Source organism: Streptomyces sp. NPDC048734 (assembly GCF_043198675.1).
Taxonomy (GTDB): Bacteria; Actinomycetota; Actinomycetes; order Streptomycetales; family Streptomycetaceae; genus Streptomyces.
In genome coordinates, this window is record NZ_JBICUZ010000005.1 from 225,859 (window position 1) to 339,657 (window position 113,799).

At 72.8% G+C, this 113,799-nt stretch carries 94 protein-coding genes and 5 pseudogenes (2 of these 99 cut by a window edge); 35 read left to right on the plus strand and 64 right to left on the minus strand.

Annotated features, from left to right (window positions below; genetic code table 11):
- Positions 1-756, plus strand: partial view of a cellulose binding domain-containing protein gene (locus ACGFQC_RS15935; protein WP_363088751.1) — the 3' end only. It extends 1,905 nt beyond the left edge of the window; the window shows 756 of its 2,661 coding nt (coding positions 1,906-2,661); its start codon lies off the left edge, out of view; its stop codon occupies positions 754-756.
- 81 nt (positions 757-837) lie between these two features.
- Here ACGFQC_RS15935 and ACGFQC_RS15940 read toward each other — a convergent pair whose 3' ends face one another.
- The 3 genes from ACGFQC_RS15940 to ACGFQC_RS15950 all read right to left on the minus strand — a co-directional run bounded on the left by ACGFQC_RS15940 (position 838) and on the right by ACGFQC_RS15950 (position 4,255).
- The gene (locus tag ACGFQC_RS15940) at positions 838-2,754 is read right to left on the minus strand and encodes a rhamnogalacturonan lyase (RefSeq protein ID WP_393288266.1); all 1,917 of its coding nucleotides are present in this window, start codon (positions 2,752-2,754) and stop codon (positions 838-840) included.
- 411 nt (positions 2,755-3,165) lie between these two features.
- Positions 3,166-3,921: a class I SAM-dependent methyltransferase gene (locus ACGFQC_RS15945; RefSeq protein ID WP_363088750.1), complete on the minus strand. Its 756-nt coding sequence runs from the start codon at positions 3,919-3,921 to the stop codon at positions 3,166-3,168.
- A 28-nt stretch (positions 3,922-3,949) separates the two neighbouring features.
- Positions 3,950-4,255 (minus strand): 4a-hydroxytetrahydrobiopterin dehydratase, encoded by a 306-nt coding sequence (locus ACGFQC_RS15950; RefSeq protein ID WP_363088749.1) that lies wholly within the window; start codon positions 4,253-4,255, stop codon positions 3,950-3,952.
- 207 nt (positions 4,256-4,462) lie between these two features.
- Between ACGFQC_RS15950 and ACGFQC_RS15955 the strand changes: the two genes are divergently transcribed.
- The 4 genes from ACGFQC_RS15955 to ACGFQC_RS15970 all read left to right on the plus strand — a co-directional run bounded on the left by ACGFQC_RS15955 (position 4,463) and on the right by ACGFQC_RS15970 (position 7,973).
- Positions 4,463-5,302 carry a helix-turn-helix transcriptional regulator gene (locus tag ACGFQC_RS15955; protein ID WP_363088748.1) on the plus strand — a complete coding sequence of 280 codons (840 nt, stop codon included), beginning with the start codon at positions 4,463-4,465 and terminating at the stop codon, positions 5,300-5,302.
- Between the two features lie 99 nt (positions 5,303-5,401).
- A complete protein-coding gene (locus ACGFQC_RS15960) occupies positions 5,402-6,265 on the plus strand; it encodes a helix-turn-helix transcriptional regulator (protein ID WP_363088747.1) in 864 nt (287 codons plus the stop codon).
- 148 nt (positions 6,266-6,413) lie between these two features.
- Positions 6,414-7,232, plus strand: a complete 819-nt coding sequence (locus ACGFQC_RS15965) for an SAM-dependent methyltransferase (protein ID WP_363088746.1) — start codon at positions 6,414-6,416, stop codon at positions 7,230-7,232.
- A 252-nt stretch (positions 7,233-7,484) separates the two neighbouring features.
- Entirely contained in the window at positions 7,485-7,973 is a 489-nt protein-coding gene (locus tag ACGFQC_RS15970; protein WP_363088745.1) for a molecular chaperone TorD family protein, read from the plus strand.
- Between the two features lie 81 nt (positions 7,974-8,054).
- Here the strand turns inward: ACGFQC_RS15970 and ACGFQC_RS15975 are convergent, their stop codons facing one another.
- The 4 genes from ACGFQC_RS15975 to ACGFQC_RS15990 all read right to left on the minus strand — a co-directional run bounded on the left by ACGFQC_RS15975 (position 8,055) and on the right by ACGFQC_RS15990 (position 12,215).
- Positions 8,055-8,810 (minus strand): glycerophosphodiester phosphodiesterase family protein, encoded by a 756-nt coding sequence (locus tag ACGFQC_RS15975; RefSeq protein ID WP_363088744.1) that lies wholly within the window; start codon positions 8,808-8,810, stop codon positions 8,055-8,057.
- Positions 8,811-8,942: 132 nt separating this feature from the next.
- A complete protein-coding gene (locus ACGFQC_RS15980; RefSeq protein ID WP_363088743.1) occupies positions 8,943-9,371 on the minus strand; it encodes an OsmC family protein in 429 nt (142 codons plus the stop codon).
- Positions 9,372-9,542: 171 nt separating this feature from the next.
- Positions 9,543-11,621 carry a phage holin family protein gene (locus ACGFQC_RS15985; RefSeq protein WP_363088742.1) on the minus strand — a complete coding sequence of 693 codons (2,079 nt, stop codon included), beginning with the start codon at positions 11,619-11,621 and terminating at the stop codon, positions 9,543-9,545.
- Positions 11,622-11,813: 192 nt separating this feature from the next.
- Positions 11,814-12,215 carry a hypothetical protein gene (locus tag ACGFQC_RS15990; protein WP_363088741.1) on the minus strand — a complete coding sequence of 134 codons (402 nt, stop codon included), beginning with the start codon at positions 12,213-12,215 and terminating at the stop codon, positions 11,814-11,816.
- 84 nt (positions 12,216-12,299) lie between these two features.
- On the opposite strand from ACGFQC_RS15990, the gene ACGFQC_RS15995 reads away from it, so the two are divergent.
- Both ACGFQC_RS15995 and ACGFQC_RS16000 read left to right on the plus strand, forming a co-directional pair.
- On the plus strand, positions 12,300-13,073 hold the full coding sequence (locus ACGFQC_RS15995) for an MBL fold metallo-hydrolase (protein ID WP_363088740.1): 774 nt from the start codon (positions 12,300-12,302) through the stop codon (positions 13,071-13,073).
- Positions 13,070-13,696: a VTT domain-containing protein gene (locus ACGFQC_RS16000; RefSeq protein ID WP_363088739.1), complete on the plus strand. Its 627-nt coding sequence runs from the start codon at positions 13,070-13,072 to the stop codon at positions 13,694-13,696. Before ACGFQC_RS15995 ends, ACGFQC_RS16000 begins: the two co-directional genes overlap by 4 nt.
- A gap of 245 nt (positions 13,697-13,941) precedes the next feature.
- Here the strand turns inward: ACGFQC_RS16000 and ACGFQC_RS16005 are convergent, their stop codons facing one another.
- The 3 genes from ACGFQC_RS16005 to ACGFQC_RS16015 form a co-directional block, all read right to left on the minus strand.
- Positions 13,942-14,994 carry an MBL fold metallo-hydrolase gene (locus tag ACGFQC_RS16005; protein ID WP_363088738.1) on the minus strand — a complete coding sequence of 351 codons (1,053 nt, stop codon included), beginning with the start codon at positions 14,992-14,994 and terminating at the stop codon, positions 13,942-13,944.
- Entirely contained in the window at positions 14,991-16,238 is a 1,248-nt protein-coding gene (locus tag ACGFQC_RS16010; RefSeq protein WP_363088737.1) for an aminotransferase class I/II-fold pyridoxal phosphate-dependent enzyme, read from the minus strand. The genes ACGFQC_RS16005 and ACGFQC_RS16010 overlap by 4 nt, the downstream gene beginning before the upstream one ends.
- Before the next feature lie 216 nt (positions 16,239-16,454).
- Positions 16,455-17,345 (minus strand): hypothetical protein, encoded by an 891-nt coding sequence (locus tag ACGFQC_RS16015; protein ID WP_363088736.1) that lies wholly within the window; start codon positions 17,343-17,345, stop codon positions 16,455-16,457.
- Positions 17,346-17,682: 337 nt separating this feature from the next.
- Between ACGFQC_RS16015 and ACGFQC_RS16020 the strand changes: the two genes are divergently transcribed.
- On the plus strand, positions 17,683-18,057 hold the full coding sequence (locus ACGFQC_RS16020; protein ID WP_363088735.1) for a DUF2795 domain-containing protein: 375 nt from the start codon (positions 17,683-17,685) through the stop codon (positions 18,055-18,057).
- 92 nt (positions 18,058-18,149) lie between these two features.
- Positions 18,150-18,692 (plus strand): type 1 glutamine amidotransferase domain-containing protein, encoded by a 543-nt coding sequence (locus tag ACGFQC_RS16025; protein ID WP_363088734.1) that lies wholly within the window; start codon positions 18,150-18,152, stop codon positions 18,690-18,692.
- Positions 18,693-18,741: 49 nt separating this feature from the next.
- Here ACGFQC_RS16025 and ACGFQC_RS16030 read toward each other — a convergent pair whose 3' ends face one another.
- From ACGFQC_RS16030 to ACGFQC_RS16040, 3 genes are all read right to left on the minus strand, one after another.
- Positions 18,742-19,074 carry a DUF6158 family protein gene (locus tag ACGFQC_RS16030; protein WP_363088733.1) on the minus strand — a complete coding sequence of 111 codons (333 nt, stop codon included), beginning with the start codon at positions 19,072-19,074 and terminating at the stop codon, positions 18,742-18,744.
- 235 nt (positions 19,075-19,309) lie between these two features.
- On the minus strand, positions 19,310-20,929 hold the full coding sequence (locus ACGFQC_RS16035) for an ATP-binding cassette domain-containing protein (protein ID WP_363088732.1): 1,620 nt from the start codon (positions 20,927-20,929) through the stop codon (positions 19,310-19,312).
- An 83-nt stretch (positions 20,930-21,012) separates the two neighbouring features.
- Positions 21,013-21,669, minus strand: coding sequence for a histidine phosphatase family protein (locus tag ACGFQC_RS16040; RefSeq protein WP_363088731.1), 657 nt, complete (start codon positions 21,667-21,669; stop codon positions 21,013-21,015).
- A 245-nt stretch (positions 21,670-21,914) separates the two neighbouring features.
- On the opposite strand from ACGFQC_RS16040, the gene ACGFQC_RS16045 reads away from it, so the two are divergent.
- Together ACGFQC_RS16045 and ACGFQC_RS16050 are read left to right on the plus strand one after the other, a co-directional pair.
- Positions 21,915-22,736 (plus strand): methyltransferase domain-containing protein, encoded by an 822-nt coding sequence (locus ACGFQC_RS16045; protein ID WP_363088730.1) that lies wholly within the window; start codon positions 21,915-21,917, stop codon positions 22,734-22,736.
- A 42-nt stretch (positions 22,737-22,778) separates the two neighbouring features.
- The gene (locus ACGFQC_RS16050; protein WP_363088729.1) at positions 22,779-22,949 is read left to right on the plus strand and encodes a hydrophobic protein; all 171 of its coding nucleotides are present in this window, start codon (positions 22,779-22,781) and stop codon (positions 22,947-22,949) included.
- A gap of 89 nt (positions 22,950-23,038) precedes the next feature.
- Here ACGFQC_RS16050 and ACGFQC_RS16055 read toward each other — a convergent pair whose 3' ends face one another.
- The 14 genes from ACGFQC_RS16055 to ACGFQC_RS16120 all read right to left on the minus strand — a co-directional run bounded on the left by ACGFQC_RS16055 (position 23,039) and on the right by ACGFQC_RS16120 (position 34,116).
- Positions 23,039-23,326 carry a gas vesicle protein K gene (locus ACGFQC_RS16055; RefSeq protein WP_363088728.1) on the minus strand — a complete coding sequence of 96 codons (288 nt, stop codon included), beginning with the start codon at positions 23,324-23,326 and terminating at the stop codon, positions 23,039-23,041.
- Positions 23,323-23,511, minus strand: a complete 189-nt coding sequence (locus tag ACGFQC_RS16060) for a gas vesicle protein (RefSeq protein ID WP_363088727.1) — start codon at positions 23,509-23,511, stop codon at positions 23,323-23,325. The genes ACGFQC_RS16055 and ACGFQC_RS16060 overlap by 4 nt, the downstream gene beginning before the upstream one ends.
- Complete coding sequence (locus ACGFQC_RS16065) at positions 23,508-24,344, minus strand: GvpL/GvpF family gas vesicle protein (protein WP_363088726.1); 837 nt, start codon at positions 24,342-24,344, stop codon at positions 23,508-23,510. The genes ACGFQC_RS16060 and ACGFQC_RS16065 overlap by 4 nt, the downstream gene beginning before the upstream one ends.
- Positions 24,341-24,682 carry a gas vesicle protein gene (locus ACGFQC_RS16070; protein ID WP_363088725.1) on the minus strand — a complete coding sequence of 114 codons (342 nt, stop codon included), beginning with the start codon at positions 24,680-24,682 and terminating at the stop codon, positions 24,341-24,343. The genes ACGFQC_RS16065 and ACGFQC_RS16070 overlap by 4 nt, the downstream gene beginning before the upstream one ends.
- On the minus strand, positions 24,679-25,887 hold the full coding sequence (locus tag ACGFQC_RS16075) for an SRPBCC family protein (RefSeq protein WP_363088724.1): 1,209 nt from the start codon (positions 25,885-25,887) through the stop codon (positions 24,679-24,681). Before ACGFQC_RS16075 ends, ACGFQC_RS16070 begins: the two co-directional genes overlap by 4 nt.
- The gene (locus tag ACGFQC_RS16080) at positions 25,887-26,684 is read right to left on the minus strand and encodes a DNA primase (protein ID WP_363088723.1); all 798 of its coding nucleotides are present in this window, start codon (positions 26,682-26,684) and stop codon (positions 25,887-25,889) included. The genes ACGFQC_RS16075 and ACGFQC_RS16080 overlap by 1 nt, the downstream gene beginning before the upstream one ends.
- A complete protein-coding gene (locus ACGFQC_RS16085; protein ID WP_363088722.1) occupies positions 26,681-26,944 on the minus strand; it encodes a gas vesicle protein GvpG in 264 nt (87 codons plus the stop codon). Before ACGFQC_RS16085 ends, ACGFQC_RS16080 begins: the two co-directional genes overlap by 4 nt.
- Positions 26,945-26,973: 29 nt before the next feature.
- Positions 26,974-27,726, minus strand: a complete 753-nt coding sequence (locus tag ACGFQC_RS16090) for a GvpL/GvpF family gas vesicle protein (protein WP_363088721.1) — start codon at positions 27,724-27,726, stop codon at positions 26,974-26,976.
- Entirely contained in the window at positions 27,723-28,148 is a 426-nt protein-coding gene (locus ACGFQC_RS16095) for a gas vesicle structural protein GvpA (RefSeq protein ID WP_363088720.1), read from the minus strand. Before ACGFQC_RS16095 ends, ACGFQC_RS16090 begins: the two co-directional genes overlap by 4 nt.
- A gap of 65 nt (positions 28,149-28,213) precedes the next feature.
- Positions 28,214-28,612, minus strand: coding sequence for a gas vesicle protein (locus tag ACGFQC_RS16100; protein WP_363088719.1), 399 nt, complete (start codon positions 28,610-28,612; stop codon positions 28,214-28,216).
- A gap of 105 nt (positions 28,613-28,717) precedes the next feature.
- A complete protein-coding gene (gene ligD, locus ACGFQC_RS16105) occupies positions 28,718-29,620 on the minus strand; it encodes a non-homologous end-joining DNA ligase (protein ID WP_363088865.1) in 903 nt (300 codons plus the stop codon).
- Between the two features lie 185 nt (positions 29,621-29,805).
- Positions 29,806-31,662: a transketolase gene (locus ACGFQC_RS16110; RefSeq protein ID WP_363088864.1), complete on the minus strand. Its 1,857-nt coding sequence runs from the start codon at positions 31,660-31,662 to the stop codon at positions 29,806-29,808.
- 4 nt (positions 31,663-31,666) lie between these two features.
- Positions 31,667-33,277: an NAD(P)/FAD-dependent oxidoreductase gene (locus tag ACGFQC_RS16115; protein ID WP_363088718.1), complete on the minus strand. Its 1,611-nt coding sequence runs from the start codon at positions 33,275-33,277 to the stop codon at positions 31,667-31,669.
- A gap of 359 nt (positions 33,278-33,636) precedes the next feature.
- Entirely contained in the window at positions 33,637-34,116 is a 480-nt protein-coding gene (locus ACGFQC_RS16120; RefSeq protein WP_363088717.1) for a phage holin family protein, read from the minus strand.
- Positions 34,117-34,248: 132 nt separating this feature from the next.
- Here ACGFQC_RS16120 and ACGFQC_RS16125 point away from each other — a divergent pair, with 132 nt between their 5' ends.
- Entirely contained in the window at positions 34,249-34,599 is a 351-nt protein-coding gene (locus ACGFQC_RS16125; RefSeq protein WP_363088716.1) for a VOC family protein, read from the plus strand.
- Between the two features lie 114 nt (positions 34,600-34,713).
- Here the strand turns inward: ACGFQC_RS16125 and ACGFQC_RS16130 are convergent.
- Positions 34,714-34,838: pseudogene (locus ACGFQC_RS16130) on the minus strand (arginase family protein); the annotation flags it as partial.
- A gap of 80 nt (positions 34,839-34,918) precedes the next feature.
- On the opposite strand from ACGFQC_RS16130, the pseudogene ACGFQC_RS16135 reads away from it, so the two are divergent.
- Positions 34,919-35,275 (plus strand): annotated as a pseudogene (locus ACGFQC_RS16135) (DUF6204 family protein); the annotation flags it as partial.
- Here ACGFQC_RS16135 and ACGFQC_RS16140 read toward each other — a convergent pair.
- The 9 genes and pseudogenes from ACGFQC_RS16140 to ACGFQC_RS16180 all read right to left on the minus strand — a co-directional run bounded on the left by ACGFQC_RS16140 (position 35,250) and on the right by ACGFQC_RS16180 (position 45,723).
- Positions 35,250-35,864 carry a GNAT family protein gene (locus ACGFQC_RS16140; protein WP_363088715.1) on the minus strand — a complete coding sequence of 205 codons (615 nt, stop codon included), beginning with the start codon at positions 35,862-35,864 and terminating at the stop codon, positions 35,250-35,252. The pseudogene ACGFQC_RS16135 and the gene ACGFQC_RS16140 sit on opposite strands and share 26 nt — an antisense overlap.
- A gap of 54 nt (positions 35,865-35,918) precedes the next feature.
- Positions 35,919-36,179: a DUF1049 domain-containing protein gene (locus ACGFQC_RS16145; RefSeq protein WP_363088714.1), complete on the minus strand. Its 261-nt coding sequence runs from the start codon at positions 36,177-36,179 to the stop codon at positions 35,919-35,921.
- A 175-nt stretch (positions 36,180-36,354) separates the two neighbouring features.
- Positions 36,355-37,278, minus strand: a complete 924-nt coding sequence (locus ACGFQC_RS16150; RefSeq protein ID WP_363088713.1) for an LD-carboxypeptidase — start codon at positions 37,276-37,278, stop codon at positions 36,355-36,357.
- Positions 37,279-37,421: 143 nt separating this feature from the next.
- Positions 37,422-37,676, minus strand: a pseudogene (locus tag ACGFQC_RS16155) (S9 family peptidase); the annotation flags it as partial.
- Positions 37,677-37,687: 11 nt separating this feature from the next.
- Positions 37,688-38,992, minus strand: a complete 1,305-nt coding sequence (locus ACGFQC_RS16160; protein WP_363088712.1) for a M20/M25/M40 family metallo-hydrolase — start codon at positions 38,990-38,992, stop codon at positions 37,688-37,690.
- Positions 38,985-39,818 carry a M55 family metallopeptidase gene (locus ACGFQC_RS16165; RefSeq protein ID WP_363088711.1) on the minus strand — a complete coding sequence of 278 codons (834 nt, stop codon included), beginning with the start codon at positions 39,816-39,818 and terminating at the stop codon, positions 38,985-38,987. Before ACGFQC_RS16165 ends, ACGFQC_RS16160 begins: the two co-directional genes overlap by 8 nt.
- A 206-nt stretch (positions 39,819-40,024) precedes the next feature.
- Positions 40,025-42,559, minus strand: coding sequence for a SpoIIE family protein phosphatase (locus ACGFQC_RS16170; protein ID WP_363088710.1), 2,535 nt, complete (start codon positions 42,557-42,559; stop codon positions 40,025-40,027).
- Positions 42,560-42,701: 142 nt separating this feature from the next.
- Positions 42,702-45,116: an MFS transporter gene (locus ACGFQC_RS16175; protein ID WP_363088709.1), complete on the minus strand. Its 2,415-nt coding sequence runs from the start codon at positions 45,114-45,116 to the stop codon at positions 42,702-42,704.
- 163 nt (positions 45,117-45,279) lie between these two features.
- Positions 45,280-45,723 (minus strand): SRPBCC family protein, encoded by a 444-nt coding sequence (locus ACGFQC_RS16180; RefSeq protein ID WP_363088708.1) that lies wholly within the window; start codon positions 45,721-45,723, stop codon positions 45,280-45,282.
- A 433-nt stretch (positions 45,724-46,156) separates the two neighbouring features.
- Between ACGFQC_RS16180 and ACGFQC_RS16185 the strand changes: the two genes are divergently transcribed.
- The 3 genes from ACGFQC_RS16185 to ACGFQC_RS16195 are packed head-to-tail and all read left to right on the plus strand — an operon-like array spanning position 46,157 to position 48,714.
- Positions 46,157-47,734, plus strand: coding sequence for an alpha/beta hydrolase (locus ACGFQC_RS16185; protein WP_363088707.1), 1,578 nt, complete (start codon positions 46,157-46,159; stop codon positions 47,732-47,734).
- 60 nt (positions 47,735-47,794) lie between these two features.
- Positions 47,795-48,193 carry a RidA family protein gene (locus ACGFQC_RS16190; RefSeq protein ID WP_363088706.1) on the plus strand — a complete coding sequence of 133 codons (399 nt, stop codon included), beginning with the start codon at positions 47,795-47,797 and terminating at the stop codon, positions 48,191-48,193.
- Positions 48,190-48,714: a GNAT family N-acetyltransferase gene (locus ACGFQC_RS16195; RefSeq protein ID WP_363088705.1), complete on the plus strand. Its 525-nt coding sequence runs from the start codon at positions 48,190-48,192 to the stop codon at positions 48,712-48,714. Before ACGFQC_RS16190 ends, ACGFQC_RS16195 begins: the two co-directional genes overlap by 4 nt.
- 285 nt (positions 48,715-48,999) lie before the next feature.
- On the opposite strand, the gene ACGFQC_RS16200 is transcribed toward ACGFQC_RS16195, so the two are convergent.
- Positions 49,000-49,575: an adenylosuccinate lyase gene (locus tag ACGFQC_RS16200; RefSeq protein WP_363088704.1), complete on the minus strand. Its 576-nt coding sequence runs from the start codon at positions 49,573-49,575 to the stop codon at positions 49,000-49,002.
- A gap of 402 nt (positions 49,576-49,977) precedes the next feature.
- On the opposite strand from ACGFQC_RS16200, the gene ACGFQC_RS16205 reads away from it, so the two are divergent.
- The 9 genes from ACGFQC_RS16205 (at position 49,978) to pssA (ending at position 60,918) form a co-directional block, all read left to right on the plus strand.
- Positions 49,978-51,783, plus strand: coding sequence for a 3-hydroxybutyryl-CoA dehydrogenase (locus ACGFQC_RS16205; RefSeq protein ID WP_363088703.1), 1,806 nt, complete (start codon positions 49,978-49,980; stop codon positions 51,781-51,783).
- Between the two features lie 136 nt (positions 51,784-51,919).
- Positions 51,920-52,732, plus strand: coding sequence for a TetR family transcriptional regulator (locus ACGFQC_RS16210; RefSeq protein ID WP_363088702.1), 813 nt, complete (start codon positions 51,920-51,922; stop codon positions 52,730-52,732).
- A 455-nt stretch (positions 52,733-53,187) separates the two neighbouring features.
- A complete protein-coding gene (gene ccrA, locus ACGFQC_RS16215) occupies positions 53,188-54,531 on the plus strand; it encodes a crotonyl-CoA carboxylase/reductase (protein WP_363088701.1) in 1,344 nt (447 codons plus the stop codon).
- Positions 54,532-54,539: 8 nt separating this feature from the next.
- Positions 54,540-56,567, plus strand: coding sequence for a protein meaA (locus ACGFQC_RS16220; RefSeq protein ID WP_363088700.1), 2,028 nt, complete (start codon positions 54,540-54,542; stop codon positions 56,565-56,567).
- The gene (locus ACGFQC_RS16225) at positions 56,564-57,523 is read left to right on the plus strand and encodes a CoA ester lyase (protein WP_363088699.1); all 960 of its coding nucleotides are present in this window, start codon (positions 56,564-56,566) and stop codon (positions 57,521-57,523) included. The genes ACGFQC_RS16220 and ACGFQC_RS16225 overlap by 4 nt, the downstream gene beginning before the upstream one ends.
- Before the next feature lie 5 nt (positions 57,524-57,528).
- On the plus strand, positions 57,529-58,041 hold the full coding sequence (locus ACGFQC_RS16230) for a MaoC family dehydratase (RefSeq protein ID WP_363088698.1): 513 nt from the start codon (positions 57,529-57,531) through the stop codon (positions 58,039-58,041).
- Positions 58,042-58,044: 3 nt separating this feature from the next.
- Positions 58,045-59,250 (plus strand): acyl-CoA dehydrogenase family protein, encoded by a 1,206-nt coding sequence (locus tag ACGFQC_RS16235; RefSeq protein WP_363088697.1) that lies wholly within the window; start codon positions 58,045-58,047, stop codon positions 59,248-59,250.
- A gap of 170 nt (positions 59,251-59,420) precedes the next feature.
- Positions 59,421-60,077, plus strand: a complete 657-nt coding sequence (locus tag ACGFQC_RS16240; RefSeq protein WP_073496205.1) for a phosphatidylserine decarboxylase — start codon at positions 59,421-59,423, stop codon at positions 60,075-60,077.
- A gap of 22 nt (positions 60,078-60,099) precedes the next feature.
- Positions 60,100-60,918, plus strand: coding sequence for a CDP-diacylglycerol--serine O-phosphatidyltransferase (gene pssA / locus ACGFQC_RS16245; protein ID WP_363088863.1), 819 nt, complete (start codon positions 60,100-60,102; stop codon positions 60,916-60,918).
- Between the two features lie 630 nt (positions 60,919-61,548).
- On the opposite strand, the gene ACGFQC_RS16250 is transcribed toward pssA, so the two are convergent.
- Positions 61,549-62,667 (minus strand): glycerate kinase, encoded by a 1,119-nt coding sequence (locus ACGFQC_RS16250; RefSeq protein ID WP_363088862.1) that lies wholly within the window; start codon positions 62,665-62,667, stop codon positions 61,549-61,551.
- 242 nt (positions 62,668-62,909) lie between these two features.
- On the opposite strand from ACGFQC_RS16250, the gene ACGFQC_RS16255 reads away from it, so the two are divergent.
- Entirely contained in the window at positions 62,910-63,986 is a 1,077-nt protein-coding gene (locus ACGFQC_RS16255; RefSeq protein ID WP_363088696.1) for an ADP-ribosylglycohydrolase family protein, read from the plus strand.
- Positions 63,987-64,050: 64 nt separating this feature from the next.
- Positions 64,051-64,542: an NUDIX hydrolase gene (locus tag ACGFQC_RS16260; RefSeq protein ID WP_363088695.1), complete on the plus strand. Its 492-nt coding sequence runs from the start codon at positions 64,051-64,053 to the stop codon at positions 64,540-64,542.
- A 71-nt stretch (positions 64,543-64,613) separates the two neighbouring features.
- On the opposite strand, the gene ACGFQC_RS16265 is transcribed toward ACGFQC_RS16260, so the two are convergent.
- The 5 genes from ACGFQC_RS16265 to ACGFQC_RS16285 form a co-directional block, all read right to left on the minus strand.
- A complete protein-coding gene (locus ACGFQC_RS16265; protein WP_363088694.1) occupies positions 64,614-64,814 on the minus strand; it encodes a DUF2191 domain-containing protein in 201 nt (66 codons plus the stop codon).
- A 222-nt stretch (positions 64,815-65,036) separates the two neighbouring features.
- Positions 65,037-66,602, minus strand: coding sequence for a right-handed parallel beta-helix repeat-containing protein (locus ACGFQC_RS16270; RefSeq protein WP_363088693.1), 1,566 nt, complete (start codon positions 66,600-66,602; stop codon positions 65,037-65,039).
- A gap of 289 nt (positions 66,603-66,891) precedes the next feature.
- Complete coding sequence (locus ACGFQC_RS16275) at positions 66,892-67,383, minus strand: methylated-DNA--[protein]-cysteine S-methyltransferase (RefSeq protein WP_363088692.1); 492 nt, start codon at positions 67,381-67,383, stop codon at positions 66,892-66,894.
- 23 nt (positions 67,384-67,406) lie between these two features.
- Entirely contained in the window at positions 67,407-68,921 is a 1,515-nt protein-coding gene (locus tag ACGFQC_RS16280; RefSeq protein WP_363088861.1) for an AlkA N-terminal domain-containing protein, read from the minus strand.
- 91 nt (positions 68,922-69,012) lie between these two features.
- A complete protein-coding gene (locus ACGFQC_RS16285) occupies positions 69,013-71,070 on the minus strand; it encodes a heavy metal translocating P-type ATPase (protein ID WP_363088860.1) in 2,058 nt (685 codons plus the stop codon).
- A gap of 56 nt (positions 71,071-71,126) precedes the next feature.
- On the opposite strand from ACGFQC_RS16285, the gene ACGFQC_RS16290 reads away from it, so the two are divergent.
- Positions 71,127-71,483, plus strand: a complete 357-nt coding sequence (locus ACGFQC_RS16290; RefSeq protein WP_363088691.1) for a metalloregulator ArsR/SmtB family transcription factor — start codon at positions 71,127-71,129, stop codon at positions 71,481-71,483.
- A 284-nt stretch (positions 71,484-71,767) separates the two neighbouring features.
- Here the strand turns inward: ACGFQC_RS16290 and lpdA are convergent, their stop codons facing one another.
- The 3 genes from lpdA to ACGFQC_RS16305 all read right to left on the minus strand — a co-directional run bounded on the left by lpdA (position 71,768) and on the right by ACGFQC_RS16305 (position 81,741).
- The gene (gene lpdA, locus ACGFQC_RS16295; protein ID WP_363088690.1) at positions 71,768-73,180 is read right to left on the minus strand and encodes a dihydrolipoyl dehydrogenase; all 1,413 of its coding nucleotides are present in this window, start codon (positions 73,178-73,180) and stop codon (positions 71,768-71,770) included.
- Between the two features lie 167 nt (positions 73,181-73,347).
- Positions 73,348-77,250 carry a glycoside hydrolase family 2 TIM barrel-domain containing protein gene (locus ACGFQC_RS16300; protein ID WP_393288277.1) on the minus strand — a complete coding sequence of 1,301 codons (3,903 nt, stop codon included), beginning with the start codon at positions 77,248-77,250 and terminating at the stop codon, positions 73,348-73,350.
- A gap of 162 nt (positions 77,251-77,412) precedes the next feature.
- Positions 77,413-81,741: a molybdopterin-dependent oxidoreductase gene (locus ACGFQC_RS16305; protein WP_363088688.1), complete on the minus strand. Its 4,329-nt coding sequence runs from the start codon at positions 81,739-81,741 to the stop codon at positions 77,413-77,415.
- A gap of 486 nt (positions 81,742-82,227) precedes the next feature.
- Between ACGFQC_RS16305 and ACGFQC_RS16310 the strand changes: the two genes are divergently transcribed.
- The 3 genes from ACGFQC_RS16310 (at position 82,228) to ACGFQC_RS16320 (ending at position 87,660) form a co-directional block, all read left to right on the plus strand.
- On the plus strand, positions 82,228-82,932 hold the full coding sequence (locus ACGFQC_RS16310; protein WP_363088687.1) for a hypothetical protein: 705 nt from the start codon (positions 82,228-82,230) through the stop codon (positions 82,930-82,932).
- 98 nt (positions 82,933-83,030) lie between these two features.
- Entirely contained in the window at positions 83,031-83,903 is an 873-nt protein-coding gene (locus tag ACGFQC_RS16315; protein WP_363088686.1) for an effector-associated domain EAD1-containing protein, read from the plus strand.
- 73 nt (positions 83,904-83,976) lie between these two features.
- Positions 83,977-87,660, plus strand: a complete 3,684-nt coding sequence (locus tag ACGFQC_RS16320) for a DEAD/DEAH box helicase (protein ID WP_363088685.1) — start codon at positions 83,977-83,979, stop codon at positions 87,658-87,660.
- Between the two features lie 97 nt (positions 87,661-87,757).
- Here ACGFQC_RS16320 and ACGFQC_RS16325 read toward each other — a convergent pair whose 3' ends face one another.
- The 4 genes from ACGFQC_RS16325 to ACGFQC_RS16340 form a co-directional block, all read right to left on the minus strand.
- On the minus strand, positions 87,758-88,267 hold the full coding sequence (locus ACGFQC_RS16325; protein WP_363088684.1) for an O-acetyl-ADP-ribose deacetylase: 510 nt from the start codon (positions 88,265-88,267) through the stop codon (positions 87,758-87,760).
- Positions 88,268-88,350: 83 nt separating this feature from the next.
- Positions 88,351-89,763, minus strand: coding sequence for an NAD(P)/FAD-dependent oxidoreductase (locus tag ACGFQC_RS16330; protein WP_363088859.1), 1,413 nt, complete (start codon positions 89,761-89,763; stop codon positions 88,351-88,353).
- A gap of 175 nt (positions 89,764-89,938) precedes the next feature.
- The gene (locus tag ACGFQC_RS16335; RefSeq protein ID WP_363088683.1) at positions 89,939-90,787 is read right to left on the minus strand and encodes an inositol monophosphatase family protein; all 849 of its coding nucleotides are present in this window, start codon (positions 90,785-90,787) and stop codon (positions 89,939-89,941) included.
- A 203-nt stretch (positions 90,788-90,990) separates the two neighbouring features.
- Positions 90,991-92,778: a gamma-glutamyltransferase gene (locus ACGFQC_RS16340; RefSeq protein ID WP_363088858.1), complete on the minus strand. Its 1,788-nt coding sequence runs from the start codon at positions 92,776-92,778 to the stop codon at positions 90,991-90,993.
- Between the two features lie 459 nt (positions 92,779-93,237).
- On the opposite strand from ACGFQC_RS16340, the gene ACGFQC_RS16345 reads away from it, so the two are divergent.
- Positions 93,238-93,921 (plus strand): hypothetical protein, encoded by a 684-nt coding sequence (locus ACGFQC_RS16345; RefSeq protein ID WP_363088682.1) that lies wholly within the window; start codon positions 93,238-93,240, stop codon positions 93,919-93,921.
- Between the two features lie 124 nt (positions 93,922-94,045).
- On the opposite strand, the gene ACGFQC_RS16350 is transcribed toward ACGFQC_RS16345, so the two are convergent.
- From ACGFQC_RS16350 to ACGFQC_RS16390, 9 genes and pseudogenes are all read right to left on the minus strand, one after another.
- Positions 94,046-95,572: an NCS1 family nucleobase:cation symporter-1 gene (locus tag ACGFQC_RS16350; protein ID WP_363088681.1), complete on the minus strand. Its 1,527-nt coding sequence runs from the start codon at positions 95,570-95,572 to the stop codon at positions 94,046-94,048.
- A 188-nt stretch (positions 95,573-95,760) separates the two neighbouring features.
- Positions 95,761-96,780 carry a TIGR03842 family LLM class F420-dependent oxidoreductase gene (locus ACGFQC_RS16355; protein ID WP_363088680.1) on the minus strand — a complete coding sequence of 340 codons (1,020 nt, stop codon included), beginning with the start codon at positions 96,778-96,780 and terminating at the stop codon, positions 95,761-95,763.
- A 10-nt stretch (positions 96,781-96,790) separates the two neighbouring features.
- A complete protein-coding gene (gene hydA / locus ACGFQC_RS16360; protein ID WP_363088679.1) occupies positions 96,791-98,233 on the minus strand; it encodes a dihydropyrimidinase in 1,443 nt (480 codons plus the stop codon).
- A 140-nt stretch (positions 98,234-98,373) separates the two neighbouring features.
- A complete protein-coding gene (locus tag ACGFQC_RS16365) occupies positions 98,374-99,216 on the minus strand; it encodes a nitrilase-related carbon-nitrogen hydrolase (protein WP_363088678.1) in 843 nt (280 codons plus the stop codon).
- Between the two features lie 259 nt (positions 99,217-99,475).
- Positions 99,476-101,062 carry a PucR family transcriptional regulator gene (locus ACGFQC_RS16370; protein WP_363088677.1) on the minus strand — a complete coding sequence of 529 codons (1,587 nt, stop codon included), beginning with the start codon at positions 101,060-101,062 and terminating at the stop codon, positions 99,476-99,478.
- A 148-nt stretch (positions 101,063-101,210) separates the two neighbouring features.
- Positions 101,211-102,497, minus strand: a complete 1,287-nt coding sequence (locus ACGFQC_RS16375) for an aspartate aminotransferase family protein (RefSeq protein ID WP_363088676.1) — start codon at positions 102,495-102,497, stop codon at positions 101,211-101,213.
- Positions 102,494-103,336 carry a nitrilase-related carbon-nitrogen hydrolase gene (locus ACGFQC_RS16380; RefSeq protein WP_363088675.1) on the minus strand — a complete coding sequence of 281 codons (843 nt, stop codon included), beginning with the start codon at positions 103,334-103,336 and terminating at the stop codon, positions 102,494-102,496. The genes ACGFQC_RS16375 and ACGFQC_RS16380 overlap by 4 nt, the downstream gene beginning before the upstream one ends.
- Positions 103,337-103,520: 184 nt before the next feature.
- A pseudogene (locus ACGFQC_RS16385) lies at positions 103,521-105,010 on the minus strand (hypothetical protein).
- Between the two features lie 205 nt (positions 105,011-105,215).
- Positions 105,216-105,533: a helix-turn-helix transcriptional regulator gene (locus tag ACGFQC_RS16390; RefSeq protein ID WP_363088674.1), complete on the minus strand. Its 318-nt coding sequence runs from the start codon at positions 105,531-105,533 to the stop codon at positions 105,216-105,218.
- Positions 105,534-105,937: 404 nt separating this feature from the next.
- Between ACGFQC_RS16390 and ACGFQC_RS16395 the strand changes: the two genes are divergently transcribed.
- On the plus strand, positions 105,938-108,484 hold the full coding sequence (locus ACGFQC_RS16395; protein ID WP_363088673.1) for an ATP-dependent Clp protease ATP-binding subunit: 2,547 nt from the start codon (positions 105,938-105,940) through the stop codon (positions 108,482-108,484).
- Between the two features lie 49 nt (positions 108,485-108,533).
- On the opposite strand, the gene ggt is transcribed toward ACGFQC_RS16395, so the two are convergent.
- A complete protein-coding gene (ggt, locus tag ACGFQC_RS16400; RefSeq protein ID WP_363088672.1) occupies positions 108,534-110,381 on the minus strand; it encodes a gamma-glutamyltransferase in 1,848 nt (615 codons plus the stop codon).
- A gap of 143 nt (positions 110,382-110,524) precedes the next feature.
- On the opposite strand from ggt, the gene ACGFQC_RS16405 reads away from it, so the two are divergent.
- Both ACGFQC_RS16405 and ACGFQC_RS16410 read left to right on the plus strand, forming a co-directional pair.
- Entirely contained in the window at positions 110,525-111,286 is a 762-nt protein-coding gene (locus tag ACGFQC_RS16405; protein WP_363088671.1) for a hypothetical protein, read from the plus strand.
- 11 nt (positions 111,287-111,297) lie between these two features.
- A pseudogene (locus tag ACGFQC_RS16410) lies at positions 111,298-111,489 on the plus strand (acyl esterase); the annotation flags it as partial.
- Positions 111,490-111,763: 274 nt separating this feature from the next.
- Here the strand turns inward: ACGFQC_RS16410 and ACGFQC_RS16415 are convergent.
- From ACGFQC_RS16415 to ACGFQC_RS16425, 3 genes are all read right to left on the minus strand, one after another.
- Positions 111,764-112,507, minus strand: coding sequence for an amino acid ABC transporter ATP-binding protein (locus ACGFQC_RS16415; RefSeq protein ID WP_363088670.1), 744 nt, complete (start codon positions 112,505-112,507; stop codon positions 111,764-111,766).
- A 156-nt stretch (positions 112,508-112,663) separates the two neighbouring features.
- Positions 112,664-113,086, minus strand: a complete 423-nt coding sequence (locus ACGFQC_RS16420) for a DUF6278 family protein (RefSeq protein ID WP_363088669.1) — start codon at positions 113,084-113,086, stop codon at positions 112,664-112,666.
- Between the two features lie 315 nt (positions 113,087-113,401).
- Positions 113,402-113,799, minus strand: partial view of an exodeoxyribonuclease III gene (locus ACGFQC_RS16425; protein ID WP_363088668.1) — the 3' portion only. 382 nt of this gene lie beyond the right edge of the window; 398 of the gene's 780 nt are visible here — the last part of the coding sequence; its start codon lies off the right edge, out of view; its stop codon occupies positions 113,402-113,404.

Genomic DNA, 113,799 nt, shown 5'->3' on the forward strand with positions numbered 1-113,799 from the left:
GACAGCGTACGGTTCCAGGCGGTTCCCGGCATCAAGGGCGACATCTGGCTGGCCGGCGGGGCGAGCGACGGGGCGTACGGGCTGTGGCACTCGACGGACGGCGGTGCGAGCTTCACCAAGCTGCCCGGCGTCGAGCAGGCCGACACGATCGGCTTCGGCAAGGCCGCCGCGGGCGCCTCGTACCAGACGTTGTACACCAGCGCGAAGATCGCCGGGGTACGCGGCATCTTCCGCTCCACGGACCAGGGCGCGAGCTGGACGCGGATCAACGACGACGCCCACCAGTGGGGTTGGACGGGCGCCGCGATCACGGGTGACCCGCGGGTCTACGGCCGCGTCTACGTCGCGACGAACGGCCGGGGCGTGATCTACGGCGACACCTCGGACCCTGCGGGCGGGGGCGACGGGGGCGGCGGCACGGACCCGACGCCGACGGGCGCCTGCGCGGTGACGTACACCGTCACCAACCAGTGGTCCGGGGGCTTCCAGGCGGACGTGAAGCTCACCAACACGGGGCCGAGCGTCTGGTCGGGGTGGTCCCTGAACTGGGCCTTCACCGGCGGTCAGACGGTCTCCCAGCTGTGGAACGCCGAGTACACCCAGTCGGGTGCGTCGGTGACCGCGAAGAACGTCGGCTGGAACGGCACCGTGGCGGCGGGCTCCTCGGTGGGCTTCGGCTTCACGGGCAGCTGGTCGGGCACGAACGCGAAACCGGCCGCCTTCAAGCTGGGCGAGCAGACCTGCGCGGTGAACTGAGCCGCGCCGAGGTGGACCGAGCGGTCACCGGACCGGTGGGGCGCGTGCCGCGAGCGGCACGCGCCCTTCGCGCCGGACCGGTCAGGGCGTGTAGACCGTGGGCCGCAGTGCCGTCGCCATCCCGTTGCCGATGAAGAAGCTCGGGTGCGGCGGCTGGTTGTACGCAGTATTTTGCCAGGCCAGGGCCGTGCGGTACTGGGTGTCGTGCAGCAGGGTGGTGATCTTGGTGCTGGTCTCGACCGGCGTCGAGTAGATCCGCAGGGCCTTGTTGTCCGTCGTCGGCCAGACCACCTCCTCGCGCCAGTCGCCGAGGATGTCCCCGGACAGGGACGGGGTGGACTTGGTGCCGTTGTTGGAGTGGACGCCGGAGGCGGTCAGCAGGCGGGTGTCGCCGGAGGTGCCGTACTTGTCGATGCGGGTGCCGTCGAGGAGTTCACGGACGGGGTCGCCGTCCCACCAGGTGACGAAGTTGACGCTGGACGGCTCGCGGCCGAGGGAGGCACCGGTCGCCGAGCGCAGGGTGGTGTCGGAGGCGGACCAGGCCTCGGCACCCGCACTGCCGGCGTAGACGTCGGCGGCGACTCCGCGGCCGTTGTCCGCGCCGGAGGCCGTCTGCCAGAGGATCTGGCCGGTGCGGGCGTCCGCCATCCAGGAGCCCGGCTTGCTGCTGTCCTCGGAGACCTTGAAGTACTCCAGTCCGGGCCTGGACGGCACGAGGTCGCCGAGGTGGGCCGCGTCGCCGTGGCCGAGCTTGGTCGTCCACAGGCCGCTTCCGTTGTCGTCGACGGTCATCGCGCCGTAGACGATCTCGTCCTTGCCGTCGGCGTCGACGTCGGCGACCGACAGGGCGTGGTTGCCCTGACCGTCGTAGCCCTTGCCGGAGTTGGTGGAGGAGTTGGTGTCGAAGGTCCAGCGGCGGGTGAAGGCGCCGCCCCGCCAGTCCCAGGCCGCGATCACGGTACGGGTGTAGTAGCCGCGGGCCATGACGAGCGAGGGGCGGGTGCCGTCCAGGTAGGCCGTGCCGGCGAGGAAGCGGTCGACGCGGTTGCCGTAGGAGTCGCCCCAGGAGGAGACGGTGCCGCGGGCGGGCACGTAGTCGACCGTGCCCATGGCCTTGCCGGTCTGCCCGTTGAACATGGTGAGGAACTCGGGGCCGGACAGCACGTAGCCGCTGGAGTTGCGGTGGTCGGCGCCGGCGTTGCCGATGACCGCGCCGGTACCGTCCTTGGTGCCGTCGGCGGTCTTCATGGCGACCTCGGCCTTGCCGTCGCCGTCGTAGTCGTACACCTGGAACTGCGTGTAGTGGGCGCCGGAGCGGATGTTGCGGCCCAGGTCGACGCGCCACAGGCGGGTGCCGTCGAGCTTGACGGCGTCGATGACCGTGTTGCCGGTGTAGCCGGACTGCGAGTTGTCCTTGGCGTTGGTCGGGGACCACTTGAGGACGAACTCCAGGGCGCCGTCACCGTCGAGGTCGCCGACGGAGGCGTCGTTGGCCTCGTAGGTGTAGGCCACCCCGTCGGGGGTGGTGCCGCCGGCGGGCGGGGTGAGCGGAACGTCCTTGTAGCCGGTGCGCAGTTGGACGGCGTGGACGGAGTCGGCCTGTTCGACGCCGCCGACGACCGCGCGGACCGTGTAGTCGGCCTGGGCCGGGGCGCCGGAGTGGAAGAAGTTCGTGGAGCCGGTGACCGGGGTCGTGTTGACCTTCGTGCCGGCCCGGTAGACGTTGAAGGAGACGTCACCCGGGTCGGTGCCGAGCCAGCGCCAGCTGACCAGGTTGCCGCTGCCGGTGTGCACGCTGACGACTCCCCGGTCGAGCTTCTCGACCTGGCGGGCGGTGGCCGCTTCGGCGCTGCCATGGGTGAGCGTGGTGAGTCCGGCGCCGACGAGTGCGGCCACGGCGATCGCCGCGGCGAGGACGGCGCTCCTGCGCCGCCTGCGGTGGGTGGGGGGACGCAGCGGTGGCTGCGGCTCGGGCGTGTGCGGGTGGGGGTGCTGCACGAGAGGTACCTCCGGGAGGACGGACGGGTTCCGTCTCCCAGTCGCCGCCGACGGGCCGGGGGTTGCCGGGATCGTCGGGCGGCTCGTCGGAAAGTCGCCGCAGCGCCCGGCCGGCGCGGTCACGGCCCGGACGGGGCACGCCCCGCGGGCCGGCTCGGCCCGAGCACCTCCGGGTCCGCTCCGGGCCGGACGGACTCGTCGTGGGCGCGCGCCGCGGACCCGACGGGAACGGTGGCTCCGGTCAAGCCGTCGGTGCCGGGGGCCCGCGGGAGCGGGCGTTCCCGACCGACGGCGGAGGACACCCGGCCAACGGCGGGGAACACACGGCTGGCGGCGCAGGACACCCGGCCGACGGCGGGGAACACACGGCTGGCGGCGCAGGACGCCCGGCCGACCGGCTGGAGCACGGCTTCACGCGTCGGCCGGCGTCCCCGGCTTCCGGTACGCCTTCAGCGTGAACCAGGGGTCGGGGCGGGGCCGGTCCTGGTCGGGCAGCGCGGCCAGGCGTGCGGCGAACGTCTCCGTGACCGGCTCGCCCGGCGGCAGGGTGACGAACCAGCCGCGTCGCAGGTCGGCGACGGTGCGGCGCGGGCTGCGGCCCTGGCCCCGGCCGGGGAAGCGGCCCCGGCCCGCGGGGACGAGGCCGCGGTCGGCGGCGTACGAGTCGACGAGCGACGCCCCGTCGCGGGCCGCGCGGGGCGGGCGGGAGGCGAGGACGGCGTCGATGTCGCTGCCCACGTTGTGCGAGGCGGCCTTGTCGACGGTGGTGACGTACACGCCGCCGGGCCGCAGCACCCGCGCGCACTCGGCGACGATCGCCCGCGCGTCCGCTTCGGTCGGCGCGAGGTGCAGCAGCCACACACTGCTGACGGCGTCGAACTCCCCGCTACGGAAGGGCAGTCGGCGGCTGTCGGCGCGCACGACGGCACCCGGCAGACGTACGGCGGCCTGGCGGACCATCCCCGCGGCGAGGTCGACGCCGGTCACCCGCAGGCCGTCGCGTCCGGCGAGCCTGCGCGTGACGATGCCGGTGCCGCAGGCGACGTCGAGCAGGCCGCGCGTCCCCTCCGGCAGCAGGGCCAGGACGGCTTCCGCGGCGGCCGCCGCCCGGGGCTCGCCGCCGCGTGCGGCGTCGTAGCGTGCGGCTTCCTCGTCGTAGTCCAGCACGTGGGCCCCGTCCCGTCCGCCGCGCGTCTCAGTGCGCGCCGTGCGCCGGGGCCAGGTCCCGCACCCGGCGGGCCAGCTCGAAGTCGAGGTCGGTGACGGCGCCGCCCGCGCTGTGGGTGTTCACCGCGAGGGACACCGTGCGGTAGCCGAGGGTCAGCTCGGAGTGGTGGTTCAGCTCCTCCTGGACCTGGGCCACGTGGACGACCAGCGCGGTCGCCGCGAAATGGGAGGCCAGCTCGTAGGAGCGGGTGAGCCGGCCCTTGTCGTGGGACCAGCCGGGCAGCTCCGTGAGCCGGTCGTCGATCTCCTTCTGCGACAGCGGTGCGACGGCCATGGCTGGCTCCCTTCCCCGGGGTGGGCGTCGGACACCCGTCCAGCCTGGCACAGGACGGCCGTGCCGGCCCTGGCCGGAAGGGTTCCCACCGGTTCGGGCCGGCAATCCCCGGGCCCGGCGCGCGCGGGATTCGCGAGGTCCTGTTCTCCGGCCGCCGCGGTCCGCGCGGCGCTGTCGACCGGTCGGCTCTCCGCTACGGTCGTCCGTATGACTCTTCTCGCGACCGGCGCCACGGGCCCCGCCGCCTCCGCCGACCGAGGTGTCGGCCCCCTGCTGCGGGCCTGGCGGGAGCGACGCAAGGTCAGCCAGCTGGAACTGGCGCTGCGCGCGGACTCCTCGGCCCGGCACATCAGCTTCGTGGAGACGGGCCGTTCCCGGCCGAGCGAGGAGATGGTGCTGCGGCTGGCCGAGCACCTGGACGTGCCCGTGCGCGAGCGCAACGCCCTTCTCGTGTCCGCCGGTTACGCTCCCCGCTACCGCGAGACCCCGCTGGACGATCCGGCGCTGGACGCGCTGCGGGCCGGCGTGGAGCGCCTGATCCAGGGCTACGAGCCGTATCCGGCGCTGGTGGTGGACGCGACGTACAACGTGCTGGCCGCCAACCGCGGCATCACCATGCTGCTGGCGGATCTTCCGGAGTCGCTGCTCGCGCCGCCGCTCAACGCCATGCGACTGACGCTGCACCCGGAGGGCCTCGCGCCACGCATCCGCAACCTGCCCCAGTGGCGCGGGCATCTGCTGGCCCAGATGGAGCGGCAGATCGCCCTGCACCGCTCCACACCGTTGCGGACGCTGTACGAGGAGGTCGCCGCCTACCCGGTCCCGGAACCCTCCTCGGAAACCTCCCCGGAGGCCGAACCCGTCGATGCCGTACCGTACTTCGCGCTGCCGATGCTGATCGAGCACGAGGGCCGGACGCTGTCGTTCATCTCGTCGATCTCCACGTTCAATACCCCGATGGACGTGACGGTCGCCGAGCTGGCCATCGAGACACTGCTGCCGGCCGACCCGGCGACCGTCAAGTACCTGCATTCGCTGGTTGCCTGAGTGGACGTCGGATGTGAGGTGATCTCGTCGTCCCTGTCGGAGCGCAGCCGGAACATGACACACTGACCGGCGTGCTTCGACACGTAGGGGAGACGTGGCGTGAGTGAAAGGCGGCCGGCACCCACCGTGGGCCAGGTGGTGCTCGGCAGACGGCTGCAGGAGCTGCGCGAGGCGGCGGGCCTCAGCCGTGAGGAGGCGGCCCGCGCACTGCGGGTGGCACCCGCGACCGTGCGGCGCATGGAGACGGCCGAAGTCTCCCTGAAGATCCCTTACGTACAGGTGCTGTTGGAGACCTACGGGGTGGACGAGGCGGAGACCGGCACCTTCGTCACGCTCGCCGAGGAGGCGAACCGGCCCGGCTGGTGGCAGCGGTTCCACGACGTCCTGCCGGAATGGTTCAGCCTGTACGTGAGCCTGGAGGGCGCGGCCCGCCTCATCCGGTCCTACGAACCCCACTTCGTGCCCGGCCTGTTGCAGACGGAGCGGTACGCGCGAGCCGTGCTGGAGGCCGGGACCGTCGGCCGGACCAGCCCGGAGGCCATCGAGCGGCACGTGTCGCTGCGCCTGGCCCGGCAGCGGCTGCTCGAGGGAACCAATCCGCCCCACCTGTGGGTCGTGATGGACGAAACGGTACTGCGCCGGCCGGTCAGCGTCGACGCCGACGTCATGTACGAGCAGGTCGACAAGCTGCTGGAGCTGGTGGAGCGCGACCGGATCACCCTGCAGGTCGCGGAGTTCGCGAGCGGTCCGCACTCGGGGACGTCCGCGCCGTTCTCACTGTTCCGGTTCGCCGAACCCGAACTGCCCGACATGGTCGTCACCGAGTACCTGTCCGGCGCTCTGTACCTGGACTCGCGCAGGGAGGTCTCCGCGCACCTGGAGGTCCTCGACCACATGACGACGCACGCCGCATCGGCGGAGCACACGAGGAAGCTGCTGCGTGACGTCCGCGGCGAGTTCTGACCCCGGCCCGCCGAGCCCGGCACCACCGCTGACGCCGGCCTTCCGACCGTTCCCGCTCGTTCCCCTCACCAGGCGCCACTCGTCACTCATCACTAACCAGTCACCAGTCACCAGTCACCAGTCACCAGTCACCAGGAGAAGACCGCGCATGACCGGATCCGAGCCCGAGGCCACCGTCCACGTCGACACCAGCAGGCCGCATCCGGCACGGGTGTACGACTGGTGGCTGGGCGGCAAGGACAACTACCCCGTGGACGAGGAACTGGCCCGCAGGATCCTCGCCGTGGACGGCACGGTGTTACGCGGGGCGCGCGCCAACCGCCGGTTCATGCAGCGGGCCGTGCGCACGGTCGCCGAGGCCGGCGTCCGCCAGTTCCTGGACATCGGCACGGGCATCCCCACCGAGCCCAACCTGCACCAGGTGGCACAGAGTGTCGCCCCCGAGTCGCGGGTCGTCTACGCGGACAACGACCCGATCGTGCTGCGGCACGCCCAGGCGCTGCTGCACGGCTCGGCCGAGGGCGCCACCGAGTACGTGCACGCCGACGTCCGTGACGTCGACACCCTGCTGCACCGGGCGGCCGCCTTCCTGGACCTCGACCGGCCGGTGTCGCTGTCCCTGGTCGCGCTGACCCACTACCTGGGCGAGGACCCGGCGGGCGACGACGTGTACGGGCTGCTGAAGCGGTACGTCGACGCGCTCGCACCCGGCAGCCACCTGATCCTCTCCCAGGTCACCCCCGACCTGAACCCGGAGGCGATCGAGAACGCCGCGAACCATTTCCGGCGCAGCGGCACCCCCTTCCACCCCCGCTCGCTGACGGAGTTCTCCCGCTTCTTCGAGGGCCTGGAGCTGCTGGGTCCGGGCGTGATCCCGGTGTCCGGCTGGCGGCCCGACCCGGAGGACGTCGCCCTGCAGGCGGACGGCATCGTGCCGGTGTACGCGGGGGTGGCCCGCAAGCCCTGAGGCCACCGGGCGCCGCCGTCGGGCGCCGGGGTGCGCGGTCCCGGACGCCACGCGGGTGACCCGTACGGGCGCCGTGAACGGGTCCGCTCCCCCGCCCGCCCCTAGGTTCGGGACAGGGGTGAACAAGAGGGAGCGCCCTGTGACCACCGACACGCGGAGACCGCCCGCCGGCCCACGGCACCTCGAACCGCCGGGCGCGGCAGCGGCACCGGCCTCGGCCGTGCCGCGCGTGCGCCCCGTGAAGGAGGCGTGATGCCCTCGGACGCCGTGCTCTACCAGGCGGCCGCGCTCTGCCTGACGTACCCCGACCACGATCTGTACGCGAGGCTGCCCCTGCTGCGCGAAGCGGCCCCGCCCCTGCGGGAGTTCACCGACCACGCGGCCGTCACGCCACGGGCCGAGCTGGCGGAGCACTACGTGCGGGTCTTCGACTCCGAGGACCGGCACAGTCTGCGCCTGAGCCGGTGGTACGACGAGAGCGACCCGTGCGGCGGTGTCTCCCCGGCCCGCTTCGAGGACTCCTACCGGCGGCACGGGCTGGAGTTCACCGGTGAGGAACCGTCCGACTTCCTGCCGGCGGTCCTGGAGTTCGCCGCCCGCACCGGCGACACCGGCCTGCTCACCGGGCACCGCGCCGGTCTGGAACGGCTGCGCTCCCGGCTCACCGGCTTCGGCACACCGTACGCGTCGGTCCTGAACGCCGTGTGCGCCACACTGCCGACTGTGTACGGCAGACCGTAGGCGGTAGACGGATGACTGCATCCGGACAACCGACGACAGGCGACGGGCGACGCCCGGTGGGCACGGGCGGCTGTCGCGGGTTCACCGGGGCGGGCCGGCCGCCGGAAGGTCACGGCGTGGTTCGCCGCGCAGCCGGACCGCGTGCCACGGCCGGTCGGTGACCAGCACGTCCACCCGGGGGTCGGCGAGGAAGGTCCGCAGTCCGGCGTCGTCGTTGACCGTCCACACCAGGGTGAACAGGCCCCCTCGGGCCGCCCCGCGCAGTACGGTGGCGCGGGCCAGCCGCTGGTGGACGGCGACGCCGTGGGCTCCACAGGCCCGCAGCCGCCGGGTGGGGAACAGTTCGCTCGCTCGGGTCCCGGCCAGCCGGACCGCCGCGACCTCCCGGCGGTCCCGTCCCAGTGACAGGGCGGTGCGCACGCCGGGAAAGCCGCGGGTGATCGCGGCGACGGAACGGTCCTCCAGCGTGGTGGCGACGAACCCGTCCCGGCCGAGCAGTGTCACGGCGAGGTCGATCAACTCCCGCTCGTGGCCCGTCTCCTTCAGGTCCAGATGTCCGATCAGCCTGCCCGCGACCAGCGTCATGACCTCCTCGGCGAGGGGGACGGCGTGTCCGGTGCGCGCGCACAGCTCGGCATAGGTGAGGCGGGACAGCGGGGGCCCGGTGCCCGCGGCGCGCGGGTCGTGGTGGACGACGAACACGCCGTCGGCGGTGCGCCGGACGTCGAACTCGGCGTACTCGGCGCCCGAGGAGAGCGCGTCCTCGTAGGCCTCGATGGTGGCGGCCGTACGGTGCTCGCTGCCGCCGCGGTGGGCGGAGACGGCGGGTCGTGTCATGCCTCCTCCTCACGGACGGGCGAACGCGGCGGGCGCGGCAGGCGCGGCGGATGCGGCGGACACGGTCGATACGCCGGCCCCCGGGACCCGGCCGGTCGTGCGGTCGGCGCGACCGGCCGGGTGTCCGGCGGCTCAGGCGAGCTTCGCGGACAGGGTGATCGGTACGGCCTTCAGGGCCTGCGAGACCGGGCAGTTGACCTTGGCCTGCTCGGCGGCGGCGACGAACGCGTCGCTGTCGAGACCCGGCACGGTGCCCTCCACGGTGAGGTGGATGCCCGTGATGCCCTCGCCCGGCTGGAAGGTGACGTCGGCGGAGGTGACCAGCTTGGTGGGCGGGGTGCCGGCACCGGCCAGGGCGTGCGAGAAGGCCATGGAGAAGCAGCTGGAGTGGGCGGCGGCGATCAACTCCTCGGGGCTGGTCTTTCCGTTCGCCTCCTGGGTGCGGGCGGCCCACGTCACGGGCTGCTCGTCGATGGCACCGGAGGAGTCGAAGGTGACGACCCCGTTCCCCTCGATCAGGCTGCCTTCCCAGACGGTGTGTGCGGAGCGCGTGGTGGCCACGGTTCTTCCTTTCGCATGGTTTTCCCGTACGACGGGTTTCCGTGCCCATCCGATCACACTCCCGTTCACCGCACCCGGAAGACCGGCCCCGGGGAACGGCGGCCGGCGCCCCCGCCGCGCGGTGGGTGGGCGGCGCAGCCCGCCGTCCCGCGGCGCGCACAGGCCGGTTTTTCAGGCGGCCCGCTCCTCCCGGGCGGTCTGCAGCGGCACCTGGGGCCCGTCCGATTCGCGCAGCCAGCGGCGCAGGACGCGGTGGACCTGCTCGGCGCCGGTCAGGTCGGCGCCGTCCTCGACCGGCGCGGACAGGGCGAGCGGGGACAGCAGGAACGGTTTCGACTGGGCGCCGCCGAGGCCGCCGTGGGAGCCGATCTGCTCCTCGAAGGCGAGGACCTCGCCGTCGGCGGGGTCGTGGAAGGAGTTGACCATGATGTCGGCGGTGTGCGGGAAGGAATGGGTGCGGCGCACGGCGTCGACGGCCCCCGGCCCGAACCCGGCCAGCGGGCCGGGATCCTCGTCGAGCCGGCCGACGGGGATCTGGGCGCCGTACGCGCCGAGCACCACTCCGCCGTGCCGCTCGCTGCGGACCAGGAGGAAGCCGATGCCGGGGTGGTTGGCGAGCGTGGTGAGCAGGGCGGGGTGGCGGGCGTCGATCTCCTCCATGCTCATCCGGTGCGGCACGTCGGGGAAGGAGACCAGGCCGAGGTTGCCGGAGGCGAGCACGATCGGCTCCGAGCGGGGGGCCGGGCGGTGCTGTTCACCGCCCTCCTCGACGGGCCGGTGCAGTGCGGCCCGGACGGCCGCGCGGGCCTCGGCGCCGCTGTGGGTGCGCCGCGCCCGGCGCGGCACGGGCAGCCCGCAGCCGGCCCGGACCAGGTCGGCGAGGGTGAGGCCGTAGCGGGCGCGGAAGGTCTCGCCGGGGCTCTGTCCGTGGTCGGACAGGACGACGATGCGGTACGGCCGCGGGGCGTGCTCGGCGACGTTCTCGATGAGAGCCAGCGAGCGGTCGAGGCGGGCGAGGACCTGCTCGGTGTCGCGGCCGAGCGGCCCGGAGTGGTGGGCCACCTCGTCGTAGGCGACCAGGTCGGCGTAGACGGCGCTGCGGCCGGCCAGCATGTCGCCCGTCACGGCGGCGACGACGACGTCCCGCTCGACGACGGTCGCGAAGGCACGGATGAACGGGTACAGGCCGCCGCGGGCCACCCTCGGCCGCTGCCCGCGCAGCCGGGCGCGGGTGGACTGGCCGATCTCCCGGCCGGCCTCCGCCACGAAGGACAGGGCGGTGCGGACGGCGTTGGCGGGGTCGGAGAAGTAGGCGAAGTACCCGGACCGGGAGCGGGTCGCGGAGCTGCGGCGGGTGGCGACGGACAGCACGAGGGCCTGTTCGCCGGCGCCGCCGCCGAAGAGGTTGCCGCGGCTGGCGCCGTCGGCGGAGAGCAGCCCGCCGTCGCCGGTGCGTTCCACCGCGCGGCGCTGGAGTTCGGCGGCGCTGGAGGGGCGGTTGCAGACCATCACCTCGCCGCTGTCCTTCTCGTACCAGCGGAAGGCGGGCACGTCGAAGTTGCTGCCGTGCAGGATGCCGAGCTGGCTGGCGCCGGTCTGGCTGGACCAGTCGGTGCGCCACGGGGTGAGGCGGTGGGTGGGACGGGCCGCCGCGCCCGGCCCGGCGCCCAGCCATCTGGCGACGGTCGGCATCAGGCCCTTGCCCGCGGCCGCCTCCAGCACGTCGTGGCCGACGCCGTCCAGCTGGATGAAGACGGTGCCGTGGGTGGTGGGGCAGACGGGGCCGCCGCCGCGGCGGCGGTCCGCGAGGCGGTACAGGCGGCGCCGGTAGGCCTCGTCGTCGCGGACGGCGAGGGCGCCGCCGGTGGCGGAGGCGACGGCGGACATCACGGCGGCGACGATGACGGCGGTCTCGGGGGCGGCCTCACTCTGGCCCGACGGGTTGAGCCGCAGGGCCAGCAGCAGCAGCGAGCCGTTGAGGAAGAACACCAGCAGGCCGAGGACGAGCGCGGGCACCAGCAGCAGCAGCCGGACCAGCAGCGGCCAGGCGAGCGCCGACAGCACACCGAAGACGCCCGCCCCGACGGCCGCGGTGACGGCGATGGTGGTGGCGCTGTCCCCGTCGGGCGACTGGAGCCGGAAGTCCGGCAGGATGCCCGCGAGCACCAGCATCGTGACGGTGGAGACGCCCCACACCGCGACGCTCCGCCCGGCCTGACTGACGGCCCGCCGCCAACGCCCCTGACCCACGCCCCGTACACCTCACGTCCCGGGCCGTCGTCGGTGCGGCCCTGTGCCCCACCACCCTGTCACACGGACGGGCGGCGGGGCCGTCCCGAAGGGGGCGCGGGGACACGCCGCCGTGCGGGGCGGGGAGGTCCCGAAGGGGATCGGGCGGCACCGCCGTGCGGGTCCGCCCCGCGGAGGGCACCGTGCAGGCGGTCAGCGCCCGTCGTACCCGGCCGTCGGCATCGACAGCCGCCGGTGCACCCGCGCCTTCATCTGCGCGTCGTAGGCGGGTTCGGCGACGCCCACCGTCTCCACCCGCACCCCCCGCCGCGCGCACTCCTCGGCGAACTCGTCCACGGACGACAGGGCGCTCTCCAGGACCCGCCGGCTGGGCGCGACGAAGAGGTCGACGCCGGACCTGACCCCGTCCCACAGCACGCAGTGGTCCGGCCGCAGTCCGCGCACCAGCAGCTCGCGGCTGACGACGTAGCCCCGTTCCGCGGCCCACCGCGCGCACATAGCGTGCTGGCCGCGGGAATCCACCAGGAAGGGATCGGCGTCCAATTCCTCCAGCGGCGTCAGACTCGCGATCGCCGTGACCCGCACCGGTCCCATGGCGTCCCCCTCACCTCCGGGTTTCGCCGCCGACCCTACTCCTGCCCGTAGGCTTCGGGGGAGTCGCGCGAAGGGGGCAAAGAGGTGCCGGTGGAGATCACGTGGTGGGGTCACGCCACCTGCACGATCACGGATTCGGACGTCCGTGTGCTGACCGATCCCCTGTTCGCCCGCCGGCTCGCGCACCTGCGCCGGCGCCGAGGGGCGCCGCCCCCGCCCGACGCCTGGCGCGCGGACGTGGCGCTCGTGTCGCACCTGCACTCCGATCATCTGCACATCCCCTCGCTGGCGCGCCTCGCGCCGGGCACGCGCCTGCTGGTGCCCCGGGGCGCGCCGCGCGCCGTCCCGGGCCTGCGGCGCCTGGGCCACCTGCGGCTGACCGAGGTGGCGCCGGGTGACGAGAGCACCGTCGGTGACCTGCGCGTACGGGTCGTGCCCGCGCGGCACGACGGGCGGCGGCTGCCGGTCGGCCGGCATCACTCCCCCGCGCTCGGGTACGTCGTGGAGGGCGAGGCGCGGACGTACTTCGCCGGGGACACCGGCCTGTTCGAGTCGATGGCCGAGGAGGTCGGGCCGGTCGACGTGGCGCTGCTGCCGGTGGGCGGCTGGGGGCCGTACCTCGGGGAGGGGCACCTGGACGCGGGCCGGGCCGCGGAGGCGCTGGCCCGGCTGGCGCCGCGCAGCGCGGTGCCGGTGCACTACGGCACGTACTGGCCGATCGGCATGGACGCCGTGCGCCCCCATGAATTCCACGCGCCGGGCGAGGAGTTCGTGCGCCTGGCGGCCGCGCGCGCGCCGGACGTGGCGGTGCACCGGCTCGGGCACGGGGAGAGCGTGCGCCCCGAGGTCGCGCGATGACGCCGTTGGCCGCCGTCCCGACGGTCATACCGACGGAGTCCACGCAGCAGGCGTTCGGCTACCCGTCGCTGTTCCTGCTGGTGCTGATCGGCGCGCTGGTGCCGGTGGTGCCGACGGGGGCGCTGGTGAGTTCGGCGGCCGTGGTCGCCTTCCACCAGACGGCGCCGTTCTCGCTGGCCCTGGTGTTCGTGACGGCGTCGCTGGCCGCGTTCTGCGGGGACGTCGGGCTGTACTGGCTGGGGCGGCGCGGGATGCGGTCGAAGAACGGCTCGCGCTGGCTGGCGGCGATCCGCTCGCGGGCGCCGGAGGAGCGGCTCGCGCAGGCCCAGGAGAAGCTCTCCGACCACAGCACGGCCGTACTCGTGCTGTCCCGGCTGGTGCCCGCGGGCCGCATCCCGGTGATGCTGGCCTGCCTGATGGCCGACTGGCCGCTGCGCCGGTTCGCGCGGGGCGACCTGCCGGCCTGCCTGGCGTGGGCGGTGACCTACCAGTTGATCGGCATCCTCGGCGGTTCCCTGTTCCCCGAGCCGTGGGAGGGCGTCGTGGCGGCGGTCGCCCTGACCCTGGCCGTCAGCGCGGTACCGGGCCTGTGGCGCAGGCTGCGGGAGCGGTCGACGGGGTGAGCGCGGCGGGGCGCGTCGCCGCAGGCCGCACACCGCTCCATGCGCTGCGGGCCGCACACCGCTCCGTGCGCCGCAGGTGGCGGATGCGCCATGCGCCGCAGGTGGCGGGTCGGTCGGGGCGACCGGTCGCGCGGCTCCCGTGTGTCCGGGGCACACCACGCGCACGCCCCTGAGCCGCGCCCGCCGGCCCTCTCGCCCTCGTGCCCGTCCCCCGTGCCTCGTCCCCGTCCAGGCCGAGCGCGGCGTCACAGCACGCGTGAGCCCCCCACCGGCAGGTCCCACAGGTCCTCGCGGGGCAGGCCGGCCTTCTCCCAGGCGGCGCGGACGCGGGTGAGGGGTTCGAGGACGGGTTCGGCGGAGAGGACGAAGGTGCCCCAGTGCATGGGTGCCATCCGGCGTGCCCCCAGGTCGCGTGCCGCCCGTACCGCCTCCTCCGGGTCGCAGTGGACGTCGCTGAGCCACCAGCGTGGGTCGTAGGCGCCGATGGGCAGCAGCGCGAGGTCTATTCCGGGGTAGCGCTGTCCGATGCGGGAGAACCAGTGGCCGTAGCCCGTGTCGCCCGCGAAGTGGACGCGGCGTCCGTCGGGGTCGGTGAGCACCCAGCCGCCCCACAGGGTGCGGCAGGTGTCGGTGAGGCCGCGCTTGGACCAGTGGTGGGCCGGTACGAAGTCGAAGCGCACGCCGGACAGTTCGGCCGCCTCCCACCAGTCCAGCTCGGTGACGCGGACGAACCGGCGGCGCCGGAACCAGCGGCCGAGCCCGGCGGGCACGAACACCGGGGTGTCGCGCGGGAGTCGGCGCAGGGTGGGGGCGTCGAGGTGGTCGTAGTGGTTGTGGCTGATGACGACGGCGTCGACGGGCGGCAGGTTTTCCCAGGGGACGCCGACGGGGGTGACGCGGGCCGGGGTGCCGATGATGCGGCGGGACCAGACCGGGTCGGTCAGGACGGTCAGCCCGCCGATCCGCACCACCCAACTGGCGTGTCCCGCCCAGGTGACGGCGACGGTGCGGGTGTCGACGCGGGGCAGCGGGCCGGGCTCGAAGGGCAGCCGCGCGATGTCGGCGAGACCTTCCCTCCCGGGCCGCACGGCGCCTTCGCGGGCGAAGCGGGCGAGGGCCCTGAGGCCGGGCAGCGGGGCGGTCAGCCGGTCGTGGAAGGTGCGCGGCCACGTCCGGGGTTCGCCCAGCGGGCGCGGCTCGGCGAGCGGCGGGACCGGAGAGGTCACGGGGGACTCGACCGGCGGGGTGCCGGTGTCCCGCACGGGCGTGGGGGTGGTCGACTCGGACTGCTGCGTCATCGAGGAGGCTCCCATCGCTGAGCGTCGTCACGGAGGTCGTCGAGGACCGACCTGAGATGGGTCAACGCACGTTGCACGTGTGGCAGTTCCAACGGGCTGGGCGACATGAGGCATTCCGTGCGCTGCGCGTGCGTTCCGCCGAGCAGCATGCCCGTGGAGAGCCGTACGCGCAGCGCGCCGAGGTCGTCGCCGAAGCGGTGGCCGCCCGGTGCGGGCATGCCGAGCCGGGCGGTGAGGAGGTCCTCCAGGTCCTGGGCGTCGTCGATGCCCCGGGCGGCCGACTCCTCGCGCAGCGGCCCGAGGTCGACGTACAGGTGGCGGCCGGCGCGTGGCGGCAGCGCGAGGGCGCCCGCGGCGACGACGGCGCCGTGCGCGGCGGCGGCCACGCGCGCGTGCAGGCGTACGGCGGTGCCGACGCGCCTGGTGACGGGCTCGGGTTCGGTCAGCGCGAAGGCGGCGGCCGCGGCGACGGGGGCCGCGACGCGCGCGTCGAGCGCGGTGAGGACGTCGAGCACGCGCGCGTGGAGGTCGTCCCCGGTGGCCGTGGCGGGGAGGCGGGCGACGGCGGCGGGCCAGCCGGTGGGCAGCAGGGCGCCCGCGAGGTCGCTGACGACGGTGACCCGGTCCGGCAGCATCTCGGCGGGGCTGACCAGGACGGTCTCGTGCGGGACGTGCAGGGTGTCGCGCCAGGTCTCGTCGCTGATCAGGTGCAGGCCCTCGCCGGCGGCGGCCTCCACGGCCTCGTGCAGCACCTCGGGCGGGGCGACGGTGGCGGTGGGGTCGTCGGCGACGGACAGCACCAGCAGTCGCGGGTCGCCGCCCTCGGCGCGGACCCGGCGCACGGTCTCCAGGAGGGCGTAGGGGTCGGGGACGCCGCCGCACTCGGCGGGGGTGGGCACGTGGAAGACGGGCCGCCCCAGCAGCCGGGCGTACGGCGCCCACCAGGCCGCACAGGGCCTCGGCACCAGGACGTCGCCGCCGAGGGCGGCGGTCAGGGCGACCAGCAGTGCGGGGGCGCCGGGTCCCGCCAGGACCCGGTCCGGCCCGGTGGGGGTGCCGCGGCGTTCCCAGTAGCCGCAGGCGGCCTCCAGGAGGGCGCGGCCGCCGCCGACGGGTTCGCCCTCGGGGCGTTCGGCGGCCGCGGCGAGGACGGCGGCGAGGTCGGGCAGCACGGGCAGGCCGTCCGCGGGCAGCTCCGGCCCGAAGCGGACGGGGCCGTGTCCTTCCGGTTCCGTGCCCCGCATGCCGTCCTCCGCGCCGTCGGTGCCTGGTGCCCTGCGCCCTGTGCCGCCGCCGGCCGCCGGACTCGTCGTACGGCGGCGGGACTTCGTCCGCGTGCCCGGTGGTGCGGGACGGGGTGTCCGGGGCCGGGCGGGCCCTCGGGTGCCGAGTACCCCGTGTGCCGTCGCCCCATGGCAGCGGGCCGGGGTCGCGCCGGTCACGCCGCGGGCCGGGCGGGGTCAGAGGCCCGCCGTACGGTCCCGGCGGCGCAGCCGGTGGACGGCCGCGCCGAGTGCGCCGGCGATGAGCAGGGCACCTGCGACCAGGGCGGGGACGGAGTCGGTGAAGGTGCCGCCGGTGCCGGCGCGTACGCCGTGCTGGACGGCGGCGCCGGGGCAGGCGGCACCGTGCGACGCGGGGTCGTGGGAGGCGGGGTCGTGGGAGGCGGGGTCGTGCGGCGCTGTGCCGTGCGGCGCTGTGTCGCGGGAGGTGGGGCAGGGCTGGGGCGCGGGGCGGGTGGGGCAGGGGGCGGGGTGGCCGGCGGCGCACGACGGGGGCGTGGCTGGGGCGCAGGCCGTGGGGTGCGCGGGCGCGCAGCTCGGGGCGCTCGGCCCCGCGCCGCCGCCCGTCTCACCGCCACCCGCGCCACCGCCCGTCTCACCGCCACCCGCGCCACCGCCCGTCTCACCGCCGCCCGCGCCACCGCCGCTCGCGCGGGGGACGTCGTAGGTGGCGCTCCACGGACCGCCCTGGCCGCCGGGTGGTGCCGGGCAGGTGCCGTCGACGGTCCAGGCGGAGTCCGTGCCGACCGCGTCGGCCGGTACGTCGAGGTCCCCGGCCGGGGCGATCCGGGCGGTGCCCCGGTAGGCGGGACCCGTCAGCTCGTCACCGCCGGGCTCCAGGGTGAGCTTGACGGTGCCTTCCTCGAAGGCGTCCGAGGCGGCGTCGATGGTCCGGGGGGCGGGCGCGCCGAGGGGGTCGCAGGTGACGGTGACGGTGACGCTGCCCCCCGGAGCGGCCGTGGCCGGGCTGATCTCCGCCGCCGGGTCCGCGGACGCGGCCGGGGCGACGCCGGCCAGCACGGCACCGGCCAGGGCGGCGACGGACAGGACACGGGCGGTGGGGCGCATGGGACGGCTCCTTCGCCGACGGCTGCGAGGCACGTGTCCGTGCCTCCCGGCCATCACAGCCCGCGCGGTCCGCCACCGCCCGTGGCCGCGGTCCATTGGCGGGACGGCCGCACCCGATCGGGTGACGGGTGCGGAGCCCCTGTGCTCCCTCTCTTCGGGCCGCGTCCCTCGGCGGCACCCGTTCACGCAGCCGGTCGCGGCACCGGCCGATCGGCGGGGACCCGCGCGTCCGCGAGATGCCCGGCTCCCCGCGTCCACGACTTCGGCGGCGGGACCCCGTGTCGGTTCCGGCCCCTCGGGTACGCGGAGGGCCGCACCCGAGGAAGTGGAGGGAGACATGCAGCGAGGCAGCGACCGGCTGAGTGTCCACCGGGACGACGAGATGAAGCACGAGCTGCGGGGCCTGTTGAGGTCCGGGCACCCCACGCGCTCCGAGGAGTGGCACGACCCCGAGCCGTCCGCGGAGGACGATCCGCAGGTCTGGGGCGGTCCGGTGGTGCCGGGGGACGCGCGGGCGTCGCTGGCGACGGTACGGCTGGAGCTGGCCCGCTTCCTGGGCCGCAGCTCGTTCCCCGCCGGCCCCCAGGAACTGGCGGGGACCTTGCGCCGCAAGAACGCGCCGGACGCGCTCGTCGAGGCGGTACGGCGGCTGCCGCACAAGCAGCGCTACGCCACCGTGCAGGAGCTGGCCGAGACCCTGACCAGGTCCTGACCGGCGCAGGGCCCGAGACCCTGACCAGGTCCTGAGCAGGGCAGGGCCTGAGCGCACACACCGGGAAACACCAGAAAGGACGTTGAACGATCATGCGCATCGCGTTTCTGACGGCCCCCGAGGGCGTCGAGCAGGTGGAGCTGACCGACCCCTGGCAGGCGGCGGTGGACGCGGGACACGAGCCCGTGCTGGTGTCGACCGAGCCGGGTGAGGTCCAGGCCTTCAACCATCTCGACAAGGCGGACACCTTCCCCGTCGACGAGGTGGCCGGCGAGGCCTCGGCGGACTCCTTCGGCGGCCTGGTCCTGCCGGGCGGGGTCGCGAACCCCGACCTCCTGCGCACCGACGGGGAGGCGGTGGCGTTCGTCAGGGCGTTCTTCGAGCAGGGCCGGCCGGTCGCCGCGATCTGTCACGCCCCGTGGACGCTGGTCGAGGCGGACGTCGTGCGCGGCCGGGTGCTGACCTCCTGGCCGAGCCTGCGGACCGACATCCGCAACGCCGGCGGCGACTGGGTCGACGAGCAGGTCAAGGTCTGCGACCACGGTCCGAACAAGCTGGTGACCAGCCGCAAGCCGGACGATCTGAAGGCGTTCTGCGAGACCTACCTGGACGTGTTCGCGCGGGAAGCCGCCTGAGGGGCTCCCGCGGGCCGGGAGGCCGGTGGGCGAACGGCTCCGGCGGGGTTCAGACCCGGCCGGGGCCGTTCGCCGTGCCGGGACCCCACTTGCCGACGGGCGTGCCCGTGCGGTCGGTGCCGTCGGCCCGGCCGGCGCGGTCCCTGGCGCCGTCGCGGGTGCGGCCGGGCGAGACGAAGCGGCGCGGGTTGCGGCGCAGGTACTCGCCCTCCAGCTTCGCCATCCGGTCGTTGTGGGCGCGCAGGGCGTCGTTCGAGCCGTACAGCAGGGTGTCGTGGCGGGTGCGGTGGATCGTCTCCAGCTCTTTCATGAGCTGCTGGTCGTCCAGCCGGTCGGGGTCGACTCCGGTCATCGTGGTACCCCACTCGTCGTGTGCGTCCATGGGGTCCGGGTACCCGCCCGCGCGGCACGGACGTCCGGCCGGCATCGGGGAGGGGCCATGGATCTCGCGTCCTTGAGTCCACTGTACGAACAATCCGGCTCCCGGGCCTCCGGCTGCGCCGGCACCTCCCGGCACGCGGGGAGCCCGCCCCACCGGCCGCACCTCGCCGCGGGCGGCCGCGGAGCCCCGACGCGCCGGGCGTGAGGACCCCCGGCCATCCCGGCCACCCCGGCCGCTACCGGACGCGCTCCACGCGGCGCTCGTCCCACACCGGCTCCGGGGTCTCGCGGACCCGGCCGTCGCTGCCGAAGACCAGGTAGCGGTCGAAGGAGCGGGCGAACCAGCGGTCGTGGGTGACGGCCAGGACCGTGCCCTCGAAGGCCTCCAGCCCTTCCTGGAGCGCCTCGGCGGACTCCAGGTCGAGGTTGTCGGTCGGCTCGTCGAGGAGCAGGGCGGTGACGCCCTCCAGCTCCAGCAGCAGGATCTGGAAGCGGGCCTGCTGCCCGCCGGACAGCCGCTCGAAGGCCTGCTCGGCCTGCTGGGTCAGCTCGTAGCGGCGCAGCCGGGACATGGCCGCGCCGCGGTCCTGGGAGTGCTCCTGCCACAGGATGTCCAGGAGCGTGCGGCCCAGCAGTCCCGGGTGGGCGTGGGTCTGCGCGAAGTGACCGGGGACGACCCGCGCCCCCAGCTTCCACTCCCCCGTGTGCGCCACGGTGTCGCCGGCCAGCAGGCGCAGGAAGTGCGACTTGCCGGAGCCGTTGGAGCCGAGGACGGCGACCCGCTCGCCGTAGAAGACCTCCAGGTCGAAGGGTTTCATCAGGCCGGTCAGTTCGAGCCCCTTGCAGGTGACGGCCCGCACGCCGGTGCGGCCGCCCTTGAGGCGCATGGTGATGTCCTGCTCGCGCGGCGGCTCGGGCGGCGGGCCCGCCTCCTCGAACTTGCGCAGGCGGGTCTGCGCGGCCGCGTAGCGGGAGGCCATCTCGTGGCTGACGGAGGCCGCCTGCCGCAGGTTCAGCACCAGCTTCTTCAGCTGGGCGTGCTTCTCGTCCCAGCGGCGGCGCAGTTCCTCGAAGCGGGCGAAGCGTTCGCGCCGGGCCTCGTGGTAGGTGGCGAAGCCGCCGCCGTGCACCCAGGCGTCGGCGCCGGCCGGTCCCGGCTCCACGGAGACGATCTTCTCTGCGGCCCGGGAGAGGAGTTCGCGGTCGTGGGAGACGAACAGGACCGTCTTGCGGGTCTCCTTCAGCCGCTCCTCCAGCCACCGCTTGCCGGGCACGTCGAGGTAGTTGTCGGGCTCGTCGAGCAGAAGCACCTCGTCGGTGCCGCGCAGCAGCGCCTCCAGCACCAGCCGCTTCTGCTCGCCGCCGGACAGGGTGCGCACCTGACGGAACTGGGCCTTGTCGTAGGGCACGCCGAGGGCGGCCGTGGTGCACATGTCCCACAACGTCTCGGCCTCGTACCCGTGCGCCTCGGCCCAGTCGGACAGGGCCTGCGCGTAGCTCATCTGCGCGGCCTCGTCGTCCACGGTCATGATCGCGTGCTCCGCCTCGTCGACGGCCTTCGCGGCCTCCCGGATGCGCGGCGAGGACACCGACACCAGCAGGTCCCGTACGGTCGTCTCGTCCCGTACGGAGCCCACGAACTGGCGCATCACGCCGAGCCCGCCGCCGACGGTGACGGTGCCGCCGTGCGGTTTCAGCTCGCCGGAGATCAGCCGCAGCAGGGTCGTCTTGCCCGCGCCGTTGGGCCCCACCAGGGCCACGACGGCCCCTTCGCCCACCCGGAAGGACACGTCGCCGAGCAACGCCCTCCCGTCGGGGAGGTGGTACTCGAGGTGCGCGGCTTCCAGATGTCCCATGAGGGTGCATTCTGCGGGGCGCCCGCCGGATGCGGCAAACCCTTATCGACGTCTCGCCGGCGCGGTCCCCGCAGGCCGGGAGGTCATCCGGCCGCGCCGAGCGGCTCGCCGGCCGGTCCGCCCTCGCCCGCGGGTGCCACGGTCGCGCCCGCCCAGGTCAGGGCCTCGAACCCGGCGGAGGGGGTGCCGTCGAGGACGATCACGCCGGTGTTGGCGAGCCGGCGGGCGGCGGCGAACGGCACGTCCACGTTGCGGGCGCGGGCCGCCGTCCAGGCGCGGATCGCGGCCCCGTGGCTGACCAGGGCGACGCAGCGGGCGCCGGTCGCGGCGGCCTCGGCGACCACGGCGTCGTAGCGCTCCAGGAACTCGGCGCCGCTCTCGCCGCCCGGCATGCGCAGCCCCAGGTCGCCGGCCGCCCAGGCGAACACCGTGCGCAGGTACGGCTCGCCCTGCCCGGACTCGCCCGGCAGGAGTTCGAGGTCGCCCGCGGAGATCTCCCGGATGCCGTCGCGCTCGCGGACGTCCAGGCCGCGGGCGGCGGCCAGCGGCGCGGCGGTGAGGCGGGTGCGCACGAGGGTGGAGACGTACAGGGCGTCGATGTCCTCGTCGGCGAGGGCATCGGGCAGGGCGGCGGCCTGCCGTTCGCCGAGCGCCGTGAGGCCGGGGCCGGGGACGGCGGTGTCCAGCAGGCGCTTCACGTTGGTGGGGGTCTCACCGTGGCGGACCAGGAGCAGACGCATGCGCTCACCTTCCGGTGCCGTGCCGCCTCGCGCGGGGATCGGTCCCTGCAGGGTACCCGCGGGCCGCCGAGGGCATCCGCCCGCCCGGGGGCCGGATCCCGGTCCCACCGCACTTGGCTGACGAACCGTCAGTCCATTCTTCGGAACGAACTGTCTCAGCATACGGCCGCAGGCGTACGGTGGCGCACATCAGCCCCCGGGCTCCACCGGGCCCGGGGACCGGGCCGTGAAGAAGGGGCTGAGCCATGCCGGGAGCGCGGGAGACCGCCGTCTACACGCACGGACACCACGAGTCGGTACTGCGGTCGCACACCTGGCGGACCGCCGCCAACTCGGCGGCGTACCTGCTCGGTTCACTGAAGCCGCACATGAGGATCCTGGACATCGGCTGTGGTCCGGGCACCATCACCGCCGACCTGGCCGCCCTCGTCCCCGACGGCCACGTCACCGGCGCCGACCGGGCGCCCGGCGTCCTGGAGCAGGCACGGGCCACGGCCGCCGACCGCGGCCTGACCAACGTCGACTTCACGGTCGCCGACGTCCACGCCCTCGACCACCCGGACGACACGTTCTGCGTGGTCCACGCGCATCAGGTGCTCCAGCACGTCGGCGACCCCGTGCGGGCGCTGCGCGAGATGCGGCGCGTCACCAGACCCGGCGGGTACGTCGCCGTCCGCGACTCGGACTACGCGGCCATGACCTGGTACCCGGCCTCGGCCGGGATGGACGACTGGCTGGACCTCTACCGCGCAGTGGCCCGCGCCAACGGCGGGGAACCCGACGCCGGACGCCGGCTGAAGGCCTGGGCCCGTGAGGCGGGCTTCACGGACGTCACGGCCACCTCCGCCACCTGGACCTTCGGCACCGCCGAGGAGCGGGCCTGGTGGAGCGGCCTGTGGGCCGACCGCACCCTGGCCTCCGCCTACGCGGAGCGGGCCGTCGAGGGCGGCCACGCCGACGCCGGGCGACTGAGGGCCGTGTCCGAGGCCTGGCGGGAATGGGGACGGCAGGAGGACGGCTGGTTCGCCGTTCTGCACGGGGAAATTCTGTGCAAAAAGGACGCCTGAATCGCGTATTCGGGGAAACTCGGGCCGCAGGAGGTCGAAGCTATGGTTCCCATCCTGCTGGTACTGCTTCTGGTGCTGATTCTTTTCGGTGCCGGATTCGCGGTGGAGGTGCTCTGGTGGATCGCGATCGCGGTTCTCGTTCTCTGGCTCCTGGGGTTCCTGATGCGCGGTACCACCGCGAGTGGGGGCCGGGGTCGTTGGTACAGGTGGTGAATTAGCCCCGGGAGCGTCTCACCGGCGCCCCCTCGGGCGGCGTTCGTCGGACGGCGTTCCTTCCGTCGGACGGCATTCCGTCGGGCGCCTCATTCCCGGGGCAGCAGCGGTCCGAGCGGCCCGAGGTCCAGATTCAGGTCCTCGGGCCGCAGGCCGTAGCGGTCGCGCAGTTCCGCCATCCGGTCGTCGAGCAGCATCAGCGTGAGCCCGATCCGCTCCTCCTGCTCCTCGGACAGGTCGCCCTGGTCGAAGCGGCGCACCGCCTGCCGTTCCATCAGCTGACGCAGCAGCTCGACGACGGTGAGGACGAGCTTGATCAGATCCCGCTCGACCGTGTCGGGCTCGAGATCGACATGACGCTTGCTCGGCGTGGTCACGAAAGCTCCTCCCAGGGCGACGGGACGTTCTCGTTCACGGAGCTGATCAGCGCGTTCAGGTCGATGCGGACCAGGTCGACGTCCGCGATCCGCAAGGTGATGTCGCCCTTGATGACGACCCCGCCGGCCAGCAGCCGGTCGAGCAGGTCGACGAGGGCGATCTCGCGGCGCTCCACGACGGTCATGAGCCCGCCTCCCCCGCGCTCCCGGCGCTCCCCTCGCCCGCGCCCCGCGCAGGGTCCTGCGCGCCCTCGTCCGCCGGGGGATCCACGAAGGAATACGCCGCCCACGGTCCCGTGAGCTCGACGCGCATTCCGGGTTCCTCGTCCTTCGTGCGGTCCACGAGTTCCACGAATTCCTCGGATTCCGTGCGGGGCACGAGATAGGCGGCATTCAGCACGTTCTGTCCCGAGGACCGGGAGAGGGCGGAGTTCTGCGGTGCGTGGAGGCGGGCCGCGTCCGCGTGTTCCGAGAGCAGGGAGTGCAGCCGGCCGGCGAACCGTTCCGCCCGCTGCCAGGTGTCCTCCTGCGCCCTCGCCTTCCTGCGCCGCTGAAGGAGGTAGTCGCGGCCCGAGGTGGGCTTCGCCGCCGCGGCTTCCGGGCCGGCGGTCTCCTCCCCCGTGGGCTCGACGTAGACCTTCACGCCCCATTCCACGCGCCCCTCCAGCCGGTCCAGGGTGCGCCGGAAGAACTCCTCGCGTTCCTCCATCATCACGCGGACGCCGCTGTCGTCGCGGAAGACGGTGGCGAGCCGCAGGGGCAGGGGCGTGGTGACCGCGGTGAGCGCGTCGATCACCTGCTGGTGGCCGCGCGCGGTCGCGGCCAGCCAGTCCAGGTCCTCCAGGTGGGCGCGGAGCGGTTCCTCGGCGAAGTCCTGTGCGGGCACGTCGCTGACGACGGCGATCAGACCGTGGTGGTGCAGCATCTTGGCCGGTGCGCCCGCCACACCCGTCAGCTCGGCCTGCAGGGGCGCGCCAGCCGGCCGGCAGACGGCGTACACGTACCGCAGTCCGGTCATGAGGACTCCTCCCTGGTGCGGGCACGGCCCGGCTCCAGTTCCTCCAGGCGAGCCAGTCGTTCACGCAACTCGGCGTTCTCCTTGGTGAGTTGGTCGCGTCTGGCACGGGTGGACAGCGCCGGGTCGTCCTCCCACCAGTCGATGCCCATCTCCTTGGCCTTGTCGACCGAGGCGACGATGAGGCGGAGCTTGATCGTGAGCAGTTCGATGTCGAGCAGGTTGATCCGGATGTCACCGGCGATGACGATGCCCTTGTCGAGGACGCGTTCCAGGATGTCCGCGAGGTTGGCGCCGCCGCCCTGGCCGTACGGTTCCGGCATCCGGCTCGGCATGCTCATCGACGGCTCCTCCTGTCCTCGTCCTGCGGGGCCTCTTCCTCGTCTTCCTCGTCTTCCTCGTCGTACTCGTCGGCCTCGGCCTCGGGCTCGCCCTCCTCGTCCTCGTCGTACTCTTCGTCCTCGGCCTCGGCCTCGGGCTCACCCTCCTCCTCGTCCTCCTCGTACTCGCCCTCGGGCTCCTCGTCGTACTCCGCCTCCGGCTCGTCCTCGTCGTACTCGCCCTCGGCCTCCTCCGACTCCTCCGACTCCCCGGACCCCTCCGGCTCCTCGGACTCCTCGTCCTCCTCGGACTCTTCGGACTCCTCTGCCTCTTTCTCCTCCTCGGCCAGGGCGTCCTCGTGGGAGCGGACGACCTCGCCGTCACGGATCTCACCGCGCCAGCCGTCCTCCGCCTCCCCCTTGAGGGTGATGAAGCGTGCGAAGTTCTTCAGGTCGAGGCGGGCACGGCGGCCCTGGGCGCGCCAGATGTTGCCGGTCTTCTCGAAAAGGCCCGTCGGGTAGTACTCCATGACCAGCACGACGCGGGTGAGGTTCTCGGCGATCTCGTGGAAGGAGACGACGCCCTTGGTGGTGCCCTTGGCGCCCTCGGACGTCCAGGAGATCCGGTCGTCCGGGACCTGCTCGGTGGTCTTCGCCTTCCAGCTCCGGTTGGACCAGAAGACCTTCAGCTGCCAGTCGCTGGTGGTGTCGTCACCGCGGCTCGCGCTCTTGACGCCCTTGGCGAAGGTGCTGAAGTCCTGGTACTTGGTCCACTGGTCGTAGGCGGTGCGCAGCGGCACGCCGACGTCGATCTGCTCCATGATGACGGTGGGCTTGGAGCCCGACCCGCCCTTGCGCTTGCCCTTGCCGCCGCCGAGCTTCTTGAAGGCGCCGGTCACCTTGTCCTTGATGTTCGAGGCGCCGACTTCCATCGCGGTGCGCATCGGGCTCTTGCCCTCGGCCAGCTTGCGGCCTCCGTCGAGGGCCATCTTGGCCAGACCGGGGCTCTTGCCCTCGGCGATGTCGTTGAGCTTGCCGGTGGTCTCGCCGAGCTTGCGGCCGACGCCGGCCAGCACGCGCTGGGTCTGCGCGGCGAGGTACTCCTGCGCCTCCGCCTTGAGCCGGTCGGCGGCCTCGCTCTGCGCGAGGTCCGTCAGGGGGTTGCCACCCGTCTTGTCCGTCGCCTCGCCGGCCGCGGACTTCGCCGATCCCAGTGTCTCGGCCATCACTCACCGCCTCCCTTCGACCGCCGGGTCCGCGACGTGGTCTTCGCGGCCGTCTTGCGGGCCGAGCCGGCGCTCTTCTGCGAGGCCGCCCCGCGCGCGGACGCCTTCTTGGCCGGCGCCTTCTTGGCCGGTGCCTTCTTCGCCGCGGTCTTCTTCGCCGGGGCCTTCTTGGCCGGTGCCTTCTTGGCCGGTGCCTTCTTCGCGGCGGGCTTCTTGGCAGCCGCCTTCCTGCGCGGCGGCTCCTCCTCCTCGGGCTCCTCCTCCTCGGGCTCCTCCTCCGGCTCCTCCTCCTCGGGCTCCTCCTCGTCCTCGTCGGCCCGGTCCTCGGCGTCCTCGTCCTCGTCGGCCCGGTCCTCGGCGTCCTCGTCGGCCTCTTCGTAGTCCTCGTCCTCGTCGCGCGCGGACTCGGGCTCCTCGTACTCGTCCTCGTCGCCGTCGTCCGCCTCGTCCCGCGACTTCCCGCCCGGCGCGTCGGGGACGACGCCGTCGAGTTCGTCGCGGACCCGGTTCGTACGGCTGTGCAGCCGGTCGGCGAGGGCGCTCATCTGCCGCTCGACCATCGCACCCGAGGCGGCCTTGCCGACACCGCGCAGTTCTCCGCGGAGCTGTTCGGTGATCTCCTTGAACTGCGGGTTGTCCTTGAGCTGCTGGGACACCAGGTCGGCCACGCCGCGCGGGGTCAGGTTCAGCTTCTTGCCCGCGACCATCGAGCCGACGGCGAGCGCCAGTTTCATCTTCTTGCTACGTCCCAGGAGGTATCCGGCCCCTACCGCGAGGCCCAGTCCCACTCGGTTCATCGTGCTGTCCCGTCGTCGGTTCCCGTACTCCTGCGCATGGCTGTGTCCAGCCGGTCGAGGAGTTCGTCCTCCATCCGGTCGAACTCCTCCTCCGTGATCGACCCGTCCTCCAACTGCTCCTCGAGACGGGAGAGTTCGGCCCGAACCGTGGCGGGGTCGTAATAGATCCGCTCGGCCTCCTGAACGACCTGCTGGATCACCCAGCCGCTGCCGCGCACCGGGGCGAACGGCAACAGCAGCACCTCCGAGATCAGGCCCATCTCCCTGCTCCTTCGCTTGTGTGACCCCGCTAGCCGGCCGCCGGTACGGCGGGCTCCGCGGGGCCGGGCTCGACGAAGCTGTACGGCGGCAGCGGACCGTTCACCCGCACCTCCAGGTGGGGGCGGCTCTCGCGCAGTCCGTCCGCCGCCTCCAGGAAGCGCGCGGCCTCGTCGCGGTCCACCAGGAACGAGATGTTGGCGAGCCAGCCGGTGGACTCGGGGCCCGGCTCGACGCTCGCCGCGAGGGGTTCCAGGACCCGCCGGACCTCGGCCGCGTCCTCGGCCTCGCGGGCCTTGACCGCGGCCGCCACCATCTCGCCGAGCTGGATCTTCTGCTCGTACGAGCCGCCGCCGGCCTGCCGGTTCGCCTCGGCCATCGCGCGCAGCTCGGGGCTGTCCGCCATCACCTGGTGCAGTACGGCATCCTCGACGTGGGAGGCCTTGATGTTGTACTCGACCTTGTTCTCGAGGGCCCGCAGCCGCTCCAGGTAGTGCTCGGCACGCTCGGTCAGGACGCCGGTGACCGCGTCGTCGTCGGGGGCGACGCTGCCGAACCGCATGGGCAGCACGCACCCCTCCGCTCCCGCCTCGCCGAGGACGGTCTGGTGGGCGAGGAGATCGCGGCGCTTGGGCCGGAGGTTCTCGGGGGCGTCACTGACGACGGCCGCGAGATCACCCGCGTGCAGCACCCGTACCGGCAGCGGGGGCTCTCCCACCCCGCTCAGACCCTCCGGGAGGGCGGGGTGCGAAGCGGCGGTGATGCCGTAGACGTAGGTGGTCACTCCTGCTCCTCCTTCCGGCGGGCGGACGTCGACTTGCGCGTGCGCGGCCTGGACTCGGTCTCGCCTTCCTCACGGGCCTGCTTGAAGGCGCCGGAGATGGTCTCGGCGGCGCCGGACAGCGCCCCCTTGGACTTGCCGCGCGCGCCGGACTCGGTGACGTCGCCGACGATCTCGGGCAGACCGGGGCTCTTGCGCGGGCCCGCCTCCAGGTCGAGGCGGTTGCACGCCTCGGCGAACCGCAGGTAGGTGTCGACGCTGGCCACGACGACCCGTATGTCGATCTTCAGGATCTCGATGCCGACCAGAGAAACCCGCACGAAGGCGTCGATGACGAGCCCCCTGTCGAGGACGAGTTCCAGGACGTCGTAGAGGCCGCTGGAGCCGCCTCCGCCACCGGACTGTTGTGCCGGGACCACGGTCATGCCGACCGCACCTCCTTGTGTGTGATGAATGGTTGTGGGGCCGGGCCGTTCGACGGGCGAACGGCCTACCGGCCACCGGGCCGTGCGTCGGCCCGCCCGCGCTCGTAACGGCGGACGCGGCGGTAGCCGGTCAACTGGCCCTCCGGGTCGAGTTCGACCTCGTAGCTGCCCATGAGGCTCATGGTGTCGGGCACCCGCTCGAGTTCGAGGACCTCGACCTCCAGGGACCAGCCGTCCTCGGTCTGCGAGAAGGACGAGACGCTCTCGGCGGTCATGCCGGTCAGCTCGGCAAGCTGGGCCCGCGCCTGGCGCAGTACCTCCATGGGCTTCGGCCGGTCGTCCGTCACGGTGTCGTCCTCGCCCTCTTTCCGGTCGTCGGTCGGGGAACCGCCCTTCGGGGGTCTCCGCGAAGTCCGCGTGTTTCGTGAAGCCTGTGTGTCTGCCGTGTTCTTTGTGTTGGACATGGCCACCTCTTCCTTCCGTGTGGCCGGAAGGACCATGGCCAAACCTTCAGGAGCACACGCGTCTGCGCCGGTCACGGGACGCCCTGTACACCGGCGGTACGTGCATCAGGCACGCAGCGCGTCGAGGCGGCGTCGGGCGGGCCCCAGGGCACGCCCGGCGCCGCTCGTCCCGGACCACGGCCGGGTCCGGGCCTGCTCGAGGGCGTCGGCGACGGTCCAGCGGCGGGGCCCGAGACCGGGGTCGTCGAGCTGGTCCCAGCCGATGGGCACGGCGACGGGGGCGCCGGGACGGGCGCGCACGGTGAAGGGGGCGACGGCGGTCTGGGCGTAGCCGTTGCGCTGCACGTCGAGGTAGAGCCGCTCGCCCCGGTCCTTCTTGCGGGCGGCGGTGGTCAGCTGCTCCGGGTGCCCGGCGGCGAGCAGCTCGGCGGCGTCCCGCGCGAAGGCGCGCACCTCGTCGAAGCCGTGCCGTCCGTCCAGGGGGACGACGACGTGCAGTCCGCGCGAGCCGGTGGTCATCAGGGCGGAGGGCAGCCGCACCTCGTCGAGCAGGTCGCCCAGCCACCGGGCCGCCTCCCGCACGGCGGCGAAGTCGTCGCCGGAGGGGTCCAGGTCGAAGATCATCAGGTCGGGGCGGTCGGGGCGGTCGGCCCGTGACAACCAGCGGTGGAAGGTGAGGCAGGCCTGGTCGGCGGGGAACACGAGGGTGGCGGTGTCGTCGCAGACGATGTGCAGGACGGTGCCGTCCTCCTTGCCGACCCGCGCCCGGGTGATCCACTGCGGGTAGTGCCCGGGGGTGTTCTTCTGCATGAACCGGGGGCCGTCGACGCCGTCCGGATGCCGTTCCAGCATCAGCGGCCGGCCGCGCAGCTGCGGCAGCATGAACGGGGCCACCGACCGGTAGTACTCCACCAGGTCGCCCTTGGTGTGTTCCTCGCCGTCGGCACCGGCCGGGAAGAGCACCTTGCCCGGCCGGTGGACCTCGACGGTGCGGCGTCCGGCCCGCACCCGGCGGACGTCGTCGTCCTCGGGACGACCGCCGTCGCCCTCGGGGCGGCGACCGTCACCCTCGGGGCGACCGCCGTCACCGTCCGGACGACGGCCGTCGCTCCGGGAAGGACCGCCGTCGTTGCGGGACCGACCGCCGTCGTTGCGGGACCGACCGCCGTCCTTGCGGGACCGACCGCCGTCGCTCACGGGACGACCGCCGTCTCCACCAGCAGCCGGGCGGAGGCGGCGATCGACTCGGCGTCGATGCCCGCCGCGTGCAGTTGCTCCCCGGGGCTCGCCGAACCCGGCATCGTCCGCACGGCGAGCCGCACGAGGCGGGGCACCGGGCGCCCGTCGGTGAAGGCGTCGAGGACCGCGTCACCGAGCCCGCCCTCCTCGTGGTGGTCCTCCACGGTCACCAGGCAGCCGGTCTCCTCGGCGGCCCGCCGCAGGGTTTCCCGGTCGACGGGCTTGACGGAGTACAGGTCGATCACCCGGACCGGGATGCCCTCGGCGTCGAGGGCGTCGGCGGCCTTCAGCGCCTCGTGCACGGTCACGCCGGCCGCGACGACGGTCAGCCGGTCGTCGCCGGAGGAGCGCAGCACCTTGCTGCCGCCGACCGGGAACTCCTCGTCGGGCCCGTAGACCACCGGGCTCTCGCCGCGCGAGGTGCGCAGGTAGCGGATGCCGTCGAGCCCGGCCATGGCGGCGACCAGTCGGGCGGTCTGGTTGGCGTCGCACGGGTACAGGACCGTGGAGCCGTGCACGGCCCGGAACATCGCCAGGTCCTCCAGACCCATCTGCGAGGGCCCGTCCTGGCCGATGGCCACCCCGGCGTGCGAGCCGACCAGGTTGATCCCGGCGCCGCTGACGGACGCCATGCGCACGAAGTCGTGCGCCCGGGTCAGGAAGGCCGCGAACGTGGAGGCGAAGGGCACCCAGCCGCGGGTGGCCATGCCGACCGCGGTGGCGACGAGCTGCTGCTCGGCGATGTAGCACTCGAAGAAGCGGTCGGGGTGCTCCTTGGCGAAGAACTCGGTGCGGGTGGAGTCGCCGACCTCCCCGTCGAGGGCGACGACGTCGCCGCGGGCCGCGCCGAGGGCGGCGAGGGCCTGCCCGAAGGCGTCACGGGTGGCGACGCCCTTCTCGGGGTCGCCCTTCTCCCAGCGGGGCAGGTCGAGACGGCCGGTGGGCACCGAGTGCAGCATGCGGGTGGCGGGCGGCTCGTGCACCTCGACGCGCAGGTCGCGGATCCCGCCGAGTTCCGCGATCGCCTCGTCGGCGTCCGGCAGCGGTTTGCCGTGCAGCCCCTCGCGGTCCTGGACCGCCTCGACGCCCCGGCCCTTCAGGGTGCGGGCGAGGATCGCGGTGGGCTGTCCCTTGGTGGAGACCGCCTCGCCGTAGGCGCGGTCGACGGCGTCCACGTCGTGCCCGTCCACCTCGACGGTGTGCCAGTCGAAGGCCTGGAAGCGGCGGGCGTAGGAGTGGAGGTCGTGGCCGTGCCGGGTGGGACCGCGCTGGCCGAGCCGGTTGACGTCGACGATCACCGTGAGGTTGTCCAGGTGTTCGTGGCCCGCGTGCTCGGCGGCCTCCCACACCGAGCCCTCGGCCATCTCGCTGTCCCCGCACAGCACCCACACCCGGTGGTCCGAGTGGTCCAGCCGCTTGCCCGCGAGGGCGATGCCCACGCCCACCGGCAGCCCCTGGCCGAGGGAGCCGGTGGCCGTCTCGACCCAGGGCAGGCGCTGCGGGGTGGGGTGTCCTTCGAGGCGGCTGCCGAGTGCGCGGAAGGTGAGGAGTTCCTCGTCGTCGATGGCGCCGGCCGCCTTGTACGCCGCGTACAGCAGCGGGGAGGCGTGGCCCTTGGAGAGGACGAAACGGTCGTTGGCCGGGTGCGCGGGGCGGTCGAAGTCGTAGCGGAGGTGGTTCGCCAGCAGGACGGCCATCAGGTCCGCGGCGGACATCGAGGAGGTCGGATGCCCGGACCCCGCGGCGTCGGAGGCGCGGACACTGTCCACGCGCAACTGCTGTGCGAGCTCAGTGAGTTCGGCGGTGTCCATCGGGTTACTGCTCTCCTTCTCGGGGGAGGGGACGTAGCTGGTCACCGGCGGGCCCGGAAGCGGGCCGGTTCTCGGCGGGCTCACCGCCCGGCTGGTTCTTCGCCGGCTCACCGCCCGGCTGGTTCTTCGCCGGTTCCGGTGCCGGGCGGTTCCTGGCCGGCTCGTTCTTCACCGGCTCGGGGGTCGGTGAGGTGATCGTCCGGGAGGTGTCGTCACCGCCGCCTCCGCCCAGGGCCTTCTGCCCGCCGGTCACGGGGACACCGGCCGCTGGGACCCCGGCCGCGGACGTCGCGTCCCGCTGCCGTTCGCGCCCGTCCGGCGTCCGTGCCAGTTCCGGCGAGGCCGTGTCCAGGGGCACCGACCAGGACCGGACGAGGCCCAACTGGACGGCCTGGCGCGGCAGTACGGCGTCCAGCAGCCAGTCGGCCGCGACGCGCACGCGGTTGCCGGGCATGGCGGCCAGGTGGTAGCCGCGGGTGACCACGCCGGCCGGCAGCCCCGACAGCGGGACGCCCAGCGGGTTGGCGGCGGCCTTGACCCCGCCGAGGTCGACGACGAAGCCCATGTCCTTGTGCCGGTAGGGCCGCAGCTCGCGCCCGGTGAGCGAGGCGGCGATGTTGTGCGCGGCGACCTTGCCCTGCCGCCAGGCGTGCTGTGCCGTCATCGGCGTGTACGCCCCCGGCTTCTCCAGATCGGGTACGGCGGCGGCGTCACCGCAGGCGAACACCTCGGGCCTGCCCGGCACGCGCAGGGTCGGCTCGACGAGGAGCCGCCCCCGCTCCATGGGCAGCCCGAGGGACTCCGCGAGGGGATCGGGCCGTACGCCCACGCACCACACGAGGGTGCGGGTGTCGACGAACTCGCCGTCGGTGAGCAGGACTCCGTCCGGAGTGGCCTCCTTCACTGAGGTTCCCATCCGCACGTCGACACCCCGTTCGCGCAGCACCCGGTCGGCGGTGACGGAGAGCCGTTCGTCGAGTTCGGGCAGGACACGGTCGGCGACGTCGAGCAGCAGCCAGCGCGGCCGCATGCCCTTGCGCAGGGGATGGGCGCGCACCAGCGCGTCGGTGAACAGCTGCCCGTGGGCGGCGACTTCGGTACCGGTGTAGCCGGCGCCGACCACCACGAACGTGCAGCGGGCCGTGCAGAGCGCCGCGTCGTCGGCGGAGGAGGCCAGTTCGACCTGCCGGGTCACGTGGTCGCGCAGGTAGAGCGCCTCGGGCAGGCCGCGGAAGCCGTGCGCGTGCTCGGCGACGCCGGGGATGGGCAGCAGCTTGTTGACGCTGCCGGCGGCCAGCACCAGCCGGTCGTAGCCGAGGGCGCCCGTCTCGCCCTCGGGGCCGGTGTAGTGCACGGTGCGCCCGTCGAGGTCGATGCGGCCGGCCTCGCCGAGCACCAGCCGCACGTCCGGCAGGGTGCCGGCGAGGGAGACGGTGACCCGGCGCGGTTCGAGGATGCCGGCGGCCACCTGGGGCAGCAGGGGCAGGTAGAGGAAGTAGTCGGTCGGGTTCAGCAGGGTGATGTCGGCCCGGCCGCGGGCCGCCCGCGCGAGGGTGCGGGCCGTGCGGTATCCGGCGAAGCCGGCTCCGACGATCACGATGCGGGGTCGACTCACGTTCGCCTCCGGTGGCCCCGCGCCGTCGGGGCCGCGGGGAAGTGTGTCGTACGGGGGTTTCCGCGTCCCCCCGGGCAGGCCCGCCAAACGTCCGCGGGTCCTCACGGGGGTCCGGGTCACCCCGGCGCGGGGCGACCCGGGGCGCGACCGCCCACCCGCCGCACCCCGGAGGAGGTGCCCCTCCCGTGCCCGAGTACGGCTGTTTCCTGTGCTGCCGGTGCTGCGGGGAGTTCGGCCCCGCGGACCTGGTCGCCGCGCGCGGCGAAGGCCACCACCGCGGCCCGGCCCACGCCGGCCCCGGTCGGCACGACGGGTCCGGCCGCGCGGCCGCATCGGGTGTCAGGCCCGGGGTGGGGCTGTCAGGCCCGGTGGTGGGGCGTCTCGGGGTCGATGCCGCCGGGCCGCTGCGCCTCGCCCGGCGCGGGAACGCCCACGCTGGGCGCGGTGGGCGGCATCGGCGGGTAGGGCGTGCCCATGCCGGCGGCCGCCCCCGTGGGCGGTGCGACGGGCCCCGGCCGTGCGGACGGGGCCGTGCCGTGGTGGACCGGGTGCGGGCGGGCGGCGCCGCGCAGGACGTAGGCCAGCACGCCGAGGAGGGCCGCGGTGATCAGTGCGGCGGCCCAGTCGGGCAGCCCGATGTCGAGGGCGAGGCCCACGGCCAGCGCGACGGCGGCTCCCGCGTACAGGGCGAGCGCGCCGGAGGCGGCGTACAGCGTGGCCCTGCGGCGCTGCTTGCGGGTCTGTTCGCGCAGTTCCTCGCGGATGGTCTCGCGTGCCACCTGCGCCAGCTCGTCGACGAGGTGCTTGTCCAGATGCTCCAGGTGATCGATGCGCTCCATGCGTCCCGGGTACCCGGCGCCTCCGGCCGGTAACGCGGTGCGGGGCGGGTGCGCGCGGGTCCGGCGGGGGCCGCCGAGGGGATCGGGTGAAGGGATCTCCGCGGTCCGTCCGGCCCAACTAGGCTTTCGCGCATGAACATTCTGGGAGCCACCCTGCGTGTCTGCGTGGACGATCTGGAAGCCGCCGTCCCCTTCTACGAGCGTCTCTCGGGCGCCCCGGCGATGCGCTTCGAGCGCGGTGGCGTGCGGGTCGCCGCGGTCGGCTGCTTCCTGCTGATGAGCGGGCCCGCGGCCGAACTGGAGGTGCTGCGCAAGGTCGCCGCGACGATCGCCGTGACGGACGTCGACCAGGCGCACCGGACGCTGGACGAGCTGGGCGCGGACATCATCGCGGGGCCTCTGGCGACCCCGGCGGGCCGCAACCTGATCGTGCGGCATCCGGACGGCACGGTGTACGAGTACGTGGACCGCCGCCCGGCGTGAGACGGGCGACGGGCGACGGGCGACGGGGATGGTTCAGGAGCGGCCGAAGGCGGTGACGACGGGCATCCCCAGGGCCGCGAGTTCGGCGGTTTCGTCGGCGAACTCGTCGCGGACGCCGAGGAACCGCACGATCCGGTGGTCGCGCAGGGCGCCCGCGAGCTTGTGGCAGCCGGGCACGGTGCCGAGGGCGGGCGCGGCCCCAGGTCGGAAGGGGCGTCGAGCACCACGAAATTCCGCACGCCCGGCCTCCGCGCCGACGTACAGTCGGGCGTTCAACGGCTTTCCCACGGAACACGCGGGACACGAAGGAGCGGACGCGGTGAGCGAGCAGACGGCCGAGCGGCACACCTACCGGGTCATCGTCCGGGGCACCTGGGACGGTCTGACGGAGGCGGCGCGCGCCCGGCTGATCGCCGAGGTCTCCGGGCACGGCCTGACGAGCATGCGGTTCACCGAGGAGGGCTCCCTGACGTACGAGCCGTCGCCGCTGAAGCACTTCTCGCTGCGTTACGTGGTGGTCTCGGACGCGGCGGACGGCGAGGAGATGGCGGGCGCGCTCGCCGAGGAGCGCGCCGAGACGACGCTGCGGGAGCTGGGCTACGGCTTCACCGGTCTGAAGTCGACGGTCACGGACCTGGACACGATGAAGATCAACCGGAAGGGCGGGCGGTCCCGGGGGAAGGCGGGCCACCCGGGGAACGCAGGTCAGCCGGGGAGCGCGGGGAGCGCATCTCGGCGGTGAGCGCCCACCGCTCGTGGTCGCGCCAGTCCCCGTCGATGTGGATCATCTTCGGGGAGAAGCCCTCCAGCCGGAACCCGCAGGCCCGCGCGAGGGCGATCGAGGCGGCGTTCCCGGGCTGCACGTTGATCTCCAGCCGGTGCAGTCGCATCGGCCCGAAGGCGTGGGCCACCACGAGGTCGAGCCCCTCGCGCATCAGTCCGCGCCCGGCGGCGTGCGCGAAGGCGCCGTAGCCGAGCGCACCGCACTGGAAGCCGCCCCCGACGATGTTGTTGATGTTGATGAACCCGGCGACGGCCCCGTCGTCCAGGGTGCACACGAGGAACCCGGCCTTCGTCGGGTCCTCGATGAGCCGTCCCGCGTAGGCCCCGTAGGCCTCGGTGGTGGCCGGCGGGAACAGCCACGGACGGTGCAGGTCCGCGCTCTCGCGGACCCGGGCCGTGAACTCGTCCGCGTCGGCGTGGGAGAAGTGGCGTATGCCCACGCGGGGGCCCTCGGCGAGGTGGCGGGACGTGGTGTGCGGCATCGGGCCAGCGTACGGCGCGGTCAGTCGCGCCGTCGGGTCAGTCGCGCCGTCGGGTCAGTCGCGCCGTCTGACGGCGTACGCGCCGCACAGCGCGCCGACGGCCCCGGTGGCGAGCATCGCCGTCCACAGCGGCACCGTCACCGTCGCCTCGGGGACCAGCAGCCTGATCCGGGTGGCGCCGGTGTTCTCGAAGATGAAGATCAGTGCGAGGAGGGCGAACGCCAGGACGGTGATCCTGGTGGGCGCCGGCGCGCCACCCGTCCCGCCACCCGTCCCGCTGGTCTTCCCGCCGCTCTCGGAGGTCTTCGGACTCATACGACCAGGGTGGGCCCGCCGGTGCCCTCCCGCGCGGCGGAGGACTGCCCGCGGGTGACGTCCGCCCCCCCCCGCTCCGCCACCCGCTCCGGCCGGCGGTGGCCCGCCGGGTGACGTCCCGGCCACCCGCCCCGGCCGGCGGTGGCCCTCGCGGGTGACGGGCCCGGTCCGGGGCTCAGCTCAGGGCGGGCGCGGCGAGGGTGAGCGTGCCGGTGTCCGCGTCGAGTTCGGCGGCGACCCCGAAGGGCACCGTCAGCGCGCCGTCGCAGTGGCCGAAGCCGAGTTCCTCGACGACCGGCACGCCGAGCCCGCCGAGCCGGTCGGCCAGCACGGGCCGCAGTTCCTCGTAAGGGCCGCACTGCGCCCAGGAGCCCAGCGCGATCCCGGCGACACCGTCGAGCCAGCCGGTCCGCAGGAGGTGGGTGAGCGTCCGGTCGACGCGGTACGGCCGTTCCCCGACGTCCTCCAGGAGCAGCAGTCCGCCGCGGGCGCCGGAGCGGGTGTGCGGGGTGCCGTACCCGGTGGCGAGGAGGGTGAGGCAGCCGCCGAGGGTGACGCCGCGGGCCCGGCCGGGAGCGAGGGCGGTGCCGGTGGAGGTGAGGGTGCGGACGGTCTCCGGGGCGAACAGGGTGGCCCTGAGGTGTTCCCGGGCGCGGGCGTTCTTCACGAAGTCGATGCCGGCGGCGACGGGGCCGTACAGCGTGACCAGGCCGAGGCGGACGGCGAACGCCTCGTGCAGGGTGGTGCTGTCGCTGAAGCCGAGGAACACCTTCGGTCCGGCGGCCCGCATGGCCTCCCAGTCGAGCAGGTCGACCATGCGCTGGGCGCCGTACCCGCCGCGCGCGCAGATCACCGCGTCGACGGACGGGTCGCACCATGCGCGCTGGAGGTCGGCGGCCCGGTCGGCGTCGGTGCCGGCCAGGTGGGGCAGCGCGCCGTGCACGTCCAGGACATGGGGTGCGGCGAACGGGTCGAGGTCCCAGCCGCGCAACAGGTCGAGGCCGGCCTGGAGCCGTTCCTCGGCGACGGGTCCGCTGGGCGCGACGACCGCCACCCGGGCACCGGGGGCGAGCCGGGGCGGCCGCACGAGTTCCTTCACGGGGCCAGCTCCAGGGTGGGGATGCCGGACACACTCGACCCGAACACCTGTGCGTGCGGGGACGGTTCGGCCTCCAGGGCGCGCGCCACCGTCTCGGCCCGCCGGAAGCCGTGCTCGCCCTCGAAGGCGAGGTAGGCGTGCGGCACCCGGCCCGCCCAGGGCTGTCCGTCGTACCCGTGGATCCTGCTGCGCACGTGCCGCGGCGCGGGCAGGACCGGCTCCTCGGTGCCGTCGGCCCGCCGTCGCACCAGTGTGCGCCGACCGCCCTCGGCGGGCCGGGGGGCCGTCCACCACACCTCGTCGCCGACGAAACCGACGTACTCGGGACGCCCGGCGTGCGCGGCGGCGAGGCGCGCGTCGAGGGGGAAGGGCCAGGCGCCGTACGACAGGTTCCGCACGTCTCGCTCCTCTAGGCCGTGCGCAGGAAGCGGTCGAGGACGTCGACGCCGAAGTGCAGCGCCTCGACGGGGACCCGTTCGTCGACACCGTGGAAGAGGGCCTGGTAGTCGAGGCCCTCCGGCAGCTTCAGCGGGGCGAAGCCGTAGCCGGTGATCCCGAGCCGCGAGAACTGCTTGGCGTCCGTGCCGCCGGACATGCAGTACGGCACCACGTGCCCCTGCGGCGCGAACTCCTCGACGGCCGCCCGCATCCTGGCGTACGTCGGCGAGTCCACCGGCGCCTGGAGGGCGACCTCGCGGTGCTCGAACTCCCAGCTCACGTCGGGCCCGGTCAGCGCGTCGAGGGTGGCGCGGAACTCGTCCTCGAAGCCCGCGAGATAGCGTCCGTCGACGTACGCCACCGCCTCCCCCGGAATCACGTTGATCTTGTAACCGGCGTCCAGCATGGTCGGGTTGGCGCTGTTGCGGACGGTCGCCTCGACCAGGCTCGCCGCCGGACCGATCTTCTCCAGCAGGCCGTCCACGTCGTCCAGGTCGGCCTCGATGCCGTAGAGGGCGGCGATCTCGGTGAGCGCGGCCGTCACGGTGGGGGTGAGCCGCAGCGGCCACTCGTGTTCGCCGATGCGGGTGACGGCGGCGGCCAGCCGGGTCACCGCGTTCTCCCGGTTGACCTTGGAGCCGTGTCCCGCGCGTCCGCGCGCGGTCAGCTTCAGCCAGCCGGTGCCGCGTTCGCCGGCCGCGACGGGGTAGATCTCGCGTCCGGTGCCGTCGTGGAAGGTGAACGCGCCCGACTCACCGACGCCCTCCGTGCAGCCTTCGAAGAGGTGGGGGTGGCGGTCCGCGAGGAACCCGGAACCGTCCTCGGCGCTGGCCTCCTCGTCCGCGGTGAAGGCGACGACGAGATCGCGCCGGGGCCGGACGCCCTCGCGGGCCCAGGACCGGACGACGGCGAGGATCATCGCGTCCATGTTCTTCATGTCGACGGCGCCGCGCCCCCACACGACGCCGTCGCGCACCTCCCCGGAGAAGGGGTGCACGCGCCAGTCCGCGGGCTCGGCCGGCACCACGTCCAGGTGCCCGTGGACGAGCAGGGCGTCCGCGGACGGGTCGGCGCCCTCGATGCGGGCGACCACGTTGGTACGGCCCGGCGTGCGCTCCAGCAGCGTCGGCTCCAGGCCCGCCCCGGCGAGCTGTTCGGCCGCGTACTCGGCCGCGGGCCGCTCCCGGCAGTCCCCGCCGCCCCGGTTGGTCGTGTCGATCCGGATGAGGTCCGAGGTGAACCGCACGACCTCGTCCCTCGCCTGCCCGTCAGCCATACTGCTCCTCCACCGCGGCCGAGACGACCGTCGTGACCGCCTTGAACGTGCGAATGCCCTCGTACATGGTGCCGCTGGTGTAGGCGACCCTGCGCTCCGCGGTCCGCGCCACGCCCGGCACCACGGTCGCGGCCATGGCCAGGTGCTCGGCGTCGAACTCCACGGCGACGGTGAACGGTCCCGCGTCCACCGGCTCCCGGCGCACCGCCAGCCGGGCGGCCTCCTTCGCCGCGGCCCGGATGTCGGCGGCGGTCCTGGCCGGGGTCCGGCACACCGCCGCGTACCGCGACACGTGGTCCTTGACGGCGACCTTCAGCGCCTCGGGCGCGTACCCGAGCGCGTCCTCGCAGGCCACGTCGTCACCGGTGACCAGCACGACCGGCACCCCGTACTCGGCGACGACCCGCGCGTTCAGCAGCCCCTCGCCGGCCCGTACGCCGTTCAGCCACACCCCGGTGATGGAGTTGGCGAGGTAGGTGTGGGCGAGGACTCCCTCCTCGCCGGCGCCGGCGTGGTAGCCGACGAACGCGACGCCGTCGACGTCTCCGTACTGGACGCCCTCCACCATGGACAGCGCCTTGTGCCGCCCGGTGAGCAACTGCGCCCGCTCGTCGAGCCGCTCCAGGAGCAGGTTGCGCATCGTCCAGTGCGCCTCGTTGATCAGGACGTCGTCGGCACCGCCGTCGAAGAACCCGAGGACGGCCGCGTTGACGTCGGAGGTGAACAGCGCCCGGCAGCGCTCCCACTGCGGCGTCCCCGGCAGCACGTCGGCGGGCCAGGTGACGCCGGTGGCGCCCTCCATGTCGGCGCTGATCAGGATCTTCATGCCCGCGTCCGTCCTCTCCCTCAAGCCCCCCCGAGCTTAACGGTCCGTCGCCGAAGCCCGCCGCGCCCCGGGCCTCGGCCCCGGGTGCGGACACCGCCCCCGCGCTCGACGGACATCGCCCCGCCCCCGCGCTCGAGGGGTCCCGTGCGGCACCCGTCGCACCGCACCGGCCGGGCCGCCGGACCCGTGCACCGGAGGAACGCCGGTCAGCGCCCGGGGAGGGGCAGTTCGAACCAGACCGACTTGCCCGCGGCGGTCCGGCTGGCGCCCCATTCCCGGGCCAGCGTGCTCACCACCCGCAGCCCGCGCCCTGACTCGTCGTCGGGTCCCGCGCTCAGCAGGGTCGGCAGCCCGTGGTCGTCGTCGTCGACCTCGCACAGCAGCGTCTCGCCGCGCACCAGCCGCAGGGTGACCGGCCGTCCGTGCGCGTGCCGCACGGCGTTGGTCACCACCTCGCTGACCATCAGCTCGGCCGGGTCGGCCAGTTGCGCGAGCCGCCAGTCGTGGAGCTGTTCGCGGACCGCGGCGCGGGCCCGGCCGACCTGGGCGGGGTCGAGGCGGAGGGTCCACTCGGCGACGTCGCCGGGCCCGATGCCGTTGAGCCGGGCCATCAGGAGCGCCACGTCGTCCTTGCGGCTGCCCCGGCCCGCCTTCGAGAACGTCGCGGCGAGGGCGCGGATGATGGTGTCGCAGGCGTCGTCCATCGAGGCGGCCGGGTGGGCGGCGGACTCGCACAGCGCCGCCAGGCCCACGCCGATGTCCTCGCCGCGCATCTCGACGAGTCCGTCGGTGCACATCACGAGGCGGTCACCGGGGGCCACGCGCACCCGTACCGCCTCGAAGGGCACTCCGCCGACGCCGACGGGGGCGCCGGTGGGCAGGTCGAGCAGTTCGCTGCGGCCGTCGCCGGCGCGCACCAGCACGGGCGGGACGTGGCCCGCGTTGGCGAGGTGCAGCTCGCTCGCGATCGGGTCGTAGACGGCGTACAGGCAGGTGGCGAGGTAGGTGTCGCCGAGGCGCCGGGCCAGGTCGTCGAGGTTGCGCAGGAGTTGCGCGGGCGGCAGGTCCAGCGCCGCCATGGTCTGTACGGCCGTGCGCAACTGGCCCATCTTGGCGGCGGAGTGGAGACCGTGGCCCATCACGTCGCCGACGACGAGCGCGGTGCGGGCGCCGGGGAGTTTCACGGAGTCGAACCAGTCGCCACCGACCCGCCCCAGCAGGGTGCCGGGCAGATAGCGGGTGGCGATGTCGCAGCCGGCCATCCGTGGCGGTATGTGCGGCAGCATGCTGTCCTGGAGGGTCTCGGCGACGCTCTCCTGGTAGGTGTACATGCGCGCGTTGTCCAGCACCAGGCCCGCGCGGGCGGCGAGTTCGGCGCCGGTGACCCGGTCCATGTCGTTGAACTCGGCGCGCTCGGGGTGGCGCAGCAGGACCATGAAGCCGAGGACGACATGGCGGGCCTTCAGCGGGACGACGAGCATCGAACGGCCCGTGATCAGGGGCCGGAGGTCGCGCTTGTCGAACTGCGAGGCGACGGCGTGGCCCAGCTGTTCGCCGATGCGCGGGACGAGGACGGGTTCGCCGCTGGTCATGCACTGGAAGAACGGGGTCTGCTCCGGAAAGGGCATGGCCTCGCCGACGGGCACCACGTCGTCCCAGCGGCCGGGTTCGTCGGTGTGCTCCAGGGCGACCCGGTGCCACATGGTCGTGGTGTCCGGCACGCCGTCGGGGAACTCCTCGCCGGCGAGCACCTGTTCGCGCAGATAGGTGCAGGCTACGTCGGTGAAGCGCGGTACGACGGCCCTGCTGACCTCGCCGATGGTGCGGGACAGGTCGAGGGAGGTGCCGATCCTCCCACTGACCTCGTTGAGGAACTCCAGGCGCTCGCGGACGGCGGCGTGCTCGAGGTCCTCGCCCTCGTCGTCGGGGTCCTCGGGCGCGGTCCGGCCGGCGACTGCGGCACGGGCGGCCCGCTCGCGGCGGGCTCTGCGCTCGACGCGTCGCGCGACTCCCCAGTCGGGGGTGACGGGCACCCGGTCGTTCTGGCTGAACTCCAGGACGGGATAACCCAGTTCGAGGACCTGGGAGACGATGCGGGCGCTCTCGTCGACGCTCATGCTGGGCAGGATCTCGGGGAGCCTGCGTGCGAGGTCCTCGGCGCCGGGGAAGTCGGTGTGCAGGGCGAAGCCGGGCGCGATGCGCTCGACGCGCGGGCCGTCGTCCCGGTCGGGCCGGTGCAGGCCCTCGGCGTCGGCGGCCAGCACCAGCAGCCGCTCGCTGCCCGGTCCGGCCAGGGGGTACGCCCACCACAGCACGTCGACGCGGGGCCTTTCCCACCCCGCGGGCCGGGGCTCCGCCCCGCTCCGCTCGGGCACGGTCAGCCGGGCCCGCCCGGCGGCCGGGTAACCCAGCCCGCGGTCGAGGGAGTTCCCCGGCCCGGGTCCGAGGCCGTCACAGGGCGCGTGGTCGTCGTACGGCAGGTGGTCGTCGTACGGCAGGTGGTCGTCGATGTCGGGGAGGGCGCCCGAGACGGGCAGCAGGTCGATGGCGGGCTCGCCGATCGCCTCTTCCCTGGGGACGCCGAACAGCCGGCGGGCGCCGCTGCTCCAGTGCGAGACGAGGCCGGCCCGGTCGACGACGACCACGGCGAGCGGGATGCGTCCGGCGTCCGCGACCCCGGGTGGCGCGCCGCTCCCCGCTCCGCGGCTGGGAGGTGTGTCCCTCTCGGTGCCACGGTCCATGGCCCAGACCCTCTCTCCCCAGAGCTGCACATGATCTCCCCCGCAGTCCCCACCGTACGGCGCGCACCGCTCGGGATGTGCGGCAATTCTGGAATTGGTTTCACCGGGGAAGCGCCTGGGTAGCGGGCCTCCCGGGGCTCTCTCAGTCCTCGTGGCCCAGTTGCAGATCACGCTCCGTGCGGCCGCCGCCGGCCACTTGCAGCACGGTGGCGACCGGCGGGTAACCCGCGGCGATGACGGTGTACTCGCCGGAGGACAGGTCGACGAAGCGGAAGGTTCCGTCGGGGCCGGTGGTGAGGGTGTCCACCACGTTGCCCGCGGCGTCCAGGAGCGTCACGCGCGCGTCCTCGACGGGCCTCCCGGCGGTGGCCCGGACCGTGCCGCGCAGCACGGCGCCACCGGCGAGTTCGACGTCCTGGCGGGTCTCCCGCGAGGCCTGCACGGTGACCGGCAGCGCGGCGGGGCGGAAGGCGGGGGCGCTGGCGGCGAGGGTGTACTCGCCGGCCACCAGCTCGGTGATGACGTACCCGCCCTCGCGCCCGCTGCGGGTACTGGCGACGACCTCGCCGTGGACGTTGGTGAGGGTGACGGCGGCGTCCCGCACGGGCGTGCCGTCGGCGGTGACGACGGCACCGGCGAGGCGTCCGGCACCGCCGAGGACGACGTCCAGCTCGACGGGGCGCTCACCGACGGTCACGGAGACCGCCTGCGGCTGGTGCCCGCCGGCGGCGGCGATCAGGACGTACGACCCGGAGCCGGGCGTGGCCAGCGCGTACCGTCCGTCCTCGCCGCTGGCGCCGCGCCCGATCTGCTGTCCGGCCACGTCGATGAGGGTGAGCGCGGCGCGCGGCACGGCGGTTCCGTCGGGGTGCTGCACCGTGCCGCAGACGGGGATGCCCGCGGTGTACGCGGCGCGGGCCTGCGGGACGGTGGCGTTCACGGGGGCGGGCTCCGTTTCGGTGGCGTGGTGGGACACCAGCGGTTTCTCCTTGAGGAAGAAGGCGAGGACGAGGCCGAGGACGAGCACCGGCACCAGGTACAGGAAGATCCTCGGCATGGCGTCGGCGTACGCGCCGATGTAGGCGTCGCGCAGCGCCGGGGGCAGGGTGTGGACGAGCTGCGGGGTGATCGACTCGGGGTCGGGGAGGCCGGCACCGGCGTCCCCGCCGTCGGGGAGGCGCTCGCGCAGGGAGTCGGTGAGCCGGTTCGCGAGGAGGGTGCCGAAGACGGCGGCGCCGACGCTGCCGCCGATCTGACGGAAGTAGTTGTGGGCGCTGGTGGCGGTGCCGAGGTCGGCGGGGCGCACGGAGTTCTGCACGGCGAGGACGAGGACGGGCATCACCAGCCCGATGCCGGCGCCGAGGACCGCCATCCAGAGGCTGTAGTGCAGCCGGGGCGTGTCGGCCTCGAGCCGGGACAGCAGCCACATGCCGAGCACGGCGAGGGCGCCGCCGAGGACGGGGTACGTCCGGTAGCGGCCGGTGTGGGTGATGAGCTGTCCCGAGACGACCGAGGTGACGACGATGCCGCCCATCATGGGCAGCATGAGCAGCCCGGACTCGGTGGCGGAGGCGCCGTCGACCATCTGGAGGAAGGTCGGCAGATAGCCGGCGGCCCCGAAGAGGGCGACACCGGTCACCAGCCCCACGAGGCTGGTCAGGGTGAAGACGGAGTCGCGGAACAGCCGCAGTGGGATGAGGGGTTCGGCGGCGAAGCGCTCGGCGACCAGGAAGAGGGCGGTGGCCAGGGCGGCGCCCGCGCCGAGGGACAGGACGATGCGCGAGTCCCAGGCGTGCTCGGTGCCGCCCCAACTGGTCAGCAGGACCAGGCAGGTGGAGGCGGCGGCGAGCAGCAAGGTGCCGAGCGCGTCGAAGCGGGGCCTGGTGCGCGGCTTGGGCAGTTCGAGGACGACGGCGACGACGGCGAGGGTGAGCACACCGAAGGGGACGTTGATGTAGAAGCACCAGCGCCAGGACAGGTGGTCGGTGAAGTAGCCGCCGAGCAGCGGTCCCGCGACGGAGGCGAGGCCGAAGGCGGCGCCGATGAGGCCCATGAAACGGGCGCGCTGCCGGGGCGGCACGATGTCCGCGATGATCGCCTGTACGCCGATCATGAGCCCGCCGGCGCCGACGCCCTGCACGGCGCGGAAGGCGATCAGCTGGTCCATGGTGCGGGCCCGTCCGGCCAGCGCGGAGCCGACGACGAAGACGACGATCGCGAACTGGAAGACGCCCTTGCGGCCTAGGAGGTCGCCGAGCTTGCCGTAGACAGGCAGGCCGACGGTGGCGGTGAGCAGGTAGGCGGTGATCGCCCACGACATCCTGTCCAGGCCGTGCAGTTCTCCGACGATCTTCGGCAGTGCGGTGGCGACGATCATCTGCTCCAGCGCCGCGAGGAGCAGCGCGAGCATCAGCGCGAAGAAGACCAGCCGCACCTGGCGGGGGCTCGGTCCGGCGCGCCGGACGGCCGCGGGCGCGGCGGGGGGTGGAGGTGCCGCCGCCGGTGCGCTCCGCGCCCCGTCGTGCAGGTCTTCCTGCACCGCAGTGGTCCCACCCACCTGCCGCTCCCCTCGTCGCACCTGCCGCACAAGTCCCGCGTGAAGCGACAACTCCGAGCAAGCGCGACGAGTTACGGCACCGAACCGGTCCGAAGGGAGAACCACCCGAACCGGTGAGGGGGAGCAACGGTCGGGATCCGTCGGACCCCTGACCGGCGGTGTGCTACTTCTCGACCTCGGTGGCGAGGTTGGCGAGGATCGCGTCGTAGATCCGGCCGAGGCCCTTGGGGGCGAAGGTCCTCTCGAAGAAGCCGCCGATGCCGCCCGCGCCGGTCCAGGTGGTGGTCACGACGACGCGGGACCTGCCCTCCCCTGCCGGGGTGACCCGCCAGACGGTGACCATGGAGGAGTTGCGGTCCTTCTCGACCAGCTCGCCGTCGGTGGGCTCGGTGACCTCCAGGAGGCAGTCGCGGACGCGCTTGCTGGTGGCCTGGAGCCTCCAGTGGACGAGGGTGCCCTCCCCGTCGCCGCCCTCGCGCACCTCGTACTCGCTGAACTGCCCGGGCAGCAGCTTCCCGCGCGTGCCGCTGTAGTCGGCGATCGTGTCGAACACCGTGTCAGGGGCCGCCGCGACGACCCGCTCGGTGGTGGCCTCGACCTGCGCCATGGGGTTCCTCCAGGTCCTTGTTGCTCGGTGGTTCCTCGGATCGGGGCAAGCCAACCACCCCGGTACCCGGCCGCCCAAATCGGGGGTGCGCAAGCGGTCGCGGGCCGGTCGGAAAGCATCCCCGCACGGTCATGGGAACACGCGCTCTCCTGCGCGTCCGGTGCCGCCGGACGCGGGGACGTCCCGCCGGGTCCGGCCGCCCGGGCCGGTGACGGGGCCGGTGACGGGGCCCGCCGCGGCCAGACCAGGTCGGACCTGACCAGACCGGGTCGGACCGGGTCGGACCTGGCCGCCACGAGCGCGTTCGTGGGCAACCGGCGGCCCAATCGGGTCAAGTATCGGCAGAACAGGTTCTTCCGGGCGCCGACTCCGGGACGATGCGCCGAGGACCGTGATCCACGCGGTCCGTCGACCTCCGTCCTGGGAGGACCCCATGAGGAAACGCGCAGCAGCGCTGTGCGGTGCCGCCGCCGTCGTGGCCGGGGCGTTGACCGCCGTGCCCGCCGACGCGATCCCGTCGCCCGCCGCACGGGCCGCGCCGGCGGCCGGACCCGCCTGGGAGAAGTGCGGCACCACCGACCACCCGACGCTGCAGTGCGCGTCCCTGAAGGTGCCGCTCGACCACGCCGACCCGGGCGGGGAGCAGATCACGCTCGCGCTGTCCCGGGTGCCGCACACCGCCAGGGCGTACCAGGGGCCGCTGCTCGTCAATCCGGGCGGGCCCGGCGGCAGCGGACTGACGCTCGCCGGATTCGTCGCGTCGTCGCTGCCGAAGAAGGTGGCCGCGCAGTACGACGTCATCGGCTTCGACCCGCGCGGGGTGGGCCGGAGCACGCCGGCCCTGAACTGCCGGCCGGGGCACTTCGCCCCGGTGCGCCCGGACTCCGTCCCGTCCACCGACGGGATCGAGCGCGCCAACCTCGCGCGGGTGAAGGCCTTCGCCGAGGACTGCGGGAAGAAGTACGCGCGCGTGCTGCCGCACATGGACACCCTGAGCGCGGTCCGGGACATGGACGCGATCCGCCGGGCCGTCGGCGCGCCGGAGCTGAACTACTTCGGTTACTCGTACGGCACCTACCTCGGCGCGGTCTACGCCAAGCTGTACCCGGAGCGGGTGCGGCGCCTGGTCCTCGACTCGATCGTCGACCCCACCGGCGTCTGGTACGACAACAACCTCACGCAGGACCAGGCCTTCGACGACCGCCACCGTGCCCTGATGGCGTGGATCGCACGGCACGACGCCACCTACCGGCTCGGCACCGACCCGGACCGCGTCGAGGCGAAGTGGTACGCCGTGCGGGCCGCGCTGGCGGTGAAGCCGGCGGGCGGCAAGGTGGGGGCCGCCGAACTGGAGGACACCTTCCTGCCGGGCGGTTACTACGACGGCTACTGGCCTTACCTGGCCGACGCGTTCGCCGCGTACGCCAACGACCGCGACGCCGATCCGCTGATCGAGGCGTACGAGGACTTCGGCGCGGTCGACGCCGCCGGGGGCAACGGCTACAGCGTCTACACGGCGGTGCAGTGCCGCGACGCCCGCTGGCCGCGCGACTGGGAGAAGTGGCGCTCCGACAACTGGGCGGCCCACCGGAAGGCGCCGTTCATGACCTGGAGCAACGCCTGGTACAACGCGCCGTGCGCGTTCTGGCCGACCCGCTCGCGGGGGCCGGTGGACGTCGCGAACGGCCGACTGTCGCCGGCGCTGCTGTTCCAGGCGACGGACGACGCGGCCACCCCGTACGAGGGTGGCGCGATGATGCACGCCCTGCTCGGCGGATCCAGCCTCGTCGTCGAGGAGGGCGGCGGCAACCACGGCATCACGCTGAGCGGGAACACCTGCCTGGACAAGCACCTGGCGGCCTACCTGACCGACGGCACGGTGCCGCGCGGGACCGGTGGGGCCGACGCGGTGTGCGAGGCGCTGCCCGCCCCGAAGCCGCTGAGCGCGAAGGTCGGCTCGGGCACGGCGCACGGTACGACGCTGCACGGGCTGCTCGGCTTCCGCGGCTGACGCACCGTCGGCGGTGACCCCGTCGGGGGCGTTGTCGCACCCGTGGTCCACCATGGACGCATGAGTGAGCTGACCAGGATTCCCGCCCCCGACGGCGTCGCCGCCGCAGCCCAGTACACGCACGTCGTACTGGGCACCGGCCGTTTCGTGGCCGTCTCCGGTCAGCTCCCCCTGGACGAGGACGGCCACCTGGTCGGCGAGGGCGATCCGCGGGCCCAGGCCCGTCAGGTCTTCGAGAACCTGCGGCGCTGTCTGGCCGCCGCCGGGGCGGGCTTCGACGACGTCGTCAAACTCACCTACTTCGTCACCGACATGGCGCACATGCCGGCGGTCCGCGAGGCCCGCGCCGCGCACATGTCCGACGACCGGCTGCCGGCCGCCTCGGCCGTGCAGGTGGCCGCGCTCGTCCGGCCGGAGTTCCTGATGGAGATCGAGGCGTTCGCGGTGGTCGGCACATGACGGCCCTGCGGGTGCGCGAGATGATCCTCGGCGACTGCGACCGCGTCTCGGAGATCCGCGTCCGCGGCTGGCAGAGCGCCTACCGGGGCCTGATGCCCCAGTCCCACCTCGACGCCCTCAGCGTGACCGAGGACGCCGAGCGGCGCCGCGGCTGGTTCACGCGCGGCGACGGCGGTGTGGTGAACCTGGTCGCGGAGCGGGCCGGCGAGGTGCTGGGCTGGGCCGCGCACGGCGCCTACCGCGAGGGTGAAGTGCGCACCGAGGAAGCCGAGTTGTACGCGATCTACGTCGACCCGGCCCGCGTCGGCGGCGGCATCGGAGGAGCGCTCCTGGCCGAGTCGGTACGGCGGAGCACGGCCGCCGGCCACCGCCGCATGCACCTGTGGGTGCTCAGGGACAACACCCCGGCCCGCCGCTTCTACGAGCGCGCGGGCTTTCGGGCGGACGGCACGGAGGAACCCTCCGAGGTGGCAGGCGCGCAGGTACCGGAGGTCCGCTACACCCGCCTCCTGACGGCCTGACACGTCGGCGGCCCGACGGCCCGGCCGCCCACGGCCGGCAGCGCGGCCGGCGCCCCGTCCGGCCCGGGGCCCGGCAGATCCCCTGGGCCGACGGTCGGGCAGACCAGCGGGCCGCGGCCCGGCAAGCCTGCGGCACGGCAGGCCCACGGCCCGGCAGCAACCCCGCAGCCGCGCCGGTTCCCGCACGCCCCGACGGCTCGGTGAGCCCCCGGACCGCCTCCGGGAGCCCGCAGCCGAGACTCCCGTGCCCGGTCGCCGCGGCGCCCTGGCCCGGCACCCCGCCGCTCACCGCTGCCGGGGGATGCGGGCCAGCGCCCGTACCGCCGCCTCCGCGAGGAGGGGGTGGGCGAGGGCGTCGTCGAGCACGGGGCGGGCGCGGTCGTCGCCCAGGTCGCCCAGGCCGTCGACGCACGCGAGGGCGACCCGCCGGTACGGGTCGTGCGGGCGCAGCCGCCGCCGCAGCGTGGTGATCAGCGCGGGCACCGCCTCGGGTGCGCGCAGCTCCACCAGGAGCCGGACGGGGTGCAGGGCGTAGGCGACGCGCAGTTCGTTGGTCGCGAGGGCGGCCGCCGCCCTGGCGGTGCGCGGGTCGCCCAGGCGTGCCAGGGCGTGGGCGGCGGAGGCGCAGCGGGGCGGATCGCGGTGGTTCAGGAAGAGGACGAGGGCCTCGAAGGCGCGCCGGTCCCCGGCCAGTCCGAGGCGGAACGCGGCCAGTTCCCTCGCCCACAGGGGCTGTCCGGCGGCGGTGAGCATCTCCGCGAGCGCGTCGTGGTCCCCGGTCGCCGCCAACTCCTCGAAGGCGGCGGCCCCTCCCGACTCCTGCCGTAAGCGCTCCGTGAGCGATCGCAACTCTTCGTCCATGGAGCCGAGCCTAGAACGGTGGCGTCGGCGTCGGGACGTACATCACAAACATGAGGGGCTGGCGCGCTCGTTACCCACCGGTTAAGCTCATACGAGCGAGTTACCCACTCGCACCCCCGTTCGCGACGGCCTGGTGACGCAGCCGCCGCGGCGGAGTCGGTTCGGCACCCCAGGTGCCGCTTCGCACGACCCGGCCACGGGACAGGGCCGGTCGGTCATCACCGTTCCCCGGACGTGTGCACGTCCGCCGTGACGGTCCCGGGCGTGTGCGCTCGCAGCCCGGCAACACCCGCACCGAGCACTCCTCTTCACGCACCCCCGGTGCGTCCGGACCGCCCTTCGGGGCCGCCGGGCGCACCCGGGGCCGCTTCCAGTCGTCACCCTCATTCCTGGAGTCCCGCCATGGCCACTCCCCTGTCCCCCGCCCCCCTCTCCGACCTGCGGACGATCGCCGTCGTCGGTCTCGGCACCATGGGCACCGGCATCGCCGAGGTCCTGGCCAAGGCCGGCCGCACCGTGATCGGCATCGACGTCAGCGAGGCCCAGGCCGCGCGGTCGCTCGCCGCCCTGGAGGCCGCCACCGCCCGCGCCGTGGAGCGCGGCCGGCTCACCGGTCAGGAGCGCGCCGACGTCCTCGCCCGGATCCGCACCTCCACCGACCTCGCGGCGGTGGCCGACGCCGACCTGGTGATCGAGGTGGCGCCGGAGTCGTACGAGATCAAGCAGCAGATCTTCCGGGAGCTGGACGGGATCGTGCGGCCCGAGGCGATCCTGGCGACCGGCACCAACGCGTTGTCCGTCACCCGGCTCGCCGCCGACTCCGCGCGCCCCGAGCGGGTGCTCGGCCTGCACTTCTTCAACCCGGCGCCGGCGATGAAGCTGGTGGAGGTCGTCTCCTCGGTGCTGACCGCCCCGGCCGCCGTCGCCGCGGTCACCGACCTCGCCCTCGACCTGGGCAAGGAGCCGGTGGCGGTCGGGGACCGCCCCGGTTTCGTCGCGGACGGGCTGCTGTTCGGCTACCTGAACCAGGCCGCCGCGATGTACGAGGCGAAGTACGCCTCCCGCGAGGACATCGACGCCGCGATGCGGCTCGGCTGCGGTCTGCCGATGGGCCCGCTCGCGCTGCTCGACCTGATCGGCGTCGACACCGCGCGCACGGTCCTGGAGGCCATGTACGCCGAGTCCCACGACCGGCTGCACGCCCCCGCGCCGATCCTCAAGCAGCTCGGCGAGGCGGGCCTGACCGGCCGCAAGTCGGGCCGCGGCTTCTACACCTACGACGCCCCCGGCAGCGCGACCGTCGTGCCGGACGCCCTGACGCCCGTCGCCGGCGCGTCCGGCACCCCCGGCCGTCCGGTGCGCCGCGTCGGTGTCGCCGGCTCGGGCACGATGGCCTCCGGCATCGCCGAGGTGTTCGCGAAGGCGGGCCACGACGTCGTCCTGGCCGCCCGCAGCGAGGAGAAGGCGCAGACGGCGAAGGCCCGGATCGGCAAGTCCCTCGCGCGTTCCGTGGACAAGGGCCGGCTCACCGCCGAGGCCGCCGCGCAGACGCTGGAGCGGATCACCCCGGCCGGCTCCTACGACGCCTTCGCCGACGTCGACCTGGCCGTCGAGGCGGTCGCCGAGGACCTGGACGTCAAGCGGCAGCTGTTCGCGGCGCTGGACAAGGTGTGCAGGCCGGGCGCGGTGCTGGCCACGACCACCTCCTCACTGCCGGTCGTCGCGCTGGCCCGCGCCACCTCGCGTCCGCAGGACGTGATCGGCATGCACTTCTTCAACCCGGCGCCCGCGATGAAGCTGGTCGAGGTCGTCCGCACGGTGCTGACGGCCGAGGACGTCCACGCGACGGTCCACGAGGTCTGCGGCAGGATCGGGAAGCACGCCGTGGACTGCGGCGACCGGGCGGGCTTCATCGTCAACGCCCTGCTGTTCCCGTACCTCAACAACGCGATCAAGATGGTGCAGGAGCACTACGCCTCGCTCGACGACATCGACGCGGCGATGAAGCTGGGCGGCGGCTACCCGATGGGCCCCTTCGAGCTGCTGGACGTCGTCGGACTGGACGTGTCGCTGGCGATCGAGAAGGTCCTGCACCGCGAGTTCCGCGACCCGGGGCTGGCCCCGGCGCCGCTCCTGGAGCACCTGGTGGCCGCGGGCTGCCTCGGCCGCAAGACGGGCCGTGGCTTCCGCGAACATGCCCGCCGCTGACGGCGTCGGCGACCGGTTCAGGGCCGGTGAGGACTGGGGCGGGCTGCTCGGACCGGCGGCCCCTCCCCCGCCCGCGTGGGGCGGGGGAGGGGCCGGACACGCGCGCCGAGCTGCGCACATGCAGTACGTTCAGGGCATGTCCCAGCCCGCCAGGTCCTCACGTACACCAGCCACGCCCGACGCGCCGGAGAGTGCCGCCGGCTCCCGCGCGGCGGCCCAGCGGCTCAAGATGCGCCGAGAACTGGCGGCTGCCGCGATGGAGCTGTTCGCGACCAAGGGGTACGAGGCCACCACCGTCGACGAGATCGCGGCCGCGGCCGGGGTCGCCCGCCGCACCTTCTTCCGCCACTTCCGCTCCAAGGAAGAGGCGATCTTCCCCGATCACGACGACACCCTGATCCGTGCCGAGGCGGTGCTGAACGCGGCTCCCGCGCACGAGCACCCGCTCGACACGGTGTGCCGCGGCATCAAGGAAGTGATGAGGATGTACGCGGCCCGGCCGGAGATCTCGGTCGCCCGCTACAAGCTCACCCGCGAGGTGCCCACCCTGCGCGAGGCGGAGATCGCGTCGGTGGCGCGCTACGAGCGCCTGTTCACCCGTTACCTGCTGGGTCACTTCGACGAGCACGCCCACGACGACGACGCCAACGACGACCCGCTGCTGGCCGAGGTCGCCGCCTCCGCGGTGGTCACCGCCCACAACCACGTCCTGCGGCGCTGGCTGCGGGCCGGCGGCCAGGGCGACGTCGAGGCCCAGCTCGACCACGCCTTCGGGATCGTGCGGAAGACGTTCGGCACCGGCATCGGCGCCGGGCGCGGCACCGCCGGGGCGCGTCCGGCCGCCGCGGCGGTCTCCGAGCAGGGTGAGGTCCTGGTGACGGTCGCCCGCACCGACGCCCCGCTGCACGAGGTCATGCGGACCATCGAGCAGGCGCTCAAGGAGCGCTGAACCACTCCTCACGAGCCCATGACGCTGTGACGACGGCCACCCCACGGGGTGGCCGTTTTGGCATGTCAGGGCACCTTTTCCCGCGGATTTCCGAGCCCGTTCGATCGATCATCGCTCATTTGTTACGTAAAGATTTCATCTGAGATGAAGTTCTGGCACTCAGTGCCTTGCGAGGTGACACGCGGTGTCATACGTTGAAGGTGTCCGGGCGGCCGGCGTGCAGAGACCTTTCGTACGTCGGCTGTCCCCGCAAGCTCTCCCCCAGCGCCCCACCGGCCGGGGGGACCCCGGCTCGCGCGCCCGGACGCCTGCGTCACAGGCAACCTCCCGCGCCACAAAGCGCCGCCGCACAGCACCACCCGCCGAACCGACGGCACACCCCTACCCACCCTCAGCAGCACCGACGTAACCATCGGCGCCCCTCCCTCAGGGCGCTCACCGCCGGAGGCAACACCGTGACCGTGAAGGACATCCTGGACGCGATCCAGTCGCCGGACTCGACCCCGGACGACTTCGCCGCCCTGCCGCTCCCCGAGTCGTACCGCGCGATCACCGTGCACAAGGACGAGACGGAGATGTTCGCGGGGCTCGCCACCCGCGACAAGGACCCCCGCAAGTCGATCCACCTGGACGACGTGCCGGTGCCGGAACTCGGCCCGGGCGAGGCCCTGGTGGCCGTGATGGCCTCCTCGGTCAACTACAACTCCGTGTGGACGTCGATCTTCGAGCCGCTGTCGACGTTCGGCTTCCTGGAGCGCTACGGCCGGCTCAGCGAGCTGACCAAGCGCCACGACCTGCCGTACCACGTCATCGGCTCCGACCTCGCGGGCGTCGTCCTGCGCACCGGTCCCGGCGTCAACTCCTGGAAGCCCGGTGACGAGGTCGTCGCGCACTGCCTGTCGGTCGAGCTGGAGTCCAGCGACGGCCACAACGACACGATGCTCGACCCCGAGCAGCGCATCTGGGGCTTCGAGACCAACTTCGGCGGCCTCGCCGAGATCGCGCTGGTCAAGTCCAACCAGCTGATGCCCAAGCCGGACCACCTCAGCTGGGAGGAGGCCGCCGCCCCGGGCCTGGTCAACTCCACCGCCTACCGGCAGCTCGTCTCGCGCAACGGCGCCGGCATGAAGCAGGGCGACAACGTCCTGATCTGGGGCGCCAGCGGCGGACTCGGCTCCTACGCCACGCAGTTCGCGCTGGCCGGTGGCGCCAACCCGATCTGTGTGGTGAGCAGCCCCCAGAAGGCGGACATCTGCCGGGCGATGGGCGCCGAGGCGATCATCGACCGCAACGCCGAGGACTACCGGTTCTGGAAGGACGAGCACACCCAGGACCCGAAGGAGTGGAAGCGCTTCGGCAAGCGCATCCGCGAACTGACCGGCGGCGAGGACATCGACATCGTCTTCGAGCACCCCGGCCGCGAGACCTTCGGCGCGAGCGTCTACGTCACCCGCAAGGGCGGCACCATCACCACCTGCGCCTCGACCTCGGGCTACATGCACGAGTACGACAACCGCTACCTGTGGATGTCGCTGAAGCGGATCATCGGCTCGCACTTCGCGAACTACCGCGAGGCCTGGGAGGCCAACCGCCTCATCGCCAAGGGCAAGATCCACCCGACCCTGTCGAAGGTCTACTCCCTGGAGGAGACCGGCCAGGCCGCCTACGACGTGCACCGCAACCTCCACCAGGGCAAGGTCGGCGTGCTGTGCCTGGCCCCCGAGGAGGGCCTGGGCGTGCGCGACGCGGAGAAGCGCGCCCAGCACGTCGACGCCATCAACCGCTTCCGGAACGTCTGAGGTCACAGATGACTGAGCGTCAGAAGGACCGGCCGTGGCTCATGCGCACGTACGCCGGTCACTCCACGGCGGAGGCGTCCAACGAGCTGTACCGGCGCAACCTCGCCAAGGGCCAGACGGGCCTGTCGGTGGCGTTCGACCTGCCGACGCAGACCGGCTACGACTCCGACCACGTCCTCGCCCGCGGCGAGGTCGGCCGGGTCGGCGTGCCGGTGGCCCACCTCGGTGACATGCGCCGGCTGTTCCAGGACATCCCCCTGGAGCAGATGAACACCTCGATGACCATCAACGCCACCGCCATGTGGCTGCTGGCGCTCTACCAGGTCGTCGCCGAGGAGCAGGGTGCGGACATCACCAGGCTCCAGGGCACTACCCAGAACGACATCGTCAAGGAGTACCTGTCCCGCGGCACGCACGTGTTCCCGCCGGGACCCTCGCTCCGCCTGACGACCGACATGATCGCGTACACGGTCTCCCACATGCCGAAGTGGAACCCGATCAACATCTGCAGCTACCACCTGCAGGAGGCGGGCGCCACGCCGGTCCAGGAGATCGCGTACGCGATGTCGACGGCGATCGCCGTGCTGGACGCGGTCCGCGACAGCGGCCAGGTGCCGCGGGAGCGCATGGGCGACGTCGTCGGCCGCATCTCCTTCTTCGTCAACGCGGGCGTCCGCTTCGTCGAGGAGATGTGCAAGATGCGCGCCTTCGGCCGCATCTGGGACCGCGTCACGCGCGAGCGGTACGGCATCGAGGACCCCAAGCACCGCCGCTTCCGCTACGGCGTCCAGGTCAACTCCCTCGGACTGACCGAGGCGCAGCCGGAGAACAACGTCCAGCGGATCGTGCTGGAGATGCTGGCCGTGACCCTGTCCAAGGACGCACGCGCGCGTGCCGTGCAGCTGCCGGCCTGGAACGAGGCGCTGGGCCTGCCCCGCCCCTGGGACCAGCAGTGGTCGCTGCGCATGCAGCAGGTGCTGGCCTACGAGAGCGACCTGCTGGAGTACGACGACATCTTCGAGGGCTCGAAGGTGATCGAGGCGAAGGTGGGCGAGCTGGTCGAGGAGTCGCTCACCGAGATCGAGCGGATCCAGGAGATGGGCGGTGCGATGGCCGCCGTCGAGTCCGGCTACCTCAAGTCGCAGCTGGTGTCCTCGCACGCCGAGCGCAGGGGCCGCATCGAGTCCGGCCAGGAGAAGATCGTCGGCGTCAACGTCTTCGAGACGACCGAGCCGAACCCGCTGACCGCCGATCTCGACACGGCGATCCAGACGGTCGACCCGGCGGTCGAGGCCCGGGTCGTCGCCTCCCTGCGGAACTGGCGCGACACGCGCTACCAGCCGCCTTTCAACCATCCGCGCCCGTGCAAGGCGCTGGAGAGGCTGAAGGAGGCCGCCAAGGGCACCGGCAACCTCATGGAGGCCACGCTGGAGTGCGCCCGCGCCGGTGTCACGACCGGCGAGTGGGCCGGGGCGCTGCGCGAGGTGTTCGGCGAGTTCCGTGCCCCGACCGGTGTGTCGTCGGCTCCGGTCGCGGTGCCGGCCGAGGAGGGCTCGGCCATGTCCGACGTCCGCCGCAGGGTCGAGGTGACCGCGAAGGACATGGGCGTCGGCAAGCTGCGCTTCCTGGTCGGCAAGCCGGGCCTGGACGGGCACTCCAACGGCGCCGAGCAGATCGCCGTGCGCGCGCGCGACGCCGGCTTCGAGGTGGTCTACCAGGGCATCCGGCTGACGCCCGAGCAGATCGTGGACGCGGCGGTCGCCGAGGACGTGCACGCGGTCGGCCTGTCGATCCTGTCCGGATCGCACGCCCAGCTGGTGCCCGACGTCCTCGAACGGCTGCGTGTGGCCGGTGCCACAGACATCCCGGTGATCGCCGGTGGCATCATCCCGAACGGGGACGCCGAACAGCTCAGGGCTGCCGGCGTGGCCGCGGTCTTCACCCCGAAGGACTTCGACATCACCGGAATCATCGGCCGCATCGTCGACGAGATCCGCAAAGCGAACAAGCTCGACCCCCTGGAGGTCCCCGCATGACTGTCAACCGTCTGCGTCCCCGACGCTCGTGCCTCGCGGTTCCGGGCAGCAACCCCCGCTTCCTGGAGAAGGCGCAGGGCCTCCCGGCGGACCAGGTCTTCCTCGACCTGGAGGACGCGTGCGCGCCGCTCGCCAAGCCCGAGGCGCGGCACACCATCGTCAAGTTCCTCAACGAGGGCGACTGGACGGGGAAGACCCGGGTCGTGCGCGTCAACGACTGGACGACCGAGTGGACGTACCGCGACGTCGTCACGGTCGTCGAGGGCGCGGGTGAGAACCTCGACTGCATCATGCTGCCGAAGGTGCAGAACGCCCAGCAGGTCGTCGCCCTCGACCTGCTGCTGACGCAGATCGAGAAGACGATGGGCTTCGAGGTCGGCCGGATCGGCATCGAGGCACAGATCGAGAACGCCCAGGGTCTCAACAACGTCAACGAGATCGCGCAGGCCTCCCCGCGCATCGAGACGATCATCTTCGGCCCGGCCGACTTCATGGCGTCGATCAACATGAAGTCGCTGGTCGTGGGCGAGCAGCCGCCCGGCTACCCGGCGGACGCCTACCACTACATCCTGATGAAGATCCTGATGGCCGCCCGCGCCAACGACCTCCAGGCCATCGACGGCCCCTACCTCCAGATCCGCAACGTCGACGGCTACCGCGAGGTCGCCCGGCGCGCCGCCGCGCTCGGCTTCGACGGCAAGTGGGTGCTGCACCCGGGTCAGGTCGAGGCGTCCAACGAGATCTTCTCGCCGTCCCAGGAGGACTACGACCACGCCGAGCTGATCCTGGACGCGTACGACTACTACACGTCCGAGGCGGGCGGCAAGAAGGGCTCCGCGATGCTCGGCGACGAGATGATCGACGAGGCCAGCCGCAAGATGGCCCTGGTCGTCTCCGGCAAGGGCCGCGCGGCGGGCATGCAGCGCACCAGCAAGTTCGAGATCCCGGAGGGCTGAGCGCGATGCAGTTCGGACGCACCTACGAGGAGTTCGAGGTCGGGGCGGTCTACAAGCACTGGCCCGGGAAGACGGTCACGGAGTACGACGACCACCTGTTCTGCCTCCTCACCATGAACCACCACCCGCTCCACATGGACACGAACTATGCGGAGAAGACGACGGACTTCGGCAAGAACGTCGTCGTCGGGAACTACGTCTACTCACTGCTGCTCGGCATGTCCGTGCCGGACGTCTCCGGCAAGGCGATCGCCAACCTGGAGATCGAGTCGCTGCGGCACGTGGCGCCGACCTTCCACGGAGACACGATCTACGGCGAGACGACCGTGCTCGACAAGTGGCCGTCGAAGTCGAAGAACGACCGCGGGATCGTCCACGTCGAGACCAAGGGCTACAAGCAGGACGGCACGCTGGTCTGCGTGTTCCGCCGCAAGGTCATGGTGCCCACGGAGACGTACATCAAGGAGCGCGGCGGCGAGCAGCCGGGCCGCCCCCAGCTCAAGGAGCAGGAGAAGTAAGCCATGGCCCGTCTCGCCCAGACCGCCGGTCTGACCGACGTCCAGCAGGAGATCCTCGCGACCGTCCGCGACTTCGTGGACAAGGAGATCCTCCCGGTCGCCACCGAGCTGGAGCACCGCGACGAGTACCCGCAGGCGATCGTGGACGGCCTGAAGGAGCTGGGGCTGTTCGGCCTGATGATCCCCGAGGAGTACGGGGGCCTGGGCGAGTCGCTCCTCACCTACGCCCTGTGCGTCGAGGAGATCGCCCGCGGCTGGATGTCCGTCTCCGGCATCATCAACACGCACTTCATCGTGGCGTACATGCTCAAGCAGCACGGCACCCGGGAGCAGAAGGACCACTTCCTGCCGCGGATGGCGGCCGGCGACATCCGGGGCGCGTTCTCGATGTCGGAGCCGGGTCTCGGCTCCGACGTGTCGGCGATCACGTCGAAGGCGGTGCGGGACGGCGAGGAGTACGTCCTCGACGGCCAGAAGATGTGGCTGACGAACGGCGGTACGTCGTCGCTGGTGGCCGTTCTCGTGCGAAGTGACGAAGGACACCCCGAGGGGACCGCGCCCCACAAGTCGATGACGACCTTCCTGGTGGAGAAGGAGCCGGGCTTCGGCGAGGTCCGCCCGGGCCTGACCATCCCGGGCAAGATCGACAAGATGGGCTACAAGGGCGTCGACACCACCGAGCTGATCATGGACGGCCTGCGCGTTCCCGCGGACCGGGTGCTCGGCGGGGTCACCGGCCGCGGTTTTTACCAAATGATGGACGGCGTGGAGGTCGGCCGCGTCAACGTCGCCGCGCGTGGCTGCGGCGTCGCCCAGCGTGCCTTCGAGCTGGGTGTGGGCTACGCCCAGCAGCGGCACACCTTCGGCAAGGCGATCGCCCAGCACCAGGCCATCCAGTTCAAACTGGCCGAGATGGCTACCAAGGTCGAGGCCGCCCATGCCATGATGGTGAACGCCGCACGCAAAAAGGACTCCGGGGAACGAAACGACCTCGAGGCAGGGATGGCGAAGTACCTCGCCTCCGAGTACTGCAAGGAGGTCGTGGAGGACGCCTTCCGGATCCACGGCGGCTACGGCTTCTCCAAGGAGTACGAGATCGAGCGCCTCTACCGGGAGGCCCCGATGCTGCTCATCGGTGAAGGCACGGCCGAGATCCAGAAGATGATCATCGGGCGCAGACTGCTCGAAGAGTATCGATTCCAGGGCTAGATGTCCGGTTGGGGGTGTTTTCTTCGAGAAGAAGATCACACCCCGTCAACCACCCCACGCCGTCGACTCGGCTTCCTGGCTTACCCAGTTACGGCCCCGAACCGCTACGATCGCGGGAAAGCCGCCGTCCCCCTGTCGAAGCGCGGCATCATTCGCTACGAAGGTCATCCATGCCCCACAGCCAAACCTCTGCACCTCGCGACAGCCTGGCCGGCGTACGCCTTGCGCGCGGAGCATCGCCGTGGCTCCTCCCGACCGTCGCCACCGCCGCCGTCAGCCTGGTCCGCGCCCGCCGCTCGGGTGTCGCCAAGGCCGTCGCCGTGCCCGCCACCGCTCTCGCGGCGGGCATGCTGTGGTTCTTCCGCGACCCCGAGCGCGAGATCGCGTCCGGCAGGGTCATCTCCCCCGCCGACGGTGTGGTGCAGAGCATCATGCCGTGGAAGGACGGACGGACCCGGGTCGCGATCTTCATGAGCCCGCTCAACGTCCACGTCAACCGCGCCCCGCTGGCCGGCACGGTGACGTCGGTCGAGCACATCCCGGGCGGGTTCGTGCCGGCCTTCAACAAGGAGAGCGAGAACAACGAGCGCGTCGTCTGGCACTTCGACACCGAACTCGGTGACATCGAGATGATCCAGATCGCCGGAGCCGTCGCGCGCCGCATCGTCCCCTACATCCCCGAGGGCACGAAGGTCGAGCAGGGCGAGCGGATCGGCCTGATCCGCTTCGGCTCCCGCGTCGACATCTACCTGCCCGAGGGCGTGGACGTCGCGGTCGAGGTGGGACAGAAGACCGTGGCGGGGGTGACTCGCATTGACCGTGATTGACCCGGAGACCCAGGGTGGCTGGGTGCCCGAGGCCGACGAGGTGGACGAAGAGGAGGAGATGCCCCTCTCCCTCCGCCTGTCGATAGCCGACACCCTCACCCTCGGCAACGCCACGTGCGGATTCATGGCGGTGTACTTCACCACCACCGGCATCCTCATCCCGCACCTCACCGACAGCCAGGAATCCGGCATGGCGCGCAACAGCGCGGCCACGGCGGTCATCCTGATGCTGTGCGCGGCGGTCTTCGACCTGTTCGACGGCCTGGTCGCGCGCAAGCTGCGCTCGTCGCCGATGGGCGCGGAGCTGGACAACCTCTCCGACCTGATCAGCTTCGGCCTGGCACCGGCATACTTCGTCCTCGTCTACGGCATGGTGGCGGACGACGCCTACCAGCGAGTGGCCGCGGTCGGGGCGATCGTCGTCCTGCTGGCGGTGGTGCTCAGACTCGCGCGCTTCTCCTGTGTGACGCCGACGAACGGCATGTTCCAGGGCATGCCGTCACCGTTCGGAGCGCTGACGGTCGTGTCGATCGTGCTACTGGAGCTGCCCTTCGTGGCGACGCTCCTCGCCATTCTGGGCACCGCCTGGCTGATGGTGAGCAGGGTCGAGTACCCGAAGCCGCGCGGCCGCCTGGCCGGGGCGGTGCTCGTCTGGATCGTGCTGTCGATGGGTCTGCTGACCGCCTGGGCCTTCGACGCCCCCGGTGGCCAGCTGCTGCTCCAGACGGGTTGCGCGCTCCAGCTGGTCATGGGCGCGGTCATCCCGCTGTTCGCCACGGCCCGCCGGGTGAACAACTTCCGCGGCAACCGGCGCGAGGCGCGTGCGGCACAGCTGCCGTAGCCCTCTCCCCGCCAACGGGTGTGGCCCGGACCTTCGAGGTCCGGGCCACACCCGTTTCGGCGTCCGAGGGCATCCGCACCGCGCCCGGCCAGGCCCCGCCTCCCCACCTCATGACAGACCGGACCGGGCGGGCCGGGCCGAGCCGAGCTGGGCGGGACCGGGCCGAGCCGAGCCGGGCCGGGCGGGACCGAGCCGGGCCGGGCGGGACCGGGCCGAGCCGGGCCGGGCGGGACCGGGCCGAGCCGGGCCGGGCGGGACCGAGCCGGGCCGGGCCGGGCCGGACCAAGCCGAGCCGGGCCGGGCCGGACCAAGCTGAGGTTCCTCCGCTGTGCGGGAGTGGCTGACTGGTGCCGTGGCGGGCGACGTTCGCCCGTGAAGGAGCGGCGGCCGGTGCGTGCCCGGGGGTACCCCCGGCCGGAGGCTGGGGGGGTGCCGGCCGGAGGCCCTCGTACTGGGCGTGCTCAAGTCTTCGGCCGGTGCGGCGAGTGGGGGTCCCCCCTCCGGGGGAGCGTGCCGGGCGTCGCGACGGGGCGAACGTCGCCCGTCGCGGCACTAGCTGGTCAGGACGGGGCGGCCAAGCCGGGCAGGGCAGGGCAGGCGAGCCAGGCAGGCCAGGGCAGGCCGGCCGGCTCAGGTCAGGAAGTCCCGGCCGATCCGCTCCGCGACCCGCTCGAGGATCGGGCCGGCCTCCGCGATGCACGTGGCGACGTCCGGCTCGGCGTCCGTGAGCGGATAGGCCCGCCGGATGCCGGCCCGGCCCAGGGCCTCCGGCGGCAGCGCCAGGCGGCCGCACACCGCGACGACCTCCTTGCCGGCCGCGCGGGCGGCCGCGGCGACCCCGGCCGGCGCCTTGCCGTGCAGGGTCTGCTCGTCGAGGGATCCCTCGCCCGTGATCACCAGCTCGGCCCGCTCCAGCGCCGGCGCGAACCCCAGCACGTCGAGCATGACCTCGATGCCGGCCCGGAACCGGGCGCCCAGCAGCAGGGAGCCGTACCCGACGCCGCCCGCGGCGCCCGCTCCCGGCGCGGCGGCGTACTCGGCCGCGCGCGGCCCGACCGAGGTCTCCAGCACCTGGGCGTAGTGCGCGAGCGCCGAGTCCAGCACCGCCACGTCGTCCGGCGAGGCGCCCTTCTGCGGGCCGTAGACCGCCGGGGCGCCCTTGGGGCCGGTCAGCGGATTGTCGACGTCGCTGGCCAGGACCAGCTCCACGGAGGCGAGGCGCGGGTCGAGGCCGGAGAGGTCCGCGCTCGCCAGGTCCGCGAGGCCGCCGCCGCCCGGCGTGACGGGCTCGCCGTCCGCGGTCAGGAAGCGGGCGCCCAGCGCGGACAGCATGCCCGCGCCGCCGTCCGTGGTGGCGCTGCCGCCGACCCCGAACACGATCGTGCGCACCCCCGCGTCCAGCGCGGCCCGCAGCAGCTCGCCCGAGCCGTACGTGGAGGCCGTCAGCGGGGCGAACACGCCGGCCGGCAGCCGTTGCAGTCCGCTCGCCTCGGCCATCTCCACCACGGCGGTGTCGCCGCGCAGCGCGAACGCGGCGGTGACCTCCTGCCCGAGGGGACCGGCGACCCGTACCTCCCGGCGTTCGAACCCGGCCGCGACCGCCGCGGCGACCGTGCCGTCGCCGCCGTCGGCGACCGGCAGGGCCTCGACCTCGACCTCCGGCAGGGCCCGGCGCAGTCCGGCCGTCACCCGCTCGGCGACCTCCACGGCCGTCAGCGAGCCCTTGAACTTGTCCGCGGCCACGAGCACCCTGCGAGTGCCCCGCGCTCCAGCGTCCGCCACTTCCATCCCCTTGCTCTCCCGGGCCCACGCGCATCGGGGCCAGTCGCGCCGCTGCGACCTTAACCGGCGGACGCCTCCGCCGTCATGCCGTGTCCGGGCCGTGAACAGCCACGACGACACCGTCCACGGCCCCCCTGCCCCTGCGGGCCGGTCGCGGACGGGCGGCGCGCGCGGGCGCGGCGGGTCGCGGGATCGGGTAGACCGGAAGCATGACCGCTGTGGGCAACGGGCCCGGACTCGCCGACCGCGTCCTCGGGGGCTGGCTGGGCCGCATCGCCGGGAACATGCTGGGCAAGCCGGTCGAGCAGGGCGACCTGTGGACGCGCGACCGCATCGACCGCTATCTGCGGCGGGCGGGCGCCCTGCCGCTCACCGACTACCTGCCCGAACCGGCCCCCGACCACGACGGGCCGCCGCTGCGCCCCGAGTGGCGCCGGTGCGTCCGCGGCCGCGTCCACGGCAGCTGCCGCGACGACGACGTCGACTACGCCGTCCTCGGCCTGGACCTCCTGGAGACGCACGGCTTCGGCTTCAGCACCGAGCAGGTCGGCGATCTGTGGCTGCTGCGGCTGCCGTACCTCCAGACGTTCACCGCGGAGCGCGCGGCCTACCGCAATCTCGCGAACGGGCTGAAGCCGCCGCTGACGGCGACGTACGACAACCCGTACCAGGAGTGGATCGGCGCCCTGATCCGCGCCGACATCCACGGGTGGACCAGCCCGGGCCTCCCCCGCCGCGCCGCCGCGCTGGCCCGCCGGGACGCGGTGCTGTCGCACACCGGCAACGGGGTCTACGGCGCGATGTGGGCGGCGGCGCTGGTGTCGGCCGCGTTCACCGCGCCGTCGGTGCGGCACGCCGTGGACGAGGCGCTGGCGGTGATCCCGGCGAGCAGCCGTCTCGCCCGAGCCGTGCGCCGGGTCACCTCCCTCCACGGCACCCGCCTGAGCTGGGAGGACACGCTCGACACGGTGGCGGAGGAGACGGCGGGCCTGGGCTGGATCCACACGGTCCCGAACGCCGCCGTCCTCACCGCCGGGCTGCTGTACGGCGACGGGGACTTCACCCGCACCATCGCCCTCACCGTGCGCGGCGGCCTGGACACCGACTCGAACGGGGCGACGGCAGGTTCCGTGGCCGGGGTGCTGACCGGGGCGGCCGCGATCCCCGCCCAGTGGACGGAGCCGCTGGAGGACACCGTGCGCAGTGCCGTGTTCGGCTTCGACGGGGTGCGGATCAGCGAGCTCGCGGGGCGCACACTGCGGCTGGTGGGGGCGGACGTCCCGTGAACGGGCCGGTCCCCCGCTTCCGCGCGCGGCGTCGGCGGGCACGAGGGCTGGATACCCTTCGGGGATGACCACCACTGACTACGCCGCGTACATCGCCTCGCTGCCCCGCGTCCTGGCCGGCGCCGCCACGATCTTCCGGGACGGGCGGGGGCGGGTGCTGCTGGTCGAGCCCAACTACCGTGCCGGGTGGGTGCTTCCGGGCGGCACGATCGAGTCCGACGACGGCGAGACCCCGCGCCGGGGCGCGCGCCGCGAGACGCTGGAGGAGATCGGCCTCGACCGCGAGCCGGGACGGCTGCTCGCCGTGGACTGGGTGCAGGCTCCGGGCCGGCCACCGGTGGTGGCGTACGTGTACGACGGCGGAGTCCTCGACGAGGAGGACCTCAAGGCGATCCGCCTCCAGGCGGAGGAGCTGCTGTCCTGGCGGCTGGTACCGCGCGAGGAGATCACCGACCACCTCCTGGGCACCCTGGGCCACCGGGTGCTGGCCGCGCTGGACGTCCTGGCCGACGGCTCGGGGACGGCGGAGCTGGAGAACGGCCGGCGGGTGGTGTGACGGTCGGACCCACGGGTTCCGCGGGTTCCGCGAGGTGCCTCTCGGGGGGTGCCGGGGCACCCGTGGGGGCCTCAGCCCTCCACGTCACGCGGCTTGATGTCCACCGTGCGCAGCGCCTCGTCGCGGGTGGCGGTCCGCGCCTCGGTGCGGTGACCGCGCTCGATGTAGTCGCGCACCACGAGTTCGACGGCGTCCTGGGGACTGCCCACGCCGGTGAGCACCATGACCTCGACGACGAGATCGGCGGGGAGGGAGACATCGACCTTGGCCATGGCCGGACGGTAGCACCGGCCGAGGCCGCCCGGTATCCGTTCGCGGGCCCCGGATCCCCCGCCCTGCCCGAGGTGCTGCGCGAACTGGCCGTCGGGAACGGCTCCTGAGAGGCCTGCCCCGCCCACGGTGACGCCCCGGCGACCGGTGCAGGCCGTCGGGGCGTCGGAGCGTCGGAGCGTCGGAGTGGGCCGTATGCGCGGGCCGGTCTCCTGCCGTACGGCCTAGTTGCCGCCGAAGGTGACGACCAGTCGGCCGTCCGGGGCGTAGGACCAGTGCAGGGCCCCGGAGTAGGACGAGCAGCGGGAGCCGTTCGTGCCGGACCAGAACTGGTTGGTGCTGTCGGCGCTGCCGATGATCCGGTCGTTGGTGCCGCTGCCGCTGCGGCAGGAGGTGTTGCCTCGGAACACCGAGGTGCCGGCATCGAAGTTGAAGTTGCGCTGGGCGTTGTCGATGCTGATGTTGTCCGACACCGTCATGGAGCCGGGGTTGCTGTTGTAGGTGAAGCCGTGCTTGCCGTTGTGGTAGGCGATGCTGCGCCGGACGACGTGGTCGACCGCGATGTCCTCGCCGCCGAGCTTGTATCCGTTGCGGTCGCCGTTGCCGGCCTGGGAGCCGTCGCTGAGGGTGCCGTTGTCGTGGGCGAGGGAGTCCTCGATGGTCACGGGGCCGATCGGGCCGGTGTCCGACTTGGTGTAGAGGTCCCAGCCGTCGTCGATGTTGTGGTGGGCCACGGCGTGGCGGAAGACGTTGCCGGGACCGCTGGTGAGCTTGGCGGCGAAGCCGTCGGCGTCCTCGCCGTCGGAGTCGGCGTTGTCGTGCGACTCCGCACTCAGGACGAGGTTGTTCGACGGCCACTGGCTGCTGGGGGTGCTGGACAGCATCCGGGAGAGCTGCAGGCCGGTGTCGCGGTTGAAGCGGGTCACCGTGCGCTCGATGACGTTGTTGCTGCCGCCGACGAAGATGCCGTTGTCCCCGGCACGTTCGACGACGATCCCCTTGATGTGCCAGTACGACCCGTTGACGGCGAGGCCGCGGTTGGCGGGGTCCTCGGTCTGGGCGGAGAAGTTCAGGACCGGCGTCTCACCGGGGTGGGCGAGGAGTTCGGTGCGGTCGGCGGCGGTGCCGTTGTTGCCCGCCGGGATGGTGACCGTCTGGGCGTGGCTGTACGTTCCGCCGCGCAGGTAGATGGTGCCGCCGGGGGTGATGCGGCTGATCGCCGAGGTGAGCGTGGTGGGCGCCGTCTGGGTGCCGGCGGCGCCGTCGGTGCCGCCGGGCGCCACGTAGAGGACGGTCGCCGAGGGCGGCGGGGTGGTGGTGCCGCCGGTCTCGGCGTCGAGGTGGTCGATGTTGGGCAGCCCGGCGGCCGTGGTGGGGCTGAACCGGATGATGTTGCTGCCCGCGGTCACCGGCACCGACAGTGTCTTCGTCGTCCACGCGCCCCAGGTGCCGGTGCTCTCGAAGGAGACCGTGGTGGCCGACGAGCCGTTCACCGTGAGGGTGGCGGGCCGGGCGGCGGTGGTCCCGTTGGCGAAGCGGACGCCGAGCGTCGCCGTGCCGGCGGCGGAGGCGTTCACGGTGAACTGCGCCGACGCGCCGACCGCGTTGGTGGCGTTGCAGAATCCGCTGCCGGAGTAGCCGGCCCAGTCGGAGTCGATGGTGCCGGTGCAGACCGCGGGCGAGGTCTCCGCCTCGTAGCGGGTGGACGCTGCCTGCGCCGTGTTGCCGGACAACGCGACGAGGGTGCCGGCCAGCAGGCCGACGCACGCGATGACGGGTCTCCGTTGCATCGTTCTCTCTCCAGGTGGTTGCGGCTCTACCGACGAGGGTTCGCTGACCCCTTTGCCCCGCGGCGGGCCCGGTGCGACCATACGACTGGTTCGACGGGTTGAACACGGCGGACGACCGGGCCCGGTGCGCGGGCGATGAAATCACTTGTTCCTGGAAGGTAAGCGCTTGCCATGAGCGCGTCAACGGTCGTGCATGTGGTTGTTGTTCAGACTCATGAACAACAATGGCTGCGGGTCGGGCTCGCGGGATCCGCCCGGAGCCGTGCGGCGGGTCGTACCGCAAGAACGGCTAGAACAGCGCCGCCGCGCCCCTTCCGCTCTCGAGGTCCAGCAGCCGCCGCTTGCGTTCCAGGCCGCCGCCGTAACCGGTGAGGCTGCCGTTCGCGCCGACGACACGATGGCAGGGGACGATGATGCCGACCGGGTTGCGGCCGTTGGCGAGGCCCACGGCCCGGGAGGCGGTCGGGCGGCCGAGGGCCTCGGCGAGTTCGCCGTAGGTGCGGGTCTCGCCGTAGGGGATCTGCCGCAGGGCCTCCCAGACCGTGCGCTGGAACGGTGTGCCGTGCAGCCTGAGCGGGAGGGTGAAATCCTTGGACTCGCCCGCGAAATAGGCCTCCAGCTGTTCCTCGGCAGCGCCGAAGACGGCGTCGTCGCGGGAGCCGAAGCTCTCCTCGACCGGGCGGTGGCGCTGGTCGGTCATGTAGAGGCCGCACAGGACGCCGTCGTCGGCGACGAGCGTGAGAGGTCCGTACGGGCTGTCGATGACGGTGTGCCGCTTCAAGGTGCGTCCCTTCGTGAACGTGCTCAGGCCGGCAGGTGGTTGACCGGGTGGCTGCCGGTCGCCCACAGGTACTGGACGGCGTACGCCCGCCAGGGGCGCCACGCAGCCGCGCGGGCGGTCAGCGCCGCCGGAGTGGACGGCAGGCCCAGCTCCTCGGCCGCGCGCCGGATTCCGAGATCGGTGGGGAGGAAGGCGTCGGGGTCGCCGAGCGCGCGCATCGCGATGACGTCGACCGTCCAGGGACCGAAACCGGGCAGCGACAGCAGCCGGTCACGGGCCTGGGCCCAGTCGGACTCCACTCCCAGGCGCAGCCTGCCGTCGGCGAGTTGGGCGACGAGGGTGGTGAACGTCGTACGGCGGGTGCGGGGCATCGCCAGGGAGGCGGGGTCGAGGGCGGCGAGCGCCTCGGGCGTCGGGAAGAGGTGGGTGAGGCCGCCCTCCGGGTCGTCGACGGCGTCGCCGTGCGCGGTGACCAGACGGGCCGCGTGGGTGCGGGCCGCCGCCGTGGACACCTGCTGACCGAGGACCGCGCGCACGGCGAACTCCGCCTCGTCCACGGTGCGCGGGACACGGCGGCCCGGCGCCTTGTCCACCAGCGGGGCGAGCAGCGGGTCGGTCCGCAACTGCTCGTCGACGGCCACGGGGTCGGCGTCCAGGTCGAGCATCCGCCGGCAGCGGCTGATGGCGACGGTGAGATCCCGCAGGTCGCTGAGGGTGAGCCGGCAGGCGATGTGGTCGGGGCGCGGGGCGAGCCCCACGATGCCGTGCCCGTACGGCAGCCGCAGCGTGCGCCGGTACGCCCCGTCCCGCCACTCCTCGACGCCCGGCACGGCGGTCGCCGCGAGGTGCCCGAAGAGGTTGTCGGGGTTGAGGGGGGCACGGAACGGCAGGCGGAGCTGGAGGGTGGCGGGGGCGGCCGGTGCCGGGGAGGGGGGTGTCGGGGTGCGGAGGGCCGCCGTGGTGGCGTCGTTCCGCTTCAGGGCACGGGCGCGCAGCTCGGTCGGGGAGAGGGCGAAGACCTCGCGCACGGTGTCGTTGAACGCGCGGACGGAGGCGAAGCCCGCCGCGAACGCCACGTCGGCCATGGACAGTTCGGTGGACTCCACGAGAAGTCGGGCGGTCTGGGCCCGCTGGGCGCGGGCCAGCGCGAGGGGGCCCGCGCCGAGTTCCGCGAGGAGCTGGCGCTCGACCTGGCGGGTGCTGTAGCCGAGGCGGCCCGCGAGGCCGGGCACGCCCTCGCGGTCGACCACACCGTCGGCGATCAGCCGCACGGCGCGGGCCACGAGGTCGGCGCGCCGGTTCCACTCCGGGGAGCCGGGGCTGGTGTCGGGCCGGCAGCGCTTGCAGGCCCGGAACCCGGCCTGCTGACAGGCGGCGGCGCTCGCGTGGAACACCATGTTCTCCGGTTTCGGCGCCACCACCGGGCAGCTCGGGCGGCAGTAGATGCCGGTGGTCAGTACCGCGGTGAAGAACCAGCCGTCGAACCGCGCGTCCTTGGACCGCACGGCGCGCACACAGCGCTCCCGGTCGGTGTACATCCCGTTCAGCATGCGTCCAGCATCGGCCACCGGATCGTCACGTGCTGGCGAGAATCCGACATCAGCCTCGCGTGTACTGCGCTCTCGCCGGTCACCCCTGCCAGGCGCGCTCCCGCAGCAGCCGCAGTCCGTTGAGCCCGACCAGCACGGTCGACCCCTCGTGACCGGCCACGCCGAGCGGCAACGGGAGGTGGCCGAGGAGGTCCCACAGGACGAGGCCGGTGATGAACGTGCCGGCGATCACCAGGTTCTGCAGCACCAGCCGGCGCGCGGTCCGCGAGAGCCGTACGACCGCCGGTACGGCCGTGAGGTCGTCGCGGACCACGACGGCGTCGGCCGTCTCCAGCGCGAGGTCGGAGCCCGCCCGGCCCATCGCGAGACCCGAGTGGGCGGCGGCCAGCGCGGGCGCGTCGTTGACCCCGTCACCGACGAACAGCACCTTGCGGCCGGCGAGCTGGAGGCTGCGGACGGCGTTCACCTTGTCCTCGGGAAGGAGGTCCGCCCGGACGTCCGTGATGCCGGTGGCCTCGGCGACCCGGGCGGCGGCGGGTGCGCTGTCGCCGGTGAGGAGGACCGGGGTGGTGCCGGTGAGCCCGGCGAGGGCGGCGGTGGCGGCCGGGGCGGCGGGGCGGAGGCGGTCGGTCAGGACGAGGGTGCCCACGGGGACGGCGTCGCGGGTGACGAGGACGGTGGTGCCGGCCGAGGGGTGGGAGCGGGGACGGGGGTGGGCGGCGGCGGGCAGCGCGCCGGCGGAATCCTGCACGCCGTCGACCCCGTGCGTACGGTCGTCAGGATCCCGCACGCGGTCCGCGGCATCCCGCACACCGTCCGCACCGCGCGTGTGGTCACCTGGGTCCCCCACCCTGCCCACCTTCACCACACGCCCTTCCACCACCGCGCTGACCCCGCGTCCCGGAGTCGCCACGAATTCCCGCGCCGGGGCGATCCGCAGCCCGCGAGCGCGTGCCGCTCCCACGACCGCCCGCGCCAGGGGGTGTTCGCTGGGGTGCTCGGCGGCCGCGGCCAGGGCGAGGAGGGCGTCGGCGTCGAGGCCGGAGCCCGGCAGCGGGCGCACGTCGGTGACCTCGGGTGCCCCCTCGGTGAGGGTGCCCGTCTTGTCGAGGGCGGCGGTGTCGATCTCGCCGAGGCGTTCCATGGCGACGGCGGACTTGACCAGGACGCCGTGCCGGCCGGCGGTGGCGATGGCGGACAGCAGCGGCGGCATGGTGGCCAGGACGACCGCGCACGGCGACGCGACGATCATGAAGGTCATCGCGCGGAGCAGGGCGTCCGTGAGGTCCGCGCCGAAGGCGAGCGGCAGGGCGAAGACGGCGAGGGTGGCGGCCACGACGGCGACGGCGTAGCGCTGCTCGATCTTCTCGATGAACAGCTGCGTCGGCGCCTTGGTGCGGGAGGCCTCCTCGACGAGGGTGACGATGCGGGCGATGACGGAGTCGGCGGGGTCGCGTTCGACGCGGACGCGGAGGACGCCGGTGCCGTTGAGGGTACCGGCGAAGACGTCGTCGCCGGGACGCTTGACCACCGGCAGGGGTTCGCCGGTGACGGTCGCCTGGTCGGCCTCGCTGACCCCGTCGACGACGCGGCCGTCGCCGCCGATGCGTTCGCCGGGGCGGACCAGCAGCAGGTCGCCGACGCGGAGTTCGGCGGCCGGGACGGTTTCCTCCCCGTCGTCGGTGAGGCGGGTGGCGGTGTCCGGGGCCAGGTCGAGGAGGCCGCGGACGGAGTCGGCGGTGCGGGCGGTGGCCAGCGCCTCCAGGGCGCCGGAGGTGGCGAAGATGACGATCAGCAGGGCTCCGTCGAAGACCTGCCCGATCGCGGCCGCGCCGAGCGCGGCGACGATCATCAGCAGGTCGACGTCGAGGGTCTTCCCGCGCAGGGCCCGCAGCCCTTCGAGGGCCGGTTCCCAGCCGCCGGCCGCATAGGCGACCGCGTACAGGGTTCCGTACACCCACGACGGTGCGCCGCCGACGTCGAAGCCCAGGCCGGCCAGGAAGGCGACCGTGGCCGCGAGGGCCCAGCGGGCCTCCGGAAGGGCGAGGAGGCGGGTGCGGCGGCGTGGTGCCGCCGGGCCCGCGGCGGCGGTGGGAGAGGCGAGGGCGTTCGACAACGTGGACACTCGCCCCACCATACAGGAACACATGAAGACTCATTCATTCGTTCATGCCAGGCGGGTAAGATACCGGCATGGGTCATGGAGCCGTCACCACCACAGCCACCGAGCGCGTGCGCCTGGACGCGGACAACGTGGCGAAGGTGGCCACCACCCTCCAGGCCCTCTCCACCCCCTCGCGGCTGCTGATCCTCGCGCGCCTGCGCGAAGGCCCGCTCCCCGCCACGGAGTTGGCCGCCGCGGTGGGCATGGAGCAGTCCGCGTGTTCGCACCAGCTGCGGCTGCTGCGCAACCTGGGCCTCGTGGTCGGCGAGCGGCACGGCCGTTCGGTCGTCTACGCACTGCACGACCACCACGTCGCCGAACTCCTCGACCAGGCCGTCTACCACGTGGAGCACCTGCGCCTGGGCATCAGCGACACCTCCGAGTGACCCGGAACCCGCCGCACCGCCGAGCCCGGGCCGTCCGGGCCGCGCGAACCGCCTGTGTCACCCGCGCCGCCCGAACCAGCTGTGCCGTCCGCGCCGCCCGAGCGGCCTGAGCGGCCCGTGTCTCCCGACGGGTGCCACCGTCCGCCATGGCGCCCTCCGTGATCCGCCGGAGCGGTCCGTCGGCGCGGTCCGTCGGCGCGGTCCGCCGGTTGCCAGGACACCGTGGGCCGACGGCGGGGGCGAGCGCGGCGGGGCCGTCCGGGTGAACGGGCCCGCCGCCCTTCTCACATGTTGATCATGTGTCCGGCCAGGCCGTGCACGGCCTCCTTGACGGCCTCGCTCAGGGTGGGGTGGGCGTGGACGTTGCGGGCGACCTCGTGGACGGTGAGGTCCCACTGCTGGGCCAGGGTCAGCTCGGGCAGCAGTTCGGTGACGTCGGGGCCGATGAGGTGGCCGCCGAGCAGCTCGCCGTACTTGGCGTCGCTGATCAGTTTCACGAAACCGGTGGTGTCGCCGAGCCCGTGCGACTTGCCGTTGGCGGTGAAGGGGAACTTGGCGACCTTGACGTCGTACCCGAGGTCGCGGGCCTGGGCCTCGGTGTGGCCGAAGCTGGCGATCTGGGGCTGGCAGAAGGTGGCGCGGGGGATCATCGCGTAGTCGAGTTCCATGGTCTCCGCGCCGGCGAGGGTCTCGGCGGCGACGACGCCCATCGCCTCGGCCGCGTGCGCGAGCATCAGCTTGGCGGTGACGTCACCGATGGCGTAGATGTGCGGGACCGAGGTGCGGCAGCGGCCGTCCACGTCGACGGCGCCGCGCTCGGTGACCGTCACGCCGGTGTTCTCCAGGCCGTAACCGGTCACGTTCGGGGCGAAGCCGATGGCCTGGAGGACCTTGTCGGTCTCCAGGACCTGCTGGGCGCCGTCCTTGCCGGTGACGGTGACCCGGACCCGCGGGCCGGACTCGTCGATCGCCTCGACGCGCGTCGAGGTGAGCACGTCGATGCCCAGCCGGCGGTACTGCTTGGCCAGTTCGGCGGAGACCTCGGCGTCCTCCAGCGGCGCCATCCGGTCCAGGAACTCGACGATCGTGACCTTCACGCCGTAGTGGTGCAGGACGTAGGCGAACTCGATGCCGATCGCGCCGGCTCCCGCGATGACGATCGACTGCGGGAGGTCCTCGGTGAGGATCTGCTCCTCGTACGTCACCACCCGGGCGCTGCGCTTGGTGCCGGGCAGCAGCTTCGGGGTGGCGCCGGTGGCGATGACGCAGTCCGTGAACCCGAGGGTGCGGGTCTCGCCGTCGTAACCGCTCACCTGGAGCGTGTGCGGGTCGAGGAAGGTGCCCCGGCCGTCGTACTCGGTGATCTTGTTCTTCTTCATGAGGAAGTGGACGCCCTTGACGCGGCCGTCGGCGACCTTGCGGCTGCGGCGGTAGGCCTCTCCGTAGTCGAAGGAGACCTCTCCGTCGACCTTGATCCCGAAGGTCTTCGCCTCACGGGTGAAGATGTGCGCGAGCTCGGCGTTGCGCAGGAGGGCCTTGGTCGGGATGCAGCCCACGTTCAGGCAGACGCCGCCCCAGTACTTCTCCTCCACGACGGCGACGCGTTTGCCCAGCTGGGCGGCGCGCACCGCGGCGACGTAGCCGCCGGGCCCGGCGCCGAGTACGACGACATCGAAGTGCTCGTCCTGCTCCACCATGGGACGTTCCTCTTCCTCGCTCGGCTCATCCGTTCCGTGGTGGATTGTTCCGCTCCCCCGCGCCCGCCGCCACAGAGGTCGTCGCGGCGTGTCCGAGATCGCTGTGGGGAGGGCCCGCCGGGGACGGCTCCGGCAGGCCCTCTCCGCCGTGGGTGCGGGTGGCGCGCCTACTCCGTCGCCGTCGGCCGGCGCGAGGCCGCCGTGGCGTCCGCGACGCGGCCCAGCGGACGAAGCCGGTAGGTGTACGCGTAGTCGCGGTCGGCGAACAGCTTGTACTCGTCGTGGGTGTGCGCGCCCCAGCTGTTGTCACCGCCGACGCCCATCTGCCGGTGGCTCAGGCGCAGGACGACCTCGGGGCGCGGGGTGAGCTGGTAGTCGTGGCGGGCGCCGACCGAGAGGTCCTCGGGCGTGAAGTGGGAGGCGTTGACCTCCAGCAGGGGTTCGCCGGTGGCGAGCAGGCCGGCGCCGTCGCGGTCGGTGAGGGCGATCCAGCGCACGTCGGTCCTGTTGCCGTTCTCCTGCGGGCGGATGTACGGCGTCCACTGGCCGGTCACGGTCCCGGAGTGCAGGCCCACGTCGGTGCCGTCGTTGCGGTCCCAGTGGTTCTCCTCGGGGCCTCGGCCGTAGTAGTGCACGTGCTCCAGGCGGGCCGGCAGGAACAGGATGCTCCCGACCTCCGGGATGTACGGCAGGTCCGCGGCGCCCGGACGCAGGGTGTGGTCGACCTTGATCTCGGCGTTCCCGAACACGGTGTAGGTGGTGGTGTACGACGACGGGGTCGTGGTCGGCAGGGTGCCGGTGACCTCGATCCGCACGGCCCGGTCGCGCAGGGCGCGCACGCTCACGCCGGTGACCGTGCGGAGGGTGCCCGCGTCGCGCCAGGTGCGGTTGCGGGTGTGCTGGCCGTTCCCGTGGTCGTTGTCGGTGGGCGCCCGCCAGAAGTTGGGCGTCGGCCCCGAGGTGACGAGGGGGACGCCGCCCGCCTCGTAGGAGGTGATGACGCCGGTGCGCTTGTCGACGGCGACGGAGAAGTCCCGGCCGGTGACGGTGACCGTCGTGTCGCCGTCCTCGTGGGTGAGGGCGGGCACGCTGCGGAGGGGGACGGGGGTGACGGCCGGGCTGCCGGCGTCCAGGGGGAGTTGCTGCCGCGCCACCTCGAAGCCGGCCTCGGCCCAGGGGGTGGACTCCCGGAGGGTGAAGGACAGTTCGAGGAAGTGCTCGCTGCCGGGCGCCGGGGCGTTGGGCAGCTCCAGGGGGACGGTGATGTCCTTGCGGGTCAGCGGCGGCACGTCGAGCTGGCCGCGGGTCAGCCGGCCCTTCCGGGTGACCTTCCCGTCGGTGACGAGTGACCATCTTCCGTCGAAAGCACGGAGGTTGGTGAAGAGGTGCTCGTTGGTCAGCGTGACCGCGCCGGGACCGCCGCCGGGCACCGCTGCCACGCCGACGGCCTGGTGGACGCGTTTGACCTCGGCGGCCTTGCCGGTGTGGCGGCGGTCGGCGGTGACGAGGCCGTCGGCGACGAAGGCGCCGTCGTTGGGCAGGTCGCCCCAGTCGCCGCCGTAGGCGAGGAAGGTCTTCTCGCGCGGCTGCTCCTCGTCGACGGCGACGGTCGCCGCGTCGAACCAGAACCGCACGCCGTCGTCACCGGGACCGCGTTCGTCGTCGGCGAGTTCGGCCGCGGTCAGGGCGCGGGCGTAGACGCGGGCCCGGCGGATGCTGCCGCTGAACTCGCGTGTGTGGTTGTCGGTGTCGTTGCCGAGTGCGAGGGGCGCGGTGTTGCCGCTCGGGCGGCGGGTGGTGGCGCGGGTGGCCCGTACCACGCCGTCGACGTACAGGGTGAGGGTGCCGGCGTCCGCGTCGAAGACGCCCGCGATGTGGTGTTCGCGGCCGGTCCAGTCGTCGGGGACGGTCCAATTGGCGGTGATCCACTGACCACCGCCGTGGATGAAGAACTCCAGGGTCCGGTCGTTCTGCTTCAGGGCGTACTGGGTGTCGCCCTTGGCGATGATCGGCTGGTGGTAGCCGGTGAAGCGGGGGGTGACGCAGGCCTCCAGGGTGAGGGAGCCGGTGAGGTCGAGGCCGGGGTCGCGGGCGAAGACGGTGGCTCCGGAGACGCCCCGGGCGCGGTCGAAGGTGCCGCCGGCCGCCATGAGTTCACCGCGGAGCCGGGCGGGGCCGCTCTCGGTGAACAACGTGCGCGCCGGCGTGGGCCAGTGGAGGGACTGGTCGGCGAAGTCCCAGATCCAGCCGCCCTGGAGGACGTCGTGGCGGCGGACGAGGTCCCAGTACTTCTTGAAGTTCCCGGTGGAGTTCCCCATCGAGTGGCTGTACTCGATCATGACGTACGGCCGGGTGTCGGCGGTGTCCTTCGCGCGCTGTTCGACGCGTTGGGGACTGTCGTACATCTCGGAGCGGATGTCACTGATGCCGGGGCGGTCGTCGCCCTCGTACTGGATGACGCGGGTGGGGTCGTAGGAGCGGATCCAGTCGTGCATGGCGGTGAAGGTGCTGCCGCCGCCGGCCTCGTTGCCGAGGGACCAGATGACGACCGAGGCGTGGTTCTTGTCGCGGTGGACCATGTTCTGGGCGCGGGCCACGCAGGCGGCCGTCCAGTCGGGGTGGTCGCCGGGGTACTCGGCGCGGATGCCGTGGGTCTCGAGGTTGGTCTCGTCGACGAGGTAGAGGCCGTACTGGTCGGCGAGTTCGTACCACTGCGGGTTGTTCGGGTAGTGCGAGGTGCGGACCGAGTTCATGTTCAGCCGCTTGATGATCCTGATGTCCTCGATCATGTCGGCGCGGGTGAGGGCGGTGCCGCGGGCGGGGTGCATCTCGTGCCGGTTGGTGCCGCGGAAGGAGACGGGGCGGCCGTTGATGCGCATCAGCCCGTCCCTGAGGGCGAACTCCCGCAGTCCGACCCGGTGGGAGAGGGTCTCGATCACCTTTCCCGCGGGGTCGCGCAGGCGCAGGACTGCGGTGTGGAGGTAGGGGTCCTCGGCGGACCAGAGGCGGGGTGAGGGGACGGCCCTCGCGGCCCGTACGGTCGCCTCGCCGCCGGGTTCGAGGTCGACGGCCTGCCGGAGCGGGCGGGACCAGACGGGGTGGCCGTCGGCGTCGTACAGGAGGGTGTCGACGGTGTACCGTCCACCGGATCCGCCCGCGTAGTCCCGCACGCTCGCCGTCACCGCCAGCTCGGCGGTGGTGTGGTCGGCGCCGAGCGGGGTGTCCAGCTTGAAGTCGCGCAGGTGGACGGCCGGGGTGGAGAACAGGTAGACCGAGCGGAAGATGCCGCTCAGCCGGATCATGTCCTGGTCCTCCAGCCAGTCGCCGTCGGAGTAGCGGTAGACCTCGACGGCGATCTGGTTGGTGCCGGGCTTCAGGTGGTCGGTGACGTCGTACTCGGCGGGGGTGAAGGAGTCCTCGTGGTAGCCGACGAGACGGCCGTTGATCCACACGTAGTGCGCGGACTTGACCCCTTCGAAGTGCAGGAACGTCCGCCGCCCGGCCCAGTCGGCCGGCACGGTGAAGGTGCGCCGGTACTGGCCGACGGGGTTGTGGCGGGTGGGCGCGGCAGGCGGCTGCGGGTTCTCGCCGTGGCCGTTGGGTCCCCAGTACGGGTAGGTGATGTTGACGTAGATCGGGCGGTCGTACCCGTGCAGCTGCCAGACCGACGGCACGGGGACGGTGCCCCAGGAGCTGTCGTCGAGGTCGGTGCGGTGGAAGTCGGCGTCGCGGTCGTCGGGGCGGTCGGCGTAGGCGAACCTCCAGGTCCCGTCGAGGCTGATCCGGTAGGGGGAGCGGGTGCGGTCGGCGGCGAGGGCCTGGGCGAGGTCCGCGTACGGCATGAGGGTGGTGTGGGGCGGTTCGGTGCCGAGCCGGAAGACGTCGATTCGGCCGTTCCACTCCGGGGTCGTCTCCGCGGCGGCTGCGCGGCGGCCGACGGCGAGGGCGGAGAGGGCGAGCGCGCCGAGCACGGCGGCCGATCCCTCGAGGAGACGACGACGGCTGACGGCCACCCGCGGGGGGCGGTCCGGCCGGTCCATGGACGACACGTGCGGGTGCGACATGACCATGACCTTCCTCGGGGCGACCCGTGCGGCTGCACGGGACGGAGGGTGCGTCAGATCTTGTCCGTCGGTGTTGAAAAAACGAACAGGGACGCGCCGATATTGGCTGAATATCAACTCAACTCGGCGCAACGCGACTTGACGGACATCACCGTGCGTGACCGGCCGTCAGTACACGTCGCGTACGTACCGTTTGTCGGCGGCCAGCTGCTTGACGTAGGCCGCCGCCTCCGGCTCCCCCAGGCCGCCGTGGACGACGGCGATGTCCCGCAGGGCCTCGTCGACGTCCCTGGCCATGCGGGAGGCGTCCCCGCAGACGTAGAAGTGGGCGCCGTCCCGCAGCCAGGCCCACAGCTGGGAGCCGTGCTCGCGCATCCGGTCCTGCACGTAGATCTTGGCGCGCTGGTCGCGCGAGAAAGCGGTGTCCAGGCGTTCCAGGGTGCCGTCGGCGAGCAGGGCGGTGAGTTCCTCCTCGTAGGAGAAGTCGGTGGCCCGGCGCTGCTCGCCGAAGAACAGCCAGTTGGGGGCCCGGTGGCCGCGCGCCCGGCGCTCCTCGAGGAAGCCGACGAACGGCGCCACGCCGGTGCCGGGCCCCACCATCACCATCGGGGTCGCCGGATCGGCGGGCGGCCGGAAGTGCGGTGAGCGCTGCACGTGCACCGACACCTCGGTGCCCGGCGCGGCGTCGGCCAGGAAGGGCGAACAGACACCCTGCCGGGGGTGGCCGGCCAGGTTCTCGTACCGCACGACGGAGACGGTGAGCGAGACGAGGCGGGGGTCGGTGAGCGGACTCGACGAGATGGAGTACAGGCGTGGCTGGAGCCGTCCCAGCACCTCGGCCCAGTCCTGCGCCCCGGCCCGTACCCGGAACTCGGCGACCACGTCGACGGCCTGCCGCCCCCAGGACCACTTCGCCAGCTCGTCCTTGTTGTCCGGGCGCAGCAGCTTGCGCAGCTCGCGGGGGTCGCGGACGCGGTCGGCGGTGAACCGCAGCAGGGCGGGGGTGATCCGGGTGATGTCGAGGTGGCGCAGCAGGGCCTCGTCGAGGGCGACCTCGCCCACACCGTTCAGCCGTACCCGCGCGTGTGCGTCGAGGCCGGTGACGGACAGCCATTCCGCGACCAGGCCGGGCGAGTTGAGGGGACGTACGCCGAGGGCGTCGCCGACCTCGTAGACGAGGGGGGTCTCGCTGTCGCGGGTGTCGAAGGTGAAGCGGCGCACCTCCTTGCCGGAACCCGGCCGGCTCAGCAACCGGTTGCCGACCAGACGGGCGGTCACGGGCGCGGGGCGCCCGGAGCGGCGTGCGGCGGCGACGGGGACGGGCGGGGACGGCGCGGTCGATGGGACCTGTGGGGTCGATGAGACCTGTAGGGCTGATGGGAGCTGTAGGGCTGATGGCACTGGTGGGACCGGTGGGGCCTGGGTGAGGAGCCCGGTCGGCGGTGCGGGCCGTGCCGCCTCCTCGGTCCCTGCCGCTCCCCCGGGTTCGGCCTCCTTGAGCGCGGTGAGCACCTGGTCCAGCCAGGCGTCGGCCTGCGGCTCGTAGTCCGGTTCGCAGTCGGTGCGGGGCGCCAGCCGTACGGCGCCCAGCTCGTCCATGCGGTGGTCGAGCCGGCGTCCGTGTCCGCAGAAGTCGTCGTAGGAGGAGTCCCCGAGGGCGAGGACGGCGTAACGGTGGCCGGTCAGGCGGCCGGCGTCCAGGCCGGCCAGGCCGTCCCAGAAGCCGGCGCCGTTGTCGGGGGCGTCGCCGTCGCCGAAGGTGCTGGTGATCAGCAGGAGATCGGCGTCGGAGGGCAGGGCGGCGGGGTCGGCCTCGTCCATGGCGACGAGGGCGGGGGTATGGCCGCCCGCGGCGAGCCGGTCGGCGGTGGCGGCGGCGACCTCCTCGGCGTTGCCCGTCTGCGAGGCCCACAGGATCACCACGCGGCGCCCCGCCGGCCGCTGCGGCACGGCGCCGGCGACCGGGTGGGTGCCGGGACCCGCGTGGGTGCGGGAGTACATCCCGGCCAGGGTGCCGTTGACCCAGAGGGCGTGGTCCGGGCTGAAGGGCGCGTCCGGCGGCAGCACCGGTACGCCGGGGGCGCCGGCCGGGATCCCCGCGAGGAACCCGACCAGGTACCGCCGCTCCGGCTCGGTCAGGACCGGCGGCGGGACGGGCTCCAGACCGAACGCGGCGGCCGCGGAGCCGGGCGGGGAGCCGGGTGGTGCGACAAGGGCCGCGGTGACGGGGGACGCAGTGGCGGAGGGCACGGTGGCGGAGGGCACGGTGGCGGGCCGGGCCGCGGTCGGCCCGACGGCCGGCGGGGGCGCGGGACGGCTGCCGGGCGCCCGCACGCTCACCGGCGTCGACACCCGGCTCAGCGACACCGCGCACACCTTCAGCTCCGGCTGGAAGGACAGCGGGTCGACGGCGTCGCCGGTCACGGCGTTGACGCTGAGGTACTCGCCGAACAGGTCGTTCCAGTGGAAGGGCGCGAAGCAGGAGCCGGGCAGCACCCGGTCGGTGACGACGGCGGGCAGCACGGCCCGGCCGCGCCGCGAGGCGACCTCCACCGAGTCGCCGTCGGCCACCCCGAGCCCGGCCGCGTCCTCGGGGTGCACCTCGACGAACGGGCCCGGATCGAGCTTGTTGAGCTTGGCCACCTTCGCCGTCTTGGTCAGGGTGTGCCACTGGTGCTGGAGGCGGCCGGTGTTGAGGACGAACGGATAGTCGTCGTCCGGCATCTCGGCGGGCTGGACGTGCGGGCGGGCGTGGAAGACCGCACGGCCGCCGGGGGTGGGAAAGGTGGGCGAGCCGTCCTCGTCGACGTACCGGACGGGGTTGCGGTGGGGGCCGTCGGCGGCGGCCGGCCACTGCACGGGGGTGGCGCGCAGCCGCTCGTACGTCACGCCGCGCAGGTCGTAACCGGTCTGCGGGTTGTGGAAGCGCTTGATCTCCTCGAAGATCTGCTCCGCGCTGTCGTAGGAGAAGCCGCTCTCGTAGCCCATGGCGCGGGCCACGGCCGCGATCAGCCGCCAGTCGGCCGTGGCCTCGCCGGGCGGGTCGGCGGCGGGACGGGCGAGGGTGAGGTTGCGTTCGCTGTTGACGAGGACGCCCTCGGACTCGGTCCACAGCGCGGCGGGCAGGACGACGTCGGCGTAGGCGTTGGTCTCCGTCTCGGAGAAGACGTCCTGCGCGACGACGAACTCGGCGGCCTCCAGGCCCTCGATGACCGTGCGGCGGTTGGCGACGGAGGCGACGGGGTTGGTGCAGATGATCCAGCAGGCCTTGATCTCGCCCGCGGCCATCTTCCGGAACATCTCGACGGTGCCCTTGCCGACGCCGTCGGCGCGGATCGTGCCGGGTTCCAGCCCCCACACGTCCTCGGCGAAGGCCCGGTCGGCGTCGACGAGCACGGACCGCTGTCCGGGCAGGCCGGGGCCCATGTAACCCATCTCCCGGCCGCCCATGGCGTTGGGCTGGCCGGTGAGGGAGAACGGGCCGCTGCCGGGACGGCAGATCCTGCCGGTGGCGAGGTGGAGGTTGACCAGGGCGTTGGTGTTCCAGGTGCCGTGCGTGGACTGGTTGAGGCCCATCGTCCAGCAGCTGGTCCACTCCCCCGCCTCGCCGATCAGCCGGGCCGCCTCGCGCAGGTCGGCCTCGGGGATGCCGGTGATGCCGGAGACGGTGGCGGGCGGGTAGTCGGCGAGGAACTCCGGCATCGCCTCCCAGCCCTCGGTGTGCGCGGCGATGAAGGCGGGGTCGGTGTGCCCGTTCTCGTGCAGGAGGTGCAGGAGGCCGTTGAGCAGGGCGAGGTCGGTACCCGGCCTGACCTGGAGGAACAGGTCGGCCCTGGCGGCGGTGGCGGTGCGGCGCGGGTCGACGACGATCAGTTTCGCGCCCGCCTTGACCCGGTCCATCATCCGCAGGAAGAGGATCGGGTGGCAGTCGGCCATGTTGGAGCCGATGACGAGGAAGACGTCCGCCCGGTCGAGGTCCTCGTAGGAGCCCGGGGGACCGTCCGCGCCGAGGGACAGCTTGTAGCCGGTCCCCGCGCTGGCCATGCACAGCCGCGAGTTGGACTCGATCCGGTTGCTGCGCAGGTACCCCTTGACCAGCTTGTTCGCGAGGTACTGCGCCTCGAGGCTCATCTGGCCGGAGACGTAGAGGGCGACCGCGTCGGGGCCGTGCTCGTCGACGACGGCGCGCAGCCGGCGTGCCGTCTCGACGACGGCCGCGTCGACGGGCGTCGGCTCGGGTTCCTCGCCGCGGGCCGGGCGGACCAGGGCGGTGGTGAGCCGGCCCGGCGCGGCGAGCAGGTCGGCGGTGGTGGCGCCCTTGGTGCACAGCCGGCCGCGGTTCGCCGGGTGCTCCTTGTCGCCGGACGCCTTCAGGACCGTACGGCGTCCGTCCGGTCCGCGGCCCACGTCGAGGACCAGGCCGCAGCCGACGCCGCAGTACGAGCAGACCGTGCGCACCTTCGTCGTGCTGTCGGTCCGCGGGTCCGGCACGGCCACGGGCGCCCTCCTTCTTTCCGGCGATCGGCCTGGTGCAAGCCGCTCTTCCTGGCGTTCGGCCTGGTGAGAGCCACCGCGAGCCTTCTTCGACGGTACGAACCGCGCATTACACAGGTGTCTCCCGGACCGGCCGCCGGGGGTTAATCCCGGCGCACAGCGCAGGGTGGCCGGATGTGAGCGGACACCGGGACGGCCACGCCCGTCCCGCCGGAACCCGGGTCCGGCGTCCGGCGTCCGGCGAACGGCGAACGGCGAACGGCGAACGGCGAACGGCGAACGGCGAACGGCGAACGGCGAACGGTACGTCATCCTCCGCGGCCTGACTTTCTCCGCTCAAACACATCCCTTTCATGGCCTGTCGGCGCTATCTTTCCCAATTGGGGGACTCGCGGGGCAACACGGAGAAAGGTCATCAGCGTCGTCGCACAGGCCGGAGCCATGGCTCCGCGGTCCGCCGACACACTCCCGTTCCCCGGAGGGGCGCTGATGATCGAGCTGGCTGATCCGCTGTTGACGACGCACGACATCGTCCTGACAGCCGACGACCCGGTGCGCGGCGAGGAACCGTCGCCCTCGGGCCCGGGCGAGCCGGACGCGCTCGCAGGCCGCATCCGGCTCGCCGGACCGCATGCGGTCCGGCTGACCCCGACAGAACTCGCCGCGGATCAGGACCTCGCCCTCTACGCGCGGGAACAGGCCGCTCTCTACGACTACTACCTGGTACGGCTTTCGGTCACCTTCGTCCCCCAGTCTCGCGGCCCCAAGCTGAAGTTCGCCAATGTCGCGCTCGACCTCACCTCCAGCTGGGGGCCGAAGCCCGTCGCGCACGCGATGGACCCGGTCCGGTTGACCGACCCCGTCCAGATCGAACGGGTACGGCGCCTTGGACCCCAGCTCTCCCTGCTCGGTGCGGACGCCTCCCTCGGGGAGGTGAGCCGGTCGGTCGGCTACACCACGAACCAGCCTCTCGTCCAAGCGCTTCACGTCGGCGGATCGACCCCGGCCTGGGATTTCAGGCCGACCACGGCGACGGAACTGTCCGGCGCCTACCCGCTCTGCCTCGTCGTACGATCCGGAGCCGGCGCCGAGACACAGTTGAGGTGCACGGTGAGAGCCGGGGTCGAGGCACCGCTGCTCCGCCGGTTCAGCAGGGAACTGCCCGACCCGCTGCACCTGAAAGCCTTCCTGTGATGCCCGCCGACGCCGGTACGAGCGCTGCCGGAGGCAGCAGATCCGTCTCCCCGAACGGTGGCACCGACACACATTGCGCCCCCCTGCGCCAGGATGAGGTGCGGGCCCTGGCGGATGTCTACCGCACGGCCGTACGAGCGCAGCTGATGCTGCGCTCCGTCGGCTATCCCGCTTGGGCGATTCCCGCCGGGGCCATCACCATGGGCGAATTCTGGGACCAGATCTCCGCCGAGCTGGAGAAGGGGGTAATGGCCGAAGGACGTACCCGCATCCTGGCCAGGGCACATGCCGAGCACCCCTTTCACCCCCTGTTCGCCGAAGCCGCCGCAAGGCGATCCGAGGACGCCTCGTCCCTGACGGAAGCGGGAAATCCGGCAGGTCGACCTGGAGCGCGCCTGCGGGTGATGGTGCTCGGCGCCGAACCCGCCCGGTACGGCGCCAACAGGGCCGGAGCCGACCTGCGGGAGGCAGCCAGGGAAGCACGCGACCGCCTGGACATCCGGCTTTTCCCGGCTGCGGGCGCTGCCGATCTGGCCGCGATCCGCTCCGTTCTGCCTCATGTGCTGCACCTCGCCTGCCACGGGACGGAGGAGACCCTGATCCTGGAGGACGGGAACGGCGAGGCACATCACCTGGCCGCGGACGATCTGGCCGGAACCCTGGGGCTTGCCGCCGAACACCGCGGGCACCGCCTTCGCGCGCTGGTCCTGCGGTCCTGCGACAGCGAGCCCATGGCCCAGCTCTTCACGCCGCACGCCGATGTCGTCATCGCCCATCGGGGGAAGCTGGACGCCGAGTGCTCCGTCCTCTTCACCACCGCCCTCTACCGCGAACTCGCCACGCTGTCACCGACGTCCGATGCACAGGACTTCGCTTCGGCGGCGCGCTTCGCGGCACAGGACACCGTCAACCAGGCAGCCATGTGCCGCAGCATCCAGACAGGGCTCGTCGTCCTGCCCCGCACGCCATGACCGTCCGGCCCGCCGATGCGGTCCCGCCCTCGGCCGGCCAGACGCGTCACGCACGTCCCGCAGAGGAGTTTCCATGCCGCTCAACGACCCGTCCGAGCCCCCCGGAGGCCAAGCGGTCCCCGGTCATGGAGCGACGGCCTCCAGAATCTGGGACATATCACAGGAGGACTGGGACGAACTGCGCGAAGGGCTGAGTGCCGCGTATCTGGAACCCCTCGCGAGAAACAGATTCTTGCGGGATCTGCGTTTCCCGGCCAAGGAATTACCCCCGGCCGCGGCCAGCAACGCCGACTTTTGGGAGCACGTCCGCGAGCGGGCCGAGTCGGGAACCGTCATGCTGGCCTGGCGGGATCTCGCCAACCGAGCGCACCACGACCAGCAGGCCAATCACCAGCCGGTCTTCGCCAGACTGGGCGGCCCCGAGAGTCCTCTCCTCGTGGAGCCTCTCCTCGTGGAGTCTCTCGGCGACACGGCCGACCCGGCGGACCGGGCCGCTTCGGTTCCCCTGGCACCAACGGTCCACGGCTACGCCGAACTGCTGCCGGTCGGCGACCGCCCGGACCTGACGCACGCCTTGCTGGAAGGCTGGGAGGACCGGCTTGGCCCGTGGGCCGATCTGTCCGAATTCCAGCAGCAACTGCTCATTCTGTGCCGGGAGATCGTCGACCAGAAGGGCGTCGGCCTCATCTACGCCGTCACCAACAGCGGCAAGACGACACTGGCCCGGTTCGGTATGACCATGGCCGTGAACTCGGGCAAGGCCTCCATGATGCTCCTGCCCATCAAGGCCCTGGTGACTCAGGAACACGCCGAATGGCAGGTGTTGCAGCGCGGTGACCCCGACATGAGGAAACTGCGCGTGTTCCCGGCCTCCCGGGACTACCCGGAGAACGACCGGCCGGTCGGCTCGGGTTCGTACGATGTCGCCCTGGCCATCTACGAGAAGCTCGGCGTGTACCTGGTGCACCGGCTGATGCCGCTGCGCCGCAGCGCCCTCCTCGTGGTGGACGAACTCCAGATGCTCGTGGAACGAAGCGAACGGGCCGCCAAACTCGAAGCCCTGCTCACCCTGGTGAAAATGCTGCCCCGGGACGAACAACCCGCCCTCCTGGGACTTTCGGCCGCGCTCTCCCCGGAAGCCGGAGAGACCCTGGAGCGATGGCTGGGCAACGACCGCACACTGCGCAGACACTTCACCAACGTACGGCCGGTGCCGCTGGACACCTTCGTGGTCGGCCCACGAAAGTGGCTGGTCCAGGAAGAGGCTCATCTGCTGAGCATGCCGGGCAAGGTCCAGCCGCCCAAGGCTCCGTACGAGGAGGAGCACGAGCTGGGCCGGATCCGGGCCGAGCATGCCGACACGCTGGCGCTGCGCTTCGAAGGCCTCCCCGGGACTCGCCTGTCCACCGCCCCGCTGGCGGCCGCACTGGTCGCACGGACCTTGTCGGAGGATCCGGACAAGAGGGTCATCATCTTCGTTCCGGGCCGGACCATCGCGCAGAGTCTGGCCCTGGCCATCCAGGATCTGCTTCAGGGCACCGGCGATCGGAAGCAGATCGGCAGGCGTGGTTCCCCCTGGCAGAGCGGTCGGTATCACGGACCGGAGTCACATGCCAGGGACATCGAGGACCGTTTGTACGAGAAGCTGAAGAACTCGGATCTGCCGCTGCAGGACCAGGTCATGCGCGGTCTGCGGCACGGCGTCGCCTTCCACACCGCGGCGCTGGCGCCGCCCCTGCGGCGTCAGGTGGAAGACGAGTTCAGAAGGCCGGACGGACTGCTGAGAGTGATCGTCGCCACGGACACTCTCGCCGTGGGGTTGAACCTGCCGGCCGACATCGTCATCGCCACGAGCGTGGCCGGCTGGTCGGGCGAGGGGTCCAGCCGCATGAAGCGCATCCTGCCCGCCGCCGATCTGGACAACAAGGGCGGTCGCGCGGGACGACGGCTCGACAGGACGGTGACAGCGCAACGCGGTACGTTCTACATCCTCGTGCCGTCCGACCGGGATCTTCAGGACATCGACGGCCTGAGCCCGGAGAGTTTGCGGGCTCTCACCACCGAAGAGGGCATCTACCAGCGGTTCGTCGCCAGCGAGGACCGTTCGCTCAAGGTGCGCTCACAGTTCCGCGACGCCCTCCAGATCAGTGGTCTCGTGCTCCAGGTCCTCTGCCAGGGGCGCGGTGGGCTCACCCGGCGGCAGTGGCTCGACCGGGTGTCGGAGATCCTTTCCGGGCTGCTCATCTCTTACGAGCCCGACTCGCCGGAGGTCCCCGAGGCGGAGGTCGTCCTGCGCGAACTGCAGGCGCGGAACCTGCTCGTCTTCAGTGAGGGCGAGGGCTACCGCAGCGGCGAGGAGGTGATCTCCCTGTCCCCTCTGGGACAGGCCCTCGGACAGTCCGGGCTGGAGCTCGACGACGCCGCCGAACTGCAGCACCTCGCGCATCTCGCGATCCAGAACACGGGACACCTCGACCTGCTGTGGCACGCTTTCAAGGCGCGCTCCGTGCAGCGGGTCACCGCCTGGGTGGCCCTCCCGGGACTGCCCACCAGCAATCACATGCCCTCGCTGAAGGGCGGGGTCCTCACCCTTCTGCTGGCGCACAGCCTGCCCCAGGACACACCCGAGGCACCCACGAAACGGTACTTCTGCCTGCGGTACATCGCGGCGAAGGGACCTGCCGTGCCCGAACGCCTGCTCAGCGAAGGCAACCAGGTGATCTCCGAGGAACTGCGTCAGCTCCTCGGCATAGACGAGGACGCGTTGTCGATGGAGGACGCCAACGCGCTGCTCCGGGCGGTCGTCGCGTGGGAGTGGCTGAACGGGGTGCCCTTCGAGGAGATGGCGAAGCGGATCGGAGGAGTGGTCCAGTCGTCGGAGCCGCCGGACCGCGGCAAGAACAGGGCTCCATCGGTGAAGCTGTACTACGCAGATGTCGAGCAGCTCTGCGAGCAGGTCGCGGGGTATCTGAGGGCGGCCGCCGAACTCTGCGTGAGTGAGGACGGGGTCGACCACTCCTTCCGCGTACAGGCTCTGGCGCAGCGCGTCGAGTCGGGGCTGCCGACGTGGCTCTCGCTGGTGTCGAAGATGCGCATACCCTCGCTCCACCGCGAGCGGCTGGCCAAACTCGCCGACGGAAAGGAGTTCCAGCCGCTTTCCGCGCTGGTGGATGCCGACGCTCTGAGCAAAGTGCTCGGTGAACAGGAGCGCGAGGCCGTCAGGAGCATCATCGAGAGTCGGGTGGAGGACGAGCGCAAGCAGATGGAACGGGTCGGCGTCGAGATGGCCGGAGAGATCATTCCGGGCACCGAAGGTGAGACGTTCGCCGAGCTGGCCCACGACCTGGACGAAACGGAAACGGCGAAGGACTACCTGAACCGGCTCTGCGAGACGGTGCGCGACATGGGCGTCGAGGCCACGGAGACGGAGGTCGTAGGCTCGTTCGCCATGTCCGTCTGGACGGCTCCGGAAACCGGGGCCAGTGTCGAGGTCCTGGTGCCGAAGCAGTTCTCCCTCACTGCCGAGGGCGCCAAATCCGTAGCCGGAAGACCCGCGCGGGTCATCGTGCGTGGAGTCGACCCCGCCGCGCGGACGGTGCTGGAGGAACAGGGCACGCAAGCCCGCTTCATCACCATGGAATACCTTCTCCAGATGTGGCTGCGCCTCGTGCAGGACCTGCAGCAGGCCGTCTCTCCCTCCCACATGGTTCAGGAGCTACTGAACATCCGGGTGTCGTCGATCGGCACGAACTGGTGACCGTGCACCCGGGAAGTCACCCCGTTCGTGCCGAGCTGCGCATGCCGCTCGGCACGAACGGATGAACGGGTGAACGGGTGAACGGCCACAGCCGTCGTCACCGGATCTGCTCGGCGAACGCCGTGTACGCCTGTTCGTCGAAGAGGACGAACCTGACCTCCTCCACCGCCGTCGGCGTCGCCCGTACGGTCTCCACCGCGATCCGTGCGGCGTCCTCCACGGGCCAGCCGTAGATGCCGGCGGAGACGGCCGGGAAGGCGACGGTGCGGGCGCCTAGTTCGCCGGCGACGCGCAGGGACTCGCGGTAGCAGGAGGCCAGCAGCTCCGAGCGGTCCTCCTCGGCGCTGTAGCGGGGGCCGACCGTGTGGATCACCCAGCGGGCGGGAAGCCGGCCGGCGGTGGTGGCGACGGCCTGGCCGGTGGGCAGTCCCTTGCCCAGGTGTCCGGCGCGGAACCTGCGGCACTCCTCCAGGACGGCGGGCCCGCCGCGACGGTGGATGGCGCCGTCGACCCCGCCGCCGCCCAGCAGTGAGGAGTTGGCGGCGTTGACGACGGCGTCCACGGACTGGGTGGTGATATCGCCCCGGACGAAGGTGACGGCGGTCATGGCGGGTCGGCCTCTCTCCGCGAAGGCGGGGACTGCGAAGGCGGGGACTGCGGCGCGGTTGCCACGACGCGGTTGCCACGACGCTACGGCTGCTGCCGCAGCCTGCGCCAGACCGCCTTGGCCGCGTTGTGGCCCGACATGCCGTGGACGCCGGGGCCGGGCGGGGTCGCCGAGGAGCAGATGAAGACGGCCGGGTGCGGGGTGGAGTACGGGGACAGGGAGAGTCTGGGACGCAGCAGGAGCTGGAGGCCGGACGCCGCGCCGGAGCCGATGTCGCCGCCGACGTAGTTGGCGTTGCGGGCGGCGAGTTCGGCGGGGCCGGCGACCGCTCGGGCCAGGACGCGGTCGCGGAATCCCGGCGCGAAGCGCTCCAGCTGGCGTTCCATCGTGTCGGTGAGGTCACCGGTCCAGCCGTTGGGCACATGGGCGTAGGCCCAGAAGACCTGCTTGCCGGCCGGGGCGCGGGTGGGGTCCACGACACCGGGCTGCACCGTGATCATGAAGGGCTTCCGCGGGGGGCGGCCCTCCCGGGAGGCGGCGCGCAGGGCGGCGCCGATCTCCGCGCTGTCCGCGCCGATCTGGACCGTGGTGGCGCGGTGGGCCTCCTCGGCGGTCCAGGGGACCGGGCCGTCGAGCGCGTAGTCGATCTTGTAGACGCCGGCGCCGTACCGGTAGCGCTCGTAGAAGCGGCCGAGGCCGGCGATGCGGGCCAGGGCGGTGGGCGAGGTGTCGAAGACGTAGGCGCGGGCCGGGGGCAGGTCGTCGAGGCGCTTGACCTCGTAGTCGGTGTGGATGGCGCCGCCGAGGTCCCTCAGGTAGGCGGCCAGGGCGTCCGAGATGGCCTGGGAACCGCCGCGGGCCACCGGCCAGCCGCGGGCGTGCGCGGCGAGCGCGAAGACCAGGCCGACCGCGCCGGTGGCGAGGCCGCCGAGGGGGGCCATGACGTGGGCGACGAGTCCGGCGAAGAGGGTCCTGGCCTTCTCGTCGTGGAAGCGGCGGGTCAGCCAGGTGGACGGGGCCAGGCCGACCGTGCCGAAACGGGCGAGGGTGACGGGATCGCGGGGCAGTGCCGTCAGCGGCAGCGACATGAAGTCCCGGACCAGGACGTCCCACCGGGGCAGGAACGGCTCGACGAGCCTGCGGTACGCGCCCGCGTCGCGGGGGCCGAAGGAAGCGGCCGTCTCGGCGACCGAGCGGGACAGCACGGCCGCGCTGCCGTCGGGGAAGGGGTGCGCCATGGCCAGCTCGGAGTGGAGCCATTCGAGGCCGTACCGCTCCAGGGGCAGGGCGCGGAACGCGGGCGAGTTGATGCCGAGGGGGTGTGCGGCGGAGCACGGGTCGTGGCGGAAGCCGGGGAGGGTGAGTTCCTCGGTGCGGGCGCCGCCGCCCACCGTGTCCTTCGCCTCGAAGAGGGCCACGGAGAAGCCGCGGCGGGCCAGCTCCGCGGCGGCCGTGAGGCCGTTCGGCCCCGCTCCCACCACGACGACATCGAGCATCGACGACACTTGGACCCCTTCGTCAGCCGGCGGCCTCCGGGATCAGGATATGCCGGGGATACGACGGCGTCGGCGGCGCGGTGGAACGTGGGTGTGGGCCGCCGCCGACGCGGACGCAGTCCCGGCCGGAGCCCGAGGTCAGGGGGCGGGGGCCGGAGAGTCGGGGGACAGGGGGTCAGGGGCGGGGCCCGGACAGCAGGCCGGTCACCCGCCGGGCCGTCGCCGCATCCCGGGCGGCCGTGAACGGCAGGGAGTTGCCGCCCGTGATCCTGAACGGTCCGCCGTCGAGGGTGAGATGGGCGCCGCCCGCCTCCTCGACCAGCAGCAGTCCGGCCGCGTGGTCCCAGGCCGCTTCCCAGGAGAAGGCCGTGGCGTCCAACTCGCCCCGGGCCACGGCGAGGTACTCCAGGCCCGCCGAGCCACAGGCGCGCGGGGCGACGCCGTCCGTCCACAGGCCGAGCAGGGCGCGCTTCTGGTCGTCGGTGGTGTAGTCGGGGTGCGAGGTCGCCACCGTGAGGTCGCGGCCGGGTGCGGGCGGGCCGGCGAACAGCCGCTCACCGTCCAGGAAGGCGCCGCCGCCGCGCACGGCGGTGGCCAGCTGGTCGCGGGCGGCGGCGTACGTCCAGGAGGCGTGCACGACGCCGTGCCGGGCGAGTGCGACCAGGGTGCAGAAGCCGTCGTCGCCGTGCACGAACTGCCGGGTGCCGTCGACCGGGTCGACGATCCAGACCGGGGCGTCGCCCCGTATCGCCTCGTAGACGGCGGGGTTGGCGTGCACCGCTTCCTCGCCGACGACGACCGAGCCGGGCAGCAGGGCACCGAGGGCCTCGGTGAGGTACAGCTCGGCATTGCGGTCGGCGTCCGTGACCAGGTCGTGCGGCCCGGTCTTCTGGTCCACCTCGTGCGCGGCGAGCTGCCGGAAGCGCGGCAGGATCTCCGCGGCGGCGGCCTTGCGGACCGCGTCCTGCACGTCAGCGGCGTGGCGGGCGAGAAACTCGTCGATGGTTTCCGTGTCTCCGATCATGCCTCCATGAGAACACGCCCCACTGACAATCCCCGCCGCGCCGGTGCACACCCGGTGGAATCGGGATGAAGAGGAGTTGGGGCCCGGCCTCAGGCCCCTGGTCGCAGGCCCCGGCCCTCTCCCGGCTCCCCTCTCCCGACTCCCGACTCCCGGCTCCCGGCTCCCGGCTCCCGGCTCCCGGCTCCCGGCTCCCGGCTCCCGGCTCAGCGTCCCACCGCGTACCCCTGCATCCCCCGTGGGTTCGCCGCCGCCGACAGGACTCCCGTCCCCGGGTCCCGGGCGACGGCGCACAGCCGGCCCTCGGACCACGGGTCGGCGACGGTCACGTCGTGGCCGCGTCCGCGGAGGTCCTCGACCACGGGCCGCGGCATGCGGGACTCCACGGTCAGGCTGCCCGGCCGCATGCCGCGGGGGTAGAAGGAGCCCGGGAAGGCGTCGGTGTGCCAGTTCGGGGCGTCGATCGCGCCCTGGAGGTCCAGGCCGCCACGCACCCGCGCGCGCAGGACCACGGCCAGGAAGAAGTGCAGCTGCCACTGGTCCTGCTGGTCTCCGCCCGGGGTGCCGAAGGCCAGGACCGGGACGCCGTCGCGCAGCGCGATCGAGGGCGTGAGGGTGGTGCGGGGGCGGCGGCCGGGGGTGAGGGAGTTCGGCAGGCCCTCCTCCAGCCAGGTCATCTGCAGCCGGGTGCCGAGCGGGAAGCCCAGTTCGGGCACGACCGGGTTGGACTGGAGCCAGCCGCCGCTGGGCGTGGCGGCGACCATGTTGCCCCAGCGGTCGACGACGTCGAGGTGGCAGGTGTCGCCGCGGGTGGCCCCGTCCGCGGCGGTGTCGGGCTCCCCCGGCACCGGCGGGGCCGGGCGCTTCGCGACGGTCGGCTCGCCGGCGCCCGCGGGACCGGCCCCGGGCTCGTCCGTGGTCACCACGCGCGCGTGGGCGCTCAGCCGGGGCTCGCGTCCGCCGGGGCGGCCCGGCCGCAGCTCGTACGACGCCCTGTCGCCGACCAGCGCGCGCCGGCCGGCGTTGTACGGGGCCGAGAGCAGCTCGTCCAGCGGGACCTCGGCCGCGTCGCCGTACCAGGCCTCGCGGTCGGCCATGGCGAGTTTGCAGCCCTCCACGAGGAGGTGGACGTAGTCGGCGGAGCCGTGGGCGGGCAGCTCCGCCGGGAGGAGGGCGAGTTGCTGGAGGAAGGCCGGGCCCTGGCTCCAGGGGCCCGCCTTGCAGACGGTCCAGCCGTTCCAGTCGTACGTCACCGGCGCCTCGTAGGCCGCGGACCAGCCGGCCAGGTCGGCGGCCGTGAGCGTGCCGGCGTGGTGCCCGCCGCTGGTGTCCAGGGTGGGGCGTCCGGCCTGCCGGACGAGGGCCTCGGCGATGAACCCGCTCCGCCAGACCTCCCGCGCGGCGTCGATGCGGGCCGTCCGCTCCCCGGCGCCGGCCGTCTCGGCGAGCAGCCGCTTCCAGGTGGCGGCGAGCGCGGGGTTGCGCAGCAGCCGGCCGGGGCGGGGCGCCCGGCCGCCGGGCAGGTAGACCTCCGCGGAGGACGTCCACTCGGTCTCGAACAGTTCGCGTACGGTCTCGACGGTCGCGCCGACGTTCTCCACGGGCGCGTGCCCGTGCTCGGCGTAGCCGACGGCGTACTTCAGGACGTCGTCGAGGGACTTGGTGCCGTGGTCGCGGAGCAGGAGCATCCAGGCGTCGAAGGCGCCGGGCACGGCCGCCGCGAGGGGGCCCGTGCCGGGGACGAGGTCCAGACCGAGACCCCGGTAGTGGGCGACGGTCGCGCCGGCCGGGGCGGTGCCCTGCCCGCACAGCACCCGCACCTCGCCGCCCGCGGGGGCGAGCAGGATCGGCACCTCCCCGGCGGGACCGTTGAGGTGGGGTTCGACGACGTGCAGCACGAAGGCACCGGCCACGGCGGCGTCGTAGGCGTTGCCGCCGTCCTCCAGGACGGCCATCGCCGACTGGGAGGCCAGCCAGTGGGTGGAGGACACCATGCCGAAGGTGCCCTGGAGGGTGGGACGGGTGGTGAACGGCACTTCTCACCTCTTCGTCGACGCGGCCACCGGTGGACCGGCGCCCGGATGCTACCCCCGGTCCTCGCGGCCGCGACGGACGGCGTGTTCCGGCCGGCCGGTTTCCGCCCCCGCCCGCCCGGACGAAGGAGTCCGACGGTCCCGACGACGTGCGGAAGACCGTCCTCGGCAGCCGTCGGTCGGCAACGGCTGCGAGGCCGGCGCGGCCCTGTCGGCCGGGACCGCGGGCTCGGTCCGGGGATCGCCGCGCGCTCCCGGCCGGGAGGGCCGTACCGCCCGGCGTGGCGGAAATCCTCCCCTCCGCTGTCACCGCGCCACCACGGAGCGAGTTCGCACTTCCTCCCCACAGGGAGTCGTGTGAAACTGACGTCCCCGTCCGCGTCGTGGACCTCGTCCGCGCCGTCCCCACGAAAGCGCGCCGTGCGTTCTCTCCCCCTGCCGCTCGCCCTCACCGCGCGACTGACTCCGGTGATCGTGCTCGCCTGCGCGGGCTGGGCGCTGTCGTCCGGTCCGCTCGACTCCGGGAAGGAGACCGCGGCCGAGGACGCGCGGAAGTCCCGCTCCGAGTCCTCGGAGTCGTCCGAGTCGTCCGCCCCGTCCTCGACGGCGGTCACGAAGACGTACGGCGCCGCTCCCCCGCCCTGCGCGAGTGTGGCCGCCAAGACGGTGAGTTCGCTGGTGCCGGCCGCGAAGACGGCGGGCAAGGAGATCCCGTCGACGGACACCTCCCTGCGCCGCACCTGCTCCTGGAACGCGCTCAAGGGCTACGACTACCGCTGGCTGGACGTCTCCTTCGAGTTGCTGGAGTCCGACGAGTCCGCCGCGACGTCGTACGAGGACCGCACCACGGAGAAGAACGGCGGCGGGGCCGTTCCGGGGCTCGGGGACGAGGGCTACTCGGTGGTGAACCTGACCACGGAGGACAAGCAGCAGACCCGTGAGGGCACCGTCATCGCGCGGGTGGCGAACGCGCTCGTCGTCGTCACCTACAACGGCAGCGACTTCGAGTCGAAGAAGGCTCCGAGCACGGACGAGATCAACAAGGGCGCGATCAAGGCGGCGAAGGAGGCGGTCGCCTCGCTGAAGGCCGCCGCGGTGAACTGAGTCCTGGCCGGAACTGAGCCCCGGCCGGAACAGGGCGCTGGAGGGTCCCCACCCGCCGGCCGCCCCGCCCACCGTTCCTGACGCGTCACGCGTCACGCGTTCTGCGTCGCACACCACGCACGCCTCACGCGGTGGTCCTCTCCCGTCCCCTCGACAGCATCAGCACCACGTAGAGCGCCATCGAGGTGCCCAGGCCCACGGCCCAGCCGTAGTCCGCCAGTGGTTCCAGTGCCGGGACGGGCCGCCCGTCGACGAGCGGCTCGAAGCTCGCGCCGCCGACGGCGAGGACACCGCCCACCGCGAAGGCCACGACGGCCCGCCAGTTCCAGCCGGCGTCGTACCAGTACCGGCCTCCGGTGCGGTAGAGGTCGGTCAGGTCGAGCTTGCCGCGGCGCAGGATCCAGTAGTCGGCGATGAGGATGCCGGCGACCGTGCCGAGCAGCCCGCCGACCAGGCCGAGCCAGGTGAAGATGTAGCCCTGCGGGTCGGAGTACAGCTTCCACGGGAAGATCAGCACACCGAGCACGCAGGTGGCGAGCGCTCCGGTGCGGAAACTGATCCTGCGGGGCGCGATGTTGGAGAAGTCGAAGGCCGGCGAGACCAGGTTGGCCGCGATGTTCACGGACAGCGTCGCCACCAGCACGGTCACCAGCGCGAACAGCAGGCCCACGGCGTTGTCCGTCCTGGCGGCGAGCTGTACCGGGTCCCAGACGGTCTCGCCGTACACGGCCTGCGAACCGGAGGTGACCATCACCGACAGCAGGGCGAAGAGGGTCATGGTCGTGGGCAGGCCGAGGGCCTGCCCCCAGGTCTGCGCCTTCTGCGACTTGCCGTAGCGGGTGAAGTCGGGGATGTTCAGCGACAGCGTCGACCAGAAGCCGATCATGCCCATGAGGGACGGCCAGAAGAGCTTCCAGAAGTCGCCGCCCCAGCCGAGCTTGGAGGGCTGGTCGAGCAGCGGGCCGAAACCACCGGCCTTGTCGCTCATCCAGACCAGCATCACGAGCGCGCCGACGAGGACGAAGGGCGCGGCCCAGTTCTCGAAGCGGCGGATAGTCTCCATGCCCCGGTAGATGATCGCGACCTGGAGCGCCCAGAAGATCGTGAACGACAGCCACATCGTCCAGGGGTGGCCGCCGAACGCCCCGGCCTCGCTCCAGCCGTTGCCGATCAGCTTTCCGGCCAGGAAGTAGATCGCCTCGCCGCCGATCCAGGTCTGGATGCCGAACCAGCCGCACGCCACCAACGCCCTGACGACGGCGGGGAGGTTGGCGCCGCGGATGCCGAAGGAGGCGCGGGCGAAGACCGGGAAGGGGATGCCGTACTTCGGTCCCGCGTGCCCGGTGAGCAGCATCGGCACCAGCACGATCAGGTTGGCGAGGGCGATGGTGAGCACCGCCTGTTTCCAGTCCATGCCGACGGCGATCAGGCCGGAGGCGAGGGTCCACGAGGCCGTGTTGTGGGCCATGCCGATCCACAGCGCGGAGAAGTTGTACGTGGTCCAGGTGCGCTTCTCGACGGGGACCGGCAGCAGGTCCTCGTTGGCGTAGGGGCCGCTGGGCGGCGGCGAACCAGGGGCGATCTCCACCCGGCCGTCGGCGAGGGTGACTTGGGAGGTCGGCGGTATGGCCGTGGGAGCGGTGTCGGTCATGGGCAGGCCAATCGAACGAGGTGGGACGGGAGAGGCCGTGCGGGCGGTACCGAGGGGGGTGCGCGGGAAGGCGCCCTGGGCCCCCTCCCCTGGACGGTGGGAAGGGGGAGTTCTGAGGGGAGTCGGCGGACCGGCGACCGGGTCGGCGTCCTTCAGCCGTCGGCGGTGGGTCAGCCTTAGGCGGCAGGTCAGCCGTTGACGGCGGGGATCACCCGGGAGCCGTAGGCGTCGATGGTGGCCTCCTGCGCGTCGTGCATGTCGTAGACCGCGAACTGGTCGACACCCAGCTCCCGCAGCGCGTTCAGCTTCTCGACGTGCTTGTCCACCGGGCCGACGACGCAGAAGCGGTCGACGATCTCGTCGGGCACGAACCGGGTGTCGGGGTTGTCGGCGCGACCGTGGTGCGAGTAGTCGTAGCCCTCCCGGGCCTTGATGTAGTCGGTGAGTTCGTCGGGTACGGCGGCGGAGTGCTCGCCGTACTTGGAGACCAGGTCGGCCACGTGGTTGCCGACCATCCCGCCGAACCAGCGGCACTGCTCGCGGGCGTGGGCGAGCGCCTCGGGCGAGTCGTCCTCGGTGACGTACGCCGGAGCGGCGACGCAGACCTTCACCTCGGCCGGGTCGCGGCCGGCGGCGACGGCGGCGTCCTTCACCGCCTTGACCATGTACTCGGTGAGGTACAGGTCGGCGAGCTGGAGGATGAAGCCGTCGGCCTCCTCGCCGGTCATCTTCAGCGCCTTGGGACCGTACGCGGCCATCCAGACGGGGAGTTCGGCGCCGGGCCTGATCCACGGGAACCTGATCACCGTGCCGCCGAGGTCGGCCTCGTCGCCGCGGCCGAGGGCACGGATGACCTTCATGGCCTCGCTGATGCGGGCGAGGGTGTTGGGCTTGCGGCCCGCGACGCGCATCGCGGAGTCACCGCGGCCGATGCCGCACACCGTGCGGTTGCCGAACATGTCGTTGAGGGTGGCGAAGGTGGAGGCGGTGACCTCCCAGGCGCGGGTGCCCGGGTTGGTGACCATCGGGCCGACCGTCAACGTGCTGGTGTTGGCCAGGATCTGACTGTAGATCACGAACGGCTCCTGCCAGAGCACGGCCGAGTCGAAGGTCCACCCGTGGGTGAAGCCGTTGCGCTCGGCCCGCTGCATCAGGCTGATCACCTTCGAGGCGGGCGGGTCGGTCTGCAGGACGAGTCCGAAGTCCATGGCACCACTCCTAGTTGAGGTACTGACAGGTGGAGCGCGGGGTGTAGGCGCCGTGACCGGCGCGACCGGTGTACTCCCGCTCGGTGATGACGGGCTCGCCCCGCGAGAGGACCGTCTCGACGCGGCCGGTGATCCGCTTGCCCTCGTACGCCGAGTAGTCGACGTTCATGTGGTGGGTCCCGGCGGAGACGGTCTGCTCCGCGTGCGGGTCGTAGATCACGACGTCCGCGTCGGCGCCCGGGGCGATGGTGCCCTTCTTCGGGTACATGCCGAACATGCGCGCCGGGGTGGCGCAGGCGATCTCGATCCAGCGGCGGCGCGAGATGTGTCCGTCGACGACGGCCTGGTGGAGCAGGTCCATGCGGTTCTCGACGCCCGGCAGACCGTTGGGGATCCTGGAGAAGTCTCCCCGGCCCAGCTCCTTCTGGCCCACGAAGCAGAAGGGGCAGTGGTCCGTCGACACCACCTGGAGGTCGTTGGTGCGCAGTCCCTGCCACAGCTTGGCCTGGTGCTCCCTGGGGCGCAGGGGCGTGCTGCACACGTACTTGGCGCCCTCGAAGCCGGGTTCGGCGAGGTTGTCGGTGGACAGGAACAGGTACTGCGGGCAGGTCTCGCCGAAGACGTTCAGCCCCTCGTCGCGCGCCCGGGCCAGTTCCGCGACCGCTTCCATCGCCGACACGTGCACCACGTAGAGGGGGGCGCCGGCGACCTGCGCGAGCTTGATGGCCCGGTGGGTCGCCTCGGCCTCCAGCAGCGCCTTGCGCACCTCGCCGTGGTGGCGGGGGTCGGTCTCGCCGCGGGCGAGGGCCTGCTCGACCAGGACGTCGATGGCGATGCCGTTCTCCGCGTGCATCATGATCAGGCCGCCGTTCTCGGCGGAGCGCTGCATGGCGCGCAGGATCTGGCCGTCGTCGCTGTAGAAGACGCCCGGATACGCCATGAACTGCTTGAAGGAGGTCACGCCCTCCTCCACCAGCAGGTCCATCTCCTTGAGCGTGTCCTGGTTCACGTCGGAGACGATCATGTGGAAGGCGTAGTCGATCGCGCAGTTGCCCTCGGCCTTGGCGTGCCAGGCGTCCAGGCCCTCGCGCAGGGTGCGGCCGACGCTCTGCACGGCGAAGTCGACGATCGTCGTGGTGCCGCCCCAGGCGGCCGCGCGGGTGCCGGTCTCGAAGGTGTCGGAGGCGAAGGTGCCGCCGAACGGCAGCTCCATGTGGGTGTGGGCGTCGACCCCGCCCGGGATGACGTACTTCCCGGTGGCGTCGATGACCTCCCCCCACCCTTCGGGCGGGGGTGCCCCCATCCCGCTTCGCTCTGCCGTCCAGGCCCCGGCGGCCGGGGTGCCGGAGGAGGCGAGGGCGGCGATACGGCCGTCCTCGATCAGGACGTCGGCGTGGATCTCGTCGGACGCGGTGATGACGAGACCGCCGCGGATGATTTTCCGGCTGCTCATATTCCGTCTCCGGAGCGGTAGTTGGTCGTCTGCGGGTCGCCTGCGGTTGCTGTGGGTCGCCTGCGGGTCGCCTGTGGTGGATTACGCGGTTCCCCGCGCCCCGCGCCCCTCGGCCGGCGGGGCGCGGGGAACCGCCCGTGTCAGGGGGCGGTCAGCGGGCCGTACGCCTCCGGGCGGCGGTCCCGGTAGAACTGCCAGCGGTCGCGGACCTCGCGCAGCTTGGCCATGTCCAGGTCGCGGACGACGAGTTCGCTCTCCTTGTCGCTCGCCACCTCGCCGACGAACTGCGCCTCCGGGTCCACGAAGTACGAGGTCCCGTAGAAGTCGTTGTCGCCCAGTTCCTCGACGCCGACCCGGTTGATCGCGCCGACGAAGTACTCGTTGGCGACGGCCGCCGCCGGCTGCTCCAGCTGCCACAGGTAGGCGGACAGGCCGCGCGAGGTGGCGGACGGGTTGAAGACGATCTCGGCGCCCTCCAGGCCCAGGGCGCGCCAGCCCTCGGGGAAGTGGCGGTCGTAGCAGATGTACACGCCGATCCTGCCCACGGCGGTGTCGAAGACCGGCCAGCCGACGTTGCCGGGACGGAAGTAGAACTTCTCCCAGAAGCCCTTCACCTGCGGGATGTGGTGCTTGCGGTACTTGCCGAGGTACGAGCCGTCGGCGTCGATCACCGCGGCGGTGTTGTAGAGGACGCCGGGCTGTTCCTCCTCGTACATCGGCAGCACCAGGACGATGCCGTGCTCGCGGGCCAGGGCCCGGAACCGCTCGACGATCGGCCCGTCGGGAATCCGCTCGGCGTACTCGTAGAACGCCGGGTCCTGGACCTGGCAGAAGTACGGCCCGTAGAACAGCTCCTGGAAACAAAGGACTTGGGCACCCTGGGCGGCCGCGTCGCGCACCGCCTGCTCGTGCACCCGGATCATCGACTCCTTGTCGCCGGTCCACGCGGTCTGGAAGACGGCGGCTCGGACCACTTGGCTCATCGGGACCTCCGGTCGCTCGGTGTGCGAGGAGCCTAGGAAGTCCGAAAGCGGGCTTTGAGGTGCACCGTGTCACGTCCGGGGGCATCCGGCGTGCCACGGTGTCACGACCTCGTCGGCGCATGTTTCACCTCCGTTCTCCCAGGTCGTCGCATGTTTCACTGCTGTTGCGCGCCGGGCGGGCCGGCCTTTCCCCCTCTGTGGTGCGCCGCGCCGTCCGGGCCGTCCGCGGACGGCGGCGGGCCGACCGCTCGGGCTCGGCTCATGCCTGTTGCGCGTCGTGCGCGAGGAGGGCGATGTGCACCGACGCGGCCTGCTCGAAGTCGTCGAGGTCCGCGCCGAGCCGTGCCTGGATCGCCTCCAGCCGCCGGTACAGCGCGGGCCGTGACACGTGGTGGAGCTGGGCGGTGCGGGACTTGTTGCGGCCGGTGGCGAGGTAGGTGCGCAGGACGGCGAGCAGATCGTCACCGGCCGCGCACAGCAGCCCGTCCAGTTCCCGTTCGGCGAAGGCCTGCACGTGCGGGTCGTCCCGCAACAGCCGTATCAGGCCCCGCAGATGAACGTCCTTGAGGCGGACGACGGCCGGCAGCTCGAGGAAGGCGGAGGAGTCCGCGACGGCGTCGGCGACGTGCCGGGCCTCGCGCAGCCCGGCGGGTACGTCGTCCCAGACGATGCGGGGGGCCGCGGCGGCCACGACGGTGCCGCTCTCCCCGGACTCGGTGCGCAGCCGGGCCGCGAAGTGCGCGGTGAGCGACTCGGCGTCCTGGTCCCGGGCCAGGCTGAGCAGGACGGCGGTGGCGCCGTCGGCGAGTTCGGCGACCAGTCCGGCCATGCCCAGCAGGCGCAGCAGCCGCTCGAGTTGGGCACGGTCGCCGTCGCGGACGACCAGCGGGACGAAGGTGCGCCGGTTGACCGGCAGTCCGGCGGCCCGCGCCCGGGGCAGCAGCTGGCGGGCCGCAACGACGCCGGAGACCAGGTCGGTGAGGAGGCCCTGCGCGGACTGCTCCTCCCAGGAGTGGGCGGAGGAGCCGCCGAGCATGCGGTGCAGGACGAGGGCCTCGGCGGCCCGGTCGGCGAGCAGCCGTCCGCCGGCGGTGTCGCCGCGGTAGCCGCAGAGCATGATCTGGCCCCAGCGTTCGCCGCGTCCGCCCAGTTCGGCGCGGATCCAGCCGTCGCCCTCGGTGCCGCCGGCCTGCCGGGCGATGCGTTCCCAGTCGCGCAGCACGTCGTCGACCGCGGACCGCTCCCCCGCGGTGGCCAGGACCCGGTGGGCGAGGTTGGTGACGACGACGGGACAGCCGGTGTGGTGGGCGATCTCGTCGAGCAGGTGCTGCAGCGGCGCACCGGCGGTGATGAGTGCGGTGAGCGCGGTACGTACGGCCTCGGAGAGGCTGACGGCGGCGAACTTCCGCCGTACCAGCCGCGCCTGGACCTCCTCGGTGAGTTCCGCGAAGGGGAAGGGCCGGTGCAGGACGACCATGGGCAGTCCGCACCGTTCGGCGGCGCGCCGCATCATGTCCGGCGCGGCGGGGAAGGCCCGCCCGAGGCCGAGGACGACGGCGGCGGCCTCCGCCCGGTGCAGTGAGCGGATGTACTCGGCCTGCGCGTTCTCGTCACCGGCGAGCAGCACTCCGGTGGTGAGGACCATCTCGCCGCCGCTGAGCATCACGCCGACGTCGGCGGCCTCGGCGACGTGCACCCAGCGCACGGGCCGGTCGAGCTGGGCCGCGCCGGCCACCACCTCGGGCTCCCCGGCCAGCACGCGTTCCAGCGACAGGACCTGACGGACCGACAGGGCGGGTTCCAGGGGCTCGACGGGCCCCGGGTACTCCCGGATGGTGGTGGTCATGGCGTGGTTCCCTTGGCTCAGGCGCCGCTGTGTGCGCTCGGGCGGTGCCGGTGCGTCAGGCACTGCCGGGTGCGCTCGGACACGGCGGTGCGACCGTTCGGGCGCTGCGGTGCGACCGCTCGGACACTGCGGTGCGACCACTCGGGCGCTACCGCGTGCTTCTCAGCGCGCTGTCGAGGATCGCGGCGCCCTCCTCGGCCTCCGCGACGGTCAGGGACAGGGGCGGGGCGATGCGCAGGGCGCTGGTGCTGTGGCCGCCACCCTTGCCGATCAGCAGGCCCCCGGCGCGGGCGGCCTCCAGGACGGCGGCGGCCCGGTCGGGGTCGGCCCGGTCGGTGCCGGGCTCGGTCAGCTCGATCCCGATCATCAGCCCGCGCCCGCGCACCTCGCGCACGCCCGGGTCCTGGGCGACGGCGGCCCGCAGCCGTTCGATGAGCAGTCCGCCGACCCGCCGGGCGTTGCCCTGGAGGTCGTGCTCCAGCAGGTGGGTGAGGTTGGCGAGGCCTGCGGCCATGGTGACCTGGGTGCCGCCGAAGGTGGAGATGCTGTTGGCGTCGAGGCAGTTCATGATCTCGGAGCGGGCGATCACCCCGCCGACGGACATGCCGTTGCCGATGCCCTTGGCGAAGGTCACGATGTCGGGCGGGCCGTTGCGGTCGTGTGCCTGCCAGCCCCAGAAGTGGTCGCCGGTACGGCCCCAGCCGGTCTGCACCTCGTCGGCGATCCACAGGATCCCGTGTGCGTCCAGCACTTCCCGGAACGCCGCGTACAGTCCGTCGGGCGGGGAGGTGAAGCCGCCGACGCCCTGGACCGGCTCGGCGATCAGGGCGGCGGGCGGCCGGGTGTGGCCGAGCAGGTCCTTCAGGTCCTCGACGCAGGCCGCGATGAAGGCGGCGTCGTCGAGCGCGGCGTACGGGCCGCGGGTGCGCACGCCTCCGTGGACGTACAGCGTCTGGAGCGGGGACAGTGAGGTGGGCGACCAGCCGCGGTTGCCGGTGATGCCGACGGCGCTGAAGGAGCGGCCGTGGTAGCTGTTGCGCATCGCCAGGACCGTGTTGCTGCGCCGGTGGGTGGTGGCGAGCAGCAGGGCGGTGTCGTTGGCTTCGGTGCCGGAGGTGGTGAAGAAGACGCGGGCGTCCGGGATGCCGCTCAGCCGGGCGACGCGCTCGGCGAGTTCGACCATCGGGCGGTTGAGGTAGAGCGTGGAGGAGTGGATGATCCGTCCGGCCTGCTCGCTCACCGCCTTGGTGACCTCGGGCAGCGCGTGCGCGGTCATGGTCGTGAGGATGCCGCCGAAGAAGTCGAGGTACCTGTTCCCCTCGGCGTCCCACACGTGGCGGCCCTCGCCGTGGGTGATCTCCAGCGGCCGGTCGTGGTAGAGCGCGAGCCAGTCCGGCAGTACCCGGCGGTGGCGGGCGTGGAGGTCGTCGTTCACGGCTTCACCAGTCCTTCGTAGGCGTCGGGGCGGCGGTCGCGGTAGAAGGCCCACGTCTGCCGCACCTCGTCGATCAGGCCGAGGTCGAGGTCGCGGACGAGGAGTTCCTCGTCCTTGTCGCCGGCGGTCCCGCCGACGAACTGTCCGCGCGGGTCGACGAAGTAGGAGGTGCCGTAGAAGTCGTTGTCGCCGTACTCCTCGACGCCGACCCGGTTGATGGCGGCGACGAAGTACTCGTTGGCCACGGCGGCCGCGGGCTGTTCGAGCTGCCAGAGGTGGGCGGAGAGCCCCCGGTGGGTGGCGGACGGGTTGTAGACCAGCTGGGCGCCGCCCAGGCCGAGCTGGCGCCAGCCCTCGGGGAAGTGGCGGTCGTAGCAGATGTACACGCCGACCTTGCCGACGGCGGTGTCGAAGACCGGCCAGCCGACGTTGCCCGGCCTGAAGTAGTACTTCTCCCAGAAGCCCTTCACCTGCGGGATGTGGTGCTTGCGGTACTTGCCGAGGTAGGTGCCGTCGGCGTCGATCACGGCCGCGGTGTTGTAGTAGAAGCCGGACTGCTCGATCTCGAAGACCGGGGCGACGACCACCATGCCCGTCTCGCGGGCCAGCTCCCGCATGCGACGCACGGTCGGCCCGTCGGGCACCGGCTCGGCCCAGCGGTAGTGCTCCGGCTCCTGGACCTGGCAGAAGTAGGGGGCGTTGAAGACTTCCTGGAAACCGATGATCCGCGCGCCCTGCCGGGCCGCCTCGCGGGCGTGCTCCTCGTGTTTCGCCACCATGGACTCGGTGTCGCCGGTCCAGGTGGCCTGGACCAGGGCGGCACGTACGACGTTGGCCATGAGCTGCTCCTTCGACGGAAGACGTCAGAGCCCTCTACGCCCGTAGACACGGGCTGTAGAGGGACGAACGTAAGCCTCCGGGACGGGCTTGCCAAGACCATCGTCGTTAACCCGCGGAGTCGATCGCGTTTCACACTCCAGTGGGTCACTCACGGGGCGTACGGCGTACCGGCGGGGCCGCTGCTCAGGTCGTGAAGCCGGCGACCCGCAGGGCGTGCACCAGGTCCCAGTGCCGCTCGTCCGACACGCCGCGGGCGGCCTCCAGCAGCAGCGGAACCAGGAGCTGCGGGTCGGGGGCGGCACTGCGGGCCGCCTCCTCGGGGGTGCGGACGCGGACGTAGGCGTCCAGCAGCGCGTCCACCTCGCGGCGGCGGCCCTCGGCCGCCAGGGCGGCGACGGCCTCTCCGATCTCGCCGGCCGGACGGGCGACGCCCTGCCGCAGGATCTGCTCGCCGTCGGCCGTGCGGCCCGCCTCGACCAGGGCGTCCGCCGCGGCGACGAGCCGGTCGGCGGGCAGCGAGGCCGCCTCCCACAGCAGGGTCGTCCAGTCGGCGGTGAGCCCGGACCGCTGGAGGCCCTCGGCGAGCAGCGGGATGCGGGCGGCGGGCCAGTACGCCAGCTCGACGAGCAGCACGTGCGCCTCGCCGCTGCGGACCTCGGCGCGGAGCCGGATCAGCCGTTCCACCGCCTCGGCGGTCTCCCTGCGGGCCGTCGCGTCCACCGGCCCGGGCGACGGCTCGGGCCGGTGCTGCGGTTCCTCCGCGGCGGCCCCGGCGAACCGGGCACCGCGCGGGGTGCGGCGGGTGCGCGGCGCGGGCGCCGGCGACGGTGCCCCGGCGGCGGGGGTACGGCGACGGGGCCGGCCGCCTCCTCGGCCATCCCGGCGAACCGCGCACCGCCCCGGCGGCGCCCCCGCCGTCGGGGGACGGAGGCGGGGGCGGCGTCGTCCGGGGCGGGCTCGCGGGCGACCGGTTCGGCGCGTCCCCGCTCCTGGACGGACGGTGCCTCGTGGACGGGCGGTGCCTCGTGGGAGTCGGCGCCGGCGTCCTCCGGGCCGCGGGCGGCGAAAGCGTCCGGGGCCGGCTCGGGGTGCGGAGATGCCGGGGAGTGCGGGAGCCGGGAGCCCTCGGCCCGGCCGCCACCGCCACCACCGGCACCGCCCCCACCGCGTCGGTCGACGTCGGCCATACGGCGGCGGAGTTCGGCGCAGCGGGCGGTGGCCCGTTCGTGGTCGTCGTGGGCCCAGGCGAGGTCGAGGCGGACGGCCTCGGCCTCCTCGCGGGTGGTCGCGGCGGCGAGGAGGCGGCCCAGCTCGGCCTGCCGGTCGGCGGCGTGGCGCTGTTCGCGGAGCATGACGTCGAGCCGGTCCCGGAGGGCGTCGCGGGCCCCGGGGCGGGCGTCCTGAGCGGCGAGGGCTGCGAGGTGCAGGGGCCGGGCCCGTTCCGCCTCCCGGGCTGCGGCGGGGGTGCCGTAGCGCGCGGCGAGGTCCTGGAGGAGTGCCTCCACGACGTCCCAGGGCGGCACCTCACGGCCGTCGAGGCAGGCACGCATACCGTCCGGGTCGCGCTGCCAGAAGACCGCGCACCAGCCGGAGCCCTGGTCCAGGCGCGCCAGCAGTCCGGCCAGGTGGTTCGCGAACTCCCTCAGTTGCCCTGGGAGTTGATCCAAAGTCATCGCTCAGCTCCCGCCCGACCGGAACACTCCGGTCCGTAGGGAACACCATGCGTGTTACAGCGCGGCTACGGGGAGTTTTCGGAGAAGACGCGGCGATCTCCCGCCGCGCCGCCGACCGGTGACGGCCGACCGTCAGCCGACTGTCAGCCGTCAGCCGTCGACAGTCGACGGCTGACGCAGCGCTTCCCGTACACCGGGCAACCGCTCAGGCGACCCGCCCGACCCGGCCGACCGTGTCCGCCGCGTCCCCCGCATCGGCCGCGCCCACCCGCGGGACCGCCACCAGCGCGCACCGCGCCGCCAGTTCGTCCATGGACAGGCCGAGCGCACGGGCGAGGGCGGCGACGGTGAAGAAGGCCGGAGTCGGTGCCCGGCCGGTCTCGATCTTGCGGAGCGTCTCGGCGGAGATGCCGGCGCCCGCGGCGATCACGGCCATGCTGCGACCGCCCCGGGCCTCTCGGAGCAGTGCGCCGAGTCGCTCGCCTCGTTCGCGCTCTTCGGGGGTCAGCGGGGTGCGTACCATGCGGCCATTCTAATACCGGTATCGCGATGGGAGGGGTGGGGCGCCGGACGCACGAGGCCCCCGCCACCCCCGACGGCCGGCCCCTGCGCACCGGTGACGGCTCCCGGGCCGCCCACCCGGAACACGCGGCGGCGATCACGGAGACGGGGCCGCGCGTCCCGGCCGAACGGCAACCGGACCCGCCCCCCACCCCGAAGCCGCCCCGAAGCCGTCTCGCGCCACTCCGAAGCCGTCCCCGAGCCGCCCCGACCCCGCCCCAGGGGGTCCTCGGACCGGGACCCTCGGACCGGGCGAAGGACGATGCCGGACATGCCGCCCCAAAGGGAACGTGTCATCGTGGTGTAGCCCGGCACGGACAGAAAACTCGTCGGCACCGGCAACGCAGTCGATGGAAACGGAACGCCATGACCAGCGGCTACATCGGCCCGGAGGGGGATCCCTTCGGTGAATTCCTGGCCCGCTTCTTCGGCGGGCCCCGCCCCGGTCCCCGCCAGATCAACATCGGCCAGCTCCTCAGCCAGCCGGCCAGGGAACTGGTCCGCGGCGCGGCCCAGTACGCCGCCGAGCACGGCAGCCGCGATCTGGACACCGAGCACCTGTTGCGCGCCGCCCTCACGGCGGAGCCGACGCGCAGTCTGCTCAGCCGCGCCGGGGCGGACCCCGACTCCCTCGCGACGGAGATCGACGAGCGCTCGGGCCCCGTGCAGCACCCGCCGGGCGAGGTGCCGCCGCCCACCTCGCTGTCGCTGACGCCGGCCGCCAAGCGGGCCCTGCTGGACGCCCACGACCTGGCGCGCTCGCGCGGTGCCGGCTACATCGGCCCCGAGCACGTGCTGAGCGCGCTCGCCGCGAACCCGGACTCCGCGGCCGGGCACATCCTCAACGCGGCCCGCTTCGCGCCGTCCGCCGTCCCGTCCGAGTCCTCGGACGCCATGCCCGCGCAGTCCCGCCAGGAACGGCAGCGGCCCACGTCCACGCCCACCCTGGACAAGTACGGCCGGGATCTCACCGACCTGGCGAGCCAGGGCCGTATAGACCCCGTGATCGGCCGGGACGACGAGATCGAGCAGACGATCGAGGTGCTCTCCCGGCGCGGCAAGAACAACCCCGTGCTGATCGGCGACGCGGGGGTCGGCAAGACCGCCATCGTGGAGGGGCTCGCCCAGCGCATCGCGGACGGTGACGTGCCGGACGTGCTGGCCGACCGCCGGGTCGTCGCCCTGGACCTGACCGGCGTGGTGGCCGGCACCCGTTACCGGGGCGACTTCGAGGAGCGCCTCAACGCCATCGTGAACGAGATCCGCGAGCACTCCGACCAGCTCATCGTGTTCATCGACGAGTTGCACACGGTCGTGGGTGCGGGCGGTGGCGGCGAGTCCGGCTCGATGGACGCGGGCAACATCCTCAAGCCGGCCCTGGCCCGCGGCGAGCTGCACATCGTGGGCGCGACGACGCTGGAGGAGTACCGGCGGATCGAGAAGGACGCGGCGCTGGCCCGCCGTTTCCAGCCGATCCTGGTGCCGGAGCCGTCGGTCGCGGACGCGATCGAGATCCTGCGTGGTCTGCGCGACCGGTACGAGGCCCATCACCAGGTCCGCTACACCGACGAGGCGCTGGTGGCGGCCGTGGAGCTGTCCGACCGCTACCTCACCGACCGGCGGCTGCCCGACAAGGCCATCGACCTCATCGACCAGGCGGGCGCCCGGGTGCGCCTCGGGGCCCGCAGGAAGGGCACGGACGTGCGCGCCATGGAGCGCGAGGTCGAACAGCTCACCCGTGACAAGGATCAGGCGGCGGCCGACGAGCAGTACGAGCAGGCCACCCGGCTGCGGGACCGCATCGTCGAGTTGAAGCAGCGGATGGCGGACGCGGCCGGGGGCGGCGAGGTCGACGAGGGCCAGCACCTGGAGGTCACCACCGAGGCCGTCGCCGAGGTCGTCTCCCGGCAGACCGGCATCCCCGTCGCCAGCCTCACCCAGGAGGAGAAGGACCGGCTGCTCGGTCTGGAGCAGCATCTGCACGAGCGGGTCATCGGCCAGGAGGAGGCCGTACGGGTCGTGTCGGACGCGGTGCTGCGCTCGCGTGCCGGGCTGTCGAGCCCGGACCGGCCCATCGGCAGTTTCCTGTTCCTCGGCCCGACCGGCGTCGGCAAGACCGAACTGGCCCGCGCGCTCGCCGAGGCGCTGTTCGGCAGCGAGGAGCGGATGATCCGCCTGGACATGAGCGAGTACCAGGAGCGGCACACCGTGAGCCGTCTGGTGGGCGCCCCGCCCGGTTACGTCGGCCACGAGGAGGCGGGCCAGCTGACCGAGGCGGTGCGCCGGCACCCGTACGCGCTGCTGCTGCTCGACGAGGTGGAGAAGGCCCATCCGGACGTCTTCAACATCCTGCTCCAGGTCCTCGACGACGGGCGGCTGACCGACGCCCAGGGCCGTACGGTCGACTTCACCAACACGGTGATCGTGATGACCAGCAACCTGGGTTCGGAGGTGATCACGCGGCGCGGCGCCGGCATCGGTTTCGGGGCCGGCGGTGCGGAGGCCGACGAGGAGACGCGCCGGGAGCAGGTCATGCGCCCGCTGCGCGAGCACTTCCGGCCGGAGTTCCTCAACCGCATCGACGAGATAGTCGTCTTCCGACAGCTCAGCACCGACCAACTGCGGCGGATCACCGACCTGTTGCTGGAGGGGACCCGCCGGCTGGCGCACTCGCAGGGCATCACCGTGCGGTTCTCCGACGCCGCCGTCGACTGGCTCGCCGAGCGCGGGCACCAGCCCGAGTACGGCGCCCGCCCGCTGCGCCGCACCATCCAGCGCGAGGTCGACAACCGGTTGTCGCGGCTGCTGCTCGACGGGCGGGTCCGGGAGGGCGCCTCCGTGACGGTCGACGTCGAGGACGGGCGGCTCGCGTTCCGTACGGCCCTCGACGAGCCGCCCGCTCCCGACCGGTGAGGCCGCCGGCCTCGAGAGGGCCGGCGTGCGGCGCGGTGCCGTCGGCGTCCTACGGCGCCGGCAGCACCACCTGCGCCGAGCCGCCGCCCCGCCGCACGGTCTCGGCCGCCGCCAGCCACTTGCCGTTCGGCAGCCGCTGCACGCCGGTCGTGGCGCCGATCTCCGGGTTGAGCCTGAACGAGTGCCCGATGGCCTGCAGCCGGCCGGCGAGGTCGCTGCCGTAGAGGCCGGGTTCGAGTTCCGTCTGGGCGGCGTTGCGCTGGCTGGCGCGGGGTGCCGCGATGGCGTCCACGAGCGGGAGCCCGCGGTCGAGGAACCCGGTGAGGGTCTGGAGCACGGTGGTGATGATGGTCGCGCCGCCGGGCGAACCGAGGGCCACCACCGGCCGGTGGTGCCGGTCGAGGACGATGGTCGGCGAGATCGACGAGCGCGGCCGCTTGCCCGGACCGGGCAGGTTCGGGTCGTGCACGGCCGGGTTGGCCGGGGCGAAGGAGAAGTCCGTCAGCTCGTTGTTGAGGAGGAAACCGCGGCCGGGGACGGTGATGCCGCTGCCGCCGGTCTGCTCGATGGTGAGCGTGTAGGAGACGACGTTCCCCCACTTGTCGGCGACCGTCAGGTGGGTGGTGTTCTCGCCCTCGTACGTCGTCGGCGCCGCCGTGCCGACGCCGGCGCAGCCCGCCGGGTGGCGCGGGTCACCCGGCGCGAGAGGGCTGGTCAGCACCGCGTCGTCCTTGATCAGGCACTCTCGCGAGTCGGCGTACCGCTGCGACAGCAGTTCCGCGGTCGGTACGTCCTCGAAGGCGGGGTCGCCCACCCAGCGCCCGCGGTCGGCGAAGGCGATGCGGCTGGCCTCGATGAACCGGTGCAGGTACCGGTCCTGGCTCGCCGCGGACAGGTCGGTGCGCTCCAGGATGTTGAGCGCCTCCCCGACGGTCGTGCCGCCGGAGGAGGAGGGTGCGATGGAGTACACGCCGAGGCCGCGGTAGGTGGTTCGACTGGGCGCCTGGAGCTTGGCGCGGTAGGCGGCGAGGTCCTTCGCGGACAGCTCGCCGGGCCGGGCGTTCCAGCCCGAGGCCGGGTCCACGGGCGGCTTGTTGACGGTGTCGACGATGTCCTCGGCGATGTCGCCCCGGTAGAGGGCGCCGGCCCCCTTGCGCCCCAGCTCGGCGTAGGTGCGGGCGAGATCGGGGTTCTTGAAGGTGGAGCCGACGACCGGGAGTTGCCCGCCGGGCAGGAACAGCTCGGCGGTGTCGGGGAAGTGGCGGAAGCGGGTCTCGTTGGCGGCGGTCTGGCTGCGGAAGGTGGCGTCGACGGTGAAGCCGTCGCGGGCCAGGCGCTCGGCGGGCTTCAGCAGTGTGCCGAGTTTCCTGCTGCCCCACCGGTCGAGGGCCGTCGCCCAGGTGGCGGGCGTGCCCGGGGTGCCGACGGCGAGGCCGCTGCTGACGGCGTCGGCGAAGGCGAGGGGTTTGCCGTTCTCGAGAAACAGGTTCGCGTCGGCGGTGAGCGGCGCGGTCTCGCGGCCGTCGATGGTGCGCACCGTACGGGACTTGGCGTCGTAGTAGACGAAGTAACCGCCTCCGCCGATACCGGCGGAGTAGGGCTCGGTGACGCCGAGGGCGGCGGCGGTGGCGACGGCCGCGTCGACCGCGTTGCCGCCCTTGCGCAGCACCTCGATGCCGGCCGCGGAGGCGTCCGTGTCGACACTGGCCACGGCGCCGCCGTAGCCCACGGCGACGGGTACCTTCTCGACCGGTGCCTTCTCGGCGGCCGGCTTTCCGGCGGCGGGCTTTCCGGCGGCGGGTGGCGCCGCCGCCCCCACCGAGACCACGGCGGCCGAAACCGCCAGGACCGACAGTTTCCGCGCGGCCGACAGTTTCCGCGCGACAGAGCGACGCATCCGTACCTCCAGTCCGGGAACGTCCGCGCAGCGTAACCACAACACCGGTGCCCCGACAGCCCTCTTCCGGGCCGTGTCGTACGACTGCCACACATCGAACACGGGTACGTTCCGGCCATGGGACCCCACTACTATGCGCGCCCATGAATGACGACGTGCGCAACATCGTTCTGGGCGTGGTCGCGGCCGGCATCAGTGCCGCGCTCGGCTGGGTGGCCCGCACCTACCTCTGGCGGCGGAAACTGCGGCGCAAACAGGCCTTCTTCGGGCTGCCGGACAACTCGGAGTGCCTGCTCGTCGTCAACCGCGACCCGGCCAGCTCGGAGCCGGCGGTCCACCGCTTCGACGTCTTCGCGCTCCTGGAGCTGTCCGCGCTGGTCAAGGACTGCGGCGCCAACGTCCAGGTGGTCACGCAGGACACGGCCCAGCAGGGCTTCGGGGAGCGCACCGAGTTCTGCGTCGGCGGCCCCGCCTCCAACCGGCGCATGCTGGCGCACATGTCGGCCATGCTGCCCGGCGTGCGGGTCAACGTCGACGCCGAACCGGGCCCGGACCGGGGCGCGTTCCAGATCGGCACCGAACGCCACCGCATGGAGGCCGGCGTCACCGAGTACGTACTGCTGGCCAGGCTCACCGCCGCCCAACGCCGTGACGCGCGGCCGGTGTTCCTCTTCTGCGGCCAGCGCGCCATCACCAACCAGGCCGCGACCCGCTACCTGGCCCGCCACCACGAGCGCCTGCACCGCAAGCACGGGAACAACTCCTTCGTGCTGCTGCTGAAGGTCGTCAACTCCCAGGCGTACGGCCCCGACGTGGTGGAACTGGTCGCCGACGTGACGCGGGCGGCCCAGACGCCGCTGCCCGCGCAGCCCGCCTCCTCCCGCACCTCGCACCGCGCGTCCTGAGCCCCGCCGCCGGCAAGCCGTTCGGCGCGGACCGGAGCCGTCGTCCACGGCGTACGACGTCCAGGCGGGGCACCGGCCGGCGGTGGGACGCCGACGCGGTCGACCCGCTCCCCGACGAGCACAACCCGTCCGGCGCGCGGCTGACCTTCTCCTCGCCGGCGAACGACCCGTCGTACGTGTCGATTCCGCTGTGCGAACAGTGATCTCCGGCCGGCGCCGGGCGGGTATGGCTCCTTGAGTGCTGCCCCTACGGCCCGGACGAACGACCCATCCTAGACGAGGGCCGCCGGGGGGTCGTGGCGGGCGTGCACGGTCCTGGGGCCTGCCGTTTGGATCATGCCGGGGTCGCGGGCCCTGGCACCGCCCCTCGCCGCGTTGCCGTCGGTCGCCAGGGCTCCGGCCCGACTCCCTCCTCCGCCCTGCGAGGCACGGCACCGGACCCCGCTCCCCGATCCGGCCCGATCCAAACGAAAGACCCTAGTGCTTGAGGATCTTGGAGAGGAAGTCCTTGGCCCGGTCGCTGCGCGGATCGGTGAAGAACTCCTCCGGGCTGCGGTCCTCGACGATGCGGCCGTCGGCCATGAACACCACCCGGTTCGCGGCCGATCGCGCGAAGCCCATCTCGTGGGTGACGACGACCATCGTCATGCCGTCCCGGGCGAGCTGCCGCATGACCTCCAGCACCTCGTTGATCATCTCCGGGTCCAGGGCGGAGGTCGGCTCGTCGAACAGCAGCGCCTTGGGCTCCATGGCGAGGGCCCGGGCGATCGCCACCCGCTGCTGCTGGCCACCGGAGAGCTGTGCGGGGTACTTGTCGGCCTGATCGGCCACACCGACCCGGTCGAGCAGGACACGGGCTTTCTCCTCGGCCTTCGCCTTGTCGGCCTTGCGGACCTTGATCTGGCCCAATGTCACGTTCTGCAGCACGGTCTTGTGCGCGAACAGGTTGAACGACTGGAAGACCATGCCGACGTCGGCACGCAACCGCGCCAGTTCCCTCCCCTCCGTCGGCAACGGTCTGCCGTCCAGCAGGATCGTGCCGGACTGGATGGGCTCCAGCCGGTTGATCGCCCGGCAGAGCGTCGACTTGCCCGACCCCGACGGGCCGATGACCACGACCACCTCCCCCTTGCCGACCGTGAGGTCGATGTCCTGGAGGACATGCAGCTCCCCGAAGTACTTGTTGACGTCACGCAGCTCGATCAACGGATCGACGGCCATGCGCAGCCCTACTCACTCTCGGCTGTCCCGTGCTGCCGCAAACTATCCAGACAAAACGGACCTACAGACACGACACGCACCTTTCGGGCATTAGCCGTATTTAAGCCCCGCCGCAGACCTCCGCCCGCACCCCGCCGCACGCCCACGCCTCGCGCCTCAGACCTCCGCCACCTCGCCGTAGTGCTGGGACAGCTCCGGGACGCCGTTCACGGCCCATTCCTGTCCGGCGGTCACCACGTCGAACTCCCGGCCCGACGCGAGCCGTACGACGGGCTGGCCGCCGGGCCAGACCTCCCAGGCGGCGCCGGGGACGGTGCGCACGATGACCGTGCCGAGGTAGAGGCCCGCGTCGTTGCCCAGCCAGGGCAGGACCTCCTCGTCGTCGCGCCAGCGCGGCAGCAGCTGGTCGAGCGCCTCCAACGAGGCCGGGGTGTCGTCGAGCCGGATGCCCTCCCGCTCCGCCAGGGTGCGCAGCAGCTCGCACTCGGAGAGGAGTTCGGCGACCCCTTCGGGGTCCGAGGCCGTCAGCGTCGCCTCGGCGTGCTTCTTGCGCCTGCTGCCCAGGAAAGGGATGTACATACGCCCAGCGTGACATTCGCACCGGCGTGCGCACCACAGGCGCGCGGACGGCCGCGGAGGGCCGCGCGTGGGCCGCGCGTGGGCCGCGCGTGGGCGGGCCCCCTCCCCCGCCCACGCGGTGGAGCGACCGGCTCGCGGCACTTTCACGACCGTCGCGACGCCCTGACGCACGGGGGGGGGGAGGCGTTACGGGGGGGGCGGTACGGGCGGAGGGAGTCGCCACGTCAGGACGGGGTCGGTACGTGCGCCGGCTGTCGCACGGGGCTCCCGGGCCGGCCCGCCCCTCCCGCTCGCCGACCGGCCCCGCGCGCGGGTCTACACGTCGAGGTCGACGACGACCGGCGCGTGGTCCGAGGCGCCCTTGCCCTTGCGCTCCTCGCGGTCGACGTAGGAGTCCTTCACGGCCTTGGCGAAGGGCGCGTTGCCGTAGACCAGGTCGATGCGCATGCCGCGGTTCTTGGGGAAGCCGAGCTGGCGGTAGTCCCAGTAGGTGAACGGGTGGTCGTACTTCAGGGGGCGCGGGACGACGTCGGAGAGGCCCGTCGCGCGCAGGGAGGCGAGGGCGGCGCGCTCGGCGGGGGTGACGTGGGTGGAGCCCTCGAAGGCGGCCACGTCGAACACGTCGTCGTCGGTCGGCGCCACGTTGTAGTCGCCCAGCACGGCGAAGGGGCGGCTGCCTGCCGCGTCGCCGGCGACGGCGGCCCTGAGGGCCT

Bases quoted from the DNA above. Each gene is read 5' to 3' on its own strand.
- ACGFQC_RS16170 (WP_363088710.1), bottom strand. From the start codon at position 42,559: ATGGACCGTGGCACCGAGAGGGACACACCTCCCAGCCGCGGAGCGGGG.
- ACGFQC_RS16230 (WP_363088698.1), top strand. From the start codon at position 57,529: ATGCAGTTCGGACGCACCTACGAGGAGTTCGAGGTCGGGGCGGTCTAC.
- ACGFQC_RS16195 (WP_363088705.1), top strand. From the start codon at position 48,190: ATGACGGCCCTGCGGGTGCGCGAGATGATCCTCGGCGACTGCGACCGC.
- ACGFQC_RS15950 (WP_363088749.1), bottom strand. From the start codon at position 4,255: ATGGCCGTCGCACCGCTGTCGCAGAAGGAGATCGACGACCGGCTCACG.
- ACGFQC_RS16355 (WP_363088680.1), bottom strand. From the start codon at position 96,780: ATGGACTTCGGACTCGTCCTGCAGACCGACCCGCCCGCCTCGAAGGTG.
- ACGFQC_RS16200 (WP_363088704.1), bottom strand. From the start codon at position 49,575: ATGGACGAAGAGTTGCGATCGCTCACGGAGCGCTTACGGCAGGAGTCG.
- ACGFQC_RS16320 (WP_363088685.1), top strand. From the start codon at position 83,977: ATGCCGCTCAACGACCCGTCCGAGCCCCCCGGAGGCCAAGCGGTCCCC.
- ACGFQC_RS16185 (WP_363088707.1), top strand. From the start codon at position 46,157: ATGAGGAAACGCGCAGCAGCGCTGTGCGGTGCCGCCGCCGTCGTGGCC.
- ACGFQC_RS16180 (WP_363088708.1), bottom strand. From the start codon at position 45,723: ATGGCGCAGGTCGAGGCCACCACCGAGCGGGTCGTCGCGGCGGCCCCT.
- ACGFQC_RS16075 (WP_363088724.1), bottom strand. From the start codon at position 25,887: ATGGCCGAGACACTGGGATCGGCGAAGTCCGCGGCCGGCGAGGCGACG.
- ACGFQC_RS16045 (WP_363088730.1), top strand. From the start codon at position 21,915: ATGCCGGGAGCGCGGGAGACCGCCGTCTACACGCACGGACACCACGAG.
- ACGFQC_RS16120 (WP_363088717.1), bottom strand. From the start codon at position 34,116: ATGGAGCGCATCGATCACCTGGAGCATCTGGACAAGCACCTCGTCGAC.
- ACGFQC_RS16365 (WP_363088678.1), bottom strand. From the start codon at position 99,216: ATGAGCCAAGTGGTCCGAGCCGCCGTCTTCCAGACCGCGTGGACCGGC.
- ACGFQC_RS16240 (WP_073496205.1), top strand. From the start codon at position 59,421: ATGCCCCACAGCCAAACCTCTGCACCTCGCGACAGCCTGGCCGGCGTA.
- ACGFQC_RS16290 (WP_363088691.1), top strand. From the start codon at position 71,127: ATGGGTCATGGAGCCGTCACCACCACAGCCACCGAGCGCGTGCGCCTG.
- ACGFQC_RS16015 (WP_363088736.1), bottom strand. From the start codon at position 17,345: ATGCGCCCCACCGCCCGTGTCCTGTCCGTCGCCGCCCTGGCCGGTGCC.
- ACGFQC_RS16065 (WP_363088726.1), bottom strand. From the start codon at position 24,344: ATGACCGGACTGCGGTACGTGTACGCCGTCTGCCGGCCGGCTGGCGCG.
- ACGFQC_RS16110 (WP_363088864.1), bottom strand. From the start codon at position 31,662: ATGGACACCGCCGAACTCACTGAGCTCGCACAGCAGTTGCGCGTGGAC.
- ACGFQC_RS16000 (WP_363088739.1), top strand. From the start codon at position 13,070: ATGACGCCGTTGGCCGCCGTCCCGACGGTCATACCGACGGAGTCCACG.
- ACGFQC_RS16390 (WP_363088674.1), bottom strand. From the start codon at position 105,533: ATGGTACGCACCCCGCTGACCCCCGAAGAGCGCGAACGAGGCGAGCGA.
- ACGFQC_RS16415 (WP_363088670.1), bottom strand. From the start codon at position 112,507: ATGGCCGTCGATCCGTTGATCGAGCTGCGTGACGTCAACAAGTACTTC.
- ACGFQC_RS16190 (WP_363088706.1), top strand. From the start codon at position 47,795: ATGAGTGAGCTGACCAGGATTCCCGCCCCCGACGGCGTCGCCGCCGCA.
- ACGFQC_RS16265 (WP_363088694.1), bottom strand. From the start codon at position 64,814: ATGGCCAAGGTCGATGTCTCCCTCCCCGCCGATCTCGTCGTCGAGGTC.
- ACGFQC_RS16145 (WP_363088714.1), bottom strand. From the start codon at position 36,179: ATGAGTCCGAAGACCTCCGAGAGCGGCGGGAAGACCAGCGGGACGGGT.
- ACGFQC_RS16325 (WP_363088684.1), bottom strand. From the start codon at position 88,267: ATGACCGCCGTCACCTTCGTCCGGGGCGATATCACCACCCAGTCCGTG.
- ACGFQC_RS16220 (WP_363088700.1), top strand. From the start codon at position 54,540: ATGACTGAGCGTCAGAAGGACCGGCCGTGGCTCATGCGCACGTACGCC.
- ACGFQC_RS15965 (WP_363088746.1), top strand. From the start codon at position 6,414: ATGACCGGATCCGAGCCCGAGGCCACCGTCCACGTCGACACCAGCAGG.
- ACGFQC_RS16070 (WP_363088725.1), bottom strand. From the start codon at position 24,682: ATGAGCATGCCGAGCCGGATGCCGGAACCGTACGGCCAGGGCGGCGGC.
- ACGFQC_RS16025 (WP_363088734.1), top strand. From the start codon at position 18,150: ATGCGCATCGCGTTTCTGACGGCCCCCGAGGGCGTCGAGCAGGTGGAG.
- ACGFQC_RS16405 (WP_363088671.1), top strand. From the start codon at position 110,525: ATGAATGACGACGTGCGCAACATCGTTCTGGGCGTGGTCGCGGCCGGC.
- ACGFQC_RS16085 (WP_363088722.1), bottom strand. From the start codon at position 26,944: ATGGGCCTGATCTCGGAGGTGCTGCTGTTGCCGTTCGCCCCGGTGCGC.
- ACGFQC_RS16335 (WP_363088683.1), bottom strand. From the start codon at position 90,787: ATGATCGGAGACACGGAAACCATCGACGAGTTTCTCGCCCGCCACGCC.
- ACGFQC_RS16100 (WP_363088719.1), bottom strand. From the start codon at position 28,612: ATGTCCAACACAAAGAACACGGCAGACACACAGGCTTCACGAAACACG.
- ACGFQC_RS16005 (WP_363088738.1), bottom strand. From the start codon at position 14,994: ATGACGCAGCAGTCCGAGTCGACCACCCCCACGCCCGTGCGGGACACC.
- ACGFQC_RS16160 (WP_363088712.1), bottom strand. From the start codon at position 38,992: ATGGCTGACGGGCAGGCGAGGGACGAGGTCGTGCGGTTCACCTCGGAC.
- ACGFQC_RS15990 (WP_363088741.1), bottom strand. From the start codon at position 12,215: ATGGGACCGGTGCGGGTCACGGCGATCGCGAGTCTGACGCCGCTGGAG.
- ACGFQC_RS16235 (WP_363088697.1), top strand. From the start codon at position 58,045: ATGGCCCGTCTCGCCCAGACCGCCGGTCTGACCGACGTCCAGCAGGAG.
- ACGFQC_RS16255 (WP_363088696.1), top strand. From the start codon at position 62,910: ATGACCGCTGTGGGCAACGGGCCCGGACTCGCCGACCGCGTCCTCGGG.
- ACGFQC_RS16165 (WP_363088711.1), bottom strand. From the start codon at position 39,818: ATGAAGATCCTGATCAGCGCCGACATGGAGGGCGCCACCGGCGTCACC.
- ACGFQC_RS16270 (WP_363088693.1), bottom strand. From the start codon at position 66,602: ATGCAACGGAGACCCGTCATCGCGTGCGTCGGCCTGCTGGCCGGCACC.
- ACGFQC_RS16380 (WP_363088675.1), bottom strand. From the start codon at position 103,336: ATGGCCAACGTCGTACGTGCCGCCCTGGTCCAGGCCACCTGGACCGGC.
- ACGFQC_RS16225 (WP_363088699.1), top strand. From the start codon at position 56,564: ATGACTGTCAACCGTCTGCGTCCCCGACGCTCGTGCCTCGCGGTTCCG.
- ACGFQC_RS16420 (WP_363088669.1), bottom strand. From the start codon at position 113,086: ATGTACATCCCTTTCCTGGGCAGCAGGCGCAAGAAGCACGCCGAGGCG.
- ACGFQC_RS16040 (WP_363088731.1), bottom strand. From the start codon at position 21,669: ATGCGTCTGCTCCTGGTCCGCCACGGTGAGACCCCCACCAACGTGAAG.
- ACGFQC_RS16350 (WP_363088681.1), bottom strand. From the start codon at position 95,572: ATGACCGACACCGCTCCCACGGCCATACCGCCGACCTCCCAAGTCACC.
- ACGFQC_RS16310 (WP_363088687.1), top strand. From the start codon at position 82,228: ATGATCGAGCTGGCTGATCCGCTGTTGACGACGCACGACATCGTCCTG.
- ACGFQC_RS16140 (WP_363088715.1), bottom strand. From the start codon at position 35,864: ATGCCGCACACCACGTCCCGCCACCTCGCCGAGGGCCCCCGCGTGGGC.
- ACGFQC_RS16010 (WP_363088737.1), bottom strand. From the start codon at position 16,238: ATGCGGGGCACGGAACCGGAAGGACACGGCCCCGTCCGCTTCGGGCCG.
- ACGFQC_RS16395 (WP_363088673.1), top strand. From the start codon at position 105,938: ATGACCAGCGGCTACATCGGCCCGGAGGGGGATCCCTTCGGTGAATTC.
- ACGFQC_RS16285 (WP_363088860.1), bottom strand. From the start codon at position 71,070: ATGGTGGGGCGAGTGTCCACGTTGTCGAACGCCCTCGCCTCTCCCACC.
- ACGFQC_RS16095 (WP_363088720.1), bottom strand. From the start codon at position 28,148: ATGACCGTGGTCCCGGCACAACAGTCCGGTGGCGGAGGCGGCTCCAGC.
- ACGFQC_RS16205 (WP_363088703.1), top strand. From the start codon at position 49,978: ATGGCCACTCCCCTGTCCCCCGCCCCCCTCTCCGACCTGCGGACGATC.
- ACGFQC_RS16080 (WP_363088723.1), bottom strand. From the start codon at position 26,684: ATGAACCGAGTGGGACTGGGCCTCGCGGTAGGGGCCGGATACCTCCTG.
- ACGFQC_RS16340 (WP_363088858.1), bottom strand. From the start codon at position 92,778: ATGGTGTCCTCCACCCACTGGCTGGCCTCCCAGTCGGCGATGGCCGTC.
- ACGFQC_RS15955 (WP_363088748.1), top strand. From the start codon at position 4,463: ATGACTCTTCTCGCGACCGGCGCCACGGGCCCCGCCGCCTCCGCCGAC.
- ACGFQC_RS16330 (WP_363088859.1), bottom strand. From the start codon at position 89,763: ATGCTCGATGTCGTCGTGGTGGGAGCGGGGCCGAACGGCCTCACGGCC.
- ACGFQC_RS16020 (WP_363088735.1), top strand. From the start codon at position 17,683: ATGCAGCGAGGCAGCGACCGGCTGAGTGTCCACCGGGACGACGAGATG.
- hydA (WP_363088679.1), bottom strand. From the start codon at position 98,233: ATGAGCAGCCGGAAAATCATCCGCGGCGGTCTCGTCATCACCGCGTCC.
- ACGFQC_RS16210 (WP_363088702.1), top strand. From the start codon at position 51,920: ATGTCCCAGCCCGCCAGGTCCTCACGTACACCAGCCACGCCCGACGCG.
- ACGFQC_RS16035 (WP_363088732.1), bottom strand. From the start codon at position 20,929: ATGGGACATCTGGAAGCCGCGCACCTCGAGTACCACCTCCCCGACGGG.
- ACGFQC_RS16050 (WP_363088729.1), top strand. From the start codon at position 22,779: ATGGTTCCCATCCTGCTGGTACTGCTTCTGGTGCTGATTCTTTTCGGT.
- ACGFQC_RS16300 (WP_393288277.1), bottom strand. From the start codon at position 77,250: ATGGTCATGTCGCACCCGCACGTGTCGTCCATGGACCGGCCGGACCGC.
- ggt (WP_363088672.1), bottom strand. From the start codon at position 110,381: ATGCGTCGCTCTGTCGCGCGGAAACTGTCGGCCGCGCGGAAACTGTCG.
- ACGFQC_RS16125 (WP_363088716.1), top strand. From the start codon at position 34,249: ATGAACATTCTGGGAGCCACCCTGCGTGTCTGCGTGGACGATCTGGAA.
- ACGFQC_RS16260 (WP_363088695.1), top strand. From the start codon at position 64,051: ATGACCACCACTGACTACGCCGCGTACATCGCCTCGCTGCCCCGCGTC.
- ACGFQC_RS15970 (WP_363088745.1), top strand. From the start codon at position 7,485: ATGCCCTCGGACGCCGTGCTCTACCAGGCGGCCGCGCTCTGCCTGACG.
- ACGFQC_RS15975 (WP_363088744.1), bottom strand. From the start codon at position 8,810: ATGACACGACCCGCCGTCTCCGCCCACCGCGGCGGCAGCGAGCACCGT.
- ACGFQC_RS16030 (WP_363088733.1), bottom strand. From the start codon at position 19,074: ATGGACGCACACGACGAGTGGGGTACCACGATGACCGGAGTCGACCCC.
- lpdA (WP_363088690.1), bottom strand. From the start codon at position 73,180: ATGGTGGAGCAGGACGAGCACTTCGATGTCGTCGTACTCGGCGCCGGG.
- ACGFQC_RS16060 (WP_363088727.1), bottom strand. From the start codon at position 23,511: ATGACCGTCGTGGAGCGCCGCGAGATCGCCCTCGTCGACCTGCTCGAC.
- ACGFQC_RS16370 (WP_363088677.1), bottom strand. From the start codon at position 101,062: ATGACCACCACCATCCGGGAGTACCCGGGGCCCGTCGAGCCCCTGGAA.
- ACGFQC_RS16280 (WP_363088861.1), bottom strand. From the start codon at position 68,921: ATGTACACCGACCGGGAGCGCTGTGTGCGCGCCGTGCGGTCCAAGGAC.